This is a genomic window from Gryllotalpicola ginsengisoli DSM 22003 (assembly GCF_000419445.1).
In the GTDB taxonomy this organism is placed as follows: domain Bacteria; phylum Actinomycetota; class Actinomycetes; order Actinomycetales; family Microbacteriaceae; genus Gryllotalpicola; species Gryllotalpicola ginsengisoli.
In genome coordinates, this window is record NZ_AULK01000005.1 from 1 (window position 1) to 110,178 (window position 110,178).

116 protein-coding genes and 4 tRNA genes (1 of these 120 only partly in view) are annotated in these 110,178 nt (G+C 71.7%); 50 read left to right on the top strand and 70 right to left on the bottom strand.

Annotation, left to right across the window (positions count from 1 at the left end):
* Window positions 1-263: transposase (locus H563_RS0109925; RefSeq protein WP_155865171.1), on the bottom strand; the 263-nt coding region annotated here is incomplete at its 3' end.
* A gap of 28 nt (window positions 264-291) precedes the next feature.
* Between H563_RS0109925 and H563_RS0109930 the strand changes: the two genes are divergently transcribed.
* Window positions 292-1,230 carry an LLM class F420-dependent oxidoreductase gene (locus tag H563_RS0109930; RefSeq protein WP_022882456.1) on the top strand — a complete coding sequence of 313 codons (939 nt, stop codon included), beginning with the start codon at window positions 292-294 and terminating at the stop codon, window positions 1,228-1,230.
* Between the two features lie 103 nt (window positions 1,231-1,333).
* Here the strand turns inward: H563_RS0109930 and H563_RS0109935 are convergent, their stop codons facing one another.
* Entirely contained in the window at window positions 1,334-1,996 is a 663-nt protein-coding gene (locus H563_RS0109935; protein ID WP_027479313.1) for a dihydrofolate reductase family protein, read from the bottom strand.
* Window positions 1,997-2,091: 95 nt separating this feature from the next.
* On the opposite strand from H563_RS0109935, the gene H563_RS0109940 reads away from it, so the two are divergent.
* On the top strand, window positions 2,092-2,523 hold the full coding sequence (locus H563_RS0109940) for a VOC family protein (protein ID WP_022882458.1): 432 nt from the start codon (window positions 2,092-2,094) through the stop codon (window positions 2,521-2,523).
* A gap of 47 nt (window positions 2,524-2,570) precedes the next feature.
* Here the strand turns inward: H563_RS0109940 and H563_RS0109945 are convergent, their stop codons facing one another.
* The 9 genes from H563_RS0109945 to galU form a co-directional block, all read right to left on the bottom strand.
* A complete protein-coding gene (locus tag H563_RS0109945; protein WP_022882459.1) occupies window positions 2,571-2,843 on the bottom strand; it encodes a hypothetical protein in 273 nt (90 codons plus the stop codon).
* A gap of 260 nt (window positions 2,844-3,103) precedes the next feature.
* Window positions 3,104-3,176: transfer RNA gene (locus H563_RS0109950), tRNA-Ala, on the bottom strand.
* Between the two features lie 76 nt (window positions 3,177-3,252).
* Window positions 3,253-3,597 carry a PRC-barrel domain-containing protein gene (locus H563_RS0109955; RefSeq protein WP_022882460.1) on the bottom strand — a complete coding sequence of 115 codons (345 nt, stop codon included), beginning with the start codon at window positions 3,595-3,597 and terminating at the stop codon, window positions 3,253-3,255.
* Window positions 3,584-3,991 (bottom strand): hypothetical protein, encoded by a 408-nt coding sequence (locus H563_RS0109960; protein WP_022882461.1) that lies wholly within the window; start codon window positions 3,989-3,991, stop codon window positions 3,584-3,586. Before H563_RS0109960 ends, H563_RS0109955 begins: the two co-directional genes overlap by 14 nt.
* Window positions 3,988-5,214 carry an Nramp family divalent metal transporter gene (locus tag H563_RS0109965; protein ID WP_022882462.1) on the bottom strand — a complete coding sequence of 409 codons (1,227 nt, stop codon included), beginning with the start codon at window positions 5,212-5,214 and terminating at the stop codon, window positions 3,988-3,990. The genes H563_RS0109960 and H563_RS0109965 overlap by 4 nt, the downstream gene beginning before the upstream one ends.
* The gene (locus H563_RS0109970) at window positions 5,211-5,675 is read right to left on the bottom strand and encodes a hypothetical protein (RefSeq protein WP_022882463.1); all 465 of its coding nucleotides are present in this window, start codon (window positions 5,673-5,675) and stop codon (window positions 5,211-5,213) included. Before H563_RS0109970 ends, H563_RS0109965 begins: the two co-directional genes overlap by 4 nt.
* An 81-nt stretch (window positions 5,676-5,756) precedes the next feature.
* Window positions 5,757-6,938 carry a hypothetical protein gene (locus tag H563_RS0109975; protein ID WP_022882464.1) on the bottom strand — a complete coding sequence of 394 codons (1,182 nt, stop codon included), beginning with the start codon at window positions 6,936-6,938 and terminating at the stop codon, window positions 5,757-5,759.
* 230 nt (window positions 6,939-7,168) lie between these two features.
* Window positions 7,169-7,825, bottom strand: a complete 657-nt coding sequence (locus H563_RS0109980) for a GNAT family N-acetyltransferase (RefSeq protein ID WP_022882465.1) — start codon at window positions 7,823-7,825, stop codon at window positions 7,169-7,171.
* Between the two features lie 145 nt (window positions 7,826-7,970).
* Entirely contained in the window at window positions 7,971-8,954 is a 984-nt protein-coding gene (gene galU / locus H563_RS16110) for a UTP--glucose-1-phosphate uridylyltransferase GalU (RefSeq protein ID WP_022882466.1), read from the bottom strand.
* 39 nt (window positions 8,955-8,993) lie between these two features.
* Here galU and H563_RS16115 point away from each other — a divergent pair, with 39 nt between their 5' ends.
* The 3 genes from H563_RS16115 to mscL are packed head-to-tail and all read left to right on the top strand — an operon-like array spanning window position 8,994 to window position 10,365.
* Window positions 8,994-9,641: a 5-formyltetrahydrofolate cyclo-ligase gene (locus H563_RS16115; protein ID WP_022882467.1), complete on the top strand. Its 648-nt coding sequence runs from the start codon at window positions 8,994-8,996 to the stop codon at window positions 9,639-9,641.
* A 9-nt stretch (window positions 9,642-9,650) separates the two neighbouring features.
* Window positions 9,651-9,911 (top strand): FmdB family zinc ribbon protein, encoded by a 261-nt coding sequence (locus H563_RS0109995; RefSeq protein ID WP_022882468.1) that lies wholly within the window; start codon window positions 9,651-9,653, stop codon window positions 9,909-9,911.
* A 40-nt stretch (window positions 9,912-9,951) separates the two neighbouring features.
* Entirely contained in the window at window positions 9,952-10,365 is a 414-nt protein-coding gene (gene mscL / locus H563_RS0110000; protein ID WP_022882469.1) for a large conductance mechanosensitive channel protein MscL, read from the top strand.
* A 41-nt stretch (window positions 10,366-10,406) separates the two neighbouring features.
* On the opposite strand, the gene H563_RS16120 is transcribed toward mscL, so the two are convergent.
* Entirely contained in the window at window positions 10,407-10,598 is a 192-nt protein-coding gene (locus tag H563_RS16120; RefSeq protein ID WP_022882470.1) for a hypothetical protein, read from the bottom strand.
* 41 nt (window positions 10,599-10,639) lie between these two features.
* The gene (locus tag H563_RS0110010; RefSeq protein WP_027479315.1) at window positions 10,640-14,392 is read right to left on the bottom strand and encodes a DEAD/DEAH box helicase; all 3,753 of its coding nucleotides are present in this window, start codon (window positions 14,390-14,392) and stop codon (window positions 10,640-10,642) included.
* A 94-nt stretch (window positions 14,393-14,486) separates the two neighbouring features.
* Here H563_RS0110010 and H563_RS0110015 point away from each other — a divergent pair, with 94 nt between their 5' ends.
* Complete coding sequence (locus H563_RS0110015; RefSeq protein ID WP_022882472.1) at window positions 14,487-16,064, top strand: Mur ligase family protein; 1,578 nt, start codon at window positions 14,487-14,489, stop codon at window positions 16,062-16,064.
* 81 nt (window positions 16,065-16,145) lie between these two features.
* On the opposite strand, the gene H563_RS0110020 is transcribed toward H563_RS0110015, so the two are convergent.
* The 16 genes from H563_RS0110020 to H563_RS0110095 form a co-directional block, all read right to left on the bottom strand.
* A complete protein-coding gene (locus tag H563_RS0110020; protein ID WP_022882473.1) occupies window positions 16,146-17,957 on the bottom strand; it encodes a pyruvate kinase in 1,812 nt (603 codons plus the stop codon).
* Between the two features lie 79 nt (window positions 17,958-18,036).
* Window positions 18,037-19,620 (bottom strand): S53 family peptidase, encoded by a 1,584-nt coding sequence (locus tag H563_RS0110025; protein WP_022882474.1) that lies wholly within the window; start codon window positions 19,618-19,620, stop codon window positions 18,037-18,039.
* Window positions 19,621-19,683: 63 nt separating this feature from the next.
* Window positions 19,684-20,787: an esterase-like activity of phytase family protein gene (locus H563_RS0110030; RefSeq protein WP_027479317.1), complete on the bottom strand. Its 1,104-nt coding sequence runs from the start codon at window positions 20,785-20,787 to the stop codon at window positions 19,684-19,686.
* Window positions 20,788-20,941: 154 nt separating this feature from the next.
* Window positions 20,942-21,364, bottom strand: a complete 423-nt coding sequence (locus H563_RS0110035) for an organic hydroperoxide resistance protein (protein ID WP_022882476.1) — start codon at window positions 21,362-21,364, stop codon at window positions 20,942-20,944.
* Between the two features lie 2 nt (window positions 21,365-21,366).
* The gene (locus H563_RS0110040; protein ID WP_245556839.1) at window positions 21,367-21,813 is read right to left on the bottom strand and encodes a MarR family winged helix-turn-helix transcriptional regulator; all 447 of its coding nucleotides are present in this window, start codon (window positions 21,811-21,813) and stop codon (window positions 21,367-21,369) included.
* Window positions 21,814-21,938: 125 nt separating this feature from the next.
* A complete protein-coding gene (locus H563_RS0110045; protein ID WP_022882477.1) occupies window positions 21,939-22,235 on the bottom strand; it encodes a hypothetical protein in 297 nt (98 codons plus the stop codon).
* 9 nt (window positions 22,236-22,244) lie between these two features.
* Window positions 22,245-23,951 carry a sodium:solute symporter family protein gene (locus tag H563_RS0110050; RefSeq protein WP_022882478.1) on the bottom strand — a complete coding sequence of 569 codons (1,707 nt, stop codon included), beginning with the start codon at window positions 23,949-23,951 and terminating at the stop codon, window positions 22,245-22,247.
* Between the two features lie 140 nt (window positions 23,952-24,091).
* A complete protein-coding gene (locus H563_RS0110055; RefSeq protein ID WP_022882479.1) occupies window positions 24,092-24,553 on the bottom strand; it encodes a DUF1579 family protein in 462 nt (153 codons plus the stop codon).
* The gene (locus H563_RS0110060; protein ID WP_022882480.1) at window positions 24,553-25,026 is read right to left on the bottom strand and encodes an SRPBCC domain-containing protein; all 474 of its coding nucleotides are present in this window, start codon (window positions 25,024-25,026) and stop codon (window positions 24,553-24,555) included. Before H563_RS0110060 ends, H563_RS0110055 begins: the two co-directional genes overlap by 1 nt.
* Window positions 25,023-25,403, bottom strand: a complete 381-nt coding sequence (locus H563_RS0110065) for an ArsR/SmtB family transcription factor (RefSeq protein WP_027479322.1) — start codon at window positions 25,401-25,403, stop codon at window positions 25,023-25,025. Before H563_RS0110065 ends, H563_RS0110060 begins: the two co-directional genes overlap by 4 nt.
* A gap of 85 nt (window positions 25,404-25,488) precedes the next feature.
* Window positions 25,489-25,560: transfer RNA gene (locus tag H563_RS0110070), tRNA-Arg, on the bottom strand.
* Between the two features lie 134 nt (window positions 25,561-25,694).
* On the bottom strand, window positions 25,695-25,985 hold the full coding sequence (locus H563_RS16125) for a hypothetical protein (RefSeq protein WP_022882482.1): 291 nt from the start codon (window positions 25,983-25,985) through the stop codon (window positions 25,695-25,697).
* A complete protein-coding gene (locus H563_RS0110080) occupies window positions 25,982-27,139 on the bottom strand; it encodes an inorganic phosphate transporter (protein WP_022882483.1) in 1,158 nt (385 codons plus the stop codon). The genes H563_RS16125 and H563_RS0110080 overlap by 4 nt, the downstream gene beginning before the upstream one ends.
* A 65-nt stretch (window positions 27,140-27,204) precedes the next feature.
* Entirely contained in the window at window positions 27,205-27,705 is a 501-nt protein-coding gene (locus H563_RS0110085; RefSeq protein WP_022882484.1) for an HNH endonuclease, read from the bottom strand.
* 421 nt (window positions 27,706-28,126) lie between these two features.
* Window positions 28,127-28,861 carry a C40 family peptidase gene (locus tag H563_RS17440; RefSeq protein ID WP_022882485.1) on the bottom strand — a complete coding sequence of 245 codons (735 nt, stop codon included), beginning with the start codon at window positions 28,859-28,861 and terminating at the stop codon, window positions 28,127-28,129.
* Between the two features lie 417 nt (window positions 28,862-29,278).
* Window positions 29,279-29,968, bottom strand: coding sequence for a metal-dependent transcriptional regulator (locus H563_RS0110095; protein ID WP_022882486.1), 690 nt, complete (start codon window positions 29,966-29,968; stop codon window positions 29,279-29,281).
* Window positions 29,969-30,097: 129 nt separating this feature from the next.
* Between H563_RS0110095 and serC the strand changes: the two genes are divergently transcribed.
* Entirely contained in the window at window positions 30,098-31,210 is a 1,113-nt protein-coding gene (gene serC, locus H563_RS0110100; protein ID WP_022882487.1) for a phosphoserine transaminase, read from the top strand.
* Between the two features lie 37 nt (window positions 31,211-31,247).
* On the opposite strand, the gene H563_RS16135 is transcribed toward serC, so the two are convergent.
* The 3 genes from H563_RS16135 to H563_RS0110115 all read right to left on the bottom strand — a co-directional run bounded on the left by H563_RS16135 (window position 31,248) and on the right by H563_RS0110115 (window position 33,687).
* A complete protein-coding gene (locus H563_RS16135; protein WP_022882488.1) occupies window positions 31,248-32,618 on the bottom strand; it encodes an MFS transporter in 1,371 nt (456 codons plus the stop codon).
* 108 nt (window positions 32,619-32,726) lie between these two features.
* A complete protein-coding gene (locus tag H563_RS16140; protein WP_022882489.1) occupies window positions 32,727-33,314 on the bottom strand; it encodes a DUF3027 domain-containing protein in 588 nt (195 codons plus the stop codon).
* Window positions 33,307-33,687: a cold-shock protein gene (locus H563_RS0110115; RefSeq protein WP_022882490.1), complete on the bottom strand. Its 381-nt coding sequence runs from the start codon at window positions 33,685-33,687 to the stop codon at window positions 33,307-33,309. Before H563_RS0110115 ends, H563_RS16140 begins: the two co-directional genes overlap by 8 nt.
* Window positions 33,688-33,742: 55 nt before the next feature.
* Here H563_RS0110115 and H563_RS0110120 point away from each other — a divergent pair, with 55 nt between their 5' ends.
* The gene (locus tag H563_RS0110120) at window positions 33,743-34,006 is read left to right on the top strand and encodes a hypothetical protein (RefSeq protein WP_155865173.1); all 264 of its coding nucleotides are present in this window, start codon (window positions 33,743-33,745) and stop codon (window positions 34,004-34,006) included.
* 29 nt (window positions 34,007-34,035) lie between these two features.
* On the top strand, window positions 34,036-35,841 hold the full coding sequence (locus H563_RS0110125) for a helicase-associated domain-containing protein (protein WP_022882492.1): 1,806 nt from the start codon (window positions 34,036-34,038) through the stop codon (window positions 35,839-35,841).
* A 7-nt stretch (window positions 35,842-35,848) separates the two neighbouring features.
* On the opposite strand, the gene H563_RS0110130 is transcribed toward H563_RS0110125, so the two are convergent.
* Window positions 35,849-36,031, bottom strand: coding sequence for a hypothetical protein (locus tag H563_RS0110130; protein WP_155865175.1), 183 nt, complete (start codon window positions 36,029-36,031; stop codon window positions 35,849-35,851).
* Window positions 36,032-36,193: 162 nt separating this feature from the next.
* Here H563_RS0110130 and H563_RS0110135 point away from each other — a divergent pair, with 162 nt between their 5' ends.
* A complete protein-coding gene (locus H563_RS0110135) occupies window positions 36,194-37,843 on the top strand; it encodes a DNA repair helicase XPB (RefSeq protein ID WP_022882494.1) in 1,650 nt (549 codons plus the stop codon).
* Between the two features lie 18 nt (window positions 37,844-37,861).
* Here H563_RS0110135 and H563_RS0110140 read toward each other — a convergent pair whose 3' ends face one another.
* The 5 genes from H563_RS0110140 to H563_RS0110160 are packed head-to-tail and all read right to left on the bottom strand — an operon-like array spanning window position 37,862 to window position 43,166.
* Entirely contained in the window at window positions 37,862-38,836 is a 975-nt protein-coding gene (locus H563_RS0110140; protein WP_022882495.1) for a nucleoside hydrolase, read from the bottom strand.
* 31 nt (window positions 38,837-38,867) lie between these two features.
* The gene (locus H563_RS0110145; protein WP_022882496.1) at window positions 38,868-40,226 is read right to left on the bottom strand and encodes an 8-oxoguanine deaminase; all 1,359 of its coding nucleotides are present in this window, start codon (window positions 40,224-40,226) and stop codon (window positions 38,868-38,870) included.
* 24 nt (window positions 40,227-40,250) lie between these two features.
* Window positions 40,251-41,030 (bottom strand): pyrimidine reductase family protein, encoded by a 780-nt coding sequence (locus tag H563_RS0110150; RefSeq protein ID WP_022882497.1) that lies wholly within the window; start codon window positions 41,028-41,030, stop codon window positions 40,251-40,253.
* Window positions 41,023-41,937: a dihydropteroate synthase gene (folP, locus tag H563_RS0110155; RefSeq protein WP_022882498.1), complete on the bottom strand. Its 915-nt coding sequence runs from the start codon at window positions 41,935-41,937 to the stop codon at window positions 41,023-41,025. The genes H563_RS0110150 and folP overlap by 8 nt, the downstream gene beginning before the upstream one ends.
* A complete protein-coding gene (locus H563_RS0110160) occupies window positions 41,934-43,166 on the bottom strand; it encodes an NAD(P)/FAD-dependent oxidoreductase (RefSeq protein ID WP_022882499.1) in 1,233 nt (410 codons plus the stop codon). The genes folP and H563_RS0110160 overlap by 4 nt, the downstream gene beginning before the upstream one ends.
* An 86-nt stretch (window positions 43,167-43,252) precedes the next feature.
* Between H563_RS0110160 and H563_RS0110165 the strand changes: the two genes are divergently transcribed.
* From H563_RS0110165 to H563_RS0110175, 3 genes are all read left to right on the top strand, one after another.
* Window positions 43,253-43,945 carry a response regulator transcription factor gene (locus H563_RS0110165; RefSeq protein WP_022882500.1) on the top strand — a complete coding sequence of 231 codons (693 nt, stop codon included), beginning with the start codon at window positions 43,253-43,255 and terminating at the stop codon, window positions 43,943-43,945.
* A gap of 45 nt (window positions 43,946-43,990) precedes the next feature.
* Window positions 43,991-45,757, top strand: coding sequence for a sensor histidine kinase (locus H563_RS0110170; RefSeq protein WP_022882501.1), 1,767 nt, complete (start codon window positions 43,991-43,993; stop codon window positions 45,755-45,757).
* 112 nt (window positions 45,758-45,869) lie between these two features.
* Window positions 45,870-46,163, top strand: a complete 294-nt coding sequence (locus H563_RS0110175) for a WXG100 family type VII secretion target (RefSeq protein ID WP_022882502.1) — start codon at window positions 45,870-45,872, stop codon at window positions 46,161-46,163.
* A 224-nt stretch (window positions 46,164-46,387) separates the two neighbouring features.
* Here H563_RS0110175 and groL read toward each other — a convergent pair whose 3' ends face one another.
* The 4 genes from groL to H563_RS16145 all read right to left on the bottom strand — a co-directional run bounded on the left by groL (window position 46,388) and on the right by H563_RS16145 (window position 49,491).
* On the bottom strand, window positions 46,388-48,013 hold the full coding sequence (gene groL / locus H563_RS0110180) for a chaperonin GroEL (RefSeq protein WP_022882503.1): 1,626 nt from the start codon (window positions 48,011-48,013) through the stop codon (window positions 46,388-46,390).
* A 194-nt stretch (window positions 48,014-48,207) separates the two neighbouring features.
* On the bottom strand, window positions 48,208-48,411 hold the full coding sequence (locus H563_RS0110185) for a cold-shock protein (RefSeq protein WP_022882504.1): 204 nt from the start codon (window positions 48,409-48,411) through the stop codon (window positions 48,208-48,210).
* A gap of 216 nt (window positions 48,412-48,627) precedes the next feature.
* A complete protein-coding gene (locus tag H563_RS18400; RefSeq protein WP_022882505.1) occupies window positions 48,628-49,206 on the bottom strand; it encodes a LytR C-terminal domain-containing protein in 579 nt (192 codons plus the stop codon).
* 27 nt (window positions 49,207-49,233) lie between these two features.
* Entirely contained in the window at window positions 49,234-49,491 is a 258-nt protein-coding gene (locus H563_RS16145) for a DUF3263 domain-containing protein (protein WP_022882506.1), read from the bottom strand.
* 144 nt (window positions 49,492-49,635) lie between these two features.
* Between H563_RS16145 and msrB the strand changes: the two genes are divergently transcribed.
* The 12 genes from msrB to H563_RS0110255 all read left to right on the top strand — a co-directional run bounded on the left by msrB (window position 49,636) and on the right by H563_RS0110255 (window position 61,442).
* Window positions 49,636-50,064 carry a peptide-methionine (R)-S-oxide reductase MsrB gene (gene msrB / locus H563_RS0110200; RefSeq protein ID WP_022882507.1) on the top strand — a complete coding sequence of 143 codons (429 nt, stop codon included), beginning with the start codon at window positions 49,636-49,638 and terminating at the stop codon, window positions 50,062-50,064.
* Between the two features lie 20 nt (window positions 50,065-50,084).
* Window positions 50,085-50,882 carry a molybdate ABC transporter substrate-binding protein gene (modA, locus tag H563_RS0110205; protein WP_022882508.1) on the top strand — a complete coding sequence of 266 codons (798 nt, stop codon included), beginning with the start codon at window positions 50,085-50,087 and terminating at the stop codon, window positions 50,880-50,882.
* Window positions 50,879-51,757: an ABC transporter permease gene (locus H563_RS16150; RefSeq protein WP_022882509.1), complete on the top strand. Its 879-nt coding sequence runs from the start codon at window positions 50,879-50,881 to the stop codon at window positions 51,755-51,757. Before modA ends, H563_RS16150 begins: the two co-directional genes overlap by 4 nt.
* Entirely contained in the window at window positions 51,754-52,929 is a 1,176-nt protein-coding gene (locus H563_RS0110215) for a molybdopterin molybdotransferase MoeA (protein WP_022882510.1), read from the top strand. Before H563_RS16150 ends, H563_RS0110215 begins: the two co-directional genes overlap by 4 nt.
* Window positions 52,922-53,404: a cyclic pyranopterin monophosphate synthase MoaC gene (gene moaC, locus H563_RS0110220; protein WP_022882511.1), complete on the top strand. Its 483-nt coding sequence runs from the start codon at window positions 52,922-52,924 to the stop codon at window positions 53,402-53,404. The genes H563_RS0110215 and moaC overlap by 8 nt, the downstream gene beginning before the upstream one ends.
* Entirely contained in the window at window positions 53,401-53,871 is a 471-nt protein-coding gene (locus H563_RS0110225) for a MogA/MoaB family molybdenum cofactor biosynthesis protein (protein WP_022882512.1), read from the top strand. The genes moaC and H563_RS0110225 overlap by 4 nt, the downstream gene beginning before the upstream one ends.
* 95 nt (window positions 53,872-53,966) lie before the next feature.
* Window positions 53,967-54,782: an FAD binding domain-containing protein gene (locus tag H563_RS0110230; protein WP_022882513.1), complete on the top strand. Its 816-nt coding sequence runs from the start codon at window positions 53,967-53,969 to the stop codon at window positions 54,780-54,782.
* A complete protein-coding gene (locus H563_RS0110235) occupies window positions 54,779-57,547 on the top strand; it encodes a molybdopterin-dependent oxidoreductase (RefSeq protein ID WP_022882514.1) in 2,769 nt (922 codons plus the stop codon). Before H563_RS0110230 ends, H563_RS0110235 begins: the two co-directional genes overlap by 4 nt.
* A gap of 80 nt (window positions 57,548-57,627) precedes the next feature.
* Entirely contained in the window at window positions 57,628-58,977 is a 1,350-nt protein-coding gene (allB, locus tag H563_RS0110240; RefSeq protein WP_022882515.1) for an allantoinase AllB, read from the top strand.
* A gap of 53 nt (window positions 58,978-59,030) precedes the next feature.
* A complete protein-coding gene (gene pucL / locus H563_RS16155) occupies window positions 59,031-59,897 on the top strand; it encodes a factor-independent urate hydroxylase (RefSeq protein ID WP_022882516.1) in 867 nt (288 codons plus the stop codon).
* Window positions 59,894-60,394 (top strand): nucleoside deaminase, encoded by a 501-nt coding sequence (locus tag H563_RS16160; RefSeq protein ID WP_022882517.1) that lies wholly within the window; start codon window positions 59,894-59,896, stop codon window positions 60,392-60,394. The genes pucL and H563_RS16160 overlap by 4 nt, the downstream gene beginning before the upstream one ends.
* Before the next feature lie 94 nt (window positions 60,395-60,488).
* Window positions 60,489-61,442 (top strand): BPSS1187 family protein, encoded by a 954-nt coding sequence (locus H563_RS0110255; protein ID WP_407635319.1) that lies wholly within the window; start codon window positions 60,489-60,491, stop codon window positions 61,440-61,442.
* Here the strand turns inward: H563_RS0110255 and uraD are convergent, their stop codons facing one another.
* The gene (gene uraD / locus H563_RS18435) at window positions 61,443-62,288 is read right to left on the bottom strand and encodes a 2-oxo-4-hydroxy-4-carboxy-5-ureidoimidazoline decarboxylase (protein ID WP_022882519.1); all 846 of its coding nucleotides are present in this window, start codon (window positions 62,286-62,288) and stop codon (window positions 61,443-61,445) included.
* Window positions 62,289-62,327: 39 nt separating this feature from the next.
* Between uraD and H563_RS0110270 the strand changes: the two genes are divergently transcribed.
* The gene (locus tag H563_RS0110270; RefSeq protein ID WP_022882520.1) at window positions 62,328-62,906 is read left to right on the top strand and encodes a nucleotidyltransferase family protein; all 579 of its coding nucleotides are present in this window, start codon (window positions 62,328-62,330) and stop codon (window positions 62,904-62,906) included.
* A 31-nt stretch (window positions 62,907-62,937) separates the two neighbouring features.
* On the opposite strand, the gene H563_RS0110275 is transcribed toward H563_RS0110270, so the two are convergent.
* The 4 genes from H563_RS0110275 to H563_RS0110290 are packed head-to-tail and all read right to left on the bottom strand — an operon-like array spanning window position 62,938 to window position 67,684.
* On the bottom strand, window positions 62,938-64,203 hold the full coding sequence (locus tag H563_RS0110275; protein WP_022882521.1) for an allantoate amidohydrolase: 1,266 nt from the start codon (window positions 64,201-64,203) through the stop codon (window positions 62,938-62,940).
* A complete protein-coding gene (locus H563_RS17935) occupies window positions 64,200-65,423 on the bottom strand; it encodes a pyridoxal-phosphate-dependent aminotransferase family protein (RefSeq protein ID WP_022882522.1) in 1,224 nt (407 codons plus the stop codon). Before H563_RS17935 ends, H563_RS0110275 begins: the two co-directional genes overlap by 4 nt.
* Window positions 65,424-65,438: 15 nt before the next feature.
* Window positions 65,439-66,626, bottom strand: coding sequence for an amidase family protein (locus tag H563_RS17940; protein ID WP_022882523.1), 1,188 nt, complete (start codon window positions 66,624-66,626; stop codon window positions 65,439-65,441).
* Window positions 66,623-67,684 carry an acetamidase/formamidase family protein gene (locus H563_RS0110290; RefSeq protein WP_022882524.1) on the bottom strand — a complete coding sequence of 354 codons (1,062 nt, stop codon included), beginning with the start codon at window positions 67,682-67,684 and terminating at the stop codon, window positions 66,623-66,625. Before H563_RS0110290 ends, H563_RS17940 begins: the two co-directional genes overlap by 4 nt.
* 126 nt (window positions 67,685-67,810) lie before the next feature.
* On the opposite strand from H563_RS0110290, the gene H563_RS16175 reads away from it, so the two are divergent.
* A complete protein-coding gene (locus tag H563_RS16175; RefSeq protein ID WP_155865179.1) occupies window positions 67,811-68,131 on the top strand; it encodes a hypothetical protein in 321 nt (106 codons plus the stop codon).
* A 36-nt stretch (window positions 68,132-68,167) separates the two neighbouring features.
* Here the strand turns inward: H563_RS16175 and H563_RS0110300 are convergent, their stop codons facing one another.
* The 3 genes from H563_RS0110300 to H563_RS0110310 are packed head-to-tail and all read right to left on the bottom strand — an operon-like array spanning window position 68,168 to window position 70,985.
* Window positions 68,168-68,737, bottom strand: a complete 570-nt coding sequence (locus tag H563_RS0110300; protein WP_022882526.1) for an isochorismatase family protein — start codon at window positions 68,735-68,737, stop codon at window positions 68,168-68,170.
* Window positions 68,734-70,554, bottom strand: coding sequence for an MFS transporter (locus H563_RS16180; protein ID WP_022882527.1), 1,821 nt, complete (start codon window positions 70,552-70,554; stop codon window positions 68,734-68,736). Before H563_RS16180 ends, H563_RS0110300 begins: the two co-directional genes overlap by 4 nt.
* Window positions 70,551-70,985, bottom strand: a complete 435-nt coding sequence (locus H563_RS0110310; RefSeq protein ID WP_022882528.1) for a MarR family winged helix-turn-helix transcriptional regulator — start codon at window positions 70,983-70,985, stop codon at window positions 70,551-70,553. Before H563_RS0110310 ends, H563_RS16180 begins: the two co-directional genes overlap by 4 nt.
* Window positions 70,986-71,066: 81 nt before the next feature.
* On the opposite strand from H563_RS0110310, the gene H563_RS0110315 reads away from it, so the two are divergent.
* Window positions 71,067-72,221, top strand: a complete 1,155-nt coding sequence (locus H563_RS0110315) for an epoxide hydrolase family protein (RefSeq protein ID WP_022882529.1) — start codon at window positions 71,067-71,069, stop codon at window positions 72,219-72,221.
* Window positions 72,222-72,258: 37 nt separating this feature from the next.
* Here the strand turns inward: H563_RS0110315 and H563_RS17945 are convergent, their stop codons facing one another.
* On the bottom strand, window positions 72,259-72,414 hold the full coding sequence (locus H563_RS17945; RefSeq protein ID WP_022882530.1) for a hypothetical protein: 156 nt from the start codon (window positions 72,412-72,414) through the stop codon (window positions 72,259-72,261).
* Between the two features lie 50 nt (window positions 72,415-72,464).
* Here H563_RS17945 and H563_RS16185 point away from each other — a divergent pair, with 50 nt between their 5' ends.
* Window positions 72,465-72,761: a hypothetical protein gene (locus tag H563_RS16185; protein ID WP_022882531.1), complete on the top strand. Its 297-nt coding sequence runs from the start codon at window positions 72,465-72,467 to the stop codon at window positions 72,759-72,761.
* A 4-nt stretch (window positions 72,762-72,765) separates the two neighbouring features.
* Here the strand turns inward: H563_RS16185 and H563_RS0110330 are convergent.
* The 3 genes from H563_RS0110330 to H563_RS16190 form a co-directional block, all read right to left on the bottom strand.
* Window positions 72,766-72,838: transfer RNA gene (locus H563_RS0110330), tRNA-Thr, on the bottom strand.
* Window positions 72,839-72,875: 37 nt separating this feature from the next.
* Window positions 72,876-73,850: a beta-ketoacyl-ACP synthase 3 gene (locus H563_RS0110335; protein WP_027479327.1), complete on the bottom strand. Its 975-nt coding sequence runs from the start codon at window positions 73,848-73,850 to the stop codon at window positions 72,876-72,878.
* A gap of 50 nt (window positions 73,851-73,900) precedes the next feature.
* Complete coding sequence (locus H563_RS16190; protein ID WP_022882533.1) at window positions 73,901-74,878, bottom strand: DsbA family protein; 978 nt, start codon at window positions 74,876-74,878, stop codon at window positions 73,901-73,903.
* 160 nt (window positions 74,879-75,038) lie between these two features.
* Here H563_RS16190 and H563_RS0110345 point away from each other — a divergent pair, with 160 nt between their 5' ends.
* Both H563_RS0110345 and H563_RS0110350 read left to right on the top strand, forming a co-directional pair.
* Window positions 75,039-76,130, top strand: a complete 1,092-nt coding sequence (locus H563_RS0110345; protein ID WP_022882534.1) for an ABC transporter ATP-binding protein — start codon at window positions 75,039-75,041, stop codon at window positions 76,128-76,130.
* Window positions 76,131-76,206: 76 nt separating this feature from the next.
* Entirely contained in the window at window positions 76,207-77,502 is a 1,296-nt protein-coding gene (locus H563_RS0110350; protein WP_022882535.1) for a DUF4032 domain-containing protein, read from the top strand.
* Here H563_RS0110350 and rlmB read toward each other — a convergent pair.
* The 4 genes from rlmB to H563_RS0110370 are packed head-to-tail and all read right to left on the bottom strand — an operon-like array spanning window position 77,499 to window position 81,648.
* Complete coding sequence (rlmB, locus tag H563_RS0110355) at window positions 77,499-78,497, bottom strand: 23S rRNA (guanosine(2251)-2'-O)-methyltransferase RlmB (RefSeq protein ID WP_027479328.1); 999 nt, start codon at window positions 78,495-78,497, stop codon at window positions 77,499-77,501. The genes H563_RS0110350 and rlmB overlap by 4 nt on opposite strands.
* Before the next feature lie 12 nt (window positions 78,498-78,509).
* A complete protein-coding gene (gene cysS / locus H563_RS0110360) occupies window positions 78,510-79,946 on the bottom strand; it encodes a cysteine--tRNA ligase (protein ID WP_022882537.1) in 1,437 nt (478 codons plus the stop codon).
* Window positions 79,947-79,993: 47 nt separating this feature from the next.
* Window positions 79,994-81,142: a 2-C-methyl-D-erythritol 4-phosphate cytidylyltransferase gene (ispD, locus tag H563_RS0110365; protein WP_022882538.1), complete on the bottom strand. Its 1,149-nt coding sequence runs from the start codon at window positions 81,140-81,142 to the stop codon at window positions 79,994-79,996.
* Window positions 81,143-81,165: 23 nt separating this feature from the next.
* Window positions 81,166-81,648, bottom strand: a complete 483-nt coding sequence (locus H563_RS0110370; protein ID WP_022882539.1) for a CarD family transcriptional regulator — start codon at window positions 81,646-81,648, stop codon at window positions 81,166-81,168.
* Between the two features lie 196 nt (window positions 81,649-81,844).
* Between H563_RS0110370 and H563_RS0110375 the strand changes: the two genes are divergently transcribed.
* Entirely contained in the window at window positions 81,845-82,381 is a 537-nt protein-coding gene (locus tag H563_RS0110375; protein ID WP_022882540.1) for a hypothetical protein, read from the top strand.
* A gap of 58 nt (window positions 82,382-82,439) precedes the next feature.
* Here H563_RS0110375 and H563_RS0110380 read toward each other — a convergent pair whose 3' ends face one another.
* Both H563_RS0110380 and H563_RS16195 read right to left on the bottom strand, forming a co-directional pair.
* Entirely contained in the window at window positions 82,440-83,123 is a 684-nt protein-coding gene (locus H563_RS0110380) for a response regulator transcription factor (protein ID WP_022882541.1), read from the bottom strand.
* Window positions 83,120-84,289: a sensor histidine kinase gene (locus H563_RS16195; protein ID WP_022882542.1), complete on the bottom strand. Its 1,170-nt coding sequence runs from the start codon at window positions 84,287-84,289 to the stop codon at window positions 83,120-83,122. Before H563_RS16195 ends, H563_RS0110380 begins: the two co-directional genes overlap by 4 nt.
* A gap of 194 nt (window positions 84,290-84,483) precedes the next feature.
* Here H563_RS16195 and phoU point away from each other — a divergent pair, with 194 nt between their 5' ends.
* Complete coding sequence (gene phoU, locus H563_RS0110390; RefSeq protein WP_022882543.1) at window positions 84,484-85,140, top strand: phosphate signaling complex protein PhoU; 657 nt, start codon at window positions 84,484-84,486, stop codon at window positions 85,138-85,140.
* Window positions 85,141-85,185: 45 nt separating this feature from the next.
* Here phoU and H563_RS0110395 read toward each other — a convergent pair whose 3' ends face one another.
* Window positions 85,186-85,935 (bottom strand): phosphoglyceromutase, encoded by a 750-nt coding sequence (locus tag H563_RS0110395; protein ID WP_022882544.1) that lies wholly within the window; start codon window positions 85,933-85,935, stop codon window positions 85,186-85,188.
* 35 nt (window positions 85,936-85,970) lie between these two features.
* Between H563_RS0110395 and H563_RS0110400 the strand changes: the two genes are divergently transcribed.
* On the top strand, window positions 85,971-86,825 hold the full coding sequence (locus tag H563_RS0110400; RefSeq protein WP_022882545.1) for a methyltransferase domain-containing protein: 855 nt from the start codon (window positions 85,971-85,973) through the stop codon (window positions 86,823-86,825).
* 19 nt (window positions 86,826-86,844) lie between these two features.
* Here H563_RS0110400 and H563_RS0110405 read toward each other — a convergent pair whose 3' ends face one another.
* The 4 genes from H563_RS0110405 to H563_RS16200 all read right to left on the bottom strand — a co-directional run bounded on the left by H563_RS0110405 (window position 86,845) and on the right by H563_RS16200 (window position 90,147).
* On the bottom strand, window positions 86,845-87,918 hold the full coding sequence (locus tag H563_RS0110405) for an FUSC family protein (protein ID WP_051142725.1): 1,074 nt from the start codon (window positions 87,916-87,918) through the stop codon (window positions 86,845-86,847).
* Window positions 87,915-89,120 (bottom strand): CAF17-like 4Fe-4S cluster assembly/insertion protein YgfZ, encoded by a 1,206-nt coding sequence (gene ygfZ, locus H563_RS0110410; RefSeq protein WP_022882546.1) that lies wholly within the window; start codon window positions 89,118-89,120, stop codon window positions 87,915-87,917. Before ygfZ ends, H563_RS0110405 begins: the two co-directional genes overlap by 4 nt.
* Window positions 89,121-89,124: 4 nt before the next feature.
* Window positions 89,125-89,721: an FABP family protein gene (locus tag H563_RS0110415; RefSeq protein ID WP_022882547.1), complete on the bottom strand. Its 597-nt coding sequence runs from the start codon at window positions 89,719-89,721 to the stop codon at window positions 89,125-89,127.
* Window positions 89,722-89,868: 147 nt separating this feature from the next.
* On the bottom strand, window positions 89,869-90,147 hold the full coding sequence (locus H563_RS16200; RefSeq protein WP_022882549.1) for a hypothetical protein: 279 nt from the start codon (window positions 90,145-90,147) through the stop codon (window positions 89,869-89,871).
* A 95-nt stretch (window positions 90,148-90,242) separates the two neighbouring features.
* On the opposite strand from H563_RS16200, the gene H563_RS0110430 reads away from it, so the two are divergent.
* From H563_RS0110430 to pstB, 13 genes are all read left to right on the top strand, one after another.
* Window positions 90,243-90,908: a response regulator transcription factor gene (locus H563_RS0110430; RefSeq protein WP_022882550.1), complete on the top strand. Its 666-nt coding sequence runs from the start codon at window positions 90,243-90,245 to the stop codon at window positions 90,906-90,908.
* On the top strand, window positions 90,905-91,786 hold the full coding sequence (mshD, locus tag H563_RS16205) for a mycothiol synthase (RefSeq protein ID WP_022882551.1): 882 nt from the start codon (window positions 90,905-90,907) through the stop codon (window positions 91,784-91,786). Before H563_RS0110430 ends, mshD begins: the two co-directional genes overlap by 4 nt.
* Window positions 91,783-93,288, top strand: a complete 1,506-nt coding sequence (locus H563_RS0110440; RefSeq protein ID WP_022882552.1) for a M81 family metallopeptidase — start codon at window positions 91,783-91,785, stop codon at window positions 93,286-93,288. Before mshD ends, H563_RS0110440 begins: the two co-directional genes overlap by 4 nt.
* Entirely contained in the window at window positions 93,285-94,040 is a 756-nt protein-coding gene (locus H563_RS16210) for a copper homeostasis protein CutC (protein WP_022882553.1), read from the top strand. Before H563_RS0110440 ends, H563_RS16210 begins: the two co-directional genes overlap by 4 nt.
* 3 nt (window positions 94,041-94,043) lie before the next feature.
* On the top strand, window positions 94,044-94,898 hold the full coding sequence (locus tag H563_RS0110450) for an ABC transporter substrate-binding protein (protein WP_022882554.1): 855 nt from the start codon (window positions 94,044-94,046) through the stop codon (window positions 94,896-94,898).
* 3 nt (window positions 94,899-94,901) lie between these two features.
* On the top strand, window positions 94,902-95,747 hold the full coding sequence (locus H563_RS0110455) for an amino acid ABC transporter permease (RefSeq protein ID WP_022882555.1): 846 nt from the start codon (window positions 94,902-94,904) through the stop codon (window positions 95,745-95,747).
* On the top strand, window positions 95,744-96,478 hold the full coding sequence (locus H563_RS0110460) for an amino acid ABC transporter ATP-binding protein (RefSeq protein WP_022882556.1): 735 nt from the start codon (window positions 95,744-95,746) through the stop codon (window positions 96,476-96,478). Before H563_RS0110455 ends, H563_RS0110460 begins: the two co-directional genes overlap by 4 nt.
* 58 nt (window positions 96,479-96,536) lie before the next feature.
* Entirely contained in the window at window positions 96,537-98,714 is a 2,178-nt protein-coding gene (locus H563_RS0110465) for an RNA degradosome polyphosphate kinase (RefSeq protein ID WP_022882557.1), read from the top strand.
* The gene (locus H563_RS0110470; protein ID WP_022882558.1) at window positions 98,711-99,649 is read left to right on the top strand and encodes an NUDIX hydrolase; all 939 of its coding nucleotides are present in this window, start codon (window positions 98,711-98,713) and stop codon (window positions 99,647-99,649) included. The genes H563_RS0110465 and H563_RS0110470 overlap by 4 nt, the downstream gene beginning before the upstream one ends.
* Window positions 99,650-99,833: 184 nt before the next feature.
* Window positions 99,834-100,973, top strand: coding sequence for a phosphate ABC transporter substrate-binding protein PstS (locus H563_RS0110475; protein ID WP_022882559.1), 1,140 nt, complete (start codon window positions 99,834-99,836; stop codon window positions 100,971-100,973).
* A gap of 81 nt (window positions 100,974-101,054) precedes the next feature.
* On the top strand, window positions 101,055-102,038 hold the full coding sequence (pstC, locus tag H563_RS0110480; protein ID WP_027479331.1) for a phosphate ABC transporter permease subunit PstC: 984 nt from the start codon (window positions 101,055-101,057) through the stop codon (window positions 102,036-102,038).
* A complete protein-coding gene (gene pstA / locus H563_RS0110485; RefSeq protein ID WP_022882561.1) occupies window positions 102,035-103,138 on the top strand; it encodes a phosphate ABC transporter permease PstA in 1,104 nt (367 codons plus the stop codon). Before pstC ends, pstA begins: the two co-directional genes overlap by 4 nt.
* 27 nt (window positions 103,139-103,165) lie before the next feature.
* Window positions 103,166-103,945, top strand: coding sequence for a phosphate ABC transporter ATP-binding protein PstB (pstB, locus tag H563_RS0110490; protein ID WP_022882562.1), 780 nt, complete (start codon window positions 103,166-103,168; stop codon window positions 103,943-103,945).
* Window positions 103,946-104,263: 318 nt separating this feature from the next.
* On the opposite strand, the gene H563_RS0110495 is transcribed toward pstB, so the two are convergent.
* Both H563_RS0110495 and H563_RS18150 read right to left on the bottom strand, forming a co-directional pair.
* Window positions 104,264-104,336, bottom strand: a tRNA-Lys gene (locus H563_RS0110495).
* A gap of 77 nt (window positions 104,337-104,413) precedes the next feature.
* Window positions 104,414-104,578 (bottom strand): hypothetical protein, encoded by a 165-nt coding sequence (locus tag H563_RS18150; protein WP_022882563.1) that lies wholly within the window; start codon window positions 104,576-104,578, stop codon window positions 104,414-104,416.
* Between the two features lie 84 nt (window positions 104,579-104,662).
* Here H563_RS18150 and H563_RS0110505 point away from each other — a divergent pair, with 84 nt between their 5' ends.
* Window positions 104,663-105,292, top strand: a complete 630-nt coding sequence (locus H563_RS0110505) for a hypothetical protein (RefSeq protein ID WP_022882564.1) — start codon at window positions 104,663-104,665, stop codon at window positions 105,290-105,292.
* Between the two features lie 127 nt (window positions 105,293-105,419).
* On the opposite strand, the gene H563_RS0110510 is transcribed toward H563_RS0110505, so the two are convergent.
* The 3 genes from H563_RS0110510 to H563_RS0110520 are packed head-to-tail and all read right to left on the bottom strand — an operon-like array spanning window position 105,420 to window position 108,164.
* Window positions 105,420-106,367 (bottom strand): aldose 1-epimerase family protein, encoded by a 948-nt coding sequence (locus tag H563_RS0110510; RefSeq protein WP_022882565.1) that lies wholly within the window; start codon window positions 106,365-106,367, stop codon window positions 105,420-105,422.
* Window positions 106,364-107,326 carry a UDP-glucose 4-epimerase GalE gene (gene galE, locus H563_RS0110515; RefSeq protein WP_022882566.1) on the bottom strand — a complete coding sequence of 321 codons (963 nt, stop codon included), beginning with the start codon at window positions 107,324-107,326 and terminating at the stop codon, window positions 106,364-106,366. Before galE ends, H563_RS0110510 begins: the two co-directional genes overlap by 4 nt.
* A 37-nt stretch (window positions 107,327-107,363) precedes the next feature.
* The gene (locus H563_RS0110520; protein WP_022882567.1) at window positions 107,364-108,164 is read right to left on the bottom strand and encodes a DeoR/GlpR family DNA-binding transcription regulator; all 801 of its coding nucleotides are present in this window, start codon (window positions 108,162-108,164) and stop codon (window positions 107,364-107,366) included.
* Window positions 108,165-108,248: 84 nt separating this feature from the next.
* Between H563_RS0110520 and galT the strand changes: the two genes are divergently transcribed.
* Both galT and galK read left to right on the top strand, forming a co-directional pair.
* Window positions 108,249-109,373 (top strand): galactose-1-phosphate uridylyltransferase, encoded by a 1,125-nt coding sequence (galT, locus tag H563_RS0110525; RefSeq protein ID WP_022882568.1) that lies wholly within the window; start codon window positions 108,249-108,251, stop codon window positions 109,371-109,373.
* Window positions 109,370-110,178 carry the 5' portion of a galactokinase gene (galK, locus tag H563_RS0110530; RefSeq protein ID WP_022882569.1) on the top strand. The gene runs 352 nt beyond the window's last position, so only the first 809 of its 1,161 coding nucleotides appear in the window; it begins with the start codon at window positions 109,370-109,372; its stop codon lies beyond the right edge, outside the window. Before galT ends, galK begins: the two co-directional genes overlap by 4 nt.

The following is a 110,178-nucleotide window of genomic DNA, read 5'->3' on the forward strand; positions in this document are numbered from 1 at the left end:
CGGATCTCGACCGCCGCCTCACCGAGCGCCTGGGTCAGCTCCGCGACCTCCGCCTCGAGCTGCTGCTCCCGGGTCGAGGGCCCGTTCTTGCCCGCCGCGAGACTCGTCTTCCCGGCCTCGAGGAAGTCCGCCTTCCACCGGCCGATCGACTGCTCGCTGACCTTCTCGCGCCTGGCCGCCTCGGCGATCGTCATCTCGCCGGCGAGGATGCTCAGCACGATCCTCGTCTTCTTCTCCACCGGGATCACAGGTGGTCTTCCCATGTCGAACTCTCCGCTCAGGACTCAATCAATGGTCCTGCCACAAAGTCTGACGCGCGACAACTTCAGCTACCCCGGCGGCCCCGCCACGCTGTTCGACACCGTCGTCGCCCAGGCCCGCGAGGCCGAGGCGAGCGGCTTCGACACCGTGCTCGTGATGGACCACTTCTACCAACTGCCCGGCATCGGCACCCCCGACCAGCCCATGCTGGAGGCGTACTCGACGCTCGCCGCGCTCGCGGCGTCCACGAGCACCATCCAGGTCTCCGCGCTCGTGACCGGCAACACCTACCGCAATCCGGCGCTGCTGGCCAAGACCGTCACCACGCTCGACGTGATCAGCCACGGCCGCGCCATCCTCGGCATCGGCGCCGGGTGGTTCGAGCTCGAGCACGAGCAGCTCGGCTTCGACTTCGACACCTTCACCGAGCGGTTCGAGAAGCTCGACGAGGCGCTGCAGATCATCCATCCGATGCTGCGCGACGAGCGGCCCGAGTTCACCGGCAAGTGGTACCGGGTGCACGGGGCGATGAACGTGCCCCGCTTCCGCGACAGCATCCCGATCATGCTCGGCGGCCAGGGCGAGCGGAAGACGTTCCGGCTCGCGGCCCGCTTCGCCGACCACATGAACATCATCGCCCCGCTCGACGAGCTGCCCCGCAAGGTGCAGGTGCTCCGGCAGCGCTGCGAGGAGATCGACCGCGACCCGGCGACGCTCAAGACCAGCTACCTCACCAGCGTCGTGCTCGTCGAGACGCAGACCGAGGCCGACGCGATTCTCGAACGGATGCCTGAGGAGCGCCGCGCCCGCGCCTTCGTCGGCACCGCCGAGGTGATCGCGGACCGCATCCGGAACGAGATCCTCGGCGCCGGAGTCGACGGGGTCATCGTCAACGCCCCGCTCAACGGCCACGAGCCGGGCGTCGTGACCCGGCTCGGCCAGACGCTCGCGCCGCTCGTCGCGCACTGAGTGCACCGACGGGGCGCGAGGAACCGCCGGCGCGGCATCCGTGCGCCTCAGACGCGACGCGTCAACCGCGACGCGTCAACCGCGACGCGTCAACCGCGACGCGTCAACCGCGACGCGTGAGCGTCAGGTGAGTGACCCCGCTCGGGCTCGAGACGGCCTCGACGGCGTAGTCCGCCTCGAGCCCCTCGAGCCCGTCCCACAGCCGGGTGCCGCGGCCGAGCACGATCGGCACCAGCACCAGGTGCAGGTGATCGATGAGCCCCGCCGCGAGGAATTCGCGCACCGTGGTCGGCCCGCCGCCGATGCGCACGTCGAGTCCGCCGGCGGCCTCGCGCGCGAGTTCGAGCGCCCGCTCGGGTGAGGCGTCGACGAAGTGGAAGACCGTGCCTCCCTCCATCTCGAGGGACGGCCGCGGGTGGTGGGTCAGCACGAACACCGGGGTGTGGAAGGGCGGGTTCTCGCCCCACCAGCCGCGCCATTCGGCGTCGGTGCCGAGGTCGGTCCACGGCCCGGTCTGCGGCCCGAACTTGCCCCGGCCCATGATCTCGGCGCCGATGCGCGGGAACCACTGCGCGGTGAACGCGTCGTCGACGCCCGTCGTGCCGCCCTGCCGGCCGAAGAGATCCTCGTTGCCGGTGCGGGTGGCGAACATCCACTCGTGCAGGCGGCCGCCGGCGTGACCGAACGGGGCGTCGAGGCCGAGCCCCTCGCCGGTGGCGAAGCCGTCGAGCGAGATCGAGAAGTTGTGCACGCGCACCCGCGACATGCCGCCCATGCTCCAGCCGGCGGTCGCGGTTTGCAAGGCTTTGGCGGAAGCGGACCGGCGGTGCCCGTCGACCGAGCTGGCGCTAGTGTGCAAGCATGCAGGGGTTCGAGAAGCCGATCGGCACGACGCTGCAGCTCCAGGTGGGCGACCTCGGGCGAGCGCGAGCGCTCTACGACGCGCTGATCGGGGCCGAGCCCGAGTTCCAGCCGCACGAGGATTTCGTCGAGTACCGGCTCCAGGGCGAGGTGTGGTTGCAGCTCGTCGTCGTGGACGAAGTGCGCCCGCTCACCAACCGCATGAGATTCGGCGTGACGGATGCGCGCGCCATGCACCGCGCCGCGGCCGAAGCCGGCCTCACTCCGGGCCCGCTCGAGTCCCTGCCCGGCGTGGTGCGCTACTTCAACTTCGACGACCCGTGGGGCAATCACCTGGGCTACTACGAGGAACTCGCAGCCCCCGCCGACGCATCCGTGCCCGGCGGCAGCGTGCACGACGACGCTCTCTTCGTCGTGGACGACGAGGGCTGAGCGCGACTCTGCGCAGCCTTCCGGATTGAAACGGCTCCCGTGCCGCGTCAGGCCGGCGATGAATCCGTGTCGTCGGCCCCGTCGTCGACCTCGTCCACGCTCACGGGGACGGCGCCGCCCGGCATCTGAGACCCCGGCGCCGGCGCGCCCAACACCGGCGCGGCGTCGCGATTCCCGGTCTTCTCGTCCATGTGCTCCGGCGCGTCGGCGTCACCGTCAAGACCTTCCACGATGCCGTTGGTCTGATCGAACGGGTGAGCCGCATCGGATGCCAGCTCGCTCAGGTTCTTCTTGCGCTCATCGTTCTCTGTGTCGCTCATGCGGCCATCGTTTTCCCGCTCCCGCGTCACGGCAACCCCATTGACAACGCGGCCGCCCGCGAGCCGAACCTGGGGAGCGATGAAGCCACGGTTGACGTGCGACAACCACGGTTGTCACAATCGGGAGGCGATCCAGAAGATGATGGCGGCCGTCTAATCGGCGTGCTCGTCGACAAGCGGTGAAGGCGCAGGTGGGGACGACGAGCAGGTGCCTGACGCAGAAAGTCCCGGTCGAAGAACTTCTGACCGGGACTTCTCGGTGGACCCTAGGGGATTCGAACCCCTGACCTTCTCATTGCGAACGAGACGCGCTACCAACTGCGCCAAGGGCCCGAGTGCCTGAAAAGACTATCACGGGCGAAACGGCCGTTCTGACCAGAGCGCCCGGTCCACGGCGGTCCACGGCAGCTCAGTCCGGCAGCTCCGGCGAGTACCGCCGCGCGCCCGCCCGCAGCACGATGTCATCGCCCACCCGCTCGACGTCGCGCCACAGCACCAGCACCGTGCCGCGCTGCCGCCACTGCAGGAAGCGGGCGATCACGGCCGGCCGATTCACCCGGGTGCGCTCGTAGCCGAGGAACGACTCGCGCGTGTGCGGGCTGACCAGAAGGCCGTGCACGACGGGATCCGCCAGCGCCGCCGTACCACTTGCCGCCGGCGGCCCGTCCAGCACGAGGCGCACGTCGACGACATGGCCGACGAACGAGCCATCCGCCTCTCTCAGGTCCCGGCCCAGCAGCTCACTCAGGCGCATGCCGGCCTCCCGGAATGCGCGCGATGATGCGCTCGCGCACCCAGCGCTCGGTCCAGCTCGCCTCGTACTCGTCGGCGGGCTTCACGACGTGCACGACCGCGTCGAGATCGGATACGTCCCGCCACGGCACCTCGTCCTGCCGGTCGCGCCGCACCCGGCCGCCGAAGATGCGCGTCATCAGCAGCGGCCCCGACAGCAGCGCCCGCACCCGCACCGGCGCATCCGGGTCGGGTCGGTCGCCCGGCTCGACGCCGTCGAGCTCCAGGTCGTCGACGGTCGCGAGCGGCACCTCGTCGGGGTCGACGATCTGCCGGTCCAGCAGGTGCAGCCGGGCATCGAGCACCCGCCCGCGCACCGAGGTGTCGCGGGGCAGTTCGTGCGAAGAATCCGTCATGCGCCCATCCCCGACACGATCATCAACGGGATCGCCGCGACCGACGCGACCACGATGATCGCGAGATAGATCAAGCCGATCGCATTCGTGCCTTTGCCGTTCACGTCCTCCCCCATGTACTCCGGGTCGTTGGCCACAAGCAGGATCGGCAGGTAGGTCAGCGGCAGCGCGAGCGCCGAGAACACCACCGAGAACTCGGTCACCTGCACCGGGTCGACGCCGGTGGCGAGCACGCCGAGCCCGATCAGCAGCGACACGATCATCACCAGGTGGAAGCGCGAGGCCTGCGCCGGCTTGCGGAACTTGCCCCACGGCCAGCCGAAGTACTGCGCGATCGTGTACCCGCTCGACAGGCACGTCTCGAGCGCGGCGCCGAAGGTGGCGGCGACCATGCCGAGGATCACGATGATGAGCAGCACCGTGCCGCCCGCCTGCGCCACCGGCATCGCCACCTGCGACAGCGATTCGACCTGGATGCCCCGCGGCAGCATCACGAGCGTCGCGCACACCGCGATCGACAGCGACAGCAGGCCGCCGAGCGGGAAGCCGACGAACACGTTCGCCCGCGACTCGCCGAGGTCCTTCTTGCTCCAGTGCTCCTCGCGCGCTCCGGAGGAGAAGAAGAACACCTCGTACGGCGTCATCGCCGCGCCGAACAGCGCCACGGCGTAGTACCAGTACGTCGACGGATGCTCCGACTGCGGCACCTTCGGCACGGCCGACTGCACGAGGGCGCCCCAGTCCGGCTTCAGCAGGAAGACGGCGACCGCGAACGCGACGAGGCACAGTCCGAGCAGTCCGACGACGTTCTCCATCACCTCGAAGCCCACCCGCCACAGGACGAGCCACACCGCGAACGCGGCGACGGGCATCCACAGCAGCGGCTCGATGCCGCTCGCCAGCTGCATCGCGAGCGCGATGCCGCCGACCTCGGCCGTCAGCGTGAGCAGGTTGATGAAGAACGACGCACCGAGGTTGGCGAGGCTGAGCCCGGGCCCGAGCCGTTCCCGGATGATCTCGAAGGTGGCCCGCCCGCTGATGGCGGCCACCCGGCCCGACATCTGGGCGAAGACGATGATGCCGATCACGCCGATCGGCAGCACCCACGCGAGCGACAGGCCGAAGCGCGAGCCGACCACCGCGTTCGTGACCAGGTCTCCGATGTCGACGAAACCGCCGATGGCGGTGAGGATGCCGAGGAAGATGCCGAGGACCTTGCTCACGACTTCTCCCCCGCCTGCCGGGTGATCCCGTCGCGCGCCTTCGACACGGCGTGCTCCGCCCGGCGCAGCTCCGTGATCGCCTGCGACCAGCGCACGCCCGCGTCGCCCGAGGCCGCTGAGCGCGCGTCCTGCAGCGCGTCGTCGAGTTGCGACATCGCGTCGCCTGCTCGCTGCCGCCAGCGACGCTCACGCACCGTGGCCGGTTCGAGCGAGCCCAGCGAGTCCTGCTCCTGCTCCAGCGAGGTCAGCGCGTCGTCGACGGCGGTCTCGGCGTGCGTCGACAGCGACTTGCCGGAGCGCAGCTGGGTGAGCGCGAGCAGCGCCGTCTGCGCGGCGCTGTCGGCCGAGTCGAGCCCGCGCTCCACCTGTCCGGCGATGCCGCCGGAGGTCGGCACGCACCCCGTCAGCGACAGCGTGGCCGCGACGGCGGCGGCCACGACCAGCAGGCGAAATCGGCGCATATGCGTAGAGAAGTACCCGAGCGCACGGCCCGCCACACTTCTCCCGCCGGCCCCGCGCCCTCGCGGCGCGGCCGGCGCGGGTCAGCCGGCGCGGCGGCGGGCCAGGGCCTGGTCGAGATCGAGGGCCGGCGCGCCCTGCTCGGCCACGATGCCCATGCGGGCATATTTCGACAGCGGGGCGGATGCCGCGGGCGCGGCCTGCGCGGCCGGGTTCTCGCCCGCCGTCCGCTTCGCGGCGTCCTCGGCGTGGGCCTGCGCCGTCTTCGCCTGCTCGGGCGTGCTGCCCGCGGCTGCAGGTCGGAACTTCGCCACGAGCGGGTTGCGCTCGGCCTCGAGCCGGCGGGCGCGCTCCTCGAGCTCCGCGCGGTTCGCCGCGCGGCGCAACTCGGCAGCGGCCGAGATCGACGCCATCGTCGAGGCCGCCACGGTGCCGCGGGAGAGGTGCAGCGGGCGCGGCAGCGGCCGCGGGGTCCACGGCTCGGACTCCTCGAGCTCGACCTCATCCTCGGGCGCCTCGGCGGGCGCTTGGCCGGCGTGCTCGGCGTGGTCGTAGAGCGCCGCCGGGGCCGCGGCGCGGCGCGCCAGGACGCGGGTCTCCTTGCGCGCCTCGGCGACGCGCGCCGCAAGCCGGCCGTGCACGACGAGGGCGCCGAGGCTGAGTGCTGCTCCGAGGAGCAGCGGGGCGACCAGCCATCCGCTCACCGCGCCCACGATCATGAGCACGACGCCCACGGCCAGCACGCTGGTGGCGACCATGCGGCCGCGTTTGACGCTGCGCGCGACGGTCGCCGGCAGGACGGCGCCGGCCGCGCGGGCCTTGCGCTCGGCGGCCTCCACCCGCTCGCGGGTGGCCTGGATGCGGGCGCGGGCTTCGGCGGCGGCCCAGGCACGGGCCTGCGCGGCGGCCTCGGCCTCGGCGCGCTGCTGAGCTTCTGCGGCGGCGCGGCGTTCGGCGAGGGCCCGCTCTTCGGCAGCGGCGAGCGCGGCGGCGCGCTCCTTCGCCTCGGCGATGGCGCGCTGCTGCACCTTGCGCAGCCGCTTCTGCTGTTCCGCGACGGTGCGGGCGTTGGCCTCCACGTGGACCTCCTCGGGTACTTCGGCCGCCTCGGCGAGAATGCGCAGCGTCTGCTGCAGGCGCACCGCGTTGCGCTCGGTGGCCATGTACTCGCGGCGGCGCAGCCAGGTCGGCACGAGATAGACGAGCCAGAGCAGCGCGGCGAGCGCCATGACCACGCCGCCGCCCAAGAGGTTCCCGTCCACCATGTCGTCAGAGTAGGTGCGCCGTGGGCCCTCACGGGGGAAATTACACGCGTGTCATTCTTGTTGTCGCGCCGGTCCCCGCCCGGCGCGAGTCGTACCGGGATTCGCCGTCACGCCGCCGAATCCCGGACTCGCCTTGGGCAGGCACGGCCCGGCGCGAGTCGTACCGGGATTCGCCGTCACGCCGCCGAATCCCGGACTCGCCTTGGGCAGGCACGGCCCGGGGGCGACGACTACTTGATGACGGGCAGCGGATGCTCGGCGGCGCGCACGTCGACCTCCGGTCGCTGCGCGACGAGGGCCGGCACGGCCCCGTCCTTCCAGCGGCGCAGCACCCCCTGCCGCACCTCCTCGACGACGAGCGCGAAGCAGAAGTGGTCGCGCCAGTCCCCGTTGATGTGGATGTACCGGCGCCGCAGCCCCTCGTACCGGAACCCGAGCTTCTCGACGACGCGCAGCGAGGGCTTGTTCTCGGGCCGGATGCAGATCTCCATGCGGTGCAGCCCGACGGTGAAGAAGCAGTGGTCGGTGACGAGCGCCACCGCGGTCGGGGTCGCGTTCTTGCCGGCGAAGCGCTCCGAGACCCAGTATCCGATCGTCGCGCTCGACAGTGAGCCGTACGAGATCGACGAGACGTTCAGCTGGCCAGCGAGCTGCCCCTCGTACTCGATGATGAACGGCATGCCGTGCCCCGCCCGCGAGTTCGCGAGCAGGGCACGGATGCTGCCCCGGGTGTCGAACCCGGAGGGGCCGTTCGGGTTCGTCGCCTCCCACTGCCGAAGCCAGGCGCGGTTGTCGAGCAACTCGCGCTCCAGGGCGCGGGCGTCCCGCACCCGCACCGGGCGCACGGTGACCGGCCCGTCGCTCAGGGTCGGCAGATAGAGGGCCATGCCGTTCAGGCTATCCACACCTGAGCGAAGGTGTGCGGATGCCTGCGGCGGCGGTTCGCCGGAGGGTCAGCTCGCCCGGGCCCGAGGTCGCCGAGTGTCAGGGCGCCCGCGCGACACGGCGCCTGCGCGTCAGGCCGCTCGGACCTCAGGCGTTCTCGAGCGCGCTGTCCTGGTCGACGACCGGGATCGCGCCCGTGCTCGGCTCGGGCAGCTGGTCGCCGGCCGGGATGTCCTGCGGCAGCTGGGCCGCGTACTCCTTGAGCCATTCGCGGAAGTCGGGCCCGAGGTCCTCGCGGTCGGCGGCGATGCGCACGATGGCCTTGAGGTAGTCGAGCCGGTCGCCGGTGTCGTAGCGGCGGCCACGGAAGACGACGCCGTAGACGCCGCCCATCCAGTCGGGCCCCTCGGCGAGCTCCTGCAGGGCGTCGGTCAGCTGGATCTCGCCACCCTTGCCCGGCTTGGTGTGCTCGAGGATGTTGAAGATCTCGGGGCGCAGCACGTAACGGCCGATGATGGCGAGGTTGCTCGGCGCGTCCTCCGCCTTGGGCTTCTCGACCATGCCGGTGATCTTGACCACGTCGGGCTCGTCGGTCTCGACGACCGCGGCGGCGCCGTAGAGGTGGATCTGGCTCGGGTCGACCTCGAGCAGCGCCACGACGGTGGTGTGCCGCTTCTCGGCCACCTCGAGCATCCGCTTCAGCAGCGGGTCGCGCTGGTCGATGATGTCGTCGCCGAGCAGCACCGCGAACGACTCGTTGCCGACGTGCGGGCGGGCCCGCAAAACGGCGTGGCCGAGGCCCTTCGGGTCGCCCTGGCGCACGTAGTGCACGTCGGCGAGCTCCGTGGAGAAGTTGACCTTGCGCAGCTTCTCGACGTCGCCCTTCTTCTCGAGCTGGGCCTCGAGCTCGGCGGCGCGGTCGAAGTGGTTCTCGAGGGCGTTCTTGTTCCGCCCGGTGACGAGGAGGACATCGTGAAGTCCTGAATCGACGGCCTCCTGCACGACGTACTGGATCGCAGGGGTGTCGACCACCGGAAGCATCTCTTTCGGCATCGCCTTGGTCGCGGGCAGGAACCGCGTGCCGAGGCCTGCAGCGGGAATGACGGCCTTCGTGATCGATGAGTTCACCATGCCCCCAGGGTAGCGATCGGGCGACCCTACAATGTGCCCATGCCCGGAGACGAGATCAGCAACCGCAAGCGTGCTCTGCGGGCGGAATTGCGGGAGCGCCGACGCAACAGGCCAGGCCCGGCGCGGGAACGCGACGAGGTGGGGCTCACCGAGCGCCTGAAAGAGCTGGTCACCCGTCTGGGGGTCAGTTCGCTGTCGGCGTACTTGTCGTCGACCACCGAGCCGAACGTGCGCCCGTTCCTCAACTGGGCCAGGGAGAACGGGATCCGAACTCTTCTGCCGATCTCCCGACAGGACGGTCTGCTCGACTGGACCACCGGCGACGGGGAGAGCGAGACCGAGAGCTTCCTCGGCTGGCCGGAGGCGACGGGCGAGTTGCTCGGTCCGATGGCGATCAACGACGTGGACGTGATCCTGGTGCCGGCGGCCGCGGTCGACCGCTCCGGCATGCGGCTCGGGTGGGGCCGCGGATACTTCGACAAGATGCTCGGCAGCATGGGAAAATGTCCCCCGGTATTCGCCGTGCTGTTCGACGAGGAACTCGTGGACGACGTGCCCCGTGAGCGCCATGACGTACCGGTCGACGGGGTCGTCACCCCGACCCGCATCGTCTGCCTCTCGCAGCGTGCACAGGGATTGGGCCTCGACTCCGAGGCGGCGGCTCGGCCCACCGACGCGACCACCTGACGAGGAGCCATGCCCACCTATTCCTACGCCTGCACGGCCTGCGGCCACCGCTTCGACACCGTGCAGTCCTTCTCCGACCCCACGCTCACCGAGTGCCCCAGCTGCGGCGGGGCGCTGCGCAAGGTCTTCGGCCTGGGCAGCGTCACCTTCAACGGCTCGGGCTTCTACCGCACCGACTCGCGCACCGGGTCGGGTTCCACGCCGTCGTCCGCCGCACCGGCGTCGTCCGGCTCGAATGCTTCGTCATCGAGCGCCCCTGCGGCATCATAAGGAACATTGAGCGGCACAAACTGACCTGAAGGGGGACCAGATGCTCAAGGGGTTCAGGGATTTCATCCTGCGCGGCAACGTCATCGACCTCGCGGTCGCGGTCGTCATCGGCGCCGCGTTCACCGCGATCGTCACCGCCGTGGTCAACGGTTTCATCAACCCGCTGATCAGCGCGCTGTTCAACGCGAGCGACCTGAGCAAGGCCCTGATCGTGCAGATCCCGACCGTCTCCGGCGGGCACTCCGACCTCTCCTTCGGCATGATCATCGGCGCGATCATCAACTTCCTGGCCGTGGCCGCCGTCGTGTACTTCGTCATGGTCCTTCCGATGAACCACGTCAAGGAGCGCCTGGAGGCCCGCAAGGCCGCCGGCACCCCCGCCGAGGAGCCGGCCCCGACCGACGTCGAGCTCCTCGCCGAGATCCGCGACCTCCTGAAGGCCCGCCAGCCGTAAGCCGCGACCCCCGATCCGCTGCCCCCGTGCCGGGGCGGGCCTCAGCGCCTGCCCCAGTGCGGGGGCAGATCTCGTCTCAGGCGCTCGTCGTTGGAGTCGTCGCGCTCGCCCCGCTCCTCGGGCGCCTCGGCGCGCGGCGGCAGGGCGGGCGCCGGGTCGCTCCCGGGAGCGCCGGGGCGCACCACGCGGCGGTGGCGCCGCCGTGCCGGCATCCGTTCGTCGCTCTCGCCCATCCCCTCCAGCGTAGGCGAGACGGATGCCCCGCCTCGCGGCGCTACGGCAGCGTGATGGGCGCGGTCTCCGGCGCCGACTGGTCGGCCGCCCCGATCAGCCGAGCCACGCGCGCGGCGATCGCCTCGGGGTCGGCGAACAGCTCGAAGCTGTGCACGCGCAGGTAGTGCCAGCCCAGGCGGCGCAGCAGTTCGGGCCGCAGCCGCAGCGACTCGCGCAGCGAGCCCTGGCCGACGATCTGGTCGGTCTCGACGACGACCGCCTTGGTGCCGTACGAGGCGACCAGCGGCAGGGCGCCGCGGTACCCGAGCCGCACCGACAGGCCGCGCCGCTCCAGCCGCGTCTTGAGGTCCACGAGCAGCGGTTCGGTGGTCTCGGGGGCGTCGGGCAGCGAGGCGTCCATGTCGGCGGCCTCGGCCAGCACGTGGGCGAGCGCGACCATGCCGTGCGGCATCCGCTGATCGTCGATGTCGTCGGGGCGGAAACAGGAGACGATGTCCAGGGAGCGACGGGCGCGGGTCAGCCCCACCGCGAGCAGCCGCTCGCCGCCGGGGGCGGCGAGGGCGCCGAGGTTCGACAGCAGGCGCCCGTGCGGGGTGCGGCCGTAGCCGATGGAGAAGATCACCCGGTCGCGGCTCTGCGCCGTAGCCTGGTCGAGCGTGACGACGGTGAACGGCTCGGCCTTGTCGGCGAGGATGAAGTCGGTGAGGTCCTGGCGCTGGCCGAACACCCGCAGCACCGCCTGGTGCACGCGCACCGCGTGCCGCGGCGAGGCGGTGACCACCATGAGCGACTCGCGCGGCCGGTTCACCGCGTGGTCGACCACGAGCTCGAGCACCTTCGCCACCTCGGCGTCGACCGACTCGACCGCGCCCGAATCCGGGTCGGGCAGCCCGAAGCCCTCCTTGACGAGGTGCAGGTTGAGCGAGCCGTGGCCGAGGTACGTGCCCGCCCACGGCAGCGTCTCGATCTTGCCGCCGTAGAAGCGCCGGTTGACGAGCTCGGCGAGGTCGTCGCCGCCCGCCCGGTACGAGCGGGTCAGGGTGAAGACCGGCAGCAGGTCGGTCAGGCGCGCCAGGGTCGAGCTGCCGTGCAGCGCGTCGACGTCGACCTCGTGCGAGGTCTCGGCGCTCTCGGCGACGGCCGTCTCGAAGGGGGTCGGGGTCTGCGTCACCGGGTCGCCGAAGGCGACGAGCTGCCGGGCACGGCGGATCACCCCGATGTTCTCCGGCAGCGTGCAGGCGCCCGCGTCGACGATGAACACGGCGTCGAAGTCGAGGTCGTCGGGCAGCTGGGCGACGGTGTACGGGCTCGCGAGCCAGACCGGCGCCAGCATCCGCCCCAGCCTGGGCGCCGCGCGGGTCAGCGCCGGGGCGGTGACCCGGTCCCCGCGCAGCAGACGCTTGAGCGCATCCGCCTCATCGGGGTTGTCGACCACGCCGATCCGCCACGCCTCGGCAAGCTGCCAGGCGAGCTGGCGCGCCGTCGACGACGCGTGCGCCTCGTCGACGAGCCGGAAGTCGGCCTCGAGCCGGTCGAGCACGCTCGTGTTGCCGCCGAGCAGCGCCCGGTCGTCGGAGAGCATGTGCTCGAGCACCGACTGCCACCACGCGAGCTCGAGCTCGGCGGGGATCTGCGCCTCCTTGACGTGCCGCGCGCCGAGGTCGGCCAGCAGCGGGTCGAGGTTCACCTCGCGCAGCTGCTGAATCAGCTCCGTGCGCTGCTGCAGATTGGCGAGCACCTCGCTGTCGGCCGCGAGCCCCGCGATCTGCGCCTTCAGCTGCGACAGCGGCAGCAGGGTGAGGGAGGCGGGCGTGCCGGCGCGCGCGAGCGGCTCGTCGAGGCTGGCGAGATCGGATGCGACGCGCTGATACGCCACCTGCACGTCGGCGATCCCCACCGGCACGGCCGGCGGCGCGCCGGCCTCGGCGTAGCGCTGCCACAGCGTGCGCTGCTGCTGGATCTTCAGCAGGCTCTCGTGCATGTCGCCGACATGCACGCCGGGCCGCACGTACTCGTGTGCGAGCTTGCGCAGGCGGCGCCGGTCGCCGGCGCTCATGCCCACGTCGCGGCGGCCCGAGGTGGCGTTCACCAGCTCGGTCAGCGGCCGGTCGAAGACGGAGGGCTGGAACTTGTCGAGCGTCTCGCGCAGGTCGGCGAGCAGGCGCAGGTAGACGCCCAGCTCGGCGATGTTCTCGAACGGGCGCAGCTTGGTGGAGGCGACGAGCTTCTGGGCGCGCTCGATGAGGCGGGGCAGTTCGACGGCGTGCAGCTTCTTGGCCAGTTCGTGCGCGGCCTCGCCGTCGGCGGGGGTGTGGAAGTGCGCGCCGTACCAGGGCGAGTCGTCGGGGCCGTAGCGGAACTCGCCGAGCCGGGCCGCCTTGACCAGGGTCTGGGCGGCCTCGCGCCTGCTGTGCGCGATGGCGCGCAGCGAGGGCAGGTCGAGGCGCGCCGTCGTGGCCGGAGGGGTGGGCAGCAGGGCGAGGCGGGCGAGTTCTTCGAGCGCGTCGAGCACGCTGACCCCGAGCTGCGGGTCCTTGTGGGTGAGGGCGCCGCGGTAGTCGAGGAGCACCTTGCGCAGCCGCACCAGGGCGTCGTCGACTTCGGCGACGTGCGGCTGTTCGGCCTTCTCGTTGCGGGCGATCGCGGTGATCAGGTCGCGGCGCAGCGTCTCGGGCCGCACCGCAACGCCCTCGAGCCCGACCTGGGCCAGGCGGAAGGCGATGCCGTCGAGGCTCGAGCGGCGCGGGCTCGCCACGAGCACCCGCTTGTTCTTCGCCACGAGCGCGCCGAGCGCGTTGACGATCGTCTGCGTGCCGCCGGTGCCGGGCAGGGTCTTGACGATGATCGAGTTGCCCGCGGCGATCTGCGCGACCACCGCGTCCTGCTGCTCGTCGGAGTCGAGCAGCAGCGTGTCCATGGCGGGCGGGCGCGCGTCCTGGCCGGTGAGCGGGGCCGGCTCGTAGGCGGCCTCGATCTGTGCGCGGGCGGCCGGGTTGCCGGCGAGCGCGTCGAGCATCGGATGCTGCAGCCGGGCCGCATCCGCCAGCATCGTGCCGGCGACGTCGGCGAAGCTGGAGACGACGAGCCGCGGCTGCACCTTGAACCACGGCAGTTCGGCCGTCAGGGCGCGCAGGCGGTCGATGACCGGCTGCGGCTTGAAGGCGCCGGAGCCGTGCGCGAGCCCGGCGAGCTCCTCGGGGTCGAGCGCGATGTCGAACTGGGCCTTCAGGGCACGGGCGAGCTCGGGGTTGAGGAAGGGCTTGCCGCGCAGCTTCAGCTCGAAGTCGCGGCCGTAGCGGCGGATCGCCAGCGGCCGCAGCAGCACGGGCGCGAGGAATTCGTCGCCGTCGAAGCGCCAGGCGGCGAGACCGACCGCGAGGTGCACGGCGTCGATGCCGCGCACGCTGCGCAGTTCGATGCCCTTGTTGGTGATGGCGCTGGCCGCGACGCGCGCATTGCGCAGCGCGAGCTCGTCGCGGATCAGGCTCGACAGCAGGGTGCGCTCCCCTGTGATGAACGTCGGCATTCCGCCGGGATGCGTCGAGGTCAGCTCGATGCGGGTGCGCGGCTCGTCGGAGAAGTGCAGCAGCGGCGAGCGGCCGCCGAGGCTCGCGATCTCGCGGCGCCACTTCGTCCAGGCGTGCTCGGCGACGTTGCCGACCTGCACGCTCGGGTCGCCGGTCGTGAGCAGCGCCGGAGCGGCCCCGGTCTGCAGCGGCGGATTCAGGGCGTCATCGCGCGCGGAATCCGCGGTCGCGCCACCCGGCGCGCTCTTCCTCTCGATGCCCCACACGGCGATCACCCTATGGCGGGCGTCCCCGCATTCCTGGTATTAGCGCCGAGTTTCGCGCCAATCGGGGGCGAACCCGGCCAAGTAGGCTGGGGCGGTGACCGAGACCCAGCCCGTCCCGCCTCCCGTGCGGCCCCGCCACAGTCCGTCGAAGCCCCTCTCCGAGCTGCTGGACCGGTTCGGCGACGAGCGCTCGGTGCGGCCGGAGGGCGAGGCGGAGATCGAGCTGCACGGCATCACCCTCAACTCGGCCACGGTCGAGCCCGGCGACCTGTTCGTGGCCCTTCCCGGCGCGACGCAGCACGGCGCCAGGTTCGCGGCGGCGGCGCGCGATGCGGGGGCGGTCGCGGTCATCACCGACGGTGCGGGGCTGGAACAGGCCGCCGCATCCGGCCTGCCCGTCGTGGTGCGCGAGGAACTGCGCGCCTCGCTCGGCGAGATCGCCGCGTGGCTCTTCGACACGGCCGCCTCGCCCGTCACGCTCTTCGGTGTCACCGGCACCAACGGCAAGACCTCCGTCGCGCACATGCTCGAGGCGATCCTCGAGCAGATGGGCCTCAAGGCGGGGCTGTCCTCCACCGCCGAGCGGCACTTCGACGGCGAGAAGCTCGTGTCGGGGCTGACGACGCCCGAGACCGTCGACCTGCACTCCCTGATCGCCCGCTGGACCGAGTGCGGCACCGACGCGGCGGCCGTCGAGGTGAGCGCGCAGTCGCTGTCGCGGCACCGTGTCGACGGGGTGGTGTTCGACGTCGCCGGGTTCACCAACCTCACGCACGACCACCTCGACGACTACGGCGACATGCAGACCTACCTGGACGCGAAGAAGCCGCTGTTCCAGCCCGACCGGGCCCGCCGCGGCGTGGTGTGCCTCGACACGCCGCCCAGCGCCGAGCTCGTCGCATCCGCCGGCATCCCGCTGACCACGATCACCTCCCTGCCCGGCGTCGAGGCCGACTGGCGCGTCGAGGTGACCGGGCAGAGCGCGCGCGGCGTCTCGTTCACCCTGACCAGGGCATCGGATGGCTGGTCCGTCAGCTCGCTCGTCACCGCCATCGGCGCCCACATGGCCCTCAACGCCGGGCTGGCCATCGCCATGATCTCGGCGGCCGGCTACCCCGACGAGCAGCTGGCGGCGGCCGTCGCATCCGGCATCGTGGCCTACCTGCCGGGGCGCGCCGAGCGGGTGTCGGGCGAGCGCGGGCCCAACGTGTTCGTGGACTTCGGCCACAGCGCCGACGCGTTCGAGAAGACCCTGGCCGCGGTGCGGGCGGTCACTCCCCCGCCGGGCCGCGTGATCATGCTGTTCGGCGCCGACGGCGACCGCGACAAGCTGAAGCGGCCCGCGATGTCGCGCGCGGCGGTCGACGGGGCGGACCTCGTGATCGTCACCGACCACCACCCGCGCTTCGAGGATCCGGACGCGATCCGCGCCACGCTCGTCGCCGCGGCGAAGGAGCACGCGGCGGCCGTGAAGCCCGACGTCGAGGTGATCGAGGTCGCCGGCCCCGAGAAGGCGATCCGTGTCGCCGTGTCGAAGGCCGAGCCGGGCGACTCGATCCTGTGGGCGGGCCCCGGGCATCAGAACTACCGCGACATCCGCGGCGTGCACGTGAAGTACTCGGCGCGCGAGCAGGCGCGGCAGGCGCTGCGCGAGGCCGGCTGGGCCGACTGATCCTCCCCGTGCGCTACTCGGATCCGCTGCCCGCGACGCGGGTCCGAGGAGCACGCCGCGGATGCGAGTAGCGCACCGGCATCACAGCTGCCAGGAGCCGAGCGCGCGCAGCAGGCTGCGCTTCTTCGACTGGTGTGCGTTCATGCGGCTGACGATGTCGTGCAGCACGCCCACCGCGCGCACGATGTAGGGCCCCTTGTTGAGCATCACGCACTCCGCGCGCTCGCCGGCCGCGGCATCCGTGATCTCGGAACGCGAGGGCACGCCCTTCTTCGCCAGCGTGTCGAGCACCTCCGTGGCCCAGATGACGGGCAGGCGGGCGGCCTCGCACAGCCACAGCAGCTCCTCCTGCAGCTCGGCCAGGCGCGCGAAACCCGCCTCGACCGCGAGGTCGCCGCGCGCGATCATCACTCCGACGTTGCGGCGCCGCATGGCCGAAAGCAGGATCTGCGGCATGGCTGCGAAGCCGGCCACCGTCTCGATCTTGAGCACGACGCCGAGATCGGCGGATGCCTCGAGCTCGTCGAGCGCGTGCAGCAGGCGCTCCACATCGGCGGCGGAACGCACGAAGGAGAGCTCGACGATGGCGGCGTTCGCGACGACGAAGCGCAGGTCCTCGACGTCCTGGTCGGTCAGCGCCGAGACGTCGAGCACCGTGTCGGGGAAGTTGACGCCTTTCTCGCTGCGCAGCTTCGCGCCGCCCGGCTTGGCGAAGGTCACCCGCACGGTCAGCTCGCCGTCGCCGACGGCGTCGACGACCCCGCCGATCTTGCCGTCGTCGAACAGCACCCGGTGGCCCGGCTGCGCCCCGTCGAAGACCTCGGGCAGGGTGCATCCGATGCGGTGCGTGCCCTCGGTGCCGGGCGAGGCGGGCGTCAGCTCGCGCGTCAGCACGATCGTGTCGCCCTCCTGCACGAGCAGGTGCTGCGGCGTCGGCGGGAGCTCGCCGACGACTGCCTCGTCGGCGGCGCCGTCCGCCTCGACCGAGAGTGCCGTGCCGGGGACGAGGTAGGCGGTGCGGTCGAGCGCGAGCAGGCAGCCGCCCTCGTGGATGCGCTCGACGTGCGCCAGGCGGTGCCGGCCGCGGGCGTCCTCGAACCGCACCTCGTCGCCGACCCGCCGGCGCCGGAACCAGTCCCCCGGCTCGGCCGGCACCTCGGCGAGCAGCGGCGCGCGCGTGTCCGGCTCGGCCCGCCCCAGCCAGAATCGCGCCGGTTCCACCACGCGGCCGAGGGCGTCGCGCTCGGGCTTGACCTTGACCACCTGCGGCCCCGGTTCGATCGGGCCGGTGCGCAGCTTCGGCCCCGCGAGATCCATGGCGATCCGCACCGGCACGTCGGCCTCCTGCCCGGCCCGGCGCGCGTTGCGGATCGTCGCCGCCCAGACCTCCGGGCCGTCGTGGGCGCAGTTCACGCGGGCGATGTCCATGCCCGCCTCGACGAGCTCGGCGACCAGCGCGGGATCGTCGGCCATCGCGGTGTCGGCGGTGACCATGATGCGGCCGCCGTGATCGGCTCGCGGCGGCCCGAGCAGGCGCTCGGCGTTCTGCGCGAGCACCTGCTCGGCGTCGGGCACCGACGGATGCGCCGCCGGCCGCCCGCCGGACCGGGCGGCGCTCAGCAGGCGGATCACCGCGTCGATCGACTCGAGGATGCTCGCCTCGCCGCGGCCCAGCGAACTCAGGCCCAGCGAGGCCAGCCGGCCCTGCAGCTCGCGCAGGTCGTGTCGGCGGAAGGCGACGTAGCGCACCAGGTTGCGCGCATCCGCCCGGTGGGCCGGGTCGACGGCCGCGATCTCGTCGGCCGCGGACTTCTCGGCGGCCACGATGTCTTTCTTGAGCGCCCGCAACTCGCGCAGCACGTCGCGCGCGAGCCCGTCGGGGGAAGCCGGCATGTCACTCTCCGAGCAGCTGGGGGATCGCAGGCGCGGTATCCAGCCGTCGCGCCGGCGAAACGCCCCGCCCGGGCGACGCTCAGCTCTGGCTGCGCAGCGCCGTGAGCAGCGCTTCCCCGTCGGGCACGCCGAGGCCCGTGCAGGCGTCCCACCCGGCGGCCGCCTTGTAGGCCCCGTTGTCTCCCGAGGTGATGTCGCGGAACCCCGGCGGCGTCGTGCCGTCGCCCGCGCCCGCATAGAGCAGCCGCTGCGCGAGGCCGAGCCGCTGCCCGGTCGCCTGCACGAGTCGGGCGATGAGGGCCGCCCAGAGCGGGGCGACCGCGCTGGTGCCGCCGATGACCGTGTCCTGCCCGTCGACGCGCACCTGGTAGCCGGTCGCCGGGTCGGCGACCGCAGCGACGTCGGGCACCCCGCGCCCCGTCTTGCCGGCTGCGCCGGGCACGTCGACCGGCTGCTGCCAGTCGGGGAGCGGATAGGCGTCGCTCACTCCGCCGCCCGTGGCGCCCTGACCCTCGCCCTCGTTCCACACCGTTTCGGAGGTGACTGCGCCCGAGGCATCCGTCTCAAGGCGCGTGCCGCCGCAGGCGAGCGCATGCGGGCTGGAGGCCGGGAAGTCGACGTGCGCCTTGCCGTCGCTCTGGCGGTCGCTCGACCCGTCGTCGCCGGCCGCGACGGTGACGGTCACGCCGAGCGCCGCGGCGTCGGTGAACGCGTCGTCCATCGCGGCGCGCGCCTGCTCGGTCCACTGATCTTCGCTCTGGCCCCAGCTGATGCTGATGGCGTCGGGGGTGGGGTCGGCGTGCGCCGCCTGCGCGACCGCGTCGACGAACCCCGAGTCGGTGTTGGGGGCGAAGTAGACGACGATCGACGCGCCGGGCGCCAGCGCCCCGACCACCTCGATGTCGAGCGCGACCTCGCCGTCGGCGCCGCTCGGGTCGCCGCCCGGCTGGTTCTGCGCCCCGTCGACGCCGACGGCGGTGACCTTGGGCGACGAAACCCCGAGCGACTGGAAGTAGGTGTCGAGGTCGGACTGCTCGTAGCCGCCGCCGAGCTCGATGATGGCGACGGTGCGCCCGGTGCCGTCCGTGCCCTCAGGGAAGCGGTACACCTGGCCGAGCTGGGGCGGCGTGTAGCTCGCGCTCACCGCGTGCGGTGAGGCGGCGCGGAAGTTCGCCCGGGCCTGGGGGCGGGAGTCGAGGCCGAGCACCGCCGTGACCGACGGCGAGAGCTCGTCGGGCACCGACAGCTCGCCGGTGCGGTGCCAGTGCGCGGCGCGGCTGCCGTCGGGCGCCTCGCTCTCGGCCCACTCGAGGGTGGTGGCGAAGGTGGACTGCAGCGCCTCGACGGTTCCCGCGATGCGCAGCCGCCTGCTGCCCGGGTCGGCGGAGACGACCTCGATGCCGTGCGCGGCGAGCACGCGGGTGACCCGCTCGACGTCGGCGGGGTCGGCGCCGTACTCGCGCGCGAACGTGTCGCGGTCGATCGGATGCTCGAGCACCGACTCGGGCACCTCGGCCCTGCGGCGCAGCACGATGGTCGCCTCGATGCGGGCCTCGGCACCGGCCGGCGGCGTGGCCGCCCGTGCTCCGGCGGCGGGCGGGCGAGTGCTGCCGGGAAGGGGCGTGCGCCCGCCGGGGGTGGTCGTGTCGTCTTCGCTCGTCATGTCTCCTGACTACCAGCGACCTCCGACACGCGCACCCCCGAACGGGGCACGTGGAGTGAATTGCTAGGGCAGCTTCGCGACCAGGTTGAGGATGCGCGTGTGCTGCAGCGCGCTGTTGTTGTCATCGCTGATCAGGCTGATGCCGTAGCGCTTGCCGGGCAGGGTGGAGGTGATCGCCATGCCCTCGAAGTTGTCCAGCAGGGGGTTGGCCTGCGTCTCGAGTGCCGGCGCGCCGAGGCTCGGGCAGTCCACCAGGTCGGCCAGCCGCGTCTTCTTCACCGTGAGCTTCGCCGGCGCGTCGCCGAGGTTCTCGACGCGGCTCACGTCGGCCGCCTTGTGCAGCCCGGTGACGGCGAAGAGGTCGACCGCGTTGCCGGCATCGGCGGACCACGAGGCCTCCTCGACGACGATGGCGTCATCGCTGTATGCGGCGATCTCGGGGATGCGCATGCCGGGGTCGGTGCGGTACTCGATCTGCTTCTCGAGCTTCCAGCTGCCGTGGACCTGCGTGTAGACGAGCAGGCGGTGCGCCGTCGCATCCCCCGACGCCGACACGTCGCCCGAGAGGGCACCCTCCATCGCGGCGATCAGGGTCTTCTTGTCCGGGGTCAGGGTCAGGCCCTCGAGGGTGGCGTTCGCGGTCGCCTCACCCGCGGCGGTCGTCCCGGTCACCGCGAAGCGCGCGGGCACCGGCAGCGACGCCTTCTGCACGCCGTCCCTGCCGTAGATGCGGATCGACGGCTCGGTCTCCGAGCTGACCGCGTAGTCGCCGTTCGCGAGAACCGCGAGGCCCTCGTCGTCGGCGGTCTGGCCGGTGTAGGGGGTGCCGTCCGCGTCCTTCAGCACGAGCGGCGCTCCGGTGACCTGCGGGTCGGCCAGGTCGCGGAACGACCACACGTATTCGGGCGTGGTGCCGTCGTTGTCGAGGGCCGACACCCACGCCTTCTGGCGCGCGTCCCAGGCGAGCGACGACAGGCCGCTGACCTCGGCGCCGTCGACGACCTTCTTGTCGAGCGCGTCGCTGTAGCTCAGCGCGGTCACGGTGGAGGAGCAGGCGTTCGGGTCGGTGGAGGCGCCGGAGCGCGCGGGGTTCGCGTTGGCGGCCGGCGCGATGATGAGCACGGATGCCGCGGCGAGCGTCGCCGCGACGAAGATGTTCTTTCGCATGGCCCCCATGGTGGGGACGCCAGGTGAACCGCCGGTAGCCCGCACGCGGATTGCCGGCGACCTTCCCTCCCCTGGGCTACTCGGATCCGCGGTGCGCCACTCGAACCCGCGGCGCGAAGCGCGGATCCGAGTAGCGCACGCGGCGAGGCAGGGCTCAGTCGTCGGTGACGGTGATGGTCACGTCGATGTTTCCCCGAGTGGCGTTCGAGTAGGGGCAGACCCGGTGCGCCGCGTCGGCGAGCGCCTGCGCCTCGTCGTGCGGCAGCTCGGGGATCGTGACCTCGAGCTCGACCGCGAGCTGGTAGCCGCCCTGCCCGTTCGGCCCGATGTGCACCCGGCTGCCGACGGTCTCGTCGTGGAGCGTCACTTTCTGCGCGCGGGCGACGCCCAGCAGGGCCGAGTGGAAGCACGCCGCGTAGCCCGCGGCGAACAGCAGCTCGGGGTTGGCCCCGTTGCCCGACCCGCCCATCTCGCGGGGGGTCGCCATCTCGAGATCGACGCGTCCGTCCGAGGTGGCGACGTGTCCGTTGCGTCCCTCTCCGGTCGACAGGGCTTCGGCGGTGTACAGCGCTTCCATGTTCAGTCCTTTCCAGGGGCGGCGTGTTCGCTCAGTGCTTTGAGCTGCTCGCGCAGTCCGTCCGCGAACTGCTGCGTGATCCCCAGCCGCTCTCCGAAGCAGCGAGGAACGTCGGCCAGCTCGTCGCGCAGACGCCGCCCGGCATCCGTCAGAGACACGGTCACGACCCGCTCGTCGGTCGCGCTCCGCACGCGCGTGAGCACGCCGCGTGCCTCGAGCCGCTTCAGCAACGGTGACAGCGTTCCCGAGTCGAGGCCGAGCAGCTCGCCGAGGCGTCCCACGGCGAGGCCGCCGTCGGTCCACAGCGCGATCAGCACCAGGTACTGCGTGTAGCTGAGCCCCCACGGGGCCAGCAGTTCCCGATAGATCTGCCCGATCTGCCGCTGCGCCGAGTAGACGGCGAAGCACAGCATCGGTTCGAGGGCGTCGGTCGCGCTCGTCGTGGTCACCCTCTCAGCATCGCACACAATTCAGTTGTGCACAATCTTTCTCTCAGCGGATGCTCGGCGTCCAGCGCGCAACGCGAACGGCGGCCGCGCCCCGAAGGGCACGACCGCCGTGGCTGCCGGAGCGCCTACCGCTTCGGGTTCACGTCCGCAGGCGCCTCGACCGTCTCGGGGTGCGGCTCGGTCTCCTCGTCGAGCGGCTTCGCCAGGGTCCACCAGACGAACAGCGCCGAGAGCACGAGCATGCCGATGCCGGTGATCAGGTTGACGTTGTAACCGCCGGCCTTGTCGAGCTCGTCCTGCCCGGTGAAGGCGAGCCCCCAGATCAGGCAGACGATGCCGTAGACGGCGAACAGGATCGCGATGACCGTGCGGAGGTCGAACAGCAGGTTCGCGCCGCGCTTCTTGGTCGGAGTAGTCGTCATGATGTGCCCCTAGATCACGTTGAAGAAGATGTAGCAGGCGGCGGCCAGCACGAGCGAGCCGATGCCGAGGACCCACACGTTGCGGTACCAGCCCCGGCTGCCGGCATCCGTCGGCATCTCGTGCGTGGTGAGGCCGTGCACCAGGCCGGTGAGCTCGGACACGGGCTTCGGCTTGGAGGCGAGCGAGACGACGATGCCGACCGCGATCGCGAGCACCAGGGCGACGCCGCCGCCGAGGTAGCTCGAGCCCTGGCTGGAGATCGGGATGACGCCGACCTGGTTCAGGATGAAGATGATGACGGCGCCCGCGGTGCCGGCGGCGAGACCGGCCCAGCCGGCGTGGCCGGTGGCGCGCTTCCACAGCAGGCCGAGGATGAACACCGCGAACAGCGGCACGTTGAAGAACGAGAACAGGGTCTGGATGTAGTCCATGATGTTCCCGAAGTTGCCGGCGATGAACGCCGTGCCGATCGCGATCAGCGTGCCGATCACGGTCACCCAGCGGCCCACGTCGAGGTAGTGCTTGTCGCTCTTGCCCGGGCGCAGCCAGTCCTGCCAGATGTCGTAGGTGAACACCGTGTTCAGCGACGAGATGTTGGCCGCCATGCCCGCCATGAAGGACGCGAGCAGACCGGCGAGCGCGACGCCGAGGAAGCCGTTGGGCAGCAGCTGCTGCATGAGCAGCGGCACGACGTCGTTGTAGGAGACGTTCGACGACTGCCCGGCGTTCAGCTGCTGGATGCCGGGCACCAGCACGGCGGCGATCATGCCGGGGATGATGATGACGAGCGCGACCAGCGTCTTCGGGAACGCGGCGATGAGAGGCGTGCGCCGGGCCGCCGACGCGTCCTTGGCGCTGAAGGCACGCTGCACCTCGGTGAAGTTCGTGGTCCAGTAGCCGAAGGAGGTGACGAAGCCCAGGCCGAGCACGACGCCGATGACGCTCCAGAAGGAGTTGTGGATGCCGGTCAGCTCGTGGGCCGGGAACGCGTGCAGCATGTCGGCGCCGTTCTGCGCCGTCAGCTTCTCCTTGAGGCCCGACCAGCCGCCGACGCGGTTCAGGCCGATCAGCGTGATCGGCACCATTGCGACGACGATCACGAAGAACTGCAGCACCTCGTTGTAGATCGAGGCCGACAGACCGCCGACGAGGGTGTAGATCAGCACCACCACTCCGGCGACGACGATCGCGAGCCACAGCGGCCAGCCGAGCAGCGCGTTGACGACGATCGCCATGGCGTACAGGTTCACGCCGGCGAGCAGCACGGATGCCACGGCGAAGAGCACCGCCTGGAACCGCTGCGTCGCGGGATTGAAGCGCCGGCGCAGGAACTCGGGCACCGAGCGCGCCTTGGACCCGTAGAAGAAGGGCATCATGAAGATGCCGAGGAAGACCATGGCCGGGATGGCGCCGATCCAGTAGTAGTGCACCGCCTGGATGCCGTACTGGGCGCCGTTGGCGCTCTGGCCGAGCAGCTCGGTCGCGCCGAGGTTCGCCGACATGAACGCGAGACCGGTCACCCAGGCCGGGAGGGACCGGCCGGACAGCAGGAAGTCGAGGCTGCTCGCGACCTGCCGGCGGGCGATGAATCCGACCCCGAGCACCAGCGCGAAGTACACGCAGACGAGCACGTAGTCGATGGGTTGGGCATCGAGGCGGAGCGGAGCGCCTGATGCGGTCAGCGCTGCCGGTCCGGCCAGGCCATGGGTGGGCACGGGGGATCCTCCTCGTCGAGTCCGGGTGGATTGCTTCGCAGCCGCTAATTAGTTGCCGCAATCACCAAACCCTAGGTGAACCCTTCGGGGCATGCAACGCGAGGATTCGTCACCCGAACGGGGGCCGCGCGCATCCGTCCCTACGGCACGCCGACTCGGATGCCGGTCGCGCTGTATCCGCCGGTTCCGCCGTGGCCGTCGGGCCACTGCCACGCGCCGTCGTAGCGGTCGCCGTCCTGGCTGAAGCGGCCGTGGAAGAAGTTGTCAGAACCCTTCTGCCCGAACCAGGTGTAGAGCTCGCGGCCCTGCACATCCCAGGTGTAGGTGAAATCGGCGCCGTGGTTGTCCATGAAGTGCGAGCGCAGCGTGCCGGTGTCCTCGTCGTAGCCGATGTACTCGACGCCGATGAGCTCTCGCCCCGGACGGGCCAGCTCGACGTGCTGCACCAGGTAGAAGCCGCCGGTCATCCACTCGAAGCGGACCCGGCCCTGCACCAGCGACCCGGAGATCTCCCAGGTGCCGACGAGTGGTTCCAGCCGGCGCAGGGCCGGATCGGGTGCGTCGGGCAGGCTGGCCGCCCGGTGGTTGTTGCCGTCCGCCATCAGATCTCCCGTGCGACTCGAGCGAGGCGTTCCAGCGACTCGCGGATGCCGGCTTCCATGCCGTTGATCAGGGCTTGCTCCAACGCCTCGGTCGACGGGAACACCGTGCGGGTGCGCAGGCGGGTGCGGTCACGGAGGTCATCGAAAGACGTGTACTCCAAGGCCACCTGGTCGGGCGCGCCTTCCCACTCGAACGTCTGCACCCTCGAGCGCTCCTCCACGATGCGGTGGACCACCCCGCGGAAGGCCTGCTCGATGCCGTCGGGCGTGATCTGCAGGTACCGGTAGCTGCCGCCGGTGCGCATCTCCCACCGCTCCACGCGCGTGGTGTTGCGTGCGGGGCCCAGCCAGCGCACCACCAGCTCCGGATCGACGGTCGCCCGCCACACCGCCGCGACCGGTGCCCCGAACTCCCTGCTGAGCTCCAGGTAGGGCGGCGTCACCGTGACGGACGTCGAGGCGTCGTCGTTCATCGGCGGCCCTTTCCCTCTTCGTCGGGAGTGGAGGGCGACTGGCGCGGCGAAGCATCCGTCTCGGCCAGCACGGCGTCGAGCCGGCGGTACTGCTCCTCCGCCTCCCTGCGGTAGCGATCGAGCCACCCCGTCAGCTCCTCCAGCGCGCCGACGGCGAGATGGCAGGGGCGCTGCTGACCCTTCCGGGAGCGCGTGACCAGGCCCGCCGATTCGAGCACCTGGAGGTGACGGGAGATCGCCTGCTGCGTGTAGGGGAACGGCTCGGCCAGCGCTCCCACCGTGGCGGGGCCGCGCGACAGCCGCGCGATCAGCGCGCGGCGGGTCGGGTCGCTCAACGCGTGGAACGCCCGGTCCAGGCGCGCATCGGGCTCCGACATCACAACCCCCTCCTTGTACAACAAGGCCGTTGTACATTGGGGGCTCGACCGCGTCAAGCCGATCGCATCGGGACCCGGAAAAGGGTGCCCCTGGAGGGACTCGAACCCCCAACCCTCTCCTTAGGACGGAGCTGCTCTTCCATTGAGCTACAGAGGCAGGCGCCTCCAGTTTAGGGGCCCGCTACTACGGCGCCCCGCAGGACCGCGGTCCCGGGTTCGACCTGACCGCCGACACCTGCACCTTCATCCGCTACCGCGGCTCGCTGACGCTCGTCTGCGCGGCCGTGCTCGCTAGTGGAACTGCGGGATGATCATGTACAGCCCGTACAGCACGACCGCGATGTCGATGGCGAAGCACAGGTAGGCCGCGAACGACGCGACGGCGGGCCGGCGATGCGGGGTCTCGATCTCGCCGTCGGCCACGTGCTCGGTGCGCACCGCGGCGGTCTCGAGCCGCAGCTCCGGCGGCGCGCCCACCGCCAGCAGGCGCAGGCCGAGCGCATAGATCGCGACCGCTCCCCCGGCGAATACGAGGGAGAGCACGAACTCCGTGCCGAGGGCACCCCAGTCGATTCCGCTCACTTCGCACCTCCCTGTGCCGCGACCGGCTTGCTCGCCAGCACGTCCTCGTCCTCGTTGACCGTCTCGTGGGTCACCGGGTGGCGCCGCGAGAGCAGGTAGAAGGCGACCATGCCGCCGATCGCGGCGATCGCGGTGATGATCAGGCCGACGGTGCCGGTCTTCACGATGAAGGTTGCGACCGCCGCCACGAGCGCGGCCGCCGGCACCGTCACGAGCCAGGCGAGAGCCATCCGCCCGAACGTGCCCCATCGCACGGACGCGAGCCGTTTGCCCAAGCCGGAGCCCACGATCGCGCCCGAGGTGACCTGCGTGGTCGACAGCGGGAAGCCGAGATGGCTGGAGACGAGGATCGTCGCCGCCGAACTCGCCTCGGCGGCGAAGCCCTGCGGCGGGGCGACGTCGGTGATGCGCCTGCCGACCGTGCGCATGATGCGCCAGCCGCCGGAATAGGTGCCCGCCGCGATGGCCAGCGCGCAGGCGATGATGACCCAGATGTGCGGCGTGGTCCCCGACTTCTGATATCCGGCGGCGACCAGCGTCAGCGTGATCACGCCCATGGTCTTCTGCGCGTCGTTCGTGCCGTGCGCGAGCGAGACCAGCGACGCCGACACCGTCTGGCCGTGCCGGAAGCCCGCCTCGGCGCCCTGGCTCGTCGCCCTCCGGGTGATCGTGTAGGCCGCGTAGGTCGCCACCAGGGCGACGATGCCCGCGACGATCGGGGCGAACAGCGCGGGCAGCGCGATCTTGGAGATGACGTTGAACCAGTCCACAGCCTGGAAGCCGCTGCCGACGATGGCCGCGCCGATCAGCCCGCCGAAGAGGGCGTGCGTCGAGCTCGACGGCAGGCCCACGTACCAGGTGGCGAGGTTCCAGATGATCGCGCCGACGAGCCCCGCGAAGATCATCGCCGGCGTGATCTGCACCCCCGCGGAGCCCTCTTTGACGATGCCGCCCGACACGGTCGAGGCGACCTCGGTGGAGAGGAAGGCGCCGACCAGGTTGAGCACGGCCGAGATCAGCACCGCGACCCGGGGTTTGAGCGCGCCGGTGGCCACCGAGGTGGCCATGGCGTTGGCGGTGTCGTGGAAGCCGTTCGTGAAGTCGAACACGAGGCCCAGCACGATGACGAGGATGACGACCATCAGCACGTCCATGCGGCCGCACCGTAGGCGCGCGCCGTTAATGGGGGGTGAACGGCGCGCGGGCGCCGCCCGCCGTCTCAGGCGGCCTGAGGCTGCAGGTACCCTTCCCACTCCGGCAGGAGGTGCTCGCTGCCGCGCACCATCCACGACGGCTCGTGCGGCATGTGCGGCGTGAAGCGCAGTTGCCAGCCGAGTTCCGCCGGGGTGCGGTCGCCCTTCACGTTGTTGCAGCGCAGGCAGCAGGCCACGAGGTTCTCCCAGCTGTCCTCGCCGCCGCGTGAGCGCGGCATCACGTGGTCGATGGTCGAAGCGGGCTTGCCGCAGTACGCGCAGCGGTGCGCATCGCGTCGCAGCACGCCGCGTCGCGACACCGGCACCAGGCGGCTGTGCGGCAGGCGCACGTAGCGGGTGAGCAGGATCACGCTCGGCCGGTCCCATGCCCCCGAGATGCCGAACACCGGGTGGCCCACGTCGACCTCGACGATCGTCGCCTTGTGATTCATCACGAGGGCGAGCGCTCGCTTGAACGAGACGACGGCGAGGGGCTCGTATCCGGCATTCAGGACGAGGGTGCGCATGGGACTGGGACTCCTTCTGCTGACGTTCGCGCGACCTGGCTGGCCGCGACGACGGGAAGCGCCCGCATTAACGACGAAGGCGCCGCCACAAGGGCGACGCCGACATAATCCGCCTGCGGGCAGAAGTGCTGCACGTGGTGCAGATGGTGACGGTGGTGCAGGTGGGAGCGGGACACGCGCACGCCGGGGCACACGCGCAGGCCGCGCGTGCTGCTCTCGGTGGATGCGCTCATGGCCGTCTCCCGCCCGCGCACGCCGCCGGCTGCGGCGCGCTGACCGGGCCAGAGTAACCCAGCGCGCCCCGATCTCGTATGTGCTGCAGAGCAACTCGTGACGTGTCGTCTCGAGAATTTAACGCAACGGATGCCTCCGGCCGCGCGCGCCCGCAACCCTGCGGTCACCCGGCAGAGCTCCTCGCGCGTCAGATCCCGTAGCGCTGGATGTGGTACGCGGAGGTCCACATCGGGCGGATGCTCACCGAGCCGCCGGGCTTGGGGGCGTCGAGGATGAGCACGTTGCCGTCGGCGTCGCGGCCGGCGTAGAACCCGACGTGCGACCCGTCGTCGAGGGCGATCACATCGCCCGGCTCGGCCGCGTCGACCGAGATGGTCTGGCCGATCTGGCCCTGCGCCGACGAGGAGTGCGGCAGCGAGACGCCGAACTGGGCGTACACGAACATGACGTAGCCCGAGCAGTCGAAGCCGGCCGGGGTCGACCCGCCCAGCTGGTAGGGGGTGCCGATGTACTTCTTCGCGGTGGCGAAGACGCTGGCGAGGCTGAAGGCCGGGTGGTCGGGGTTGCTCAGGTAGTCGGCGGCGCTCGGGCCGGTGTACGAGGCCTGGTAGGTGGCGACCGTCTTCGCCGCGGCCTTCGCCGCCGCGACGGCGGCGGCCTGCTGCTTGGCCTGCTCCGCGGCCTGCTCGGCTGCGGCGATCTGCGCGGTCGAGGTGGCGCCGAAGGCGTCCTGCGTCGACTTGGGGTGGGCTGCGGTGCGGTCGATGCTGACGGACTGCGCATCCGTCTTCTTCAGCGAGTCGATCACGGTGGGCCCGAACGATCCCTGCCCCTGCGTGCTGGGGTTCATGGCGTAGGCCGGGATGGCGATGGTCGCCACGATGCCGCCGGCGGCGAGAAGGACGAATGCGTTGGCGAACATCTTGAGGCCGCGGCGGCGCTTCGGGGCACCGGCCGGGACCGCAGGAGTCGCCGGATTCCGATCGGCTCCGGCGGCCGGAACGCTCGCTGCATTGCGAGCCTCGTAAGCCTCCCGCGCCTGGCGACGCGTCATCGAGCCGTTCGTTCCGTCGAGTTCTGCCAAGGGGACCTCCGGGGCGCTCCGACGCACACGCGTCCCCGTCCATCGTGTCTTGGGCCCGTGGGGAGGGCTTCGGTTTCCCGGATCGAGCGACGGGGTATGGAGCGTCACGTTCCGGGGTCTAGCGGCCGGTTTCTGGCCTTTCGACTCCACCGAGGGTAGAGGAATATAACGGAAATGTCACATCCGCGAACGGGGGTGTCGAGAACCCTCGTGGCACCCGGTGCCGGAACTCGCAGGAGGCGCCCGACGGGCCGCTCAGGCAGCGATGAAGATGTGGCTCGCGACCTCGTGGGGCAGCTCCAGACCTTCGCCGTATCCCTCGACCTGGGCCAGCACATAGGAGCCGGCCGGCGACACGGTCACCGTGTTGCCGGGCACCACCCCCGCCTGGCGCAGCTGCGCCAGGAGTTCGGGGTCGAACTGCACCGGCTCGCCCAGCCGCCGGACCTGCGCCGTGACCGGCTCGCCGGCGGCGACGGCCGCCGCCGCGCTCGTCACGCCGCTCAGGAACACCGACGAGAGGGCGTACCCTTCGTCGTCCATCTTGGGGATGGGCGTGCCGTACGGGGACTCGGTCGGGTCGCCGAGCATCTGGCGGATCTTGTCCTCCACCTGCTCGCTCATCACGTGCTCCCACCGGCAGGCCTCATCGTGCACGTACTCCCAGTCGAGGCCGATCACGTCGGAGAGCAGCCGCTCGGCCAGCCGGTGCTTGCGCATGACGTGCACCGCCCGGCGGCGGCCCTCGTCGGTGAGCTCCAGGTGCCGGTCGCCCGAGACGATGACGAGGCCGTCGCGCTCCATACGCGCCACGGTCTGCGACACGGTCGGCCCCGAGTGGCCGAGACGCTCGGAGATGCGCGCGCGCAGCGGAACGATCGCCTCCTCCTCGAGGTCGAGGATGGTGCGCAGATACATCTCTGTCGTGTCGACCAGATCCGTCATCCGTGTCCCCTCAAAGTCAGGCCAAGCTGCTCTTGACATCGAGCCTGCCCTCCAGCCTATCCGGTAGCGGTGGCGCAAGGTCCGCAGGCGTGCGGGCCTTGGACAGGCCGCGCCAATAGACTCGGTGGCATGCCGAGCATCGCCCTTCCCGAAGACCTCCTGCCCGCCGACGGCCGCTTCGGATGCGGCCCCTCGAAGATCCGCCAGGAGGCGGTGAACGCGCTGGCCACCCGCGCGGTCGACCTGCTCGGCACCTCCCACCGGCAGGCCCCGGTGAAGTCCCTGGTCGGCCGGGTGCGCGAGGGTCTCGCCGAGTTGCTGCGCCTGCCCGAGGGCTACGAGATCATCCTCGGCAACGGCGGCTCCACCGCGTTCTGGGACGCGGCCTCGTTCGGGCTCATCGAGCGGCGGTCGCAGCACCTCGCCTTCGGCGAGTTCGGCTCGAAGTTCGCCAAGGCGGCGAAGGCCCCCTGGCTCGAGGCGCCCGACGTCATCGAGGCGCCCGGCGGCGCGAGCGCGCAGCCGCGCCCGATCTCCGGCGTCGACGTCTACGCCTGGCCGCACAACGAGACCTCGACCGGGGTCGCCACGCGCATCTCGCGGGTGGCCGGGGACGACGGCGCCCTCACCGTCATCGACGCCACGAGCGCCGCGGGCGGCATCGACTTCGACGTGGCCGAGACCGACGTCTACTACTTCGCGCCGCAGAAGAACCTGGCGTCGGACGGCGGTCTGTGGCTGGCGGCTGTGTCGCCCGCCGCGATCGAGAGGATCGAGCGGCTCGCCGCATCCGATCGCTACATCCCCGACTTCCTGAGCCTGAAGCAGGCGCTGGACAACTCACGCCTCAACCAGACCCTGAACACGCCCGCCGTCGCGACCCTCGTGCTGCTCGACGAGCAGCTGAACTGGATCAACGGCAACGGCGGGCTCGCCTGGGCCTCGGCGCGCACCAAGCAGTCCAGCGACCAGCTGTACGCCTGGGCCGAGGCCACGCCCTATACGACCCCGTTCGTCGCCGACCCCGCCGACCGCTCGCAGGTGGTCGTCACCATCGACTTCGAGGGGATCGACGCGGCGGCCGTCGCCAAGGCGCTGCGCGAGAACGGCATCGTCGACACCGAGCCGTACCGCAAGCTCGGCCGCAACCAGCTGCGCGTGGCGAGCTTCGTCTCGATCGAGCCCGAGGACGTCGCCCGGCTGATCGCCTCGATCGAGTACGTCGTCGAGCACCTCGGCTGAGGGCGCGGCCTAAGACGGATGCCCGGGCCGCCCGCCCTCACGCGGCGAGCGCGACCCGCTCCCCCGTCTCGGTGCCGGTGATCTCCGACATGTGCTTGGTGCGCACGTCGGGTGCCAGCAGGCCGGCCACGGTGAGCAGCACCGCGCCGATGCCGGCGATCACGATCGGGGTGAACTCGTACGGCATCAGGTGCGCGAGCCAGCCCATGTAATAGGTGTAGAAGGCGGGGATGATGCTCGTCGCCGAGTGCGTGACGCCGTACCCGGTCGAGCGGATGCGCGTCGGATACAGCTCGTTGATGAACGTCGTGATCGTGGCCCAGACGAGGATGCCGGGCAGGTTGGCGAAGAAGGTCGCCACGGCGAAGGCGGCGCTCGACTGGTGCACCGCGACCGCGACACCGAAGGCGATCGTGGCCACGACGAGGTTGATCAGGCCGAGCGTGAAGATGACCCGGCCGCGACCCACCCGCTGGGTGAGCCGGCCGATCGCCGGGTAGGCGACGGCGCCGACGAGCGCCGTGACCAGGAGCGACGCGCTGATCAGGGTGGGGCTGACCTCCATGGCCTTGAAGTGCGCCGAGTACACGCCGACCGTGCCGTCGAGCGTCGCCCAGGCGCCGCACGACATCATCATGCCGACCACGATGGTGCGGGCGTAGCGCCCGCTGAACAGCTCCCGCAGCGGGCGCTGACGCGCCTCGGCGCCCTCTTCGACCTCCTCCTCGACCCGCTTGAACTCGCTCGAGTCCTCGACGTTGCGGGTGAAGTGGATGAACACGGGGATCGACAGGGCGCAGCCGAAGAGGAAGGCGAAGCGCCATCCGGTCGTCGCGTACGCGCTGGTCGCGTCGCCGACGGGGAAGATCGCCAGCAGGATCAGCGAGACGATCGTGATGACGGCGAGGGCCACGGGGTAGCCGATGTTCAGCAGTGCGCCGTAGAGGCCGCGCTTGTTCACGGGCGCATGCTCGAGGGCCAGCGGGTTGGCCGCCGTGTACTGGCCGCCGAGGAAGATGCCGTCGAGCAGTCGCAGCGCGATGAGCAGCACGGGCGAGAGCATGCCGATGGTCGCGTAGCCGGGAACGAGTGCCATCACGCCCGTCGAGACGCCGAAGCCGATGATCGACACCTGCGCCATGCGCTTGCGGCTGATCCGGTCGGAGAGCGGGCCGAGGATCAGCGTGCCGAGCGGCCGCCCGACCAGCGAGGCGACGAAGATCAGGGCGTTCACCGTCGCCTGCCCTGCCGCGCCCATCGTGGGCGGCACGAAGTAGGCGAGTGCGGGGGCGAGCACGACGGTGGGCAGGTACACGTCGTACATGTCGACGAAGAATCCGCCGACGGCGCCGGCGAGGGCGCGCACGGAGGGCGCGGCGGCGGGCGCGGACGAGGAGGACTGGGTCACGGCGAGGATCTCTCCTTTGAGGCGTGGCGTGGGAGGCGTGAGCGTCGTTGCGGTCGCACAACGCGTTGCATGCTACACGTCTCGCGGCCCTCGTTCGGGTGTCTGCGATCAGTCCTCGTCGAGCGCCGCCTCCTCGGCGGCCCGGAGCTCCGCCGACTCGTCGAGCGCCGCCTCCTCGGCGGCCTGGAGCTCCGCCGACTCGTCGAGCACATCCTCGTCGAGGCCCTCGTCGATGTCGTCCTCATCGAGGTCGTCCTCGTCCAGGTCGTCCTCGTCGTCGAGGTCCTCAGCGTCGTCGTCGGGTGCGCCGTCGCCGGATCCGTCGGTCTGCTGCCCGGCCGCGGCGGCCGCCTCGCGCTCCGCCTGCTGCTGCGCCTGCCACTCGGCGAGCCGGTCGGCCCACGGCACCCACTCGGGCGCGAGCAGCGCTCCGTCGCCCGGCATCAACTCGGCCTCCAGCACGTTCACCCGGTCGGTCCCCGGCTCACGCGACAACGTCACCGTCCAATACCAGCCGGGGTACCCGGACAGCCGGTTCTCGAACAGCAGCGACAGCACGCCGTCGCCTTCGACGAGATGGCCGGCCACGTCGCCGACGGTGTTCGCGGGCGTGATCTCGAGCAGCGCGCCGCGCGCGACGTCGACGGCGCCGAGCAGCAGCTCGTCGGCGACGGGGGCGGCGGAATCGTCAGGCATCGAGATCGTCCGCGACGCGGCGCAGCACCGCCGCGACCTTGCTGCCCTGCGCCTTGGCGGGGTAGTGGCCGTGACGCAGGTCGCCGCCGATCTTGTCGAGCAGCTTCACGAGGTCTTCGATCACGACGGCCATGTCATCGGCCTTCATGCGCCGCTGGCGGGCGAGGCTGACCGGGGCGTCGAGTACGCGCACCGAGAGCGCCTGCGCGCCCCGCTTGCCGTCGGCCACGCCGTACTCGAGGCGGGTTCCGCTCTTCACGGTCGCGCCGGCGGGCAGCGCCGTGGCGTGCAGGAAGACCTCTTGGCCGTCATCGCCCGCGATGAAGCCGAAGCCTTTCTCCTCGTCGTAGAACTTGACCCTTCCGGTGGGCATCGGAACCTCTTTCGTGCTTGGGGTCTTGAGACCGATGTCAATTATCCTTGATTCCGTGCCCCAAGATTCCCGACGTAGCAGCGGCCGCCTGCAGCGCATCCTGGCCTACATCGCCGTTGCTCTGATCGGGTTGTCGGTCATCGCGATCCTCATCGTTCTCGCGGTCGCCGGCACCGGAGCGAAGCTGTCGGCCGTCTGGGGCGGCAGCCTCATCGTCTTCCCTCTCATTGCCCTGCCGCTCGGCGCGATATGCATCGTCGCCCTGTTCGTGACGGGCATGATCGAACGCCGCAGGCTCAACCCCGGGGCGACGAAGTAGGTCGTGACGGACAGCGGACGGAGCGGACGATGACGAGCACTCTGACGCTCGCCTCGCGCCTCGCGGCCCTCGACGACGTCGAGCTCGCCGCCCTCATCGCGCCCCGGCTGCCGCTCAAACCGCGCATCGACGACTTCTTCGATCTGGCCGAGGCGCTGCTCGAGCCGCCCGCGGTGCAGCACGCCCTCACCGCCCTCGACCGCCCTACGCTGGCCGTGCTCGCGGCGCTCAGCACCGGCCGGCCCGTCGACGAGGACGACGACGAGACGGCGGCCCGGCTGCAGCTGCTCGCCGACCGCGCGCTGATCGAGCGCACCGAGGCGGGATGGGTCGCCTACGACCCCGTGCGTGAGCGGCTCGCGGCCTGGCCGCACGAGGGCCTGCCGAGCACGGATGCCCTGATCACCGAGACGCCGCCCGCCGCGCTGGCCGCCGTGTCCGACTCGGAGCGCGCCCGCGTCGACCAGCTCGCCGCCGAGCGCGCGTTCGAGGCGGTCAGCGCCTTCGCGGAACTCTTCGGCGAGCTCGACCGCGAGCCCGCGCGCGAGCTGCAGAAGGGCGGGCTGAGCCTGCCCGACGGGCGGCGCCTGGCGGCCGCGATGGCCGCCCCGGGCGACGTCGTGCCGACCGCCATGTGGCTGGCCGAGCGCGCCGGCCTGGTGGCGCGCGACGGCTCGCTGTGGCTGACGACGGATGCGGCGGAGGAGTGGCTCTCCGGCTCGACCGCCGCCCGTTGGCGAGGCCTGGCCGAGACCTGGCTGAACGCGCTGCCCCCCTCCATCCGCGAGCTGTTGCGCACCCGCACCCACTCGCCCTGGGGTCCCGCGTTGCACGAGACGCTCGCGTGGTTCTACCCCGCCTCCGGCGAGCCGCTGCTCAAGCAGGTGGAGCGCTTCGAGGCGTCGGGCGAGATGCTCGGCATCACGGCGGGCTACCTGCCCGGCAGCGCGGGGACCGCGCTGCTCGAGGAGGGGCCGGCCGCGGCATCCGATCGCATGGCCGCGCTGCTGCCCGCCGAAGTCGACAAGGTCTACCTGCAGCACGACCTCACCGTGGTCAGCCCGGGGCCGCTGGCGCCCTCGGTCGACGCGCACCTGCGGCGCGTGGCCGAGGTCGAGAGCCGCGCGCTCGCCTCCACGTACCGGGTGACGGCCGCGAGCCTGGAGCGCGCGATCGCCGCGGGAGAGAGCGCGCAGTCGATCCGGCGGTTCCTGACGGCGGTGTCGCTCACCGGCATCCCTCAGCCGCTCGACTACCTCATCGACGAGGCGGTGAAGCGATACGGACTCGTGCGGGTGCGCAAGAACGGCTCCGACGAGCGCATGCGCAGCCGCGTGCACTCCGTCGACCCCGATCTCATCGGCGCCCTCGCGGTCGACCAGAGCTTCGGCGCGCTGGGCTTCGTGCGCACCGGGCCGAACGAGCTCGTGTCGCGCTTCGACCGCGACGTCGTCTACTGGGCGCTGGCCGACGCCAGATATCCGGTCGCCGCCGAAGACGAGCACGGTCAGATCGTCGGGGTGAAGAAGCGGCACGCGCCCGCCACCGACGCGGTGCCGACCGTCGATCGTGCCGCGCAGCTGGTCGCCCACCTGCGCGAGGCGGCGTCCGACGCCTCGCAGTCGCCCGAGGCGTGGCTGTCGCGGCAGCTCGAGACGGCGGTGAAGGCGCGGGTGCCGCTCGTGGTCACGGTGGGCATGCCCGACGGCTCCGAGCTCGACTTCTTGCTCGAGCCGACCGGCGTCGGCGGCGGGCGCCTGCGCGGGCGCGACCGCAAGGCCGACATCGAGCGCACCCTGCCGCTCAAGAGCATCAAGGGCGTGCGCTCCCCCTAGGCCGCGCTCAACGGGCCACGGCGACGTGGCGATGCGGGCGGACGTGCCAGAAGCGGATGCGCGGCCGCGGCGCCGCCGCACCGGCATCCGTCGCCCGCTCGCGCAGCACGCGCAGCAGTTCGGTCTCCCGCGCCACGTCGGCGGCCCGCAGGCGGCCGAGCTGGTAGGCGGTGTAGGTGTCTGAGTTCATGACCACCACGGTCCTCCGCGGCCGCGGCGCCCACATCCGCAGAACTCGCTAAAGGCGACGGATGCGACGGCGTACGCCGCCCGCGCCGTGACGTACTCCCGGGGGCCGCCACCCCGCCCGCTCACATCGTCTTCTGCAGCGCTGGGGGTAGGCTCGTCGGCTATGGCTGACGGACCCCTCATCGTCCAGAGCGACCGCACCGTGCTGCTGGAGGTGGCGCATCCCGAGGCGGAAGACGCCCGCCACGACCTCGCCGTCTTCGCCGAGCTGGAGCGGGCGCCGGAGCACATCCACACCTACCGGATCACCCGTCTGGGCCTGTGGAACGCCCGCGCCGCCGGGCACCGGGCCGAGGACATGCTGGGCACGCTGGAGCGGTACTCGAAGTTCCCGATCCCGCAGTCGGTCGCCGTCGACATCCGCGAAACGGTCGGGCGGTACGGCAAGCTCGTGATCACCCGCGACGACGAGGGCGAGCTGATCCTGAGGAGCGACGACCTGGCGGTGCTCACCGAGGTCGCCTCGGCCAAGCGCATCGCCCCGCTGCTGACCCGCCGCATCGACGACACGACGTTCGCGGTGGAGGCGTGGGCCCGCGGCCAGCTCAAGCAGGAGCTCGTGAAGCTCGGCTGGCCGGCGGAGGACCTGGCCGGCTACACGCCGGGCACGCCGCATGAGATCGCGCTCAAGGAGGACGGCTGGCACCTGCGCGACTACCAGAACAAGGCGGTCGATAACTTCTTCGAGGGCGGCTCGGGGGTCGTGGTGCTGCCCTGCGGCGCGGGCAAGACGCTCGTCGGCGCGGGTGCGATGGCGACGGCGAAGACGACGACGCTCGTGCTCGTCACCAACACGGTCAGCGCCCGCCAGTGGCGCGACGAGCTGCTGCGCCGCACGACCCTGACCGAGGAGGAGATCGGCGAGTACTCGGGGCAGAGCAAGGAGATCAAGCCGGTCACCATCGCCACCTACCAGATCCTCACCGCGAAGCGGAAAGGCCAGTACGCGCACCTGTCCCTGCTGGACGCCATGGACTGGGGGCTCGTCGTGTACGACGAGGTGCACCTGCTGCCCGCACCGGTCTTCAAGCTCACGGCCGAGCTGCAGGCGCGGCGCCGGCTGGGCCTGACGGCGACGCTGGTGCGCGAGGACGGCCGGGAGGGCGACGTCTTCTCCCTGATCGGTCCGAAGCGCTTCGATGCGCCGTGGAAGGAGATCGAGGCGCAGGGCTTCATCTCCCCCGCCGCCTGCTACGAGGTGCGCGTCGACCTGCCGCCGTCCGACCGGCTCGAGTACGCGGCATCCGCCGACGACGAGCGGTACCGCCTGGCCGCGACGGCGCCCGCGAAGCTCGACGTCGTGCGCGCGCTGGTGCGGCGCCACGAGGGCGAGCGCATCCTCATCATCGGCCAGTACCTCGACCAGATCGACACGCTGGCGCAGGTGCTCGACGCGCCGCAGCTGACGGGAGCGACGCCGGTCTGGGAGCGGGAGGAGCTGTTCCAGAAGTTCCGCACCGGCGAGATCAAGGTGCTCGTCGTCTCGAAGGTCGCGAACTTCTCCGTCGACCTGCCCGAGGCGACAGTGGCGATCCAGGTGTCGGGCTCGTTCGGCTCGCGGCAGGAGGAGGCGCAGCGCCTCGGCCGCCTGCTGCGGCCGAAGGAGTCCGGCCTCTCGGCCAACTTCTACACGCTCGTCGCCCGCGACACGGTCGACCAGGACTTCGCCCAGAACCGCCAGCGGTTCCTCGCCGAGCAGGGGTACTCGTACACGATCCTCGACTCGGGCTCGCTCGACGCCGTCGCGGCGTAGCATTCCGCGGGGCACGCCTCAGCCAGTTGCAGCGGCGGCACCGGTGATGCGCTCGATCAGGTGCGGCGCGAGCGGGGCGTCGGTCTCGAGCACGACACGGGTGCGCACGCCCTCGTGGTCGACGGTGGCGAGCCGCTGGCCGCGCAGGTCGACGACGGTCTGTCCGCGCCCGGGGCCGTGCCCGGCGTCGACGGTGATCGGCACCGCCGGGGCTCGGGTCGCGTGCACGCCGCCTACGGCGATGGCCGCTGCGAGCGGGTCGTGCAGCGCACTGGCGCGACGTCCGTAGAACGGCAGGTAGAAGTCGAAGTACAGGTCGAGCATCCGCCCCAGCGCCTGAGCGAGCGGCGACTGCGACTGCAGCAGGGCCGCACGATCGGATTCCTCGAGCGTGTGCTCCAGCGTGACATCGAGCGGTACGAGCGTGAGGTCCCACCGGGTCCCGACGACGCAGAGGGCAGCCTCGGGATCGTTGGCGATGTTCGCCTCGGCCACGGCGGACACATTGCCAGGCACGAGCGCCGCACCGCCCATGGTCGTCACGGAGCGCACCAGGGCGGGCAGACCGGGCTCGGCGTCGAGGGCGAGCGCGAGGTTGGTGAGGGGGCCGACCGTGACGACCTCGAGCCGTCCCGCGTGCTCGTGCGCGAGGCGCAGCAGCAGCTCGGCGGCGGTGCCGGCGACCGGGCGCGTCGTCGGCTCGGGCAGCTCGACGTCACCGATGCCGTTGCGGCCGTGGATGTGCGGCACCCCGCCGTCGAAGCCGCCGGCGAGCGGATCGTGCGCCCCGACGGCGACCGGCACCTCGGTGTGACCGGCCAGTTCGAGCAGCGCGAGCGAGTTCCGCGCCGCCTGTGCGGCGCTGGTGTTGCCGCTCACCGTGCCGACGCCGACCAGCCGGACCTCAGGCGAGGCGAGCAGGTACGCGATCGCGAGGGCGTCGTCGATGCCGGTGTCGCAGTCGAGGTAGACGGGGCGGGCGGCAGGGGTCATGCAGCTCCGTTCGAAGAGGTGGGAGGGGCCTTCAGGCGCGGGCGGCGAGCTCGAGCGAGGCGGACGCGGCGTCCGCGGCCAGGCGCCGGGAGTCGGCTTTCACGAGCTCACCGTGCTCCACCACCGTACGACCGCCGACGAGCAGGCGCTCGAGCGGCGGGGTCTCGGCGAGCCCGAGCGCCGCCACCGGGTCAGGCAGACCCGCGTGCTCGACACCGTCGACGCGCCAGATCGCAAGGTCGGCGAGCTTGCCGGGCTCCATCGAACCGAGCTCGTCCTGTCGGCCGAGCACGCGGGCGCCGCCCATCGTGGCGATCCGCAGCGCCTGCCGAGTGCCGAGGGCGCCCGCCCCGTCACGCAGCCGCGCCATCAGCACCGCCTGCCGGATCTCGGGCGCGAGCCGCCCCGACTCGTTCGAGGCGGCACCGTCGACGCCGAGCCCGACCGGCACGTCGGAATCCAGCAGCGCCCGCAGCGGCGCGATGCCCGCAGCCAGACGCGCGTTGGACGAGGGGCAGTGCGCGACCCCCGTGCCCGAGGCGGCGTAGCGGGCGATATCGCGCGCGTCGAGGTGCACGCCGTGGGCCGTCCACACGTCGTCGGCGAGCCAGCCGACGGACTCGAGGTAGTCGGTCGGCCCCATGGCGAATCGCTCGGCGCAGTACGCCGCTTCCTCCAGCGTCTCGGAGCCGTGCGTGTGCAGCCTTACGCCCAGCTCGCGGGCGAGGGCCGCGCTCTCGCGCAGCAGCGTCGTCGTGACGCTGAACGGCGAGCACGGCGCGATGACGATGCGCACCCGGGCATCCGCAGACGGGTCGTGGTAGCGGCGGACCGCCTCTGCGGACGCCTCGAGCGCGGCATCCGTCGGCTCGACAGCGAAGTCGGGCGGCAGCCCGCCGTCGCTCGCTCCGAGGTCCATCGAGCCCCGGCTCGCGTGCAGCCGCAGCCCGACCAGCGCGGCGGCCTCCACGAGCGCGCCGACGTGGTCGCCGCTGCCGCGCGGGAACACGTAGTGGTGGTCGGCCACGGTAGTGCAGCCCGAGCGGGCCAGTACCGCGAGGCCGGCGGCGGCGCCCCGCCCGACGAGGTCCGCGTCGATGCGTGACCACAGCGGGTAGAGCGCGACGAGCCAGTCGAAGAGGATCGCGTCCTGCGCGAGGCCGCGGGTGAGCCACTGGTAGAGGTGGTGGTGCGTGTTCACGAGGCCCGGGGTCACGAGGCATCCGCGCGCATCGATCACCTCGGCCCCTGCCGCGAGCTCGGCCGGCGCGGGCCCCGCCCCGACCGCGGCGATGCGGCCGTCCTCGATGAGCAGGTGGCCGTCGGGGTGCTCGGTGCCGAGGGCGTCGACCGTGGCGAGGTAGCCGCCGGCGATGAGGGTGCGGGCCATGCCCGGAACGCTAGGCGAGCGGGGTTACGCGCTCGTTTCGTCGCGTCGATCGCGCACGTAGCGCAGCAGCAGCGTCCCCTCCGAGTGCAGCGCCTGCGCGAGCCGCATCGACTGCGGCTGCGACGGCACCTCCCCGGTGATGCGGCCCGCGTCGCCGCCCTCGAGCGTCGGCGTCACGGTCAGGCAGAACTCGTCGATCACCCCGTCGGCGAGCATCAGCCCGGCGAGGGTCGGCCCGCCCTCGCAGTGCACCCGCCGCAGCCCGCGCCGCTGCAGCTCCTCGAGGACGGACGACGGCTCGACCAGGTCGTCGCCGGCGACGACCACGTCGGAGACGGCGCTGAGCGCCTGGAACTGGTCGTCGGGGGCGTCGGCGGTGGTGAAGACGAGCGGCCGCACGGGAGCGTTCTCGAAGATCGCGGTGTCGGGGAACAGGGCGAGCTCGGCCGAGACGATCGCGAACACCGGCTGCGCCGCCAGGCCGTGGGCGAGACGCCACCGCACCGCGTCGTCCGGCAGCCGCATCGCCCCGTAGCCCTCCTTGCGGACGGTGCCGGCCCCGACCAGCACCACGTCGGCGAGCAGCCGCAGCAGGTCGAACACGCGCCGGTCCGCAGGCGTGCCGAGGCCGCCGGAACGCCCGTCGCGCGTCACGGCGCCGTCGATCGAGCTGACGAAGTTCATGCGCACCCACGGCCGGCCGTCGGAGTGCGCGGCGCCCTCGTCGTACCAGGCCAGCAGTTGCTCGTCGCTCGCATCCGCGGCGAACGCCGGCACCACCCGGTCGATGCGCGGCTCACTCATCCGCGTCCCCCGCATTGTGTCGCAGGTACGCCGGCTGCCGCAGCCCCAGGATCGCCTCGGTCATGCGCACCGCCGCCACCGCCTCGCGCACGTTGTGCATGCGCACGATGCGCGCGCCCCTCGTGATGGCGACCACCGCCGCGGCCAGCGACCCCTCGACGCGGTCGCCGCGTGGTGCGTCCAGCACCTCGCCGACGAAGTCCTTGTTCGAGACCGCGGCGAGCACGGGATGTCCGAGGTCGGCGATCTCGGACAGCCGCCGGGTGAGCTCGAGCGAGTGCAGCGTGTTCTTGTTCAGGTCGTGGCCCGGGTCGACGACGAGGCGATCGGATGCCACGCCCAAGGCCTGCGCGTACGCGACCCGCTCCTCAAGGAACGCCGCCACCTCGGTCACGACGTCCCCGTACTGCGGCCGCGGGTACGGCGTGCGCGGCCCGTGGCCGCGCACGGCGGCGAGCGAGTGCGTCACCACGAGCGTCGCCCCCGCCCGGGCCACCGCCCGGGCCAGCCCCGGTTCGTGGATGCCGGTGGTGTCGTTGATCACGTCGGCGCCCGCCTCGAGCGCCGCCTCGGCGACCTCCGCGCGGAAGGTGTCGACCGAGATGACCACGTCGCTCGCCGCGCGCACGGCCCGGATGACCGGCACGACGCGCTCCGCCTCCTCCTCGGCCGGCAGTTCCGGGCCGGGCGCGAAAGGCACGCCCCCGATGTCGACCCAGTCGGCACCGGCATCCGTCGCCGCCAAGGCGGCCTCGACGGCGCGGTCGAGCGCGAAGGTGCGGCCCCGGTCGTAGAACGAGTCGGGGGTGCGGTTGACGACGGCCATCACCGCGACCTGGCGCGAGAAGTCGAAGGTGCGCGCCCCGATGCGGCGCACCGGCGAGGCGAGCGGCGGCAGGTACGTCACGTGTCGGAGAGGGGGACGGATGCGTCGGCGAGCCGGGCCGGGTCGACCGGTCGCCCGCTGCGGATGATCTGCTGGATCTCCTCGTTGACGTCCCACACGTTGACGTTCATGCCGGCGACGAGCCGGCCGCCGGAGACCCAGAATGCGATGAACTCCCGCGCCTCGACGTCGCCGCGGAACACGGGCTGGGTGTCGGCGGCGAGCACCGGGTAGCCGGCGTACTCCATGCCGACGTCGTACTGGTCGCTGTAGAAGTACGGCACGGCGTCGAAGGTCACCTCCTGACCGAGGATCGCCCGCGCGGCCGTCTTGCCGCCCTCGACCGCGTTCGCCCAGTGCTCGCTGCGCAGCCGCCGGCCGAGCACCGGATGCACCGGGTTCGCCACGTCGCCGGCGGCGAAGACCTTCGGATGGCCGGTGGCGAGCGACGCGTCGGTGAGCACGCCGGAGTCGACGGCGAGTCCGGCGTCTTCGGCGATCTCGGCGTTGGGAACGGCGCCGAGGCCGACGATCACCACGTCGGCGGGGATGACCTCGCCCTCCTCGTCGGTCGCCACCCCGGTCACCTGCCCGTCGGAGACGGTCAGTTCGCGCACCTCTCGGTGCAGCCGGAACACCACGCCCTTGTCGCGGTGCAGCTGCCTGTAGACGGTGCCGAGCTCGGGGCCGATGGCGCCGGCCAGCGGCACGGCGCCGCGGCCCACGACGGTCACCTCGTTGCCGTAGCCGCGCGCCGTGGCGGCCGTCTCCATGCCGATCCACCCGGTGCCGATCACGACGACGCGGCGGTCGCCGGCGGCGAGGGCGTCGCGCAGCTCCTCGCTGTCGTCGAGCGTGCGCACGTGGAAGACTCCGGCGGCGTCGGCGCCCGGTACGGTGAGCCGCCGCGGCTTCGCACCCGTGGCGATCAGCGCCCGGTCGAAGCGGACCGAGGACCGGTCGTCGAGCGTCACCTCGTCGTCGCCCAGGTCGAGCTCCACCGCCAGGGTGCCCGTCAGCACATGGATGCCGTGCTCGGTGTACCACTCCCACGGGTGCACGTAGGTCGAGGCGGCCTCCTTGCCGGGGTCGGCGAGGTACTCCTTGGTGAGCGGCGGCCGCAGGTAGGGCAGGTGCCGTTCGGATCCGACGATCATCACGTCGCCCTCGTAGCCCTGCTCCCGCAGCGTCTCCGCCGCCGTGGCGGCGGCGAGGCCGCCGCCGACGATCACGACGCGTCCGTTCGTCATGCCTACGAGCCTATTGCCCAGCCCACATATGACGCGTTCAAAGTCCTTCCTGGCAGAACCCAGGAAACAGTCAGATACTGGACGGCATGAACGCAGGACCTCGAATTCTCATCGTCGACGACGAACCGAACATCCGCGATCTGCTCACCACCAGCCTCCGCTTCGCCGGCTTCGCGGTCCGCGCCGTCGCCAACGGCGCCCAGGCCATCTCGGCGGTGCTCGAAGAGGAGCCCGATCTCATCATCCTCGACGTCATGCTGCCCGACATGAACGGCTTCGGCGTCACCAAGCGTCTCCGCGGCGCGGGCTACACCGCCCCCATCCTCTTCCTCACCGCCAAGGACGACACGGAGGACAAGATCACCGGTCTCACTGTCGGCGGCGACGACTACGTGACCAAGCCGTTCAGCCTCGACGAGATCGTCGCCCGCATCAAGGCGATCCTGCGGCGCACCATGCAGGCCGACGACGACGCGATCATCCGCGCCGGCGAGCTGACCATGGACCAGGACACCCACGAGGTCTTCGTCGGCGACACCCCCATCGAGCTCTCCCCCACCGAGTTCAAGCTGCTGCGGTACCTCATGCTCAACCCGAACCGCGTGCTGTCGAAGGCGCAGATCCTCGACCACGTGTGGGAGTACGACTTCAACGGCGACGCCGGCATCGTCGAGAGCTACATCTCCTACCTGCGCCGCAAGGTCGACGCGCACTCGAGCGAGCCGCTCATCCAGACCAAGCGCGGCTTCGGCTACATGCTGAAGGCCGGGAAGCAGTGACCCCGGGGCTGAAGCCCAGCTTGCGGACCTAGCCTGGCGAGGCTCATGCACCGCTCACTGCTCGCCGCCTGGAATGCGATCTCGCTGCGTACCAAGATCACCGGCGTGACCGTGCTGGTGCTCACCTTCGGCCTGCTGATGTCGGGCGTCGGCACGACGCTGCTGTTCAAGCCGGTGCTGATCGAACAGCTCGACCAGCAGCTGCGGGCGGCCTCGAGCATGTCGAACATCAACGCGATGCTCGCGACCCCCTCGTCGAGCGGGGCCGTGACCTCCGACGACAGCGGCTCCAGCAGCTACTTCGTCGCGCTGTACGACGAGGCGGGCAAGCTCGTGCAGTACAACTGGCGCTCCGACCCGAGCTCCATCCGGCCCGCCGTGAAGGCGACGCTGTCGAAGTCGTTGCAGTCGATCTGCAATGACGCGGGGCTGTTCTACCTGTCCAGCAACGACGGCAGCCAGCAGTTCCGGGCCCGCTGCGTTCCGGTGCACATCCAGACCACCGACCAGCCCGGCGTCGCGGTGGTGGCCGCCCCCACGGCCCAGATCGACGGGCTGATGGCGAGCTACCTCACCATCTTCCTCGGCTTCGGCGTGATCGTGGTCGTCGTCGGGGCGATCCTCACCCGCATGCTCGTGACCACCACCTTCGCCCCGCTGCGCGAGGTCGAGCGCACCGCGGCGGCCATCGCCGACGGCGACTACAGCCAGCGCCTCGGCGGGGCCGAGCCGAACACGGAGGTCGGGCGCCTCAACCGCTCGCTCAACACGATGCTCTCGCGCATCGACCGGGCATTCAAAGACCGGGCGCGCACGATCGACCAGATGCGCCGCTTCGTCGGCGACGCGAGCCACGAGTTGCGCACCCCCCTCGTCTCGGTGCGCGGCTACGCCGAGCTGTACCGGATGGGGGCCCTCCAGGACGACGCGGCCGTGGCGAGCGCGATGGACCGCATCGAGAAGGAGGCGCTGCGCATGGGCGGCCTCGTCGAGGACCTGCTCGAGCTCGCCCGGCTCGACGAGACGCGCCCGCTGGAGCTCGCCGTCGTCGACCTGCTGCCACTGGCCGACGACGCCGCGATGGACGCCCGCGCCGCGCATCCGTCTCGCCGGTTCTCGGTCGTCACCGACCTGCCGCCCGCTCCGCTGCCCCAGCCCGGTCCGTCGGCCTCCCACGACGATCCCACCCCGACCGCGGTGCTGCCCGTGGTGGAGGCGCAGACGTCGACGGGCCCGACCCGGCGCATCGGCACGCGGGTCGCGCCTCGGCCGCAGTCCGAGCAGAACGCGACGGGACCGATCGCCTTCACCGCCTCGGCCCTGGCCAGACTGCGCCGCCGCGGGCAGTCGCGCCGCGCCGAGATCGCAATGGCCGAGACCATGCCGCTGACGATCGAGGACATCCCCGAGCCGCGCACGCTTCCCGCGCTCGTGATGGGCGAGGGCAACAAGCTGCGCCAGGTGCTGAACAACCTGATCGGCAACGCCGTGCGCTACACGCCCGACGGCACCCCGATCGAGATCCGGGTCTCGGTCGACCCCGGGGCGCGCAAGGCCGGCTTCGACGTGATCGACCACGGCGAGGGCATCCCGCCGCAGATCCGCGACAAGATCTTCGAGCGGTTCTGGCGTGCCGACACCTCGCGCACCCGCGAGACCGGCGGCAGCGGTCTCGGGCTGGCGATCGTCACGTCGATCGTCAGCGCGCACCACGGCACGGTCGAGGTCGTGGACACCCCCGGCGGGGGCGCGACCTTCCGCGTGATGCTGCCGCTCGCCGAGCCCGGCGCGGCAGCCCCGGCCGGCGACTGACTCGCCGCGCGGGCGCGGCGACTTCTCCACAGGCGCCGGCGACGGGCGGGCGACGGATGCCGGAGCTGGGCTACCTTCGCACGCATCCGTCACCCGACACCAGGAGGCCCAGATGACCAGCTATCAGGTCGACAGCACCGCCGTGCTCGACGCCACCCGCACCGCCCAGGGCGCGCTCGCCCAGCTGCAGAGCAACGCCAGCCAGCTCACTGCCACCCTCACCGCCCTGCAGGGGTCGTGGACGGGGCAGGCGTCGACCGCCTTCCAGAAGGTGCTCGGCGACTGGCGCGCCACGCAGCAGTCCATCGAGGAGCAGATGGCGGGCCTGCAGCGCGTGCTCGCCGCCGCCGCGCACCAGTACCAGGAGAGCGAACTGCAGAACTACCGCATGTTCGCCGGGCTGTAGGCACGACGCCCTGCAAGGCGGCAACGTGCTCGCCGCCGGTCGCGTGGATCGCCCGCGCCGACCGCGCCGCGCCGGGCGGGAACCGGCGCAAGAAGAAACGAAAGGGCCGCCCCCACCGAAGTGGGAGCGGCCCTTTTCGCTGTTACTCGGACGAGGTCTCGTCAGGCCGCTCGAGCGCGGCCTGCCCGACCTTGAGCCATCGAACGCTCACGCGTTCTCAGGGCTCAAAAGTCCATGCCGCCGGTCGGGTCGCCACCGGCCGGGACGGCCTGGGCCTTCTCCGGCTTGTCGGCGACGACGGCCTCGGTGGTGAGGAACAGGCCCGCGATCGACGCGGCGTTCTGCAGCGCCGAACGGGTCACCTTCACCGGGTCGATGATGCCCGCCTCGAGCATGTCGACGTACTCGCCGGTGGCCGCGTTCAGGCCCTGGCCCGACGGCAGCTCGGCGACCTTGGCCGCGACGACGCCCGGCTCGAGACCCGCGTTCAGCGCGATCTGCTTGAGCGGAGCGGCGATGGCGACGCGCACGATGTTGGCGCCGGTCGCCTCGTCACCCTCGAGCTCGAGCTTCTCGAACGCGGCCTTGCCGGCCTGCAGCAGGGCGACGCCACCACCGGCGGCGATGCCCTCCTCGACGGCGGCCTTCGCGTTGCGGACGGCGTCCTCGATGCGGTGCTTGCGCTCCTTGAGCTCGACCTCGGTGGCCGCGCCCGCCTTGATGACGGCGACGCCGCCGGCGAGCTTGGCGAGGCGCTCCTGCAGCTTCTCGCGGTCGTAGTCGCTGTCGGTGTTCTCGATCTCGTTGCGGATCTGCTGCACGCGGCCGGCGATCTGCTCCGGGTCACCGGCACCCTCGACGATGGTGGTCTCGTCCTTGGTGATGACGACCTTGCGGGCCTGGCCGAGCAGGTCGAGGGTCACGTTCTCGAGCTTGAGACCGATCTCCTCGCTGATGACCTGGCCGCCGGTCAGGATCGCGATGTCCTGCAGCTGGGCCTTGCGGCGGTCGCCGAAGCCGGGGGCCTTGACGGCGACCGACTTGAAGATGCCGCGGATCTTGTTGACGATCAGGGTCGCCAGCGCCTCGCCGTCGACGTCCTCGGCGATGATCAGCAGCTGCTTGCCCGCCTGGATCACCTTGTCGACGATCGGCAGCAGGTCCTTGATGTTCGAGATCTTCTGGTTGGCGATGAGGATGTAGGGCTCCTCGAACACGGCCTCCTGGCGGTCGGGGTCCGTGACGAAGTACTGCGACAGGAAGCCCTTGTCGAAGCGCATACCCTCGGTGAGCTCGAGCTCGGTGCCGAAGGTGTTCGACTCCTCGACGGTGACGACGCCCTCCTTGCCGACCTTGTCGATCGCCTCGGCGATGATCGCACCGATCTCGTTGTCGGCGGCGGAGATAGACGCGGTCGCAGCGATCTGCTCCTTGGTCTCCACCTCCTTGGCGGCGGCGACCAGCTCGTCGGTCACCGCGGCGACCGCCTTCTCGATGCCCTTCTTCAGGCCCATCGGGTCGGCGCCGGCCGCGACGTTGCGCAGACCCTCGCGCACGAGCGCCTGGGCGAGCACGGTCGCGGTGGTGGTGCCGTCACCGGCGACGTCGTCGGTCTTCTTCGCGACCTCCTTGACCAGCTCGGCGCCGATCTTCTCGTACGGGTCGTCGAGCTCGATCTCCTTGGCGATCGACACGCCGTCGTTGGTGATCGTGGGGGCGCCCCACTTCTTCTCGAGGACGACGTTGCGACCGCGCGGGCCCAGGGTGACCTTGACCGCGTCGGCGAGCGTGTTCAGACCGCGCTCGAGGCCGCGCCGCGCCTCCTCGTCGAAAGCAATGATCTTTGCCATGTTGTTTCTCGTCCCTCCCGGACGTAGCAGCGAAAGATGTCGTTAGCACTCGGTTGAGATGAGTGCTAGCCCCGATTCTGGCACTCTCCCTACGGGAGTGCAAGACGGGCGGCGGATGCGGGAGGCATCCGTTCTCTCATAGAGGAAGGCCGCCCGGGCGGACCCGGACGGCCTTCTCGACGAGAAGCTCGGTGCTAGGCGAGTCGGACCGACTCGGCCTGCGGCCCCTTCGATCCCGACCCCACCTCGAAGGTGACCTGCTGGCCCTCTTCGAGCGTCTTGTAGCCGTTCATGTCGATGGCGGAGTAGTGCACGAACACGTCCTGCCCTCCGCCGTCGACCGTGATGAAGCCGTAGCCCTTCTCAGCGTTGAACCACTTCACGGTCCCGTTCGCCATCTGTTACTCCATTGCGCTTGCTGCTGTGGCGGGCAGCGGCATCGCCCGCCGTGGTGGCCACGATCGTATCCGCCGGACGGGGCGCGGGAAGAGGGTGGATGTCCGATTGTGGGAAATGGTTACGACATCGACCAGGAGCCGTCATGTCGTGGAAACACAGTGTGGAAACACAGTGCGGAGACGCAGCGGGATGCGGTCGGCCGCAGCGCGGACGGGTCAGGGCTGGAAGTCGGAGCCGAGCACGACGACGACCTGGGCGCCCTGGGCGGCGAATTCGTCGGATTGCTGCACGCTGCCGATGCCGAGGTCCTGGGCGACGCCGAGGGCGATCCCGCGTGCCGAGGCGTCCGAGTAATAGATGGTCGTCGCCGCCTGCCCGGTCTGAGGAGCGTTGCCCGTCGTGACGGCGGTCCAGCCGGCGGCGGTCAGCTTGGCCGCGCCCTGGGCGGCGAGGCCGGTGATGCCCGCGCCGTTCAGCACGCTGACCGGAGCGGAGGCCACGCGCGTGGCGGTCGGGGTCGGGCTGGCGGCCGGCGTGGGGCTCTTGGTGGCCGTCGGCCGCTGGGTGGAGCTCGCGGTCGGCGTGCTCGTGCTCGCGGAGCTCGCCCCCGGCAGCGAACCGTCGAGGACCCGCAGGTACATCCAGCCGGCTCCGACGATCACGACGATGGCGACCGCGCACCACAGGAGCCACATCAGCCCGGTCGCCGGACGCCGAGGCGCGCGGTGCGCACCGACGCGCTCGAGGTCGGGCGGGACCACGTCGAAGCGGTCCTTCGGAAAGTTCTGTGCCATCTGGTCCCTGGGGCGTCGCGGGCGTGCTCAGTCGATCGGCCGGGATCGCGCGACGCGCGCCTCGCGACGCTCGTCCCGCCTGCGCAGCAGCCGCTTGACGAGAAGAGGGTCGTAGGCGAGCGCGGCGGGCGACTCGATCAGCCGGCCGAGGACTTGATAGTAGCGGGCGGGCGAAAGCGAGAACCGCGAGCGGATCGCCTGCTCCTTCGCGCCCGGATCCTGGCGCCAGTCGCGCTCGAAGTCGAGCATCGCGATCTCGCGGTCGGTGAGGAGCCGATGGGGCATGCAGTCAGGTTAGGGGTCGCCGTCGGGGAGAGCGCTGAGGCACGCGGGGTGCGCCCGCCCGGGCATCCGCTGAAACCGGAACAGGCGGGGTGCGCGGCGAGTTTAGTCTGGGGCAAGACGTCACGAGATCAGAGAGGAGCTGCCATGAGCCAGATCTCGTCCCAGAACTCCACCCCCTTCGAGGTGAACAAGAGCGAGGAGGAGTGGCGCGCGGAGCTGACCCCCGAGCAGTACGCGGTGCTGCGGGAGGCCGCGACCGAGCGGCCGTGGACCGGCGAACTGCTCGACGAGGAGCGCGCGGGCATCTACACCTGCGCGGCCTGCGGCGCCGAGCTGTTCAAGAGCGGCACGAAGTTCGACTCGGGCTGCGGCTGGCCGTCCTTCTACGAGAGCGTGCGGCCGGAGGCCGTGACCCTCATCGAGGACACCTCGCTCGGCATGGTGCGCACCGAGGTGCGCTGCGCGCGCTGCGGTTCGCACCTCGGCCACGTCTTCCCCGACGGCTTCGGCACCCCCACGGGCGACCGCTACTGCATGAACTCGATCGCGCTGGACTTCACGCCGGAATCGTGAGGCACCGGGCGCACGCACCGATGAGACGGATCGCCCGCGTCGGCGGCGCAGCGCTGGCGGTGCTGCTGCTGGCCGGGTGCGCGGGGCATGCCGCCGGGCAGGCGGGCAGCAGTCAGGCCGGCGCCCAGCCGAGCCGGGCGACGAAGCGCACCCTGACCGTCTTCGCCGCCGCATCCCTCACCGCGACCTTCGACCGGCTCGGCGCCCGGTTCGAAAAGGCCCACCCCGGCGTCACGGTGGACTTCGACTACGACGGCTCGTCCACGCTCGTGCAGCAGCTCGCCCAGGGCGCGCCGGCCGACGTGTTCGCCTCCGCCGACGAGAAGAACATGCAGGCGGCTGTCGCGCAGAAGTCGATCTCGGGCACGCCCGTCGACTTCGCGACGAACATCCTCGAGATCGCAACGCCGCCGGGCAACCCGGCCGGCATCCGGTCGTTCGCCGATCTGGCGAAACCCGGGGTGAAGGTGGTCGTGTGCGCCGACGGCGTGCCGTGCGGCAACGCGACCGAGCAGGTCGAGAAGAACACGGGGGTGACGCTGAGCCCGGTGAGCGAAGAGCAGAGCGTGACCGCCGTGCTGGCGAAGGTGGAAAGCGGCGACGCCGACGCGGGGCTCGTCTACGTGACCGACGTCACGGCGGCGGGTTCCAAGGTCGACGGGGTGCGGTTCCCCGAGGCATCCGATGTCGTCAACACCTACCCGATCGCGGTCACGGAGGGGACGAAGCAGGAGGCGCTCGCGAAGCAGTTCGTCGACTTCGTCACGAGCGCCGCGGGGCAGAAGGTGCTGCGGGCGGCGGGCTTCGGCGCGCCGTGAGCGGCAACCGGCCGGGCGCGCGCCCCTTCCCCGCCTGGCTGTGGGCGCCGGCCGGGCTCGGCGCCGTGTTCGTGCTGCTCCCGCTCGCCGCTGTCGTCGTCAGGGTCGACTGGGCGCGCTTCCCCGCGCTGATCGGCTCGACCTCGTCGCTGACCGCCCTGCGGCTCAGCCTCGAGACGGCGCTGATGTCGACGGCGCTGTGCCTGCTGCTCGGGGTGCCGATGGCCCTCGTGCTCGCCCGCGGCCGGTTCCCCGGCCGCAGTGCGGCGCGCGCGCTCGTGCTGGTGCCGCTCGTGCTGCCCCCCGTGGTCGGCGGGCTCGCGCTGCTCTACACCGTCGGCCGCCGCGGCCTGCTCGGGCCCGCGCTCGCCGCCGCCGGGCTGCAGGTGCCGTTCTCCACCGCGGCGGTCGTGCTGGCGCAGTCGTTCGTGTCGCTGCCGTTCATCGTGATCAGCCTCGAAGGGGCGCTGCGCAGCCAGAGCGACGCGCACGACGAGATCGCGCTGGCCTACGGCGCGAACCCCACGCAGGTGCTGGCGAAGGTCACGCTGCCCGCGCTCGTGCCCGCTCTCGTCTCCGGCACCGTGCTCTGCTTCGCCCGGTCGCTCGGCGAGTTCGGCGCGACGATCACGGTCGCGGGCTCCCTGGAGGGCACCACGCGAACGCTGCCGCTCGAGATCTACCTGCAGAACAACGTGGACCCGGACGCGGCCGTCGCGCTGTCGCTCGTGCTGATCGCCGTCGCCCTCGTCGTCGTGCTCGTCGCCGGGCGGCCCTGGGCTCGCGCCCTCGTCGGAGAGGTCCAGGGTCTCCTTCCCGGGCCCGCGGAGCGCCCCCACGGCGGCGGCTCGTCTCGGAATAGCGTGGAGGCATGACCTCCGTCGCCGAGCACCAGCGGGCCGTGGCCGAACTGATCGGCAGGCTGTGGCGCCCGGCCGCGGAGACCCTGCCGCTCGGTGCGGCGCTCGGGCGCACGCTCGCCGCCGACGTCGCGACGCCGATCGACCTGCCGCCGTTCGACAACGCGCAGATGGACGGCTACGCCGTGCGATCGGATGCCTCGGCCGGCGAGCTCGCCGTCACCGGCCACGTCGCCGCGGGCGATCCGGTGGGGGTGTTCCCGGGCGGGGCGGTCGCCATCATGACCGGGGCGCCGCTGCCCCAGGGTGCCGACGCGGTGGTGCCGGTGGAGCAGGTGGGCTCCTTCCGCGCCGTCGGCTCCACCATCGATCTCGCCGAGCCCACCCCCGCCGAGACCTTCGTGCGGCGGCGCGGCAGCGACCTGCCCGCCGGGGCGACGCTGCTGCCGGCGGGCGCCCGCCTCGGCCCGCCGCAGCTCGGCGCGCTCGCCGCCGCCGGCGTCGAGGTCGTGCCGGTGCGCGCCCGGCCGCGCGTGCTCGTCGTCTCGACCGGCGCCGAGCTCGCCGAACCGGGCGCCGCGCTGCCGCCCGGGAAGATCTACGACGCCAACGCGCTCTCGCTCGCGGCCGCGGTGACCGAGGCGGGCGGCATCGCCCTCGCCACGAGCGTGCGCAGCGACGCTCCGGCCGTGTTGCTCTCCGCGCTCGAGTCGGCCGGCCCCGTCGACCTGGTGGTGACGAGCGGCGGGGTCAGCGCGGGCGCACACGAGGTGGTGCGCGAGGCGCTCGCGCCGCGCGGGGTGCGCTTCGGCTCCGTGGCGATGCAGCCGGGCGGACCGCAGGGGCTCGGCGAGCTCGCGGTCGCCGGGCGGCCGACCCCCGTGCTGGCCTTCCCCGGCAACCCGGTGAGCGTGCTGGTCTCGTTCGAGCTCTTCCTCAGGCCGGTGCTGCGGGGCGCACGCCGCAGCGAGCGGGGCCGGCTCGCGGCATCCGTCGAATCGCCCGCCGCGAAGCATCAGGTGCGCCGCGGGCGGGTGACCGCCGACGGGTCGGTCGAGCTCGAGGGCGGCCCGAGTTCGCACCTGATCGCGGCGTACGCCCGCTCGCAGGCGCTCGTGCACATCCCGGCCGGCGTCGAGCACCTCGACGCCGGCGACGAGGTCGAGATCTGGAGGATCGATGACTGACCCGGAGGACGCGCTCACCCACCTCACCCCCGAAGGGGCGGTGCACATGGTCGACGTGAGCGCGAAGCAGGCCACCATGCGGAGGGCGGTGGCCGAGGCATCCGTGCTCACCCGGCCCGACGTGGTGCAACTGGTGAAAGCCGGCCGGCTGCCGAAGGGCGAGGTGCTCGGCGTGGCCCGCGTGGCCGGCATCATGGCCGCCAAGCGCACCTGGGAGCTCGTGCCGCTGTGCCACCCGCTGCCGCTGACCGGCGTCACGGTCGACCTCGCGGCCGAGGGCGAGCGCATCGCGATCCGCGCCGAGGTGAAGACGGTCGGGGTGACGGGCGTCGAGATGGAGGCGCTGACCGCCGCCTCGGTCGCCGCGCTGACCGTCTACGACATGATCAAGGGCGTCGACAAGTCCGCCGTCATCTCGCAGCTGCGCGTGCTCGAGAAGGACGGCGGAAAGAGCGGCGAGTGGAGGGCCGTGTGACCGCTCTCGCGCTGACCGTCTCGACGCGCGCGGCGGCCGGCGTGTACCCGGATGAGACCGGGCCTATCGTCGCCGCCTGGCTTACCGAGCGGGGCTTCGACGCGAGCCGCCGCGTGGTGCCCGACGGGCCCGGGGTGGAGAACGCGCTGCGCGGGGCCGTCGCCGCCCGGCTGCGCATCGTCGTCACGAGCGGAGGGACCGGCGTCTCCCCCACCGACCGCACCCCCGAGCACACCCGTGCCGTGCTCGACCTCGAACTGCCCGGCTTCGGCGAGGAGCTGCGCCGGCGCGGCGCCGCGCACAGCCCGCACGCGCTGCTCGGCCGCGGCACGGCGGGCGTCGCCGGCAGCACCCTCATCGTCAACCTGCCCGGGTCGCCGTCGGGGGTGCGTGACGGGCTCGAGGTGCTCGACGGGTTCTACCGGCACGCCCTCGACCAGCTCGCCGGGCGCGACCACGCCGGCTGACCACGGCGCCGGCCGGGTGCGGCGCAGGCCGGATGCGACGACTCTGAACATGACGGGCGGGGTCGGATGCCGCACCGTCATGGTTGAGTAGGCGGATGGACCTCGTCCACGTCCGCAGCATGCGCACCCCCCGCTCGCGCGCCGAGCTGGCGCTCGCGCCGGGCGAGGCGCTGCTGGGCGGCGGCACCTACCTGTTCTCCACCCCGCAGCCGCCGGAGGTCACCGGCCTCGTCGACCTGACCGCGATGGGCTGGCGGGCCGTGGTTCCGCGCGACGACGGCGGGCTGCGCCTCGCGGCGACCTGCACCTGGGCGCAGCTCGCGGCGATCCCCGAGACGGCCACCCGCACCGCGGCGCCGCTGTTCCGGCAGGCGGCGCGGGCGCTGCTCGCCTCGTTCAAGGTGTGGAACACCGCCACGGTGGGCGGCAACATGGCGCTCGCCTACCCCGCGAGCATGATGACCGTGCTCGCGTGCGCCCTGGACGCCACGGTGCGCGTCTGGGACGCCGACGGCGGCAAGCGGCGGGTGCCCGCGGAGGACTTCGTGACCGGCGACATGACCACCGTGCTCGGCCCTGGCGACGTGCTGCGCGCCATCGACTTCCCCGCGGCGCCGCTCGACGGGCGCACCGCGTTCCGCAGCTGGTCGAAGGCGCCGCTCGGCCGCGCAGCGGGGATGGCCGCCGGGCGCCGGGACGCGGACGGGCGGCTGACGGTCGTGCTGGCCGGCGCCACGACGCATCCGTATGTGCTGCGCTTCGACGGCGTGCCGGAGGCGCTCGAGCTCGCCCGCGCGATCGACCCGATCGACACCTGGTTCGGCGACCAGCAGGGCGCGCTCGAGTGGCGGCGGGCGCTCAGCTACCTGGCCGCGGAGGAGATCCGCCTCGAGCTCGCGGAGGCGGCATGAGGTTCGAGGTGGACGGTCATCCGGTCGAGACGGTGCCGGCGCCCGGGCAGGTGCTGCGCACGCTGCTGCGGGAGACCGGCCACTACGCGGTGAAGAAGGGCTGCGACGCCGGAGACTGCGGCGCCTGCACGGTGCTCGTCGACGGCGCCCCCGTGCACTCGTGCCTGGTGCCCGCGCACCGCGTCGACGGCAGGTCGGTCACCACGGCGGCCGGGCTCGGCGGCAACGGCGACGGCTCCGGCTCCGGCGGCGCTCTCGCGCCGATCCAGGAGGCGTTCGTCGCGGCGGGCGGCTTCCAGTGCGGCTACTGCACGCCCGGCATGGTCGTCACGGCGTCGACCTTCGGCGACGCCGAGCGCGCCGAGCTGCCGGATGCGCTCAAGGGCAACCTCTGCCGGTGCACCGGCTACCGCTCCATCGGCGACGCGATCTGCGGCACCCGCAACACGCTGGCCGCCGGCATCACCAACGGCGAGCCCGCCTACGGCGCCTCCGTGGCGCCGCCGGCCGCACGCCGCGTCGTCACCGGCACGGAGCCGTACACCCTCGACGAGGACCCGCCCGAGGGGATGCTGCATCTGGCGGTGCTGGGCAGTCCGCACGCCCACGCGCGCGTCGTGCACCTCGACCCCGCGCGCGCCCTCGCGCTGCCCGGCGTGCACGCGGTGCTCTCGGCCGCGGATGCACCGCAGGTGCGGTTCTCCACCGCCCGGCACGAGTCGCGCGAGGACGACCCCGACGACACCCTTGTCTTCGACGAGGTGCTGCGGTTCCGCGGCCAGCGCGTCGCCGCCGTGGTGGCCGACGACCCGCGCACCGCCCAGCACGCGCTGACCCTGCTCGACGTCGGCTACGAGCTGCTGCCGGCCGTGTACGACCCGGAAGACGCCCGCCGCGACGGCTCCCCGCTGCTGCACCCGGACCGCACGCCGGAGGACCGGGTGGACGACGCCGCCCACAACACGATCGTGCGCTTCGACCTCGGCTCCGGCGACGTCGACGCGGCGCTCGGCGCGGCGCCGCACCGCTTCTCGGGCCGGTTCCGCACCAACCGCGTCACCCACGTCGCCCTCGAGACCCACGCCGCCCGCGGCTGGATCGACGACGACGGCCGCTACGTGGTGCGCTCCAGCACGCAGGTGCCGTTCCTCACCCGCGACGAGCTCGCGCACGTCTTCGGCCTCGACCGCGAGCAGGTGCGCGTGCTCGCCGGCCGCGTCGGCGGCGGCTTCGGCGGCAAGCAGGAGCTGCTCACCGAAGACCTGGTGCTGCTCGCGATGCTCAAGACCGGGCGGCCCGTGCAGTACGAGATGAGCCGCACCGACACGATGACGGTGGTGCCGGGAAGGCATCCCATGCGCATCGACGTCTCGGTCGCCGCCGACGACGACGGCCGCCTCACCGCCCTCGACCTCGACGTGCTCGCCGACGGCGGCGCCTACGGCGGCCACACCCGCGGCGTGCTGTACCACTCGGTGCACGAGTCGGTCGACCTGTACCGCTGGGGCGCCTGCCGGGTGCACGTCGAGGGCGTGTACACCAACAACCCGCCCTCGGGCGCGTTCCGCGGCTACGGGCTCGGGCAGGTCGGATTCGCCATCGAGTCGGCGCTGGACGAGCTGGCCCGCCGGCTCGGCATCACGCCCGCCGAGCTGCGCCGCCGCAACGTCATCGGCCCCGACGACTCGCTGGAGAGCGACCTCGTGATCGGCAGCTACGGCCTCGACGAGTGCATCGACTGGGTCGACGAGCGCCTGGCCGAGACCGCGGACCCCGCGTGGCGGCCGCAGGCCCTGCCGCGCGCGCGGCTGGAGCGCCCGACCGGCCCGGAGTGGAGCGAAGGCTCGGGCCTGGCCGTGGCCATGATCGCCACCCTGCCGCCGCGCGGGCACTACGCCGAGGCATCCGTGACCCTGCGCGCCGACGGCCGGTACGAGATCGCGGTGGGCACGAGCGAGTTCGGCAACGGCACGACGACCGCGCACGTGCAGTTCGCCGCGACGGCGCTCGGGGCCCCGGCCGACCGGGTCGGCATCCGCCAGTCCGACACCGACGTCACCGGCTACGACACCGGCGCGTTCGGCTCGGCCGGCACCGTCGTCGCGGGCAAGGCCGTGCACGCCGCCGCGCTCGGCCTGCGCGACCGGCTCGTCGCGATCGGCGCCGAGCTGCTCGGCGTCGACGCGGGCGCGTGCGAGCTCACCGCCGACGGCGTGCGAGCGGATGCGCGCAGCATCCGCCTCGCCGACCTCGTCGCCCACGCCGCCCCGCGCTCCGGCCGGATCACCCAGCGCGCCAGCACCGACGGCACGCCCCGCTCGGTCGCCTTCAACGTGCAGGGCTTCCGCGTGGCCGTGAATCGCGGCACCGGCGAGGTGCGCATCCTGCGCTCGGTGCACGCCGCCGACGCGGGCACCGTGATCAACCCTGAGCAGCTGCGCGGGCAGCTCGAGGGCGGCGCGGCGCAGGGCATCGGCTCGGTGCTGTACGAGGAGCTCGAGGTGGTCGACGGCGTCGTGCTCACGCCGGTGCTGCGGCAGTACCACATCCCGCAGTACGCCGATCTGCCGCGCACGGAGGTGTTCTTCGCCGACACCTACGACCTCGTCGGACCGCGCGGGGCGAAGTCGATGAGCGAGGCGCCGTACAACCCGGTCGCCCCCGCGCTCGCCAACGCGGTGCGCGACGCGATCGGCTTCCGCATCGCGGAGCTGCCGCTCACCCGCGACCGGGTCTGGGCGCAGCTGCGGGCGGCGGAGCGCTGAGCGCGGAGGGCTGAGCGCGGCAGCCGGCGCGAGCGGGCGGCCGTAACAGGCCCGCAACCTGCCGCGGCTTGAATGGGCGCATGACAGACGTCGACCTCGTGCTGCGCGGCCGCGTGCTCACGCCGGAGGGCGAGCGCGAGGCATCCGTCGCCGTCGTGGGCGGCCGCATCGCGGCCGTGGGGCCGGCGGATGCCGCAGCCGACGCCCGCGAGGAGCGGCGGCTCGAACCCGACGAGGTGCTGATCCCGGGGCTCGTCGACACGCACGTGCACGTGAACGAGCCGGGCCGCACCGAGTGGGAGGGGTTCGCGACGGCGACCGCGGCCGCGGCGGCGGGCGGCGTGACGACGATCCTCGACATGCCGCTCAACTCGATCCCGCCGACGACCACCGTGCCGGCGCTGCGCGTCAAGCAGCAGGCGGCGCAGGGCCGGGTCGCGGTCGACGTCGGGTTCTGGGGCGGAGCGGTGCCCGGCAACCTCGGCACGGGCGAGCTGCGGGCGCTGCACGAGGCGGGCGTCTTCGGCTTCAAATGCTTCCTCGCCCCCAGCGGCGTCGACGAGTTCCCGCACCTCGGCCGCGCGCAGCTCGACGCCGCCCTGGACGAGCTGGCGGCCTTCGACGGGCTGCTCATCGTGCACGCCGAGGACCCGGACGTGCTGCACGCGCACGAGAACCCGGGCGGCCCGCGGTACGCCGACTACGTCGCCTCGCGCCCCGACGAGGCGGAGGCCGCAGCCGTCGAACACGTCATCGCGGGCCTGCGCCGCACCGGCGGGCGCGCGCACATCCTGCACGTCTCGAGCGCGGCGGTGCTGCCGCTGCTGCGCGCGGCGAAGGCGGACGGGCTGCGCATCACGGCCGAGACCTGCCCGCACTACCTGACGATCGACGCCGGCCAGATCGGCGACGGCGAGACCCGGTTCAAGTGCGCCCCGCCGATCCGCGACGCCGCCACCCAGGATGCGCTGTGGGCGGCGCTGGCGGACGGCACTCTGGACGCGGTGGTCACCGACCACTCGCCGGCGACCGTCGAGTTGAAGACCGCCGGCGGCGGCGACTTCGCCCGCGCCTGGGGAGGGATCTCGGGGCTGCAGCTGGGGCTTTCGGCGGTGTGGACCGCCGCCCGCGCCCGCGGCGTGCCGCTCGCCGAGGTGCTGCGCTGGATGTCCTCCGGCACCGCCGCCCTCGCCGGGCTGCCCGACCGGGGCCGCATCGCCCCGGGCGCTCGCGCCGACCTCGCCGTGTTCGCGCCCGACGAGCGCTTCACGGTCGACGCGCACGCCCTGGCGCACCGCAACCCGGTCACCGCCTACGAGGGCCGCGAGCTGCGCGGGCGGGTGCGGGCCACCCTGCTCGCCGGCGAACCCGTCGACCCGGCGGCCCCCGCCGGCCGCCTGCTCTCGCGCCCGGATGCGCCGGGTGATTGAGTACCCCTGACCCGCACGCCCCGCAGCACACCGCACGACGAAGGGAACCCGCGATGACCTACCGCCTCAGCGCCGACCAGTACGGCAAGGCCGAGAGCCACATCGTGCGCATCTACCGCGACCGGCCGCGCCACGAGATCCGCGACCTCACGGTGACGACGGCGCTGCAGGGCGACTTCGCGGATGCGTACGTGACCGGCGACCAGGGCAAGGTGCTGCCCACCGACACGCAGAAGAACACCGCCTACGCCTACGCCAAGCTGCACGGCGACGGCACCGTCGAGCAGTACGCCCTGGCCCTGGCCACCCACTTCGTCGACGGCATCGAGAGCGTGCGCCGCGCCCAGGTCGACCTGTTCGTCGACGCGTGGGACCGCGTCGTCGTCGACGGCGCCGAACACGACCACACCTGGGTGCGGCGCGGGCCGGAGAACCGCACCGCGCGCATCGTCGTCGAGGGCGAGGGCGGAACCCGCTCCGTCACCGTGACCGGCGGCGTGAAGGACCTGGTGATCCTCAAATCCACCGGCAGCGAGTTCCAAGGCTTCCTGAAGGACGAGTTCACGACCCTCGGCGAGACCGACGACCGCATCCTCGCCACGGCCATCGACGCCACCTGGCGGTTCTCCCGCTTCCCCGCCGACTGGGACGCCGCCTACGCCGCCGCCCGGCAGGCCGTCGTGGCCACCTTCGCCACCCGGTATTCGCTCGCCCTGCAGCAGACCCTGTGGCAGATCGGCGGCGCCGTCCTCGACGCCGTGCCCGAGGTCGACACCGTCACGCTCAGGGCGCCCAACAAACACCACTTCGCCTACGACTTCACCCGGTTCGCGGTGCAGCCCCCGATCGCGAACCGCAACGAGGTGTTCCACGCCGACGACCGCCCGTACGGCCTGATCGAGGCGACGGTGACCCGGTGAGCGACCCTTCAGCTCACGCAGCCGACGACGGCGACCTGCGCTGGCTCGAGGCCGCCGTGGATCTGGCCGCGCAGAACGTGCGCGCCGGCGGCGGGCCGTTCGGCGCGATCGTCGTCAGGAACGGCCGCCGGGTGTCCTCCGGGCAGAACCGGGTGACCCGGGACAACGACCCGACCGCGCACGCCGAGGTCGAGGCGATCCGTGCCGCCGGCCGGGCGCTCGGCACCTTCGACCTGTCCGGCACGGTGCTCTACTCCTCCTGCGAGCCGTGCCCGCTGTGCATCTCGGCCGCGCTGTGGGGCCGCGTCGAGCGGGTCGTGTTCGCGGCGAACAAGCACGACGCGGCGGCGGCCGGGTTCGACGACAGCGCGTTCTACGAGCTTCTCGCCACCGACCGCGCGAGCTGGAGCATGCCGCGGGTCGAGGAGCGCCGCACGGCCGACGCGGCCGAGCCGTTCCTCCTGTGGGCGCGCGACGAGGGCCGCATCCGCTACTGAACGTCCGGCTGTGAGCGGATCGTTACCGACTCTCGAGATCCGCACAGGCAAGCGATGAGATCCCGTGACCTGTGCTTCCTAGCATCCGACCGTGATGAGAAGACGACGACGGATGCTGCGCCTGCTGGCGCTCGTCGCTGCCGTCGCCGCCCTCACCGTCGCCGCGCTCGCCTGGCCGGGCCGGTCGGCGAGAGCCGAGGCGCTGATCTCGTTCCGCCTGCCCGCGCGCGGCGCCCACCGGTTCTCCCCGAACGCGCCCGACCTGGCCGCCGCGGCGCCGGGCGCCGCACCGCTGCTGCTGTTCCTGCCCGCGACGGGCGCGCAGCCGGCCGAGTACGCCCGGTTCCTGCGCCAGGCGCACGACGTGGGCTACAGCGTGCTCGGCCTGGACTACTGGAACACCGGCCCCTCGCTCGCGCGCAGCTGCGAAGGCGACATGGGCTGCTACGGCGCCATGCTCGCCAACCGCTTCGACGGCTCCGACCCGACGCGGTTCAGCCGGGTCACGGCGGCCGACTCGATCGACTCCCGGCTGGTGACGGCGCTCGGCTACCTGCGCAGGCACGACCCGGCGGGCCGCTGGCAGCGCTATCTGCGGCCGGACGGCGACGTGCGCTGGAGGGATCTCGTGCTCGCCGGCCACTCGCAGGGCGGCGGCGAGGCCGTTTTCATCGCCCATCGCTACCCCGTGCGCGGGGTGCTGCTGTTCTCCGCGCCGGCCCAGAGCCTCGACGGCCGCACCGCCGACTGGCTGAGCCGGCCCGGCGCAACTCCCGCCTCCCGCATCTGGGCGCTCGACGACGTGCACGACATGTACGCCGCGCGGATCGCCCCGACCTGGCGGGCGCTCGGCATCCGGGCGGGCGCGCCTGCGCAGCTGCCGACGGGCGCGCACGGCCTGCTCACCACCCTGCGTCTCGGCGACGGCGTGCAGAGCCACTCCCGCGTGGTCACCGACCGCACACCGCTCGGCGCCGACCACGAGCCCGTATTGGCGCCCACCTGGCGGTGGATGCTCTCCCGGCCGCTGGCCACCGGCACCGCCTGATCAGCTGCCGCGGTAGGTCGAGTAGCCGAAGGGGCTGAGCAGCAGCGGGATGTGGAAGTGCTCATCGGTGGACCACAGGTCGAACACGACGGCCACCTCGGGGAAGAACGAGATCGCGTCGCGGGCGGCGAAGTAGGCGGCGGTGTCGAACACCACCCGGTAGCGCCCGGCGGGCACGGTGTCGGGGCCGAGGCGCCCGATCCGCCCGTCGTCGTCGGTCAGACCGCGGCCCAGCTCGTGCCACTCGCCCTCCGAGAATGCGTCGAGCCGCACCGGCACGCGGGCGGCCGGGCGGCCGATGGCGGTGTCGAGCACGTGGGTGGTGATCTGGGTGCGCCCGCCCGAGGCCACCACCGGCTGGTCGGAGAACGCGGCGCGCAGCCGCAGCTCCATGATCTGCCGCAGCTGCTCGGCCGCCGTCTCGAGCTCGGTCTCCGGGTCGAGCAGCAGCCGGCGGCGCAGCTCGATGAGGATCTCGGCGCGGCTGCGCCCCGCCGCGCGGATCAGGAACACCCGCCCGAAGCGCTGCTCGTACTCGCGGTTGCCCTCGGCGATCTGCGCGTTCAGCTCGGCGTCGTCGGCGTCGGGCGAGGCCTGCTCGGCCGCCGAGAGCGCCGCCTCCGCGCCGTCCACCGTCACCGTCTCGCCGATGCGCGGATGATGCGCGAGCGCCTCGTCGATCTCGGCCTCGGTCAGCGGCGAGGCCGCCTCGAGGGCGTGGGCGACCAGCAGGTCGACCGACCCGTAGGGGGCCGCGGCGAGCATCTCGTCGATCCAGCGGGCGACGTTCAGCGCGCGCGGCAGCACGGGCGCGAGTTCCTCGGCGGTGATGGGTGCCTGGGGCAATTCCCTAGCCTTCCTCTCGATGCGGCTATAACTCTAACCATGGCCGCTCTCACCCCCGCGGCCGGCCTCGTGCTCGCGGCCGGCGCCGGCACCCGCTACGGAGTGCCGAAGGCGCTCGCCCGCGCCGCCGACGGCACCCCGTGGCTCGCGCTCGCGGTCGAACGGATGCGGGAGGCCGGGCTCGCCCGCGTCACGGTGGTGCTCGGCGCCGCGGCCGAGGAGGCCCGGCCGCTCGTGCCCGCAGCCGCCGGCGTCGACGTCGTCGTCGCCGAGCACTGGGCCGAGGGCATGGGCGCCTCCCTGCGCGCGGGGATGCGCCGCCTCGAGGCATCCGCCCCACCCGGTCTGCTCGCCGCGGCGATCACGCTCGTCGACCTGCCCGAACTGCCCGTCGCCGTGCTGCGCCGCCTGCTCGACGGGGCCGGCGCGACCACGCTGCGCCGGGCGTCGTACTCCGGGCGGCCGGGGCACCCGGTGGTGGTGGGGCGGCAGCACTGGGCCGACTTCGCCGGCAGCCTGCACGGCGACACGGGCGGCCGGGGGTGGCTCGACGCGCACGGCGTGCGGCCGGTCGAGTGCGGCGACCTGTGGTCGGGCCGCGACGTCGACACCCGCTGATCGCGCCCGCGCCGCCTGCGCCGCCGCCCGCTCAGGAGCGCGCCGCGTACCGCTCGGCGACCGCGCGCACCGCGGCGGTGAACGCGTCGAGCGCGAGCGCCACGTCGCCGGTGGAGACCGTCTCGTCCGGGCTGTGGCTGACCCCCTGGTTGCCGCAGCGCACGAACAACATGCCCACCTCCGCGACGCCCGCGACCGCCATCGCGTCGTGCCCGGCCCGCGACCACAGCGTGAGCGGGTCGTCGCCGCAGGCCGCACGGATGCCTTCTTCCACAGCCTGCTGCAACCAGTCCGCGCACTGCACGGCGTCGGCGCGGTAGGTCTCCTGCGCGGACCACTCGAGGTCGCGCAGCGCGGTGATCTGGTCGGCCGCCTCCTGGATGCGGCCCCACGCGTCGTCGCGGTCGGCGTCGAACTCGGCGCGCAGGTCGAGGCTCAGCTCGACCCTGCCGGGGATCACGTTCACGCCGCCGGGGTACGCGTGCATGCGGCCCACCGTCGCGATGACGTCGAGCTCCTGCCCGATCCGCTCGATCTCGACCACCAGCTCGCTGGCGCCGACGAGGGCGTCGCGCCGCAGCTCGTACGGCGTGCCGCCCGCGTGCCCCGCACGGCCGGTCACGGTCAGGGCGAAGCGCCGCGCCCCCGCGATCGACGAGACGACCGCGAGCGGCTGGCCAGCCTGTTCGAGGAACGGCCCCTGCTCGATGTGCGCCTCGAGATAGGCCACGAGGTCTTTCGGCTCGCGGGCCGCGTCGGGGAGGCGGCGCGGGTCGAGTCCGAAGCGCTCGAAGGCGGTGCGCAGGCTGATGCCGGAGGCATCCGTGCAGTCCCACCAGGCGTCGTCCCAGGAGCCGGCGAGCGCGCGCGACCCCGAGAGCGCGGTGCCGAAGCGGGTGCCCTCCTCGTCGCCGAACGCCACGACCTCGAGGGCGAACGGCAGCACACCGGGGGCCGCGCGCGCGGCGACCTCGATGGCCAGCAGCACGCCGAGCGGGCCGTCGTAGCGCCCGGCGTCGGGCACCGTGTCGATGTGGGAGCCGAGCAGCAGCGCCGGCAGCTCGGGGCCGGCGCCCTCGATGCGGCCGCATACGTTGCCGGCCGCATCGGTCCACACCGCGAGGCCCGCCTCGTGCATCCACCCGGCCACCAGCTTGGCGGCGCGACGGTGCTCCTCGGTGAGGTGGGTGCGGGTCAGGGCGCCCGGGGTCTCGCTGATCGCGCCGAGCGCGTCGGCACGGGCCATGATGCGCCGGGCCGCCTGCGCCGTCTCGGCCGACTGTGACGCGCCGTTCATGCCGCCACAGCGTAGCGGGCCTGCGCGGCCGCCACCCCGCCACCGTGAGGCACCGGCACGCCGGCCTGCCGCAGCACCTGCTCGAGCGCGGCGAGCGTGGTCAGCACGGCGTCGCGGCGGGCGTTGTAGCCCATCACGCCGATGCGCCAGATGCGGCCGTGCAGCGGCCCGAAGGAGGTGCCGATCTCGATCGCGTAGTCGGTGAGCAGCCCGCCGCGCACCGCCTCGCCGTCGACGCCTGCGGGGATGAACACGCCGATCACGTTGTTCATGCGGTGCTGTTGGTCGCCGAAGAGCCGTAAGCCCAGCCCCTCGAGCCCGGCGGCCATCGCCGCCCCGTGCAGTTCGTGCCGGGCCACCGCGGCGTCCATGCCCTCCTCGACGAGCAGCCGCGCGCACTCGCGGGCCGCGTACAGCATCGAGGTCGCCTCCGTGTGGTGGTTGAGCCGCTTCGGCCCCCAGTACTCGAGGATCTGCCCGAGGTCGAAGTAGTTGGAGCGGATCGGGTGCGCCGACACCGGCGAGTCGGCCTCACGCAGCCCCGCTTCGATGCTCGTACGCGCCCGGATCACCTCCACGGCGCGCGGCGAGAGCGTGATCGGGCTCGACCCGCTCGGGCCGGCGAGGCACTTCTGCAGGCCTGCGGTGGCGGCGTCGACGCCCCACGCGTCCGCCTCGAACACGTTGCCGCCGAGCGACGCGGTGACGTCGGTGTAGAACAGCACGTCGCGCTCGCGGCAGGCCGCGCCGATGTCGGCGAGCGGCTGGGCGACGGTCGTCGAGGTGTCGCCGTGCACGAGGGCGAGCAGCTTCGGCCGCACCCGGTCGAGCGCCGCGATCACCTCATCGGGCGGGAATACCTCACCCCATTCGCGCTCGATGACATGCACCTCCGCCCCGCACCGCTCGGCGATCTCGCGCAGCAGGTGCCCGAAGCGGCCGAAGACCGGCACGAGCACCCGGTCGCCGGGAGTGATGAGCGACACGAGTGCGGCCTCGATGCCGGCGCGCGAGGTGCCGTCGACGAGCAGGGTGGCGTCGTTCCCCGTGCGGAACACCTCGCGGTACAGCTGCTGCGTCTCGGCCATATACGCGGTCATCGCCGGGTCGTACTGCCCCACGAGCGCCGCCGACATGGCGCGCAGCACGCGGGGGTCGGCGGTGATGGGTCCCGGCCCCATCAGCAGACGGTGGGGCGGGTGGATCGGCTGGGCGGGCATGTTTCACTCCGGGGTTCAGGTCAGGCGGGCGGCGACGGATGCGGCGAGCAGGGCGAGCGCGACGTCGGTGCTGCGCTCGCCCACGAAGCTCACGCCCAGCGGCCCTGCGGGCAGGGAGATCAGCGGGGCGGAGACGGCCGGGCGGCCGGTGAGGCCCGCGAGGCAGGTCAGCCGCAGGGTGGCGGTGCGCACGACCTCGAGCGACGCCGCGGGCGCATCGGCGGCGGGCGCCGGCGAGGAGGCCGACGGCAGCAGCAGCACCCGGCCCGCGGCATCCGTCTCGACGCGTTCGCGCCAGCGGGCGATCTCCTCGCGCGCCTCGGACGCCTCGCCCGCCGTCACCCGCGAGGCGGCGGCGAAGCGCGCGGCGATCTCGGCCCCGAGCGCGTCGGGGTGCGCCTCGATCCACGCGCCGTGGCTGAGCCACGCCTCGCGGCTCTGGGTGATGCGGAACAGCTCGCGCAGCTCGTCGAGGTCGCCGGGCTCGAAGGCCTCGTCGACGGCGAAACCCGCGGCGATCATCGCGTCGACCGTACGGCGGAACGCGCGCTCGACGTGCGGTTCGAGCCCGGCCGTGCCGAGGTCGACGATCGCGAAGCGCACGTCGCCGCCGTGCTGCGGCGCGTCCGCGAGCCCCGCCCGGGCGGCCGCGGCGAGCGTGTCGGCGTCGCGCGTCAGCCAGCCCACCGTGTCGTAGCTCGGTGCGAGCGGCAGCACGCCGTCGACCGGCACGGCGCCGTGCGTGGTGCGCAGCCCCCACAGGCCCTGGTACGAGGCGGGCACCCTGATGGAGCCGCCCGTGTCGGTGCCGAGCCCGATCGTCGCCGGCCCGAGCGCGACGGCCGAGGCGGGTCCGCTCGACGAGCCGCCCGGCAGGCCGCCGGGCACGGCCGGATTCGGCGGGGTGCCGTAGTGCTCGTTGCGCCCGGCCACCGAGTACGCGAACTCGTCGGTCTGGGCGATGCCGACCACGTCGGCGCCGGCGTCGAGCAGGGCGGTGACGGCCGGCGCGGTGGCCGCGGCCGGCGCCTGCTCGGCGAGGAACGCGGGCACTCCCCCGCCCACCCGGTGCCCCGCGACGGCGAAGAGGTCTTTGACGGCGACGGTGTGCCCGCTGAGCGGGCCGCCGCGCACCCCGGCGACCAGCGGGTCGCCGGTCTCTCGCCACACCCTGGGGTCGGGCCCGCGGTCCGGGTGGGTCATGCGAAGTCCGCCTTCCTGATCCGGGCGTGCACGCCGGTCACCCGGTCGACGACCTGGGAGATGTCGAAGTCGGTCGCCGCCGAGAGATACGCGAGCGCGTGCGCCCGGTCCATGCCGTAGCGCGCCTCGAGCAGTGCGATCGCCGCGCGCACCGCCTTCTTCATCGCCTCGCGCAGGTCGACGTCGAGCCCGGTCGGCACGAGGTACTCCTCGGTCTCGACCAGCGGACCGACGACGTGGCCGAAGGCGGCGGCCGCGGCATCCGCTCGCACCAGCTCGAAGCGCAGCGTGAGTCGCAGCGACGCCTCGACGGCGGTCAGCGCCACCTCGCCATCGCCCTGCGCGAAGTGCGGGTCGCCGACATAGGCGAGCGCGCCCGGCACCTGCACCGGCAGGTAGACGGATGCCCCGGCCACCAGCAGCCGGATGTCGAGGTTCCCTCCGAACAGCCCGGGAGGCACCGAGTGCGGGCGTTCCGTGCCGGCCGCAGCCACCCCGACGATGCCCGGGAACGGCGCCGCGGGGAAGCGCACGGACTCCTCCGCGCCCGCCGACCGGGCCATGGTGATGGTGCCGCCGTCGAGCGCGGCGAAGATCGAGACCGTCTCGCGCCCCTCGGGGAACTCGCCGGGCAGCGCCCCGCGCCCGTGCCGGCTGGAGACGATGCCGTACGGCACCCGCGGCAGCGCCTCCAGCACGGTGACCTTGAGCAGGTCGCCGGGGCGGGCGCCGCGCACGGCGATGGGCCCGGTGACCACGTGCGGCCCGTCCGTGTCGGCGTCGCGCGGGTACTCGCTCGCGGCGAGCGCGACCGCGTCGGCGAGCACCGCCTCGGGCGGCACTCCGTGGCGGGCGAAGAAGGCGCGCGGGTCGCGGCCCTGGTCTTCGAGCAGCCCCTCGTGGCTGATCGTGTCGACCGTGACCTCGGCGCCCGGCTCGACCTCGAGCACCGGGTCGTCGGCGCCGCACGGCAGCCGGCCCCAGAGCACGTTGCCGGCCTCGGCGCTCAGGTAGATGCCGGCGCGGATGGGCCCGGCGCCGGGCTGCAAGGCGCGCATCGCACCCCTCCCCTCGGTTCAGGCCAGGTTATCGAGGAGCCGGGGCGCGAGCCATCCGTCGCCGCCGCCCACGCGGCCTGAGCCGACACGGATGCCGCCCGCATCCGCCCGTCGTACCCTGCTGCCATGGCGTGGTGGAGCAGACGACCCCGGCCCGCGCGACCCGCGGGGCCGCCCGTGGGCCTCGGCGTGCTCGTCGCGGTGACGAGCCCCGACGGCGTCTCCGACGCCTGGTACGGCGAGCCGGTCGGCGTCGTGGTGCAGGGCGGCGTGAACGAGATCTACGGCTACCCGGGGGTCGCGACACCGCGGTTCTGGACCGTCGCGTTCGACGACCTCGCCTACATGGTCGACGGCCGCGGCCCGTTCGAGAAGGCGAACGTGCCCGAGTGGCGGCTGCGCGTGCTCGAGCCCGAGGCAGCCGAGGGCCCGCAGCCGGAGCCCTGAGCAGCCCGGAGCCAGGCGCCCCGGCGCTCGGCCGGCTCAGCGCGCGGCGAGCAGCTCCAGCACCTCGGCGGTCGTGCCGAGTTCGCCCAGCTTCGGGAGCTGGTGCGTCACGGACGCCTCGTGGGCCTCGGCGCTCGAATCGGTCATCGCGTCGGTGACGAAGGCCACGTCGTAGCCGAGCTCGTAGGCTGAGCGGGCGGTCGACTCGACGCCCGAGGTCGTGGCGACGCCGGTGAGCACGATCTGGTCGACGCCGGCCGCCTGCAGCTTCTCGTGCAGATCGGTGGAGAGGAACGCGCCCAGCGTGCGCTTGGTGACGGTGATGTCGCTCGGCTGCTGGTTCAACTCGGGCACCAGCTTCGTCGCCTCCGGCGGCAGGGTGCGCGCCCCGACCTGGCCCGACGCCTTGCTGCGCTCGGTGCGCCCCGGCGCGGACCCGTCGACGTTGACGAGCACGACGGGCAGGCCCTTGGCGCGGAACGCCTCGGCGAGCCGGGCGGAGTTCGCGATGATCTGCTCCATCGGGTGCGCGCAGGGGATGCCGACGATCCCGGTCTGCAGGTCGATGACGACGAGGGCGGGCTTGGTGTCGAGCTCGATGCTCATGCGTTCTCCTTTTCGAGGGGTGCGGGGGCGGCGGATGCCGGGCGCGTCTGCTCGCTGTCGACGACGCCGGTGCCGCGCAGCGCGGAGGCCGCGGCGGACAGCAGCGCGATGGCGGCGGACACGGAGAAGACGACGACGAGGCCGTCGTGGAACGGGCCCGAGATGAGGTTCGGGAAGAAGGTGTGACCGGTCAGCACGCGCTGCGCCGCCTGGGGCAGCCCGGCGAGCGCGTGATAGCTCTCGAGCAGGTACTCGATCGGGTTCACCCCGAGCATCGCGGCGAACAGCGAGGACACCGGCGGCAGCTCGCCGATCTGCGCCGCGACCGTGTGCGGCACGCCGTGCGCGGTCAGCCCCTGCGTGAGCGTGTGCGGCAGGGTGCTCGCGAGCCCCGTGATCATCAGCGAGAAGAACACGCCGATCGACAGCGAGGTGCCCGAGTTCTGGAAGGTGGCGCGCATGCCGCTCGCGACGCCGCGGTAGCGGGCCGGCACCGCGCTCATGATCGCCGCCGAGTTCGGCGCGGAGTACATGCCCATGCCGATCCCGTTGAGGGCCAGCAGCGCCGCGAACAGCCAGTACGGGAAGTCGACGGGCAGGAAGATCAATCCCACGAACGACAAGCCGAAGACCACCATCCCCGCGGTGGCGAACAGCCGCGCGCCGAGGCGGTCGGAGAGCGCCCCCGAGATCGGGCCGGCGATGAGGAACCCGCAGGTCAGCGGCAGCATCAGGATGCCGGCCCACAGCGGCGTGGACTCGTACGAGTAGCCGTGCAGCGGCAGCCAGATGCCCTGCAACCAGATCACGAGCATGAACTGCAGCCCGCCCTGCGCGAGGCTGCCGCCGAATCGGGTCGCGTTGCCGAACGCGAAGGCGCGGATCTTGAAGAGCCGCAGTTCGAACATCGGATCGTCCACCCGCAGCTCCACCCACACGAACGCGGCGAGCAGCAGCACTCCGCCGACCAGCCCGGCATCGACCCAGGGGTTGGTCCACCCCATGGTCTGCCCGCCGTACGGCTGCAGCCCGAAGGTGATCGCGACGAGCACGGCCGACAACCCGACGGCGAAGGTCAGGTTGCCCCACCAGTCCATGCGCGACGGATGCCGCACGCCGTTGTCGCGCAGCATGAAGTACGCCCACAGGGTGCCGACGATGCCCACCGGCACGTTCACCCAGAACACGCTGCGCCAGTCCCAGGCGGCCAGCAGCCCGCCCGCGGTGAGCCCGATGAACATGCCCGCGAGCCCCGCGACCTGGTTGATGCCGAGCGCGAAGCCGCGGCGCTCGCGCGGGAACGCGTCGGTGAGGATCGCCTGCGAGTTGGCGGTCAGCATCGACCCTCCGAAGGCCTGCAGCAGGCGCCATCCGATCAACCAGAGCGCCGCGGGCTCGCCGTGGAACGGGTCGAACGACAGCAGCACGCTCGCGACCGTGAAGACGAGGAAGCCGAGGTTGTAGATGCGCACCCGGCCGAACATGTCGCCGAACTTGCCGACCGCGACGACGAGCACCGACTGCACGAGCCGGTAGCCCATGATCATCCACAGCAGGTAGACGATGTTGGCCGGCGCCAGCGGGTCGAGCTTGATGCCGGTGAAGATCGCGGGCAGCGAGATGAGCACGATCGAGCCGTCCAGGCTCGACATGAACACCGCCATGGTCGTGTTCGTGAGCGCGACCCACCGGTACCTGTCGCGCCCGCCGGTCGACTCACGGCGCAGCCGACTCTGCCCGCTGGTCGACTCACGGCGCAGCCGACTCTGCCCGCTGGTCGACTCACGGCGCAGCCGTGAATGGAGACCCCCGCTCACAGCGCATCCGCCAGCCGCTGCAGCAGCGGCGCCGCCTGCCCCAGCACCGCGAGCTCGTCCTGTGTGAAGCGCTCGGCGAGCAACGCGACGATGGTCTCGGTGCGAGCGTCCTGACGCTCGCGGAAGACGGCCTCCCCGGCATCCGTCAGCCGCAGCAGCATGCGCCGGCCGTCATCCGGATCCTTCGTGCGATCGATGAGCCCCCGCGCTTCGAGCGCGGCCACGGTGACCCCCATCGCCTGCGGCGAGATCCCCTCGAGCCGCGCGATCGCGCCGGAGGTCGCCTCGCCCGCGCGCTTGATGCGCATCAGCGCCGCCATCTCGGAGGCGCTGAGCCCGCCCTGCGCGCGCGGCTGCCGCAGTGAGAGCACGAGCTGCCGCAGGCTGCCGAACAGCTCGGCGGCGAGGGCATCCGGGTCAGGCGAGGTCATAATGCTCAGCCTAGATTTATCAATCCAGATTTACAAAATGACGGATGCCGCATGTCGGCGCCCACTCGTAGAGTGAGCCGCATGAGCTCGCCGCAGCCTCAGCCCTTCACCCTCACCACCCCGAGCGGCGCGCTCGACGAGCTACGTTCGAGGCTGCGCGCCACCCGCTGGCCCGACGCGCCCGAGGGTGCCGGCTGGTCCATGGGCGCCGACCTCGACGGGTTGCGCGAGCTCGTGGCGTATTGGGCCGACGGCTTCGACTGGCCGGCACGCGAGGCGGAGCTGAATCGGCTGCCGCACTACCGCGTCGAGGTGGCCGGGCTCGGCATCCACGTGGTTCATGCCCGTGCCGTCGCGCGGGAGCCTCGCCCGCTGCCGCTGATCCTCACCCACGGCTGGCCCGACTCGTTCTGGCGGTATACGAAGGTCATCGGGCCGCTCGCCGACCCCGGCGCGCACGGCGGCGACCCGGCCGACGCCTTCGACGTGATCGTGCCCGACCTGCCGGGCTTCGGCTACTCCGATCGGCCGGCGTCGCCGCTGAACTCGATCGAGGTCGCGGCCGTCTGGGCCCGCCTCATGTCTGCGCTCGGATACGAGCGGTTCGGCGCGGCCGGCGGTGACATCGGAAGCCACGTCAGCCGCTATCTGGCGCTCGACCACCCCGACCGGGTGATCGCCGTGCACCGCACCGACGCCGGACTGCCCGCGCCCGGCACCCCCCGCGAGGAGCTCTCGCCAGAGGAACAGGCCTGGCTCGACGACGCCCTGCGTTGGAACGCCGAGGAAGGCGGCTACATCGCGATGCAGCGCACCAAACCGCAGACCGCCGCGGTCGGCCTCACCGACTCCCCGGCCGGCCTCGCCGCGTGGATCGTCGAGAAGCTGCACGCCTGGAGCGACGGCGGCCTTGCGGCGTACTCGTGGGACGACATCCTGACCAACCTCACCATCTACTGGTTCACCGGGACCATCGGCTCATCGCTGCGCATGTACCGCGCCAACGCGGCGATCGAACCGGCGCAGCTCGCCCGCCGGGTCGAGGTGCCCTCGGGCTTTGCGATCTTCGCCGGCGACGTGGTGCCGCCGCCCCGTGCGTGGGCCGAGCGCTCGACGAATCTCGTCCGCTTCACCGAGCCGTCGCGCGGTGGGCACTTCGCACCCATCGAGCAGCCCGAACTGTACGTGCACGAACTTCGCGAGTTCTTCCGCCCCTTCCGGGAGAGTTTGCGCTGAGGCATCCGTCGCCCGCCCCGCGCATCCCGCCGGCGGATCAGCTGCGCATGTTGCGCCTGATGAAGCCCCAGATGGCGGTGATCACGAACAGCAGCAGCCCGATGATGGCGAGCCACAGCAGGCCCTTGATAGCGAAGCCCAACACGGCGAGCACGAGCCAGATGACCAGAAGCAGGATGATGAGCCCAATCATGCGAGGAGCAGTACCCGGAACGACTCCGGCGCTATCGGTAGCCTGAAGGGGTGATCATCCGCGGCACCATCCGATCGACCGAGACCTGGACCGGAACCGCAGAGGCGCTCGACCCGAGCGATGCGCGGGCGGAACTCGAGCAGCGCGTCCCCGAGGGCTTCCAGCTGGCGCGCGTGACCACGCTGCACGCGAAGATCGGCGAGCCGTACAAGCTCGAGGCCGAGGCCCGCAGCACGCTCACTCGAGAGCTCGAGGCCGAGGGCGCGGACTACGCCGCAGCCCGCGCCGCCTTCGACGCGCAGATCCCCGAGGGCTGGATCCCCCTCATGGTCAGCACGAGCGAGTAGAGAGAGCCGACTGCGGGTCTCGATCCCGCCACCTTCGTATTACAAGTACGATGCTCTACCCGATGAGCTAAGTCGGCCTGACGGAAAACCGCCGCTGCAATCCTACGTGAGCGCCTACGGCCGCCGGTCCGGCGTCAGCACGACCTGGCTGGCGTAGGCGAAGCCCCCACCGAAGCCGAACAGCAGGGTCGGCGCATTCGCCGGGATGCGCCCCTCGTGCCACCACTTCGACAGGCCGAGCGGGATCGAGGCCGCCGACGTGTTGCCCGAGACCTGCACGTCGGTGACGACCGTGCGGTCGGTGAGGCCGAGCTGCTCCGCGAGCGGCTCGATGATGCGCAGGTTGGCCTGGTGCGGCACGAACACCTGGATGTCGTCCATGGTGAGCCCGGCGGTCCGCACCGCCTCATGGTTGATGGCCGCCGCCTTCGACATCGCCCACCGCAGGATCATCCGGCCGTCCTGCGTGAACTTGTTGTCCGTCGCCTCTTCCACGATCACCGCGCGCGACATGGTCGGCTCGGAGCCCCACACGATCGGCCCGACGCCGGGCTCCTCGGTCGCCTCCAGCACGAAGGCTCCGGCGCCGTCGGCGGTCAGCACGCACGTCGTGCGATCGCTCCAGTCGGTGATCGACGACAGCTTCTCGGCGCCGATCACCACGGCGCGCGTGACCTGGGCCGAGCGGATGGACGCGTCGGCGAGCGCGATGCCGTGTTCGAAGCCCGAGCAGGCCGTGTTCACATCGATGATCACCGGCGAGGTCATGCCGAGTTCGGCGGCGACCCGGCCTGCCACATTCGGGCTGTGATCCATCACGGAGGTCGAGGCGACGATGACCAGCTCCACCTCGCCGGGGGTGAGCCCGGCGTCGGCGATCGCGGCCCGCGCCGCCGCGGCGGCCATGTCTGCGACGGTCTCGTCGTCCCGGGCGATGTGGCGTTCCACGATGCCCGTGCGGGTGCGGATCCACTCGTCGCTGGTGTCGACCATCGTCGCCAGTTCGGCGTTGGTGAGCACGCGCTCGGGCTGGTAGTGACCCAGTCCGACGATGCGCGAGCCCGCGACCGTGCGGGGGGCGTTGAGCATGTCTGCCATCTTTTCAGTGATCGGATGCCTCGTGCGGCATGTTGCCCCTGCTATGAGCTCGGCGTCGGAGTGGACGAGACGATGATCGAGGTGGGCGTCGGCGACGACGAGGGCGTCGGGGTGCCGCCGCCGGCGGAGGAGGTCGGCTGCGGCGTCGACACCTGCTCGCCCTGGGCCTGCACGATGAAGGTGCGGAAGTCCGACGCATCCGTCAGCGAGCCCTTGTACTCCTGCCCGTCGACGAAGACCAGCGGCAGCGTCTTGACCTTCTTCACGTCGGCGTTCGGCAGGGGTCCGGTGGTCGCGCGCCTCAGCGCGTCCTGCGCCCAGTCGGCGTAGGTGCGCTGTTCGATGCACCGGCGGATGTCGCGCAGCGGCGTCGCCTTGGCCTGCCCCGCGTACCCGGCGAGCCTCGCGTCGGAGAGCCCGGCGCCGCCCGTCTTCGGCTGGTGCGCGAAGAGCAGTCGGTTGAACTCGTAGAACCGGTCCGGCGCATAGTTCGCCACGCATGCCGCGGCGTTGGCCGCGCGCAGAGAGTACTGCGTGGTCGAGGCGGAGCTGTTCGCGTAGTACGGCAACGGATGCACCTCGAGGGTCGCCGCTCCCGAGGAGACGAGCTTGCCGATCTGCTCGTCGTTCGTGCGCTCGAACTCGCCGCAGTACGCGCAGCCGTAGTCGACGTAGGCGACGATGTTGACCACCTGGCCGGTCGTGTCGATCGGATGCGGCGTGGGCTTCGCGCCCGCCGGCAGCGCGGCGCTGCGCTCGGCCTTCAGCCCCTGCCCGATCAGCACCCCGTCGCTGACCATGTTCGCCGGCCCGGCGTGGGGCGGGCGGATCGAGGTGACGATCACGACGGCGACGATCGCGACGACCGCGGCGATGCCGATGGCGAGGCCGGTGCGCAGCAGAACGCGGCTGCGACGCTCCCGCTTCTTCTGGGTCACCCGCAGCCGGCGTGCCTTGTCGCGCGCAGCGGCACGGACGCCGTTCGTCGGGCGGTCTTCGCTCGGCGAGCCGTTGCTCATAGTCCTCTTCTCGTCGGTTCGACTGCTCGATCTTAATGGGGCCATGCATGGCGTAGCATGAGAGCGGCCGCCGTCGTCCACACCGGTCGGGGACGGCTCACAACATCCATTCACTACGGATCGTCCGGCACGTACCTGCCGGTGAAGGAGACATAACGCCATGGCTACCGTCACGTATGACAATGCGAGCCGCATCTACCCCGGCTCGAACATCGCCGCCGTCGACTCGCTCAACCTCGACGTCGCAGACGGCGAGTTCCTCGTCCTGGTCGGCCCCTCGGGTTCCGGCAAGTCGACCGCCCTGCGCATGCTGGCCGGCCTCGAAGAGGTCAACAGCGGCAACATCTTCATCGGCGAGCGCAACGTCACCGACGTGCCGCCGAAGGATCGTGACATCGCCATGGTCTTCCAGAACTACGCGCTGTACCCGCACATGACGGTGGCCGAGAACATGGGCTTCGCCCTGCGCATCGCCGGCGTGCCGAAGGAGGAGCGCAACCAGCGCGTCCGCGAGGCCGCCAAGATGCTCGACCTCGAGCCGTACCTCGACCGCAAGCCGAAGGCCCTCTCGGGCGGTCAGCGTCAGCGCGTCGCGATGGGCCGGGCGATCGTCCGCAGCCCGCAGGTCTTCCTCATGGACGAGCCGCTGTCGAACCTCGACGCGAAGCTGCGCGTGCAGACCCGCACCCAGATCGCCTCGCTGACCCGCCGCCTCGGCGTCACCACGGTCTACGTCACCCACGACCAGACCGAGGCGCTGACCATGGGCGACCGCATCGCGGTGCTCAAGGACGGCGTCCTGCAGCAGGTGGGCACCCCGCGCGAGCTGTACGCCGACCCGAAGAACGTGTTCGTCGCCGGCTTCATCGGCTCGCCCGCGATGAACCTGTTCACCGCCGACGTCACCGAAGGCGGCGTCAAGTTCGGCACCGCCGTCATCCCTGTCGAGCGCGACACCCTCGGCTCGGCCACGCAGGTCACCATCGGCGTGCGCCCGGAGGACGTCGTCGTCTCGCTCACCGAGAGCACCGGCCTGAAGGTGGAGGTCGACCTCGTCGAGGAGCTCGGCGCCGACGGCTACCTCTACGGCCACTCCGAGGTCGACGGCAAGCGCACCGACATCGTCGCGCGCGTCGACGGCCGCATCCACCCCAACGCCGGCGACACCGTGTACATCACGCCGAAGACGGGGCACGTGCACGTCTTCAGCGTCGAGACCGGCGAGCGCCTCGGCGGCGCCGTCGTCGACTGAGGCGAAGGCGAGTAGCAGACGGATGCCTCGGGCACACGCCCGGGGCATCCGTCTCTTCTCTTGAGCTGGAGGAATTGTGGCCGGTTACGTGAACATCACCGCCGCGACGGTCGATCCCGCGCTGCTCGACCTGCCGTGGGACACCCCCCTCGACGAGTGGCCCAACGAATACATCGCGCAACTGCCCAAGGGCATCAGCCGCCACCTCGTGCGCTTCGCCAACCTGTCCGGCTATGTCGTCGCCGTCAAGGAGACCACGGGCGAGATGGCGCGTCAGGAATACGAACTGCTGCGCACCCTCCAGCGCCTGGACATCCCCTGCGTCGAGCCGGTCGCGATCATCTCCAACCGGACGGACGCGCACGGGGAGCCGCTGAAGCCGGTGCTGGTCACCCGCCACCTCAAGTTCTCTCTGCCCTACCGGGCGCTGTTCTCGCAGACCCTGCGGCCGGACACCGCCACCCGCCTCGTCGACGCGCTCGCCGTGCTGCTCGTGCGCCTGCACATCGCGGGCTTCTACTGGGGCGACGTGTCGCTGTCGAACACCCTGTTCCGGCGCGATGCGGGCGCGTTCGCCGCCTATCTCGTCGACGCCGAGACCGGCCAGCTGTATGAAGGCGGGCTGTCGAACGGCCAACGCGAGAACGACCTCGAGATCGCGCGGGTCAACATCGCCGGCGAACTGATGGATCTCGAGGCCGGCGGCCGCGCCGCCGAGGAACTCGACCCGGTCGAGGTCTCAAGCGGCATCATCGAGAAGTACCGCGAGCTCTGGAAGGAGCTCACCGTCTCGGAGACCTTCGACGCGAGCGAACGGTGGCGCATCAACGAGCGCGTGCGGCGGCTCAACGAGCTCGGCTTCGACATCGAGGAGCTCGCCATCCGCACCGATGAGGCGGGCACCACCGTGCGCATCCAGCCGAAGGTGGTCGACGCCGGCCACCATCAGCGCCGCCTGCTGCGCCTCACCGGGCTCGACACCGGCGAGAACCAGGCCAGGCGCCTGCTGAACGACCTGGACTCCTACGCGGCCACGCACAAGCGCGCCGGCGCCGACGAGGAGGCGATCGCCCACGAGTGGCTGATCCGGGTGTTCGAGCCGGTGGTGCGGGCGATCCCGGCCGAGTTGCGCGGCAAGCTCGAGCCGGCAGAGGTGTTCCACCAGCTGCTCGAGCACCGCTGGTACATCTCACAGGAGCAGAAGCGCGACGTCCCGCTCGCCGAGGCGCTCACGAGCTACATCGACAACGTGCTGCGGCACCGCCGCGACGAGGCGACCGTGATCGCCCCGCCGACCGAGACGATCACCCTGCCCGTGCTCGAGGCGGGAGACGCGACGCTGGAAGACGAGCCGGCCCCGAGCGAACGCTAGCCGCGCGCGGCCTGGCTGCGCAGCTTCGAGACCTCGTAGAGGGCGACGGATGCCGCGACCGAGGCGTTGAGCGACTCGATGCTCTCGATCGGGATCGACACGATCGCGTCGCAGGTCTCCGTCACGATGCGCGAGAGCCCCTTGCCCTCACTGCCCACGACGACGACGATCGGGCGGTCGGCCAGCTCGAGGTCGTACAGCTCGGTGTCACCGCCGCCGTCGAGGCCGATGACGAAGACGCCCTGCTTCTTGAACTCCTTCAGCGTCTGCGTGAGGTTCGGCGCCATCGCCACCGGGGTGCGCGCCGCCGCGCCCGCCGAGGTCTTCCACGCGGCCGAGTTCACCCCGGCCGAGCGGCGCTGCGGCACGATCACGCCCTGACCGCCGAACGCGGCCGTCGAGCGGATGATCGCGCCGAGGTTGCGCGGATCCGTGACGCCGTCCAGCGCGACGAACAGCGGGGTCTGGCCCTTGCGCAGCACCTCGTCGAGCAGTTCGACCGGGTGCGCGTACTCGTACGGCGGCACCTTGAGCGCGATGCCCTGGTGCACGGCGTCGCGGCCGGCCATGCGGTCGAGTTCCGGCCGCATCACCTCGAGCACGGGGATGCCGCGGTGCGTCGCGGCGGAAAGCGCCTCTTTGACCCGGTCGTCCATCTCGGTGCGGGCGGCGAGGTACAGCGTGGAGGCGGGGATCTTGGCGCGCAGCGCCTCGACGACCGAGTTGCGGCCCGTCACGAGCTCGCTGTCGTCGCCCTTCGCCCGCCGCACGGACCCGCCGCCGGTGTTCGAGCGGGGATTCTGCACCGGCTTGCGCTTCGACGCCGCGCGCTCGGCGAGCATCTTCTTACGGTAGGCGGGGTGGTACTCACGGTCCTCCGCCTTCGGCGTCGGGCCCTTGCCCTCGAGCGCCTGGCGCCCCTGACCGCCCGATCCCTTGCCGACCGAGCCCTTTTTTACTTTGCGCACGGCTCCGCCGCGCGGCTTGCCAGCCATCATCGCCCTCGCTCAGTCTCCATTGATCGACCACTGTGCACCCGTCGGGGTGTCCTCGATCGTGATTCCGGCCGCGACGAGCTCGTCACGGATGCGGTCGGCGACCGCGAAATCCTTCGCCGCTCGCGCCGCCTGGCGATCGTCGAGCATGCGGGTGATGAGCGCCTCCAGGGCGCCCTGCAACTCGACGTCCTGCGGATGGCGCCACTCGGGCGCGAGCGGATCGATGCCCAGCACGCGCGTCATCGCCCGCACCCGGCCGCGGGCGACCGCGACACCGTGCAAGTCCTCGGCGTCCAGCGCCGTGTTGCCCTCCCGCACGGTGTCGTGCAGCACAGCGAGGGCCTGCGGCACCGACAGGTCGTCGTCCATCGCCTCGGCGAACTCCTCGGGGATGACGAGTTCCTCCGCGGAGCGGAACCGGGTGCCCTCGAGCCGCCGGCCGCTGCGCACGAGGAAGCCCTCGATGCGCTCCACGGCAGCCTCGGCCTCAGCCAGCGAGCGATCCGTGTAGTCGATCGTGGACCGGTAGTGGGCCTGCCCGAGCGCGTACCGCAGGACGAGGGGTGAGACGGATGCCAGCAGCTCGCCGACGAACACCGAGTTGCCCAGCGACTTCGACATCTTCTGCCCGTTGATGTTCACGGCGCCGTTGTGCACCCAATACCGCGCGAAGCCGTCGCCGGCCGCGGTCGACTGTGCCAGCTCGTTCTCGTGGTGCGGGAAGCGCAGGTCGACCCCGCCGCCGTGGATGTCGAACTCGGGCCCCAGGTAGCGCGAGGACATCGCCGAGCACTCGATGTGCCACCCGGGCCGGCCGGGGCCCCACGGGCTGTCCCACGTCGCCGACTCGGGTTCTCCCTCCTTGCGTCCCTTCCACAGCGCGAAGTCGCGGGGGTCGCGTTTCCCCCGCGGATCGGCATCGGCCGCATCCTGCATGTCGTCGATCGACTGCCGGCTGAGCGCTCCGTAGGGGGCGTAGCTGCGCACGTCGAAGTACACGTCGCCCGAGCCATCCGCTGCCGGGTACGCGTGGCCGGCGGAGATGAGCCGCTCGATGAGGGCGTGCATCTGGGGGATGCTCGCCGTCGCCCGCGGCTCGTAGCTCGGCGGCAGGATGCCGAGGGCGCGGTAGGCCGCCGCGAACTCCAGTTCCACGCGGTACGCGAGCGCCCACCACTGCTCGCGGCTGCCCGCCTGCTGCGCCTCGGCCGCGTTCGCGAGCACCTTGTCGTCGATGTCGGTGACATTGCGCACCATCGTCACGGTCAGCCCCCGGTGGTCGAACCAGCGCCGCATGATGTCGTAGACGAGGGCCGAGCGCACATGACCGATGTGCGGCGACGACTGCACCGTCGGGCCGCACACGTAGAGACCGACCGCCCCGTCGACGAGGGGAACGAAGTCGCGCAAGGCCTGGGCCTTGGTGTCGTAGAGGCGAATGGTCACTTCAGAGAGTTTACGGTGGCCCCGCTGCACGTCGGCCGGGTCGGGATTCAGCGGGTGAGGAGGGCCGTGGCGATCGCAGCGAGGCCTTCGCCGCGGCCGGTGAAGCCGAGGCCGTCGGTGGTGGTGGCCGTCACCGCCACGGGCGCTCCGAGCAGTTCCGAGAGGACCGCGTCGGCCTCCGCCTTGCGCGGCGCGAAGCGCGGGCGGTTGCCGATCAACTGGACCGAGACGTTCTCGATGCGCCAGCCGGCTTCCGTGAGCAGTCTCCGGGTCTCGGAGAGGAACACGTCGCCGTGGGCGCCGGCGAAGCGGAGGTCGCTCGTGCCGAAGACGCCGCCGATGTCGCCGAGCCCGGCCGCCGACAGCAGCGCGTCGACGATCGCGTGCGCCACCGGGTCCCCGTCGCTGTGCCCGGAGAGTCCGCGCTCCCCCGGCCACTCCAGACACGCCACCCAGAGCGGTGCCGCGGGGTCGTCGCTGAACGCGTGCGTGTCGGTGCCGACGCCGATGCGGGTCACGGATGCCTCCCTGAGCAGCTCCTCCGCGCGGTGCAGGTCCCACGCCGTGGTGATCTTGAACGCCAGCGGGTCGCCGGGCACGACGTGGGCGGGGTGCCCCGCGTCGGCGATCAGCTGCGCGTCGTCGGTGACGCTGCGGCCCGCGGCGGCGTATGCGGCGATCAGCTGGTCGGCGGGGAACCCCTGCGGCGTCTGCACGGCGGCCAGGGTGTCCCGGTCGACCGTGTCGAGGATCGCGCCCGAGGCATCCGTGCGCTTGATCGTGTCGGCGACCGGCATACCCGGCACGGCGCCGGCCCCCGTCCGCTCGACGGCGTCGACGACGCGGTCGAACAACTCGGCGGGCGCGAGCGCCCGGGCCGCGTCGTGCACGAGCACGATCTCCGCGTCGCCGATCAGGGCGAGCCCGGCGGCGACGGATGCCTGACGCGTCGCGCCTCCCGGAACCACGTCGCCCGAACCGATCACGCGCTCGAGCACGGTGCGCGCCTCGGCCAGCAGATGACCGGGCGCGACGACCACGACGTGGGGAGTGCGGGCCATTCCCGCGACGGAATGCAAGGCGTGCTCGAGGATGGTGCGGCCGGCCAGCGGAACGAACGCCTTCGGCAGGTCAGCGCCGAGACGGGTGCCGCTTCCGGCGGCGACCACGATCACGGCGACGCGGCGGGCTGTCATGGACGCCGTGGCCGGTGCCGGAACTAGGAGGCCAGGACCTCGTCGAGCACGCTCGACGCCTGCTCCTCGTCGGTCTTCTCGGCCAGGGCCAGCTCGGAGACGAGGATCTGGCGCGCCTTGGCGAGCATGCGCTTCTCGCCGGCCGACAGGCCGCGGTCCTGGTCGCGGCGCCACAGGTCGCGCACGACCTCGGACACCTTGATGACGTCACCGGAGGCGAGCTTCTCGAGGTTCGCCTTGTAACGGCGGCTCCAGTTCGTCGGCTCCTCGGTGAACGGGGCGCGCAGCACCTCGAACACGCGGTCGAGGCCCTCCTTGCCGATCACGTCTCGCACGCCGACGAGGTCGACATTCTCCGCCGGCACCTCGATGGTCAGATCCCCCTGAGTGACATTGAGCTTGAGGTAGACCTTCTCTTCACCCTTGATGATTCGTTTCTTGACCTCGGTGATCGTTGCTGCACCGTGGTGGGGGTAAACGACGGTTTCGCCAACCTCGAAAAGCATAGATGTCAGTCCCTTCAGCAACGCCCAGTCTATCACGGCGAGGCAATCTCGACTCCGGCCGGGCGGGCCCCGAAGCGGCCTCCCGGGCCCCGCCGGCGCCCGGATCCCGCTCGGGGCATACGCTAAACTCGAACCGCATCCGGACCCTGCCGGCCGACACCCCGGCCGCCCGGCTGCACAGGTACGGAGGTCATTGGTGAAGGCGCGTGTCGCGGCATCGGTCATTCTGGCCACGGGCATCATGTTGGGCACCGCAGGCTGCAACCTGATCGCTCCGCAGGAGACCACCAAGATCACCGAGTCGACCTCCTTCGGTGTCGAGGGCCAGGTCGGCAAGGTCGACATCCGCAACGCGTACCTCGTGGCCGAAGGCGAATCGGTCAACCTCGTCGCCACCCTGGTCAACTCCAGCAGCAAAGCGCAGACCGTCACGGTGCAGCCCGATGCGCGGGCCGCCGATGACCAGACCGTCACGATCCCCGCCGGCACGACCGCCGTGCTCGGCAACGCGACCCGGGTGCAGTGGAACGACCTCGACGCCGCCCCCGGCTCGCTCTTTCCCGTCTACTTCAGCTACGGCACCGAGACCGGGGCGAACCTGAAGCTGCCGGTGCTGACCTCCGACTTCCAGATCAACGAGACGGTGACGCCGACCCCCGTGCAGACGGCGACCCCGACGCCGTCCGAGACCTCGACGCCGACGCCGACCGCGACCGAGACGGCCGGCGGCTGACACTCGACATGATGAAGGGGCGGATGCGCGCAGCATCCGCCCCTTCTCGTCTCCGCCGCTACTCGCTCTCGAAGCGGTAGCCGAGCCCGCGCACGGTGACGAGCATGCGCGGCTCGGAGGGGTTCGGCTCGATCCGGCTGCGGATGCGCTTGATGTGCACGTCCAGCGTCTTGGTGTCACCGAAGTAGTCGCTGCCCCAGACCCGGTCGATCAGCTGGCCGCGGGTGAGCACGCGGCCGGCGTTGCGCAGCAGGAGTTCGAGCAGCTCGAACTCCTTCAGCGGCATGGGGGTGTCGACCCCCTTCACCGTCACGGTGTGGCGGTCGACGTCCATGCGCACGTCGCCGACCTCGAGCACGCCGTCGTCGATGACGTCCGGCTCGACCCGTCGCCGCAGCACGGCACGGATGCGCGCGAGCAGCTCCCTGCTCGAATACGGCTTGGTGACGTAGTCGTCGGCGCCGAGCTCGAGCCCCACCACGATGTCGACCTCGGAGTCCTTGGCCGTGAGCATGATGATCGGCACGTTGGAGCGGCCGCGGATCTCGCGGCACACCTCCGTGCCGGGCATGCCGGGCAGCATCAGGTCGAGCAGAATGAGGTCGGCGCCGTCGCGGTCGAACGCGGCCAGGGCGTCGGGACCGGTCTCGGCGACGTCCACCTCATAGCCCTCGCGGCGCAGGAGGAAGGCGAGCGGGGCGGAAAGCGACGGCTCGTCTTCGACGAGCAGCAGGCGGGTCACTGGTTCTCTTCTCCTCGGAGTCGGGCCAACGCGGTGGCCGGACGGTCGGCTTCGGGCAACCGGATGGTGAAGGTCGAGCCCATGCCGGGCTGCGACCACACGCGCACATCGCCGCCGTGATTCTGCACGGCATGCTTGACGATGGAAAGTCCGAGGCCCGTGCCGCCGGTGGCGCGGCTGCGGGCCTGATCGACGCGGAAGAACCGCTCGAAGATGCGGGCCTGGTCGGCCTCGGGGATGCCCTCACCCTGGTCGGTCACGGCGATCTCGACCACGCCGTCGTCCACGCGGGAGCCGATGCCGACGCGCGAGCCGTCGGGCGAATAGCGGATCGCGTTGGAGATGAGGTTGTCCACGGCGGTGACGAGCAGCCGCTCGTCCCCGTACACGACGGCACCGCTGGGTTCGCCGGTCACGAGGGAGATGGCGTGCGCGTCGGCGCCCACGCGGTTCTGGTCGACCGCCGCCGCGATGACGTGGTCGATCTCGACGGGCTCCGCGTTGGCGACGGCATCGACGGCCTGCAGCCGCGACAATTCGATGATGTCCTGGGTGAGGCGCGCGATGCGAGCGGATTCGGCCGTCAGCCGGTCGGCGAACATGCGCACCTGCTCGGGGTCGTCGGCGGCGGTCTGCAGCGCCTCGGACAGCAGGCCGATCGCGCCGATGGGCGTCTTCAGTTCATGGCTGATGTTCGCGACGAAGTCCCGGCGCACCGCTTCGAGCCGGTAGGACTCGGTGCGGTCGTCGATGAGCATCAGCACGAAGCGGCTGCCGAGGACGGTTGCGCGGACGTGCACGCGGACCGTCGCGTCCTTGAACCTGCCGCGCTGCAGTTCGAACTCTCGGTCGAGCGGCTCACCGGTGCGCCGCACCTGCTCGGCGACCTCGACGAGTTCGGAGAAGGCGAGGTGCCCGCCCGAGACCAGCGCCAGGGCGAAGGCCTTCGCCGACGCCTTCACCACGTTCAGCGACGGGTCCACGACGATTCCGGCCGACTCCATCGCGTCGAGCACCTGGTCGACCCCGTCGGGCACCTGCCGGCTGGAAACCTGCACGGCGCGGTGGCTGCGGCGGGCGGCAAGAGTCAGCACCTCCACGAATCCGCCGCCGATGACGAGGCCGATCGCCAGTGCCAGAAGCACCAGCCAGGCCGAGTAGTGCATGACCCCAGCGTATATAGGCGGTGACGCGCCCCTCGGCCGTCGGCCTTGCGGGAGCCGCCCATCCAACGGGTACTTTAAGAACTGTTCAGGTGCCGGGCACCGCCCGTTCACTGCCCGCCGTGAGGATACCGAGGTCTGGGGCGACCCGGGCCGACCCCGCGTGCGTATACCGAATCTCAAGGAAGCACGACTTTATGCGCGAAGTTTTCCAGCAGGAGCTGGCTGAGGTGCAGGACCGCCTCGTCGAGATCTCCGAGCTCGTCCTCGACTCGATCCGCGATGCCTCCACCGCCTTCAACACCTCGGACGTGGCACTCGCCGACAAGGTGATCGCCGCCGACCCGACGATCGACGAGCTCGCGGTCGAGCTCGACGAGCTGTCGATCGAGATCCTGTACCGGCAGACCCCGGTCGCGCGCGACCTGCGCATCGTGGTCAGCGCGCTGCGCATGAGCGCGTCGCTCGAGCGCATGGGCGACCTCGCCCGGCACATCGCGCAGCTGGCCCGCCGCCGCTACCCCAACCACGTCGCCCCCGACGCGCTGCGCGACACGTTCGTGCAGATGGCGGCCGAAGACGTGCACATGGCCGAGCTGCTGACCCAGTTGCTGCGCACCCAGGACGTCGCGCTGGGCGATCAGCTCATCGCGCAGGACGCCTCGGTCGACGCGCTGCACCGCAGCGTGTTCGACAATGTGCTCGGCGCCGGCTGGTCGGGCGAAGCCGAGCAGACCGTGGACGTCACGCTCGCCTCGCGCTTCTTCGAGCGCTTCGCCGACCACGCGGCGTCGATCGCCAAGAAGGTGCAGTACCTGGCGACCGGCGACTGGGTCCCCGAAGACACCCGTTAGAGACCGACGACGAAGGGTCCCTCGGAGACCGCGCCGCGCGAGCGGCTACTTCTTGCCCTGCGCGGCGACCGCTGCGGCGCCCGCGGCCGCCGCCTCGGGGTCGAGGTACTCGCCGGGGCCGACCGGCATGAAGTCCTCGCCGATGCGGTACACCAGCGGGATGCCGGTGGGGATGTTCAGGGCGGCGATCTCGTCGTCGCCGATGCGGTCGAGGTGCTTCACGAGGGCGCGCAGCGAGTTGCCGTGGGCGGTGACGAGGACCGTCTTGCCCTCGGCGAGGGAGACGGTGATGTCGCTGAACCAGTAGGGCAGCATCCGATCGATGACGTTCTTCAGCGCCTCCGTGCGCGGCAGCTCGCCGTCGATGTCGGCGTAACGCGGGTCGCCGGCCTGCGACCACTCGGCGTCGTCCGGCAACTCGGGCGGAGGAACGTCGAAGCTGCGGCGCCAGATCATGAACTGTTCCTCGCCGAACTCTGCGAGGGTCTGCGCCTTGTCCTTGCCCTGCAGGGCGCCGTAGTGGCGCTCATTCAGGCGCCAGCTGCGCTTGACGGGGATCCAGAGCCGGTCGGCGGTGTCGAGGGCGTAGTCCGCGGTCTGGATGGCGCGCGACAGCACGCTCGTGTAGAGGATGTCGGGCTCGAGGCCCGCCGCCTTGATCAGCTCGCCCGCGTGCTTGGCCTCTTCGATGCCCTGGGGGCTCAGCCGCACGTCGACCCACCCGGTGAAGAGATTCTTCGCGTTCCATTCGCTGTTGCCATGGCGCAGGAGGATCAGGGTGTACGGCTCGCTCATGCCTCCAAGCCTATCGAGCGCGGTTAACTGTCGTCATGGGTCGTCCGTCCTCTCCCGCCAAGCCGGTCGGGCCCTCGAAGCCGGTCGGGGCGATCACGCGGGGAACGACGGGCACGAACCGGCTGCGCCGCGTCGACCGCTGGATCGCGCACCGGCCCGAGTTCACGCGGGCGGCGGCGCCCCTGGTGGTCGACCTGGGCTACGGCGGCAGCGGGGTCACCACGCTCGAGTTGTGGTCGCGGCTTTCCCGGGTGAGATCGGATGTCTCGGTGCTCGGTCTCGAGATCGATCCGGCTCGGGTGGCGGTGGCGCGGGAGCAGCTCGCCGCGGTGCGCTCCGGTGCGACGGCGTTCGCGCCCGCGGCGGCCGTGTCATTCGAGCGGGGCGGGTTCGAGGTGCCGCTGCCGGCCGGGCGGCGGGGGGCGACCGTCATCCGCGCGTTCAACGTGCTGCGGCAGTACGCCGAAGGCGACGTCGCAGGCGCCTGGGCGCGGATGACGGAGCGGCTCGAACCCGGCGGCCTGCTCGTCGAAGGCACCTGCGACGAGCTGGGCCGGGTGTGCTCCTGGGTCGACCTGACTCCGGCCGGCCCGCAGCGGTTCACCGTATCCCTGCGCCTGGCGCAGCTCGAGACGCCGGCGATCGTCGCTGAGCGGCTGCCCAAGGCGCTCATCCACCGCAACGTTCCGGGCGAGCGGGTGCACGAGTGGCTGGCGGCGCTCGAGGGGGCCTGGCGCAAGGCATCCGTGCTCGCGCCCTACGGCGTGCAACAGCGCTGGATCGGCGCGGTGTCGGCGCTGCGCGACGAGGGCTGGCCGATCATCGGCGGCCGCGCGCGGTGGCGGCTCGGCGAGGTGACCGTGCCGTGGTCGGCCGTCGCCCCGAGCTGAGCGCCCGCAGCGCAGGCAGTCAGAGCGCCGGCAGCTGGGCGCGCGCATCGGCCACGGGCATGCCCGTCGCGCACAGCAGGTCGACCAGCAGCGGATGCAGCGCGAGCACGAGCCCCTTCTCGCGGGCGGAGCCGCGGGGGATCAGCACGTCGGGCACGAGCCGGCGCACCACCGCGATGAATGCGTGACGTGCCGCGGGAAGCTGTGCCACGTCGTCGAGCGAGGCGCGCAGCAGGCCCACGCCGAGTTCGAGCTGGGCGAGCGCGTCGGCGACCTCGGGGCGCGCGACGCCGTCGTGCACGAGATACTCCGCGCGCCGGGTGACGACGCGCAGGTTGCGCCAGGCGAGGTCCATCGCCTGGTGCATCACGCGCTGCGACTCGAGCTCGGGCAGGTAGCGCCGCAGGAACGGGGAGAGCCGCGCGACAGAGAGCGCCGAGTCGAGGCTCGCGGCCCACGCATCCGTATGCGGCTGCGAGGTGCGCGCGAGCTCGAGGGCGCGGGCGGCGAGCGGCGAATCGCCGCGGCGTACGGCGGCGACGAGCGTCTGCAGCGCCTGGTCGAACTGGTCGAGCGAGCGGCGGGCGTCGCGGCTCGCCTCGCGGCGGGGGTCCCGCGGCAGCAGGGCCGTCGCGAGCAGCGCGACCGCGCCGCCGATGAGGCCGTCGACGGTGCGCGTGAACGGGCCGCCGACGGGGCTCGGCACCAGCAGCACGAGCATCGACTGCACGAGCACGGTCGCCGGGAACCCGGCCTCGGAGGAGAAGAACCGGGCGGTCGCGAGAGACGCCACCGTGATCAGCGCCAGTTGCCAGAAACCGACCCCGAACAGCGTCAGCTCGAGTTCGGCGAGCAGGATGCCGACCGTCATGCCGACGGCGGTGCGCAGCACGCGCACCGGGCGCGCGTCTCGGGTGAAGCCGAGCGCGGCGACCGCCACCGTGATCGACAGCAGCGGGGTGCGATGGCCGAGACCCCAGTGCGCGACGGCGAACGCCGCCATCGCCGCGACGGAGACTTGGCCGATCGCGGGAAGCGAGGCGGTCAGGCGACGCGACGACGCGCCCAACCACTCGCGGGCGCGGGCTCTCACGCGGACCGGCGAGGGCGGTGCACGGCGCCGAGGCGCGGCATGCGCGGCACGTCGGCGGCGGCGCCGGCGGTGGGCGGGACGATGACCTGCTGGGCCGCGGCGACCTCGGCATCGTCTGCGCGCACGCGCAGCCCGGCGGCCGGATCGACCGTGCGCTTGATCACGGCGAGCGCGATCGGGCCGTACTCGTGGTGCACGGCACTCGACGTCACCTCGCCCACGACCGCGCCGTCGGTGGTCACGACCTCGGCGCCGCTGCCCGGCAGCACGGCGTCGGACCCGTCCAGGTCCAACTGCACGAGCCGGCGCGGCGGATGCCCGAGGTTGTGCACCTTCGCCACCGTCTCCTGACCGCGGTAGCAGCCCTTCTCGAGGTGCACCGCGCTGCGCAGCCAGTCGAGCTCGTGCGGGATCGAGCGCTCGTCCACCTCGGTGGCGAACCGCGGGCGCCAGGCGGCGATGCGCAGCGCCTCGGCCGCCGCGACGCCGGCGACGCCCAGGCGATCGGATGCCGCGAGGGCCGCGAGCTCGTCGAGCTCGGCCCGCTCGACCACCGTCTCGAACCAGCGCCACTCCTCCCCCGGGTGCGGACCCTCGTGGTACTGGTGGCCGCCTGAGGCGACGTGGGACCACGGGTCCTGCCAGGTGATGCGGTCTCCATTCGCCGGCTCCACCGGCGAGTCGGCCGGCGCGGTGCGCTGCACGCCCGGGCCGACCGGCGCGGCGTCGCCTCCGCCGGCCGACTCGCGCGCGGCGCGAATGGAGGCCAAGGGGGCGGTGGAGCCGATCACCGCGTAGCGGTCGGTGACGTCCTCCGGCTCGACGCGCAGCATGAAGCGCATGCCGTTCAGGAAGTCGAGCAGCCCCGCGGCCTGAGGCGCGTCCACGAGCAGCCACAGCCGCTCCCCGTCATCGACGAGGCGCACCGCGTGCTCGATGCGGCCGGTCGGGTCGAGCACGAGCGTCTCGGACGACGCTCCCGGCGCGAGGCCGAGCAGTTGCTGGCTGGTGATCGAGTTGAGCCAGCTCAGCCGGTCGGGGCCAGAGACCGTGAGCACGGCACGCGCCAGCAGCGCCACCGCCCGGCCCTCGTCGAGCCGGCGCTGCTCGCCGAGCGGGTTGCCGTAGTGCCACGGCACCCCCGCGTCGGGGCCGTCGGGCACGGCGACCGCACCGGGAAGGGAGAGGAACGGCTCAGGCATTGCGTCAATCGACCTTCGCCAGCCGCGCCGAGGCGTGCGTGCGCAGCTGCTGCCCCAGCGCCGCGATGTCCCATGCCCACAGCAGATGTCCCTCGACGAGACCGTAGAGACGGGTCGCCGCCGAGTACTCCTTCGCGCCGGCGGTGCGCATCACGGCATCGGTGGAGAGGTCGATGCGCGGCCCCTTCACCTGTCCGAGGTAGACCTCGGAGACGCCGTCGGGGTGGACGAGCGAGACCTCGATGTCGAATCCGTTCGACTCGTTGCGGAGGGTCTCGACGGCCTCCGCGTCCGTGAACGGCCGCTCCCCGACGCCGGGAAGCATTCCGGGGCCCGGATCGCCCTCGGTCTGCGGGCGGGAGAGCCGCCAGTAGCCGGTCTCGGCGACCAGCGGCGTGTGCTCGTCGTCGAGCACCCAGGTGTACGAGGTGTAGTTGAGGTACGGCAGCCCGTCGTGGCTGAAGCTGATGCGCTGCCCGAACTCGCGCTGCACATGGTCTTCGCCGATCTTGTAGTCCAGCACCCCCGTGCCTTCCCACACTCCGATCAGCCAGGAGAGCGGGACGAGCTCGGCGGGCAGGCCGACGGGAAGCTCGATCATGGGCTGCCGCGCGGTCAGTGCTGGCCGCGGAACAGGTTGTAGACCACGAGCACCGCGGTGCCCGCGATCGCCAGCCCGGCCAGTCCCAGCAGTGCGACGAAGACGAGTTCCAGGGTCAGAAGCATGAGCCCAGCCTACGCGTGCCGGTCACCGAATCAGAGCTATGACCCCGGTCGCGAGGGCGAGGATCACCACGGCGCCGCTGATCGAGGAGGCGAGGCGGTGCACGAATCCGCGCTTCTCCTTCGTGGCGAGCTGGATGCCGAGGGTGAGCACGATCGACGCCGCGCCGGCGAGGCTCAGCCACGCGCCGTCGTGCTCGGAAGGCGACAGCACGCCGATCAGCACGGATGCGACGAGGGCGAACGCCCACACTGCGGAGACCGTGCCTTTGGCCGCGGCGCGAGGAAGCGATTCCGTCGTCATGCCCCCATGATGCCGCGGATTCGGAAGGCCGCGGGAAAAGGGCGCCGGTGCGGTTCCGCTAGGATTCCCGCTATCCGAATGGTCCTGGAGGTCACATGGCGCAACTGCTGATCCTGACGTCTGCCCAGGATCAGGATGTGCTGCCCGCTCTGGGGCTGCTCAACCACCGCACGCGCACGATTCCCGCCGAGGCGTCGGCGCTCGTGAGCGCGCCGAGCAGCGACCTCATCTTCGTCGACGCCCGCCGCGACCTCGTCGGGGCGAAGTCGCTGAGCAAGCTGCTCACGACGACCGGATCCACCGTGCCGCTCCTGCTCGTGCTGACCGAGGGCGGCCTGCCCGCGGTGAACGCCGATTGGGGCGTGACCGACGTCGTGCTGGCCGACGCGGGTCCGGCGGAGGTGGATGCGCGCATCCGTCTCGCCATCGACCGGCGGCAGCAGGACTCGCAGCAGTCGAAGATCCAGACCTCGGGCGTCACGATCGACGAGGCGTCGTATTCGGCGAAGGTGCACGGGCGCCCGCTCGACCTCACCTTCAAGGAGTTCGAGCTGCTGCGCTTCCTCGCCACCCACCCCAGCCGCGTCTTCACCCGTGAGCAGCTGCTCTCGGAGGTGTGGGGCTACGACTACTTCGGCGGCACCCGCACCGTGGACGTGCACGTGCGGCGCCTGCGCGCGAAGCTCGGCGACAGCGAGTCGCTCATCGGCACGGTGCGCAACGTGGGCTACCGCTTCAACGTGTTCGAAGAAGGGCAGTGACCGCCCGGGTCCGCCTGGTGGCGACGGATGCCTCGGCCGCGGGCCCGCTCGTCGCACCGTTCGACGAGCAGACGCGGTTCGACGTGGCGCGCGGCGCGCGGCGGCTCTTCGCGGTGCGCAGAACTCCCGAGGACGACGTCGTCGGCAGCGCCGTGCTGGGCGGCGGCGAGCTCGATCTGCACATCGCACCGGAGTTCCGCACGCGCGGGTTCGGGGCCGACGCCGCGCAGCACCTGCTCGAGCGTGCCGGCGACGGGCGACTGACCGCGTGGTCGCACGGCGACCACCCCGCCGCCCGGTCGCTCGCCCGCCGCTTCGGGTTCCGCGCCGTCCGCACCCTGCTCGAGCTCGAGCTGGTGTTCGCGGATCCGCCCGCGGATCGCGCCGCCCCGGCCTCCGGCACGCCGGCCGTAGCACCGGAAGCAGCCCCGGGCGAGGTGACGATCGACGCGTTCCGGCCGGGCGCCGACGAGGACGGGTGGCTCGCGCTCAACGCGCGCGTGTTCGCCCGGCATCCCGAACAGGGCCGCCTCACCCGCGCCGACCTCGACCAGCGGATGGCGGAGCCGTGGTTCGACCCCGCGGACTTCCTCGTCGCCCGCGACGCGGACGGCACGATGATCGGCTTCAACTGGCTGAAGGTCGAACCGGGCGGCACCGAGGGCGAGATCTACGTGATCGGCGTCGCCCCGGAGGCGGCGGGGCGCGGGCTCGGGCGCAAGCTGATGAACCGTGGGCTGCAGCGATTGCGCGAACGGGGTTGCACCTCCGCGGAGCTCTACGTGGAGGGCGACAACGCGGCGGCCGTGCACCTGTACCGGTCGCTCGGGTTCACCGACCGCGCCGTGCACGTGCAGTACGAGCGGGCACCCGCGTGACGCCGCTGCCCCGCATCGCGATCGCCGGCCTCGGCATCGAGTCGAGCACCTTCTCGCCGGCGCGCACCGAGGCGAGCGCGTTCCACCCGCTGCGCGGCGGCGATATCCTCGACCGCTATGCGGGCTTCCTCGGCGAGGGCACGCCGCTGCGCTCGGCGGCCGAGTGGCGTCCGGCGCTCGTGGGCAAGGCGCTGCCCGGCGGCATCGTGACCGCCGCCGCGTTCCGCGAGCTGTCCGTCGAGCTGATCGAGCGCCTGGCCGCGCTGCCCCCGCTCGACGGGCTGTGGTACGACATCCACGGCGCGATGACGGTCGAGGGCGTCGACGACGCGGAAGCGGTGCTGCTGCGGCGCATCCGCGACGCCGTGGGCCCCGACGTGCTGGTCTCGACGACGATGGACCTGCACGGCAACGTGAGCCGCGAGCTCGCGCATCTGACCGACCTGATCACGTGCTATCGGACGGCCCCGCACGAGGACGCGCTGGAGACCAAGGAGCGCGGCGTGCGCAATCTCTTCGAGCGCCTGCGGGCCGGGAGCGGCCGGCCGCTCAAGGCGTGGATCCCGATCCCGGTGCTGCTGCCCGGCGAGAAGACCTCGACCAGGGTCGAGCCCGCGGCAGGCGTCTACGCGCAGGTCGCCGAGGTCGAGGCCGAGCCGGGTGTGCTCGACGCCGCGATCTGGGTCGGCTACGCCTGGGCCGACGAGCCGCGCAACCGGGCGGTCACCGTGGTCACCGGCGACGACGAGGTCGCCGTGACGGCGGGCGCGCAGCGGCTCGCCCGCGCGTTCTGGGACGCGCGCGACGACTTCGCGTTCGCGGCTCCGACCGGCACTCTGGACGAGTGCGTGGCGGCGGCCCTGGCCTCCGCTGCCCGGCCTTACTTCATCAGCGACAGCGGCGACAACCCGACGGCCGGCGGCGCAGGCGATGTGACGTGGACTCTCGCCCGGCTGCTCGAGACGCCCGAGCTCACCGCCGAGGGGCGCACGGTCATCTACGCGTCGCTGCCGGCACCCGAGGCGATCCCCGTCATCGAGGCCGCCGGCGTCGGTGCGCAGGTGACCGTCACTGCCGGTGCCGCCGTCGACGACACGCACGAGGGACCGGTCACGCTGACCGGCGTCGTGCACAGCATCCGTCACGGCGACCCGGACGCCGAGGTCGAGGCGGTGCTGCGCATCGGCGGCCTGCACGTGATCCTCACGCGAGCGCGCAAGCCGTATCACCTCGAGAGCGACTTCAGGGCGCTGGACCTCGACCCGCGGCGCGCGGACGTGGTCGTCGTGAAGATCGGATACCTCGAGCCGGAGCTCTACGACATGGCGCGGGGCTGGATGATCGCGCTCACCCCCGGCGGAGTGGACCAGGATCTGGTGCGCCTCGGGCATCGCCGCATCCGTCGGCCGCTGGTGCCGTTCGACCCGGCCGACTTCGAACCGGAGCTGCACGCGCGGCTCATCCCCGCCTCGAACGCGCCGCTCACGGGCGACGACGAATGACGGCGCGGCTCGAGATCGCGGTCGCCGCGCCGCACGCGGCCCGGATCGCCGTGCAGCACGGCGCCGACCGCGTCGAGCTGAGCGCGGCGCTCGAGCTCGGCGGGGTGACCCCCTCGCAGGCGCTCGTCGAGCAGACGCTCGAGGCGTGCGCCGAGACGCACGTGCTGGTGCGCTGCCGCGCCGGCGACTTCGTCTACGACGCCGACGAGGTCGCGCTGATGCGCGCCGAGGCGGCGGCCGTCGTGCGGGCCGGCGCGGCGGGCGTCGTGATCGGCGCGCTCACCCCCGACGGCGGGCTCGATCTCGACGCGACCCGGGCCGTCGCCGACGCCGCGCTTACGGTGCGCGACGTCGAGATCACGGTGCACCGCGCCATCGACGCGAGCCGCGACCCCGTGCGGGCGGCCGCAGATCTCGCACACTCCGCGCTGCGGCCTGCGCGCATCCTCACCTCCGGCGGCCACGAGGCGGCCGGCGAGGGCGCCGCCGTCATCGCCGCGATGGCGCAGGCGGCGCCCGGCATCGAGATCATGGCCGGGGGCGGCGTCACCGCGGCCACGATCCCCACGCTTCTGGCCGCCGGCGCGGCCGCCGTGCACCTCTCCGCCAAGCGGCGCGAGCGGGACCACCTGACGATCGACGCCGCGCTCGTGGCATCCGCTCGCCGTGCCGTCGACGCGCACAACGCGCGCGACCGGCGTAACGCGATGCCACAGACGAACACGGATGCCCCGGCCGCACGGCATTCTTAGTGCATGTCCGCACGCACCCGCCTCGCCGCCGTCGCCGCGCTCGCCGTCGCCGCGACCCTCGTCCTCTCCGCCTGCTCGTCGTCCTCCTCCGACGTGCAGAAGACCGCCGGCTCTTCCGATTCCGGCTACGTCACTCCCGGCAAACTCACCATCGGAACGTCGGAACCGGCCTACGCGCCGTGGGTGATCGACGACAAGCCCCAGTCCGGCAAGGGCTTCGAGGCGGCCGTCGCGTACGCCGTGGCCGACAAGCTGGGCTTCACGAAGTCGGACGTGGTGTGGGTGCGCGACACCTTCGACCAGGCGATCGCCCCGGGGCCGAAGGACTTCGACTTCAACATCCAGCAGTTCTCGATCACGGACGAGCGGAAGAAGGCCGTCGACTTCTCGAGCCCCTACTACGAGACGAGCCAGGTGGTCATCACCTACGCCGGCAGCAAGGCCGACGGCGTCACGACGCTGGCCGGGCTGAAAGACCTGCTGATCGGCGCGCAGACCGGCACGACGAGCTTCACCGAGGCGGAGCAGGAGATCAAGCCGACGAAGGGCGTGCAGGTCTTCAACAGCAACGACGACGCCGTCGCCGCCCTCAAGGCGAAGCAGGTCGATGCGATCGTCGTCGACCTGCCGACCGCGTTCTACATCACGAGCTCCGAGCTCGACGACGGCGCGATCGTCGGCCAGTTGCCGACGGTGTCCGGCGAGAAGGGCGACCAGTTCGGTCTCGTCCTCGCCAAGGACAGCCCGCTGACGGCGAAGGTGAGCAAGGCGGTCGACGAGCTGAGGGCCGACGGCACCCTCGACAAGCTGCAGGCGCAGTGGCTGAACAGCGAGGGCAACGCCCCGATTCTCAAGTAGCTTGTGCAGGTGACCGTCTCCGCCCTCGAGCTCGAGCGGCGCCGCTACCGCGCCGGACGAGCCCGCCGCTCGGTGTGGGTCGGCATCGCCTCGACGCTCGTGTTCGCCGCGCTCGTCGTCGTCGGGCTCAGCCTCACCCCGGGCTGGCCGGTGGTGCGCAGCACCTTCTTCGACCTCGGCGAGGCCCGCGAGGCGTTCCCCCGGGTGCTGCAGGGCATCTGGCTGAACATCCGGGTGCTGCTGACCTCGGCGGTGGTGATCCTGCTCTTCAGCGTGATCGTCTCGGCGCTGCGCACCCTGCGCGGTGCGGTGTTCCTGCCGGTGCGGCTGCTGATGACGGGCTACACCGACCTGTTCCGCGGCATGCCGCTCATCATCGTGCTGTACCTGGTCGGCTTCGGCATCCCCGCGCTCGGGTTCTTCCCGCGGCTGCCGGCCGAGTTCTGGGGCACCCTCGCCCTCGTGGTCACCTACACGGCGTATGTGAGCGAGGTGTTCCGCGCCGGCCTTGAGGCGGTGCATCCGTCTCAGCGCCTCGCTGCTCGCGCACTGGGGCTCAGCTACGGCCAGACCCTGCGCCTGGTGCTGCTGCCTCAGGCGCTGCGCAAGGTGACGCCGGCGCTGATGAACGACTTCGTCTCGCTGCAGAAGGATGTCGGCCTGATCTCCGTGCTCGGCGCCGTCGACGCCGTGCGCAGCGCGCAGATCGAGACCTCGCTCAGCTTCAACTTCACGCCCTACCTGCTGGCCGGCCTGATGTTCGTGGTGCTGGCCATCCCCATGATCCGGCTCACCGACTGGTACTCGGCCCGGCTCCAGCGCCGCGAGCAGATGGGCAGCATCGTATGAGCCCGCTGCTGCGGCTGGAGGGCATCCGCAAGTCCTTCGCCGGGCAGGAAGTGCTGCGCGGCGTCGACCTCGACGTGGCCGAGCACGAGGTGGTCGTGCTGGTCGGCGCGAGCGGATCGGGCAAGTCCACCCTGCTGCGCTGCATCAATCTGCTCGAGCAGATCGACGACGGCCGCATCGTGCTCGCCGGCGACGACATCAGCGATCCGCGCGTCGACGCCGACCGGGTGCGCAGCCGCATCGGGGTCGTCTTCCAGCACTACAACCTCTTCCCGCACCTGCGCGTGATCGACAACGTCACGCTCGCCGCCCGGCACGTGCACAAGATGGGCAAGACGGATGCCGCCGGCCGCGGCCTGCGCCTGCTGACCCGCATCGGGTTGGCGGACAAGGCGCGGGAGTACCCCGACCGGCTCTCCGGGGGCCAGCAGCAGCGCGTCGCCATCGCCCGGGCGCTGGCCACGGACCCCGCGCTGCTGCTTCTCGACGAGATCACGAGCGCACTCGACCCGGAACTCGTGGGCGAGGTGCTCGACCTCGTGCGCTCGCTCAAGGAGCAGGGGGCGACGATCGTGATGGCCACCCACGAGATGGCGTTCGCCCGCGACGTCGCAGACCGCGTCGTGTTCCTCGACGGCGGGGTGATCGTCGAGCAGGGCGCGCCGGACGAGTTCTTCGACCACCCCCGTGAGGAACGCACCCGGCGGTTCCTCGCCCGGCTCGCGCACTAGGCGCACGCGTCCCGGCGGCGTTCACCGCGCGTTAGCCCGCGGTGTAAAGATAGGGCGCATGGACGGCGACAGCACGCTGGTGGACAACGCCCCGGGCGCGGAGAACATCGACGACGACTTCGAGCCCTGGAACCCCGACGCCGACTCCACCCTGCCGCGCGACCGCTACATCGACCGTGAGCTGAGCTGGCTGGCGTTCAACCAGCGCGTGCTCGAGCTCGCCGAGGATCCGGCGCTGCCGCTGCTCGAGCGGGCCAACTTCCTCGCCATCTTCGCCAGCAACCTCGACGAGTTCTTCATGGTGCGGGTCGCGGGCCTCAAGCGCCGCATCATGACCGGCCTCGCCGTTCCGACCAACACCGGAAAAGCGCCGGCCGACGTGCTCGCCGACGTGTCGGCCAAGGCGCACGAGCTGCAGCTGCGCCACGCCCGCGCCTTCACCGCGGTGGGCGCGGGGCTGCGCAGCAAGGGCATCACGCTCGTCTCCTGGGGCGAGCTCTCCGACGAGGAGCGGGCGCCGCTGCGCGAGTTGTACTCCACGCAGATCTTCCCCGTGCTCATGCCGCTGGCCGTCGACCCGGCGCATCCGTTCCCCTACATCTCCGGCCTGTCGCTGAACCTCGCGGTGCGGGTGCGCAACACGAAGACCAAGAAGGAGCAGTTCGCCAGGCTCAAGGTGCCGCCGATGCTGCCCCGGCTCGTGCGCATCGACGGCTCCGGCTCGGTCGACGCGATCCGCTACATCCTGCTCGAAGACCTCATCGCCAACCAGCTCGACGACCTGTTCCCCGGCATGGAGGTCGTCGAGCACCACGTCTTCCGGGTCACGCGCAACGAAGACGTCGAGATCGACGAGGACGAGACCGAGAACCTCATCCAGGCGCTCGAGAAGGAGCTGCTGCGGCGGCGCTTCGGGCCGCCCATCCGTCTCGAGGTGACCGAGGACATCGACGAGGTCACCCTCGACCTGCTGGTGCGCGAACTCGACATCACGGAGCAGGAGATCTACCGGCTGCCCGGGCCGCTCGATCTGCGCGGGCTGTTCGAACTCGGCAAGATCGACCGGCCCGAGCTCAAGTACCCGCCGCACGTACCGGTCACCGCCGCGCAGCTGCAGCCGAGCGAGCCGAACGCGAAGCCCGACATCTTCGCGGCGCTGCGCCGCCAGGACGTGCTGGTGCACCACCCGTACGAGTCCTTCGCCACGAGCGTGCAGGCGTTCCTCGAGCAGGCCGCCGCCGACCCGAACGTGCTGGCCATCAAGCAGACGCTCTACCGCACCAGCGGCGACAGCCCGATCGTCGAGGCGCTCATCGACGCCGCCGAGGCGGGCAAGCAGGTGCTGGCGCTGGTGGAGATCAAAGCCCGGTTCGACGAGCAGAACAACATCGAGTGGGCGCGCAAGCTGGAGAAGTCGGGCGTGCACGTCGTCTATGGCCTCGTGGGCCTCAAGACGCACTGCAAGCTGGCCCTCGTGATCCGGCAGGAGGGCGGCCAGCTCAAGCACTACAGCCACATCGGCACCGGCAACTACAACCCGAAGACGAGCCGCATCTACGAGGACCTCGGCCTGTTCACCTCCGACGATCAGGTCGGCAAGGATCTGACCCGCCTGTTCAACGAACTGTCGGGCTACGCCATCGAGAAGAAGTTCAAGCGGCTGCTCGTCGCCCCCCGCTACCTGCGCAAGGGGCTGCTCAAGGCCATCGCGCAGGAGACGCGCAACGCGCAGCAGGGCAAGCCCTCCGGCATCCGGATCAAGGTGAACTCGATGGTCGACGAAGCGATCATCGATGCGCTGTACCGGGCGAGCCGCGCCGGGGTGCCCATCGACGTGTGGGTGCGCGGCATCTGCGGGCTGAAGCCCGGGCAGGAGGGCTACAGCGAGAACATCCGGGTGCGCTCGGTGCTCGGGCGCTACCTGGAGCACTCCCGCATCTTCAGCTTCGTGAACGACGGCGACCCGCTGATGTACATCGGCAGCGCCGACATGATGCACCGCAACCTCGACCGCCGCGTCGAGGCCCTGGTGCGGCTCACCAAGCCGGAGCACATCGACGAGCTGAACGCGATGTTCGACCTGGCGATGAGCGACACCACCTCGTCGTGGTCGCTCGAGTCGGACGGCTCGTGGGTGCGCCATGCGACCGACGACTCGGGCGCGCCGCTCGTCGACCTGCAGAACCGCCTCATGTACCAGATCTCGCATCGGCCGCGGACGACGGTGCGCCTGTGACGGAATCCGTCATCCGCGCCGCCGGCGCGGTGTGCTGGAGGTACGTCGACGGCGAGCTGCGGGTGCTCGTCATCCACCGCCCGAAGTACGACGACCTGACCCTCCCGAAGGGCAAGGTCGACCCCGGCGAGACCCTGCCGCAGACCGCCGTGCGCGAGGTGCGCGAGGAGACGGGGCTGCAGGTCGCCCTCGGCCCGCCGCTCGGCGAGACCCGCTATCGGGTCGCCAGCGGGCGCGAGAAGGTCGTGCAGTACTGGTCGGCCGAGGTGACGGACGCCGCGTTGAAGGCGACCCGGTTCCGCTCGAACGCCGAAGTGGACGCCGTCACGTGGATGCCGCTGCGGAAGGCGCAGGCCGCGCTCAGCCACGCGCACGACGCCCGCCTGCTCGGCGAGTTCGAGCGGATGCACGAGCAGGCCGGCGGCTCGACCTTCGGCGTCATCGTGCTGAGGCACGCGAAGGCCCTCGGCCGCAGCGACTGGCGCGGTCCGGACGCCAAGCGGCCGCTCGCCGCGCGGGGCCTGATCCAGGCGCAGCGCATCGTGCCGTCGCTGCGCGCGTGGCGGCCGCGCCGCATCGTCACCTCGCCCGCCGTGCGGTGCGCGTCCACCGTCGCGCCCCTCGCACAGGCGATCGACCGCAAGGTGCGGCTCGAGCCCGGGATCAGCCAGGACGCCTGGGAAGAGGGGACCTCCACCGTGCCCGAGGTCATCGCACGGCGAATCATGTCGGGCAAGACGGCCGTGCTGTGCAGTCATCGTCCGGTGCTGCCCGACATCCTGCGCGAGCTCGCCCTGGCGACGGACACGCCGATGGGCGACCGTGTTCGCGACGCGGCGGCGCTCGAGCCGGCGGGATTCTCGGTTGTGCACCTGTCCTCCGAGCATCCCACCGCCGGGATCCTCGCGTTGGAGACACATGGACCGCCGGCCTGATCCTGTGCGGTCGCGACCCGCCGCGTTTGAGCTGCGTTAACCTCCGGTTCACCATTGCGGCGGACGCTGGACAGACGCCCCACTTAGCGTCGCCTCCGGGTCAGCACCGACCCATGCCTTGCGCGCGATCCGCCCGAAAGATCCGCCGCGCGAGGCGAGTCAAACACTTCCGAAAGGGAACACAGTGAAGCTCAAGTACGCAGCAGCGGCCGGCGCCCTGGCCCTGGCCACCGCGGTCGCGCTCTCCGCCTGCTCCAGCTCCGGCGGGTCGGACGACTCGTCTTCGAGTAGCTCCGCGACGCCGTCGGGCGGCCCGAGCATCGACAGCTCGCTGTCGGGCACCATCACCGCCGGCGGTTCCTCCGCCCAGGCGAACGCCGAGGCCGCCTGGACCGGCGCGTTCACGGCCGTCGCCACCGGCGTGACGGTGAACTACGACAAGTCGCAGGGCTCCGGCGGCGGACGCTCGAACTTCCTCTCCGGCGCGTACGACTTCGCCGGTTCCGACGCGCCCCTCACGGCCGACGAGACCACGCAGGCCAAGACCACCTGCGGCGCGGACGGCGCGATCGACCTTCCGATCTACCTGGACGGCGTCTCGATCTCCTACAACCTCGACGGCGTCGACAAGCTCAACCTCTCGACCAAGACGCTCGCCAAGATCTTCTCGCGCAAGATCACCAAGTGGAACGATGCGGCCATCGCCGCCGACAACCCGGGCGTCAAGCTGCCGTCGGAGAACATCACCACCGTGGTCCGCTCCGACTCCTCCGGCACGGCCAACAACTTCACCAACTTCCTGCACGCGTCCGACCCGACCGACTGGAAGTGGGAGGGCTCCGGCACCTGGCCCACCGACATCACGGGCACCGACGCACAGAAGGGCGGCTCCGCCGTCGCCGACGAGATCGCGAAGGTCCCCGGCGCGATCGGCTACGTCGACAACTCGGCCGCCAAGGACTCCAGCGGCAACGACCTGCAGAAGGCCACGGTCAACGGGGTCGAGCTGACCTCTGACGCGGTCGCGAAGGCCATGTCCGACGGTGCCACGACCGCTTCGAACGGCTCGAGCGGCGACCTGTCGCTCAAGTTCGACTACGACAAGATCAACGCCGACTCCTCGGCCTACCCCATCCCGCTCGTGTCGTACGCGATCATGTGCAACCAGTTCAAGAACGCCGACCAGGCCAAGCTCGTGAAGGCGTACATCGGCTTCGCGGCCAGCGCCACCGGCCAGGCCGTCGCGGAGAAGAACGCCAAGGCGGTCCCGCTGCCCCAGTCGATCCTCGACCAGGTGCAGACCTCGCTGGATGCGGTCAAGTAACAACCGATAGATTCTGAATCCGTGAGCGCTGCATCGTCAGCCGCTACCGGTCGGGCCTCCGGCAACCCCGGAGGCCCGACCGTGAGGGCGGCCCTGCGAAAACCCCCCTCGAAGGCCGGCGACCGGGTGTTCCTCGGGCTGAGCACCGCCTCCGCGTGGGTGATCCTGCTGATCCTCGCGGGCGTGCTCGTCTTCCTGCTCGTCAAGGCCGCGCCGGCCATCGCGGCGAACTGGGCGGACAGCTCGCAGCTTCAGGATCGGACCGCAGGCAACACCGCCGGCTGGAACAGCTTCTGGCCGTACGTCGGCCCGTTGCTGTTCGGGACGGTCTGGTCGTCGCTGATCGCGCTCGTGATGGGCACGCCGGTCGCGATCGGCATCGCGCTCTTCATCTCGCACTACTCGCCGCGTCCCCTCGCGGGCGTCCTCGGCTACCTCGTCGACCTGCTCGCCGCGGTGCCGTCCATCGTCTTCGGCTTGTGGGGCGTCTTCGTCATGCGCGACTTCCTCAAGCCGTTCAGCACATTCTTGAACTCCTACCTCGGCTGGATCCCGCTCTTCGGCGGCGACCTCTCGGTCGGCGGAGCAACGATCCTCGCGGGCGCGGTGGTGCTCGCCGTCATGATCCTGCCGATCATCACCGCGATCAGCCGCGAGATCTTCCTGCAGACCCCGTCCCTCAACGAAGAGGCGGCCCTCGCGCTCGGAGCGACGAAGTGGGAGATGATCCGGATGGCCGTGCTGCCCTATGCGCGCAGCGGCATCGTCAGCGCCACGCTGCTCGGGCTCGGTCGCGCGCTCGGCGAGACCATGGCCATCGCCATCATCGTCTCCCCCAAGCTCATCTACTCGTTCCAGTTGCTCACGGACAACAACCCCGGAACCATCGCGGCGAACATCGCCCTGCAGTTCTCGGGTTCCAACGAGCTGCAGCGCGACGCCTTGATCGGCACGGGCCTGATGCTGTTCCTCGTGTCGTTCGCCGTGAACTTCGCCGCACGTTGGATCATCTCGCAGACCGCGCCCGGCGGGCGGCGCCGGCGCAGGAAGGCCCGGACCGCATGACCACCGCCACGAACACGGGCGCATCGCAGCGGCGCACCTCGGCCTTGACCACCGGTCACCTGCCGCGGTTCAGCGAACTCATCGTGCTCGGCTGCGCGGCCGCGGTTTCGGCCGGCGTGCTCGCACTGTTCGGCTTCAGCGTGACCGGATGGCTGGTGCTCACCGCCGTGGTCTACCTGATCGTGATCGGCGTCCTATCGGGCGTGGTGGAAGGCCGGCGCAAGTCCACGGATCGCGTCGTGCGCGGGCTCGTGGTCGTCGCGTTCCTGCTGGCCCTCATCCCGCTCATCTCGACGCTGTGGACGGTCGTCAGCCGAGGCATCGGCCAGCTGAGCTGGAGCTTCATCTCCGGTACCGACCGCACCACCTTCGATCCGACGACGCTCGAGGTCAAGGTCGTTCCGGGCGCCCTGCAGGCCATCATCGGTACGCTGGAGATCACCGGCATCGCCACCGTCATCTCCGTGCCCATCGGTCTGCTCACCGCCATCTGGCTGACCGAGTACACGCAGTCCAACAACCCCGTCCGCCGGGTCATCACCTTCCTGGTCGACGTCATGACCGGCATCCCCTCGATCGTCGCCGGCCTCTTCGCGTTCTCGCTGTTCGCGCTGATCCGCGGCCCGAAGGAGGCCTTCAGCGGGTTCTCCGCCTCGGTCGCCCTGTGCGTGCTGATGATCCCCATCGTCGTGCGCTCCAGCGAGGAGATGATCCGTCTGGTGCCGCACGAACTGCGCGAGGCCTCCTACGCACTCGGGGTGACCAAGTGGCGCACCATCATGCGCGTCGTGCTGCGCACCGCGGTCGCGGGCCTCGTCACCGGCGTGGTGCTCGCCATCGCCCGAGTCATCGGGGAGACCGCGCCGATCTACATCGCCGCGGGCGCCACCAACCGGCTCAACACCGACCCGTTCAACGGCCCGATGTCGACGCTCGCCGTGCTCTCGTACACCGGCTACGCGTTCCCGAACGATCAGGACAAGGCGGCCTCGCTGCTCGAAGCGTGGGGCTCGGCCCTGCTGCTCGTCATCATCGTCGTCATCCTGAACCTCATCGCCCGGGTCGTGGCCACCGCGTTCTCCCCCAAGGCTCGCCGGTAGGCGACGCGACAATTTCGAAAGGCTGACGTGTCGAAGCGCATCGAAGCAACGGACCTCAACGTCTACTACGGCGACTTCCTCGCCGTGGAGGGCGTCAACATCGAGATCGAGCCCCGCACGGTCACGGCGTTCATCGGACCGTCGGGCTGCGGCAAGTCGACGTTCCTGCGCACCCTCAACCGCATGCACGAGGTGATCCCCGGCGCGCGCGTGACAGGCGAGGTGCTGCTCGACGGCGACAACCTGTACGCGCCCGGCGTCGACCCCGTGCTCGTGCGACGCCAGGTGGGCATGGTGTTCCAGAGGCCGAACCCGTTCCCCACGATGTCGATCCGCGACAACGTGCTGGCCGGCGTGAAGCTCAATGGGGGCCGCATGTCGAAGTCGGACCAGGACGACCTCGTCGAGCGCTCACTGAGGGGCGCGAACCTGTGGAACGAGGTCAAGGACCGGCTCGACCGCCCCGGCTCGAGCCTCTCCGGCGGTCAGCAGCAGCGTCTGTGCATCGCTCGTGCGGTCGCGGTGCAGCCCGACGTGATCCTCATGGACGAGCCCTGCTCCGCGCTCGACCCGATCTCGACCCTCGCCATCGAGGACCTCATCGAGGAGCTCAAGAAGGAGTACACGATCGTCATCGTGACGCACAACATGCAGCAGGCGACCCGGGTCTCGGACAAGACCGCGTTCTTCAACATCGCCGGCACCGGCAAGCCGGGTCACCTGATCGAGTACGACGACACGAGCGTCATCTTCTCGAATCCCAAGGTGAAGGCGACCGAGGACTACGTCTCGGGCCGGTTCGGATAAGCATCCGCTGACCGCGAACGCCCTCGGGAAGAGCCCGGGGGCGTTCTGACGTTAGACTCGAACAGCCGGGCCGCAGTAACCCCGGGCTCCAACTTTCGCCGCTTCGAGCGGCCTCGCGCCGAGAGGCGTTCTGCGGCCCGGTTTTTCTCTGCCCGGCAGACGCCGCGGAGTTCCGCGCGGAACGGCGCACATCGCGGGACAACGCAGGCGATCTCGCGCAAGAGCAGTGCCGAATCGTGCGAAATGTGCCCATGACGGCGGCGGCACCGCGAAGCGCGCCGTCTGGCGCGGAGGCGGCACGTCAACGCCCACTCCCGGTGCCCCCGGCGAGGCTCGAACTCGCGACCAACGGATTAAAAGTCCGCAGCTCTACCAACTGAGCTACAGGGGCGTCGGCTCTAGATTAGCGGGCGGGCGGCACGCGAACGCCCGGCGCCCCGAAGGACGCCGGGCGGGAATGCACGTGGGTCAGACCCTGTTTCGACCGCTGATGGCGCGCACGAGCCAGACGATGATCGCGAAGAGCGCGAGCACGATGCCGACCCAGAGCAGCCAGTTGACGGCCTGGACGAACCCTCCGGTGAACAGGAGGATCACGGCGATGATGGCGACGATGATCAGCAATATGTTCATGTCGGGTACCGTGCCCGCTACAGAACGCGGATCAAACCCCCTTGACAAATCCCCCGACACGTTTGCGACAGCTGAGGAGACAGTGTGCCCGACGAGTTCCACAAGCCGGTGAAGTTCCCGAGCCGAGTGTTCGAGGCCTTCCACGGCGGGCAGGATCCGGCCGAGGCATCCCGCGTCGCTCATCAGACCGCCCAGGCGCTGCTCGCCCGGGTGCGCGCGAACCCCGAGCCGGTGGTCGTCGACCGGCTCGTCGCCTACACGGATGAGCACGGGATCGACGCGATCGCGGAGCTGTGGGCGCGTGCGCTGCCGAAGACCCTGCCCGGCGCACTGTGGCGCATCTACCTGGTGCGCGTGCTGATCCGGCAGGATCCGGAAGGCACGAGCTACCTCTTCCAGCGCGGCGTCGACGTCAGCCGCTCGATCGACCCCGTCGTCGCCGGTGCGGAGCTGCCGACCGGGCCCGCGGAGATCAGGGAGCTGGCCGACCGCATCCTGCGCGGGGCGTTCGAGGGCGATTTCGCCGGGGCGCTGGAGCGGGCGGCCGCCTTCTGCCGCATCGAGGCGGCCGGATGCGCGGAGGTCGCCGACGACGTCGAGCGGACCGAGCCCGAGCGGGCCACCGAGCTCACCACCCGCGCACTGCGCTTCTCGCAGACCGCCGGCGAGCTCGGGGGATGCGCGGCGCTGTGGCGCAGGGAGGCGCTCGAGTAGGCGCGGGGGCTTCGAGACGCGCCCTTCGGGCGCTCCTCAGCCGACGAGAAGGTTGAGCGTTGCGGGGGCTTCGAGACGCGCCCTGCGGGCGCTCCTCAGCCGACGGGGGTGGAGGTGCGGGCGCTCCTCAGCCGGCGAGGGCCGTCGACGGGGCGTAGCGGATGCCCCAGGTGACGCTCCACGTCTCCCCCGGCTCGAGCAGCTTCAGGCCCGCGCCCGAGTTGAACGCGTTCGCCGGAGCGGTCATCGGCTCGAGCGCCACGGCCACCTGACCGGCGGGCAGCGCCGCGAAGGAGCGGTGCGTGAACGCCTGCACGAAGCGCACCGATTCGTCGCCCCAGAGCGTGGTGCGCGAGCCATCCGTCGCCTCGAGCCAGGCGAGATCGCCCGGCCCCGCCTGCGCGAAGCCGTCGTCGAGGTCGAGCTCGCCGACGAGCCGGCCGGCGCGCAGGTCGAGATCCGTGCCCTCGACCGGGCTCTCGCCGACGGGGTTCTTGCGGTCGTCGACGTCGATATGGGTGGCGGCGTTCACGGTGAGGCGCAGCGTCGCCGTGTCGTGCGCACCGACGCGCAGATACGGATGCGCGCCCACGGCGACCGGGGCATCCGTCTCGCCGCCGTTCGCGAGCTCGTGCATGACCGTGATGCCGTCGTCGGCGAGCGCGTAGCGCACCCGCGTGTCGACCAGGAACGGATAGCCGGTCTGCGGGTAGATCGTCGCGGAGAGCGTGACCGCGTCCGCCGCCTTGTCGACGAGCTCGTACGCGGTGAAGCGCAGCAGCCCGTGGCTCGCGTTGCCGTACGCCGGCTCGGTGATGGCGAGCTGCTGCTGGATCACCGTGCCGTCGGCGCGGCGCCAGCTCCACTTGCCATCGCGCACCCGGTTGGGCCAGGGCGCGAGCACGATGCCGGCGGCCGAGGGCGCGGGCATCGACTCGGGGTACGGCTGGACGAGGTCGGCCTCGCCGATGCGCAGCTCGCGCAAGGCTGCCGCGAGCTGCGTGATCACCGCGCGCGCCTCGCCGTGCGGCGTGAGCCGCACCAGCTCGTACTGGTCTCCCGTCGGCGATCTCATCGTGCCGCCTCCTCCGCCTCCCAGGCGCTGCGCACCATCTCGTCGAGCGTGTGCGTCATCTTCCAGTCCAGGTCGCGGGCGGCCAGCGCCCCGGCCGCCACGATGCGCGCCGGGTCGCCGGCGCGGCGCGGCGCGATCTCGGGCGTGAAGTCGATGCCCGTGCCGCGGGCCATCGCGTCCATGATCTCGCGCACCGACGAGCCCTCGCCGCTGCCGAGGTTGTAGATGCGCTCGACGGGCTCGCCGGCCGCGAGCCGCCGCGCGGCCGCCACGTGAGAGCGGGCCAGGTCGGCGACGTGCACGTAGTCGCGCACCGCGGTGCCGTCGGGCGTCGGGTAGTCGTCGCCGAAGATCTTGGGCGCCTGGCCGGCCTTGAGCGCGCGGAAGACGAGCGGGAACAGGTTGAACGGGCTCGTGTCGCGCAGCTCGCGGGTGCCCGAGCCGACGACGTTGAAGTACCGCAGCGAGGTGTGCTTCAGCCCGACCGCGCGGCCCTGGTCGGCCAGCAGCCACTCCCCGATCAGCTTCGACTCGCCGTAGGGCGACTCGGGCCGGGTCGGAGTCGACTCGGTGACGAGGTCGACGTCGGGAGTGCCGTAGGTGGCGGCCGAGGAGGAGAACACGATCTTGTCGACCGCCGCCTTCTCCATCGCGGCCAGCAGCGTCGCGGTGCCGGTCACGTTCTGCGCGTAGGTGTGCAACGGCCGCTTCACCGACTCGCCCGCGTACTTGTACCCGGCCACGTGGATGACGCCGTCGATCGGATGCTGCGCGAACAGCCCGTCGAGCGCGGCGGCGTCGAGGATGCTCGCCTCGACGAACGGCACCCCCTCCGGGACGAACTCGCGGTGCCCGCTCGACAGATCGTCGACGACGACCACCTCGAGCCCCGCGTCGCGAAGCGCCAGCACCACGTGCGCGCCGATGTATCCGGCACCGCCGGTCACGAGCCAAGCCATATGTCCGATCTTCCTCTCTTCGTGCGTCTCCTGCGCCCTACTGCGCGACGACCACCTGCGGTCCGCCCACCGCCCGGAGGTCGGCGAGGCAGCGGCGCGGCGCTCCGCGCCCGGTGATGATCACGTCGACGTCGGCGACCGCGGCGACCGCGCCGAGGTGCACGCGCCCGAGCTTGGAGCCGTCGGCGACGACGACGGTGCGGGTGGCGGCGGCGATCATCGCCCGCTTCACCTCGGTCTCGGGCAGGTTGATGTTGGTGAGCCCGGCCTCGACGTCGACCCCGTTGCAGCCGATCACCGCGACGTCGGCGCGCACGCGCGGCAGCAGCGTGTCGGCCAGGGGCGCGACCAGGGAGTGCTGCAGCGGGCGCAGGGTGCCGCCGGTCACTACGACCTGCAGGCGCGGCACGGCGGGTTCGAGGGCCAGGGCGATGGCGAGGCCGTTGGTGATGACGGTGAGGTCGGTGAGGCTCTCGCGCCGGGCCAGCTCACGGGCGACCGCGGCGGTCGTCGAGCCGACGTCGAGCAGCACGCTCATCCCGGACTCCAGCTCGTCGACGGCGCGGACGGCGATGCGCGCCTTCTCGTCGGCGCGCTCGTCGGCCTCGTGCTCGAGCGACTGCTCGGTGAGGTCGGCCGCCCCGGCGGGCATGGCTCCGCCGCGCACGCGCCGGATGGCGCCGTCGGCCTCGAGCACGTCGAGGTCGGCGCGCACCGTGACTGTGGAGACGCCGAACTCCTCGGCGAGATCCGCGACGCGCACGAAGCCGCGGCGCACGACGCTGGCGAGGGTGCGGCTGCGGCGCTCGGATGCGCTGAGCTGCTCCTCGATCGTCATGGCTCCATGGTCACCGGCATCCGATCGCTTGTCAATTCGAAAGCCGGTTTGCTTTCGAAAGCGAAAGGAGATTACGCTGGTCGCGTGGGTTCCATCACCAAGCGCGTGCACTCCCTCGCGGACGGCCGCGAGCTGATCTACTTCGACGACGCCGACACGACCCTGCCGCCGGATCGCGCGCCCGACCTGCGCGAGCTCGACCCGCGTCCCGCGACCGCCACGATGCGGCAGGACGTGCTGACCGGCGAGTGGATCTCCATCGCCGCAGCCCGGCAGAACCGGGTCGTCATGCCGCCCGCCGCCCTCGACCCGCTGGCGCCGCAGACGGCGACCAACCCGTCCGAGGTGCCGTCGCTGTACGACGTGGCGGTGTTCGAGAACCGCTCCCCCTCCTTCGGCCCCGAGCTGCCCGAGCCGGGCGACCCCGCGGCGGCGCTCGGCCACCTCGACGGCGTCGGCCTGAACCGCACGTCGCCGTCGTACGGCCGCTGCGAGGTGGTCTGCTTCAGCCCCGCCCACGAGGGCGCGTTCGGCTCCATCTCCCGCTCGCGCGCCCGCACCGTGATCGAGGCGTGGGCCGACCGAACCGCGTTCCTCTCCTCGCTTCCCGGGGTGCAGCAGGTGTTCCCGTTCGAGAACCGCGGCGCCGCGATCGGCGTCACGCTGCAGCATCCGCACGGCCAGATCTACTCCTACCCGTACATCACGCCGCGCACGAAGCGCCTGCTCGAGCAGATCGACAGCTACGGGCCGGGCCTGTTCGACGACCTGCTCGCCAGCGAGCAGGCGGGGCCGCGCGTGCTGCTGCAGGGCGAGCACTGGACCGCGTTCGTTCCGTTCGCGGCCCGCTGGCCCATCGAGGTGCACCTGGTGCCGCACGAGCACGTGCCCGACTTCGCCGCCACGAGCGAGGCGCAGCGCGACGAGCTCTCCGTGCTGTACCTGCGCCTGCTGCGCGGCGTCGACGCCCTGTACGGCGACCCCACCCCGTACATCGCCGCCTGGCACCAGGCGCCGGTGAACACGCACCGCGAGGAGGCCCGGCTGCACCTGCAGCTCACCTCGCCTCGCCGCGGCGCCGACAAGTTGAAGTACCTGGCCGGCAGCGAAGCGGCCATGGGCGCCTGGATCGGCGACATCCCGCCGGAGACCCAGGCCGAGCGCCTGCGCGAGGCGATCGCGCGGGCAGATGAGGAGAACCCCGTATGACCGACCTGCTGTCGGAGGCCCGCACCGGCTTCGAGGAGCGTTTCGGCTACGCCCCGGGCGGCATCTGGTCGGCCCCCGGCCGCGTCAACCTGATCGGCGAGCACACCGACTACAACGAGGGATTCGTGCTGCCGTTCGCGATCGACCGGCGCACCTTCGCGGCGCTCGCGCTGCGCGACGACGGCCTCGTGCGCGTCGCGTCGAGCCTCGAGGACGAGGCGGTCGAGGTGGGCCTGACGGATGCCTCGCCCGCGGTCGTGAAAGGCTGGGCCGCCTACCCCGTCGGCGTCGCCTGGGGCCTCGGCAAGGTCGGAGCGGACCTCGCGGGCCTGCCCGGCTTCGACGTGTACTTCGCCTCCGACGTGCCGCTCGGCGCGGGCCTGTCGTCATCGGCCGCGATCGAGTCGGCCCTCGCCATCGCCCTCAACGAGGTGTGGCGGCTCGGCTTCGACGGCGCGCGGCTGGTCGAGGCGGCCCACCTGGCCGAGAACGACTTCGTGGGCGCCCCGACCGGCATCCTCGACCAGTCGGCCTCGCTGCTCTCCCGCGAGGGGGCGGCGCTGTTCATCGACTGCCGGGACGGCTCCAGCGAGCCGGTCGACCTCGCGCTCGAGGCATCCGATCTCGCCATCCTCGTCATCGACACGAAGGTGAAGCACGAGCACGTCTCGGGCGGATACGCGGCCCGGCGCGCCTCGTGCGAGCTGGCGGCGCGCGAGCTCGGTGTCGCCGCGCTGCGCGACGTGACGATCGAGCAGCTGCTCGAGGCGCGCGACCGCCTCGACGACGAGACCTTCCGCCGGGC

Excerpts from the sequence above, each read along its gene's own strand:
- H563_RS0109930 (WP_022882456.1), top strand. The coding sequence starts at position 292 with ATGGTCCTGCCACAAAGTCTGACGCGCGACAACTTCAGCTACCCCGGC.
- H563_RS0109935 (WP_027479313.1), bottom strand. The coding sequence starts at position 1,996 with ATGTCGCGGGTGCGCGTGCACAACTTCTCGATCTCGCTCGACGGCTTC.
- H563_RS0109940 (WP_022882458.1), top strand. The coding sequence starts at position 2,092 with ATGCAGGGGTTCGAGAAGCCGATCGGCACGACGCTGCAGCTCCAGGTG.
- H563_RS0109945 (WP_022882459.1), bottom strand. The coding sequence starts at position 2,843 with ATGAGCGACACAGAGAACGATGAGCGCAAGAAGAACCTGAGCGAGCTG.
- H563_RS0109955 (WP_022882460.1), bottom strand. The coding sequence starts at position 3,597 with ATGCGCCTGAGTGAGCTGCTGGGCCGGGACCTGAGAGAGGCGGATGGC.
- H563_RS0109960 (WP_022882461.1), bottom strand. The coding sequence starts at position 3,991 with ATGACGGATTCTTCGCACGAACTGCCCCGCGACACCTCGGTGCGCGGG.
- H563_RS0109970 (WP_022882463.1), bottom strand. The coding sequence starts at position 5,675 with ATGCGCCGATTTCGCCTGCTGGTCGTGGCCGCCGCCGTCGCGGCCACG.
- H563_RS0109975 (WP_022882464.1), bottom strand. The coding sequence starts at position 6,938 with ATGGTGGACGGGAACCTCTTGGGCGGCGGCGTGGTCATGGCGCTCGCC.
- H563_RS0109980 (WP_022882465.1), bottom strand. The coding sequence starts at position 7,825 with ATGGCCCTCTATCTGCCGACCCTGAGCGACGGGCCGGTCACCGTGCGC.
- galU (WP_022882466.1), bottom strand. The coding sequence starts at position 8,954 with ATGGTGAACTCATCGATCACGAAGGCCGTCATTCCCGCTGCAGGCCTC.
- H563_RS16115 (WP_022882467.1), top strand. The coding sequence starts at position 8,994 with ATGCCCGGAGACGAGATCAGCAACCGCAAGCGTGCTCTGCGGGCGGAA.
- H563_RS0109995 (WP_022882468.1), top strand. The coding sequence starts at position 9,651 with ATGCCCACCTATTCCTACGCCTGCACGGCCTGCGGCCACCGCTTCGAC.
- mscL (WP_022882469.1), top strand. The coding sequence starts at position 9,952 with ATGCTCAAGGGGTTCAGGGATTTCATCCTGCGCGGCAACGTCATCGAC.
- H563_RS16120 (WP_022882470.1), bottom strand. The coding sequence starts at position 10,598 with ATGGGCGAGAGCGACGAACGGATGCCGGCACGGCGGCGCCACCGCCGC.
- H563_RS0110020 (WP_022882473.1), bottom strand. The coding sequence starts at position 17,957 with ATGCCGGCTTCCCCCGACGGGCTCGCGCGCGACGTGCTGCGCGAGTTG.
- H563_RS0110025 (WP_022882474.1), bottom strand. The coding sequence starts at position 19,620 with ATGACGAGCGAAGACGACACGACCACCCCCGGCGGGCGCACGCCCCTT.
- H563_RS0110030 (WP_027479317.1), bottom strand. The coding sequence starts at position 20,787 with ATGCGAAAGAACATCTTCGTCGCGGCGACGCTCGCCGCGGCATCCGTG.
- H563_RS0110035 (WP_022882476.1), bottom strand. The coding sequence starts at position 21,364 with ATGGAAGCGCTGTACACCGCCGAAGCCCTGTCGACCGGAGAGGGACGC.
- H563_RS0110045 (WP_022882477.1), bottom strand. The coding sequence starts at position 22,235 with ATGACGACTACTCCGACCAAGAAGCGCGGCGCGAACCTGCTGTTCGAC.
- H563_RS0110055 (WP_022882479.1), bottom strand. The coding sequence starts at position 24,553 with ATGGCGGACGGCAACAACCACCGGGCGGCCAGCCTGCCCGACGCACCC.
- H563_RS0110060 (WP_022882480.1), bottom strand. The coding sequence starts at position 25,026 with ATGAACGACGACGCCTCGACGTCCGTCACGGTGACGCCGCCCTACCTG.
- H563_RS0110065 (WP_027479322.1), bottom strand. The coding sequence starts at position 25,403 with ATGTCGGAGCCCGATGCGCGCCTGGACCGGGCGTTCCACGCGTTGAGC.
- H563_RS0110080 (WP_022882483.1), bottom strand. The coding sequence starts at position 27,139 with ATGGACGTGCTGATGGTCGTCATCCTCGTCATCGTGCTGGGCCTCGTG.
- H563_RS0110085 (WP_022882484.1), bottom strand. The coding sequence starts at position 27,705 with ATGCGCACCCTCGTCCTGAATGCCGGATACGAGCCCCTCGCCGTCGTC.
- H563_RS17440 (WP_022882485.1), bottom strand. The coding sequence starts at position 28,861 with ATGTTCGCCAACGCATTCGTCCTTCTCGCCGCCGGCGGCATCGTGGCG.
- H563_RS0110095 (WP_022882486.1), bottom strand. The coding sequence starts at position 29,968 with ATGACGGATCTGGTCGACACGACAGAGATGTATCTGCGCACCATCCTC.
- serC (WP_022882487.1), top strand. The coding sequence starts at position 30,098 with ATGCCGAGCATCGCCCTTCCCGAAGACCTCCTGCCCGCCGACGGCCGC.
- H563_RS16140 (WP_022882489.1), bottom strand. The coding sequence starts at position 33,314 with ATGCCTGACGATTCCGCCGCCCCCGTCGCCGACGAGCTGCTGCTCGGC.
- H563_RS0110115 (WP_022882490.1), bottom strand. The coding sequence starts at position 33,687 with ATGCCCACCGGAAGGGTCAAGTTCTACGACGAGGAGAAAGGCTTCGGC.
- H563_RS0110125 (WP_022882492.1), top strand. The coding sequence starts at position 34,036 with ATGACGAGCACTCTGACGCTCGCCTCGCGCCTCGCGGCCCTCGACGAC.
- H563_RS0110130 (WP_155865175.1), bottom strand. The coding sequence starts at position 36,031 with ATGAACTCAGACACCTACACCGCCTACCAGCTCGGCCGCCTGCGGGCC.
- H563_RS0110135 (WP_022882494.1), top strand. The coding sequence starts at position 36,194 with ATGGCTGACGGACCCCTCATCGTCCAGAGCGACCGCACCGTGCTGCTG.
- H563_RS0110140 (WP_022882495.1), bottom strand. The coding sequence starts at position 38,836 with ATGACCCCTGCCGCCCGCCCCGTCTACCTCGACTGCGACACCGGCATC.
- H563_RS0110145 (WP_022882496.1), bottom strand. The coding sequence starts at position 40,226 with ATGGCCCGCACCCTCATCGCCGGCGGCTACCTCGCCACGGTCGACGCC.
- H563_RS0110150 (WP_022882497.1), bottom strand. The coding sequence starts at position 41,030 with ATGAGTGAGCCGCGCATCGACCGGGTGGTGCCGGCGTTCGCCGCGGAT.
- H563_RS0110160 (WP_022882499.1), bottom strand. The coding sequence starts at position 43,166 with ATGACGAACGGACGCGTCGTGATCGTCGGCGGCGGCCTCGCCGCCGCC.
- H563_RS0110165 (WP_022882500.1), top strand. The coding sequence starts at position 43,253 with ATGAACGCAGGACCTCGAATTCTCATCGTCGACGACGAACCGAACATC.
- H563_RS0110170 (WP_022882501.1), top strand. The coding sequence starts at position 43,991 with ATGCACCGCTCACTGCTCGCCGCCTGGAATGCGATCTCGCTGCGTACC.
- H563_RS0110175 (WP_022882502.1), top strand. The coding sequence starts at position 45,870 with ATGACCAGCTATCAGGTCGACAGCACCGCCGTGCTCGACGCCACCCGC.
- groL (WP_022882503.1), bottom strand. The coding sequence starts at position 48,013 with ATGGCAAAGATCATTGCTTTCGACGAGGAGGCGCGGCGCGGCCTCGAG.
- H563_RS0110185 (WP_022882504.1), bottom strand. The coding sequence starts at position 48,411 with ATGGCGAACGGGACCGTGAAGTGGTTCAACGCTGAGAAGGGCTACGGC.
- H563_RS18400 (WP_022882505.1), bottom strand. The coding sequence starts at position 49,206 with ATGGCACAGAACTTTCCGAAGGACCGCTTCGACGTGGTCCCGCCCGAC.
- H563_RS16145 (WP_022882506.1), bottom strand. The coding sequence starts at position 49,491 with ATGCCCCATCGGCTCCTCACCGACCGCGAGATCGCGATGCTCGACTTC.
- msrB (WP_022882507.1), top strand. The coding sequence starts at position 49,636 with ATGAGCCAGATCTCGTCCCAGAACTCCACCCCCTTCGAGGTGAACAAG.
- modA (WP_022882508.1), top strand. The coding sequence starts at position 50,085 with ATGAGACGGATCGCCCGCGTCGGCGGCGCAGCGCTGGCGGTGCTGCTG.
- H563_RS0110215 (WP_022882510.1), top strand. The coding sequence starts at position 51,754 with ATGACCTCCGTCGCCGAGCACCAGCGGGCCGTGGCCGAACTGATCGGC.
- moaC (WP_022882511.1), top strand. The coding sequence starts at position 52,922 with ATGACTGACCCGGAGGACGCGCTCACCCACCTCACCCCCGAAGGGGCG.
- H563_RS0110230 (WP_022882513.1), top strand. The coding sequence starts at position 53,967 with ATGGACCTCGTCCACGTCCGCAGCATGCGCACCCCCCGCTCGCGCGCC.
- H563_RS0110235 (WP_022882514.1), top strand. The coding sequence starts at position 54,779 with ATGAGGTTCGAGGTGGACGGTCATCCGGTCGAGACGGTGCCGGCGCCC.
- allB (WP_022882515.1), top strand. The coding sequence starts at position 57,628 with ATGACAGACGTCGACCTCGTGCTGCGCGGCCGCGTGCTCACGCCGGAG.
- pucL (WP_022882516.1), top strand. The coding sequence starts at position 59,031 with ATGACCTACCGCCTCAGCGCCGACCAGTACGGCAAGGCCGAGAGCCAC.
- H563_RS0110255 (WP_407635319.1), top strand. The coding sequence starts at position 60,489 with ATGAGAAGACGACGACGGATGCTGCGCCTGCTGGCGCTCGTCGCTGCC.
- H563_RS0110270 (WP_022882520.1), top strand. The coding sequence starts at position 62,328 with ATGGCCGCTCTCACCCCCGCGGCCGGCCTCGTGCTCGCGGCCGGCGCC.
- H563_RS0110275 (WP_022882521.1), bottom strand. The coding sequence starts at position 64,203 with ATGAACGGCGCGTCACAGTCGGCCGAGACGGCGCAGGCGGCCCGGCGC.
- H563_RS17935 (WP_022882522.1), bottom strand. The coding sequence starts at position 65,423 with ATGCCCGCCCAGCCGATCCACCCGCCCCACCGTCTGCTGATGGGGCCG.
- H563_RS17940 (WP_022882523.1), bottom strand. The coding sequence starts at position 66,626 with ATGACCCACCCGGACCGCGGGCCCGACCCCAGGGTGTGGCGAGAGACC.
- H563_RS0110290 (WP_022882524.1), bottom strand. The coding sequence starts at position 67,684 with ATGCGCGCCTTGCAGCCCGGCGCCGGGCCCATCCGCGCCGGCATCTAC.
- H563_RS16175 (WP_155865179.1), top strand. The coding sequence starts at position 67,811 with ATGGCGTGGTGGAGCAGACGACCCCGGCCCGCGCGACCCGCGGGGCCG.
- H563_RS0110300 (WP_022882526.1), bottom strand. The coding sequence starts at position 68,737 with ATGAGCATCGAGCTCGACACCAAGCCCGCCCTCGTCGTCATCGACCTG.
- H563_RS0110310 (WP_022882528.1), bottom strand. The coding sequence starts at position 70,985 with ATGACCTCGCCTGACCCGGATGCCCTCGCCGCCGAGCTGTTCGGCAGC.
- H563_RS0110315 (WP_022882529.1), top strand. The coding sequence starts at position 71,067 with ATGAGCTCGCCGCAGCCTCAGCCCTTCACCCTCACCACCCCGAGCGGC.
- H563_RS17945 (WP_022882530.1), bottom strand. The coding sequence starts at position 72,414 with ATGATTGGGCTCATCATCCTGCTTCTGGTCATCTGGCTCGTGCTCGCC.
- H563_RS0110335 (WP_027479327.1), bottom strand. The coding sequence starts at position 73,850 with ATGCTCAACGCCCCCCGCACGGTCGCGGGCTCGCGCATCGTCGGACTG.
- H563_RS16190 (WP_022882533.1), bottom strand. The coding sequence starts at position 74,878 with ATGAGCAACGGCTCGCCGAGCGAAGACCGCCCGACGAACGGCGTCCGT.
- H563_RS0110345 (WP_022882534.1), top strand. The coding sequence starts at position 75,039 with ATGGCTACCGTCACGTATGACAATGCGAGCCGCATCTACCCCGGCTCG.
- rlmB (WP_027479328.1), bottom strand. The coding sequence starts at position 78,497 with ATGGCTGGCAAGCCGCGCGGCGGAGCCGTGCGCAAAGTAAAAAAGGGC.
- ispD (WP_022882538.1), bottom strand. The coding sequence starts at position 81,142 with ATGACAGCCCGCCGCGTCGCCGTGATCGTGGTCGCCGCCGGAAGCGGC.
- H563_RS0110370 (WP_022882539.1), bottom strand. The coding sequence starts at position 81,648 with ATGCTTTTCGAGGTTGGCGAAACCGTCGTTTACCCCCACCACGGTGCA.
- H563_RS16195 (WP_022882542.1), bottom strand. The coding sequence starts at position 84,289 with ATGCACTACTCGGCCTGGCTGGTGCTTCTGGCACTGGCGATCGGCCTC.
- phoU (WP_022882543.1), top strand. The coding sequence starts at position 84,484 with ATGCGCGAAGTTTTCCAGCAGGAGCTGGCTGAGGTGCAGGACCGCCTC.
- H563_RS0110395 (WP_022882544.1), bottom strand. The coding sequence starts at position 85,935 with ATGAGCGAGCCGTACACCCTGATCCTCCTGCGCCATGGCAACAGCGAA.
- H563_RS0110400 (WP_022882545.1), top strand. The coding sequence starts at position 85,971 with ATGGGTCGTCCGTCCTCTCCCGCCAAGCCGGTCGGGCCCTCGAAGCCG.
- ygfZ (WP_022882546.1), bottom strand. The coding sequence starts at position 89,120 with ATGCCTGAGCCGTTCCTCTCCCTTCCCGGTGCGGTCGCCGTGCCCGAC.
- H563_RS0110415 (WP_022882547.1), bottom strand. The coding sequence starts at position 89,721 with ATGATCGAGCTTCCCGTCGGCCTGCCCGCCGAGCTCGTCCCGCTCTCC.
- H563_RS16200 (WP_022882549.1), bottom strand. The coding sequence starts at position 90,147 with ATGACGACGGAATCGCTTCCTCGCGCCGCGGCCAAAGGCACGGTCTCC.
- H563_RS0110430 (WP_022882550.1), top strand. The coding sequence starts at position 90,243 with ATGGCGCAACTGCTGATCCTGACGTCTGCCCAGGATCAGGATGTGCTG.
- H563_RS16210 (WP_022882553.1), top strand. The coding sequence starts at position 93,285 with ATGACGGCGCGGCTCGAGATCGCGGTCGCCGCGCCGCACGCGGCCCGG.
- H563_RS0110450 (WP_022882554.1), top strand. The coding sequence starts at position 94,044 with ATGTCCGCACGCACCCGCCTCGCCGCCGTCGCCGCGCTCGCCGTCGCC.
- H563_RS0110460 (WP_022882556.1), top strand. The coding sequence starts at position 95,744 with ATGAGCCCGCTGCTGCGGCTGGAGGGCATCCGCAAGTCCTTCGCCGGG.
- H563_RS0110465 (WP_022882557.1), top strand. The coding sequence starts at position 96,537 with ATGGACGGCGACAGCACGCTGGTGGACAACGCCCCGGGCGCGGAGAAC.
- pstA (WP_022882561.1), top strand. The coding sequence starts at position 102,035 with ATGACCACCGCCACGAACACGGGCGCATCGCAGCGGCGCACCTCGGCC.
- H563_RS18150 (WP_022882563.1), bottom strand. The coding sequence starts at position 104,578 with ATGAACATATTGCTGATCATCGTCGCCATCATCGCCGTGATCCTCCTG.
- H563_RS0110510 (WP_022882565.1), bottom strand. The coding sequence starts at position 106,367 with ATGAGATCGCCGACGGGAGACCAGTACGAGCTGGTGCGGCTCACGCCG.
- galE (WP_022882566.1), bottom strand. The coding sequence starts at position 107,326 with ATGGCTTGGCTCGTGACCGGCGGTGCCGGATACATCGGCGCGCACGTG.
- H563_RS0110520 (WP_022882567.1), bottom strand. The coding sequence starts at position 108,164 with ATGACGATCGAGGAGCAGCTCAGCGCATCCGAGCGCCGCAGCCGCACC.